Source organism: Clostridium sp. CS1-1, assembly GCF_056135525.1.
Window position 1 is genome coordinate 2364531 of record NZ_CM148680.1, and the last position, 115343, is coordinate 2479873.

101 protein-coding genes, 7 other RNA genes, 2 pseudogenes and 3 riboswitches (1 of these 113 only partly in view) are annotated in these 115343 nt (G+C 31.6%); of the genes and pseudogenes, 24 read left to right on the forward strand and 86 right to left on the reverse strand.

Going from position 1 to position 115343, the window contains the following annotated elements; all coding sequences use genetic code 11:
- Positions 1-62 precede the first annotated feature (62 nt).
- From AC0N0V_RS11105 to AC0N0V_RS11180, 16 genes are all read right to left on the reverse strand, one after another.
- The gene (locus AC0N0V_RS11105; RefSeq protein ID WP_474464163.1) at positions 63-1280 is read right to left on the reverse strand and encodes an SGNH/GDSL hydrolase family protein; all 1218 of its coding nucleotides are present in this window, start codon (positions 1278-1280) and stop codon (positions 63-65) included.
- A 231-nt stretch (positions 1281-1511) separates the two neighbouring features.
- Positions 1512-2417, reverse strand: a complete 906-nt coding sequence (locus AC0N0V_RS11110) for a DMT family transporter (RefSeq protein WP_474464165.1) — start codon at positions 2415-2417, stop codon at positions 1512-1514.
- Between the two features lie 210 nt (positions 2418-2627).
- The gene (locus AC0N0V_RS11115; RefSeq protein ID WP_474464166.1) at positions 2628-2759 is read right to left on the reverse strand and encodes a hypothetical protein; all 132 of its coding nucleotides are present in this window, start codon (positions 2757-2759) and stop codon (positions 2628-2630) included.
- A 146-nt stretch (positions 2760-2905) separates the two neighbouring features.
- Positions 2906-3724, reverse strand: a complete 819-nt coding sequence (locus tag AC0N0V_RS11120; protein WP_474464167.1) for an alpha/beta fold hydrolase — start codon at positions 3722-3724, stop codon at positions 2906-2908.
- 151 nt (positions 3725-3875) lie between these two features.
- A complete protein-coding gene (locus tag AC0N0V_RS11125) occupies positions 3876-4121 on the reverse strand; it encodes a hypothetical protein (protein WP_474464168.1) in 246 nt (81 codons plus the stop codon).
- A gap of 286 nt (positions 4122-4407) precedes the next feature.
- Positions 4408-5610 carry an MFS transporter gene (locus AC0N0V_RS11130; RefSeq protein ID WP_474464169.1) on the reverse strand — a complete coding sequence of 401 codons (1203 nt, stop codon included), beginning with the start codon at positions 5608-5610 and terminating at the stop codon, positions 4408-4410.
- A gap of 2 nt (positions 5611-5612) precedes the next feature.
- Positions 5613-6035, reverse strand: a complete 423-nt coding sequence (locus tag AC0N0V_RS11135) for a MarR family winged helix-turn-helix transcriptional regulator (protein ID WP_474464170.1) — start codon at positions 6033-6035, stop codon at positions 5613-5615.
- Positions 6036-6254: 219 nt separating this feature from the next.
- Positions 6255-7055: a TrmB family transcriptional regulator gene (locus AC0N0V_RS11140; protein ID WP_474464171.1), complete on the reverse strand. Its 801-nt coding sequence runs from the start codon at positions 7053-7055 to the stop codon at positions 6255-6257.
- A 141-nt stretch (positions 7056-7196) separates the two neighbouring features.
- Positions 7197-7409, reverse strand: coding sequence for a tautomerase family protein (locus AC0N0V_RS11145; protein ID WP_474464173.1), 213 nt, complete (start codon positions 7407-7409; stop codon positions 7197-7199).
- A gap of 22 nt (positions 7410-7431) precedes the next feature.
- Complete coding sequence (locus AC0N0V_RS11150; protein ID WP_474464174.1) at positions 7432-8418, reverse strand: ornithine cyclodeaminase family protein; 987 nt, start codon at positions 8416-8418, stop codon at positions 7432-7434.
- Between the two features lie 525 nt (positions 8419-8943).
- Positions 8944-9915: a DUF475 domain-containing protein gene (locus AC0N0V_RS11155; protein WP_474464175.1), complete on the reverse strand. Its 972-nt coding sequence runs from the start codon at positions 9913-9915 to the stop codon at positions 8944-8946.
- Between the two features lie 311 nt (positions 9916-10226).
- Positions 10227-10685: a hypothetical protein gene (locus tag AC0N0V_RS11160; RefSeq protein ID WP_474464176.1), complete on the reverse strand. Its 459-nt coding sequence runs from the start codon at positions 10683-10685 to the stop codon at positions 10227-10229.
- Positions 10686-10757: 72 nt separating this feature from the next.
- Complete coding sequence (gene thiM / locus AC0N0V_RS11165) at positions 10758-11555, reverse strand: hydroxyethylthiazole kinase (protein WP_474464509.1); 798 nt, start codon at positions 11553-11555, stop codon at positions 10758-10760.
- Complete coding sequence (gene thiW, locus AC0N0V_RS11170; protein WP_474464177.1) at positions 11533-12102, reverse strand: energy coupling factor transporter S component ThiW; 570 nt, start codon at positions 12100-12102, stop codon at positions 11533-11535. Before thiW ends, thiM begins: the two co-directional genes overlap by 23 nt.
- A 308-nt stretch (positions 12103-12410) precedes the next feature.
- Positions 12411-12516, reverse strand: a riboswitch (TPP riboswitch).
- Positions 12483-12614, reverse strand: coding sequence for a hypothetical protein (locus AC0N0V_RS11175; protein ID WP_474464178.1), 132 nt, complete (start codon positions 12612-12614; stop codon positions 12483-12485). (Overlaps the previous riboswitch by 34 nt.)
- Before the next feature lie 79 nt (positions 12615-12693).
- Positions 12694-13323 (reverse strand): SOS response-associated peptidase, encoded by a 630-nt coding sequence (locus AC0N0V_RS11180; RefSeq protein ID WP_474464180.1) that lies wholly within the window; start codon positions 13321-13323, stop codon positions 12694-12696.
- Between the two features lie 191 nt (positions 13324-13514).
- Here AC0N0V_RS11180 and AC0N0V_RS11185 point away from each other — a divergent pair, with 191 nt between their 5' ends.
- The gene (locus tag AC0N0V_RS11185; protein ID WP_474464181.1) at positions 13515-14108 is read left to right on the forward strand and encodes an NUDIX hydrolase; all 594 of its coding nucleotides are present in this window, start codon (positions 13515-13517) and stop codon (positions 14106-14108) included.
- A 181-nt stretch (positions 14109-14289) separates the two neighbouring features.
- Here the strand turns inward: AC0N0V_RS11185 and AC0N0V_RS11190 are convergent, their stop codons facing one another.
- From AC0N0V_RS11190 to AC0N0V_RS11215, 6 genes are all read right to left on the reverse strand, one after another.
- Positions 14290-15120: a phosphoenolpyruvate hydrolase family protein gene (locus tag AC0N0V_RS11190; protein WP_474464182.1), complete on the reverse strand. Its 831-nt coding sequence runs from the start codon at positions 15118-15120 to the stop codon at positions 14290-14292.
- A 24-nt stretch (positions 15121-15144) separates the two neighbouring features.
- On the reverse strand, positions 15145-16359 hold the full coding sequence (locus AC0N0V_RS11195) for a Tm-1-like ATP-binding domain-containing protein (protein ID WP_474464184.1): 1215 nt from the start codon (positions 16357-16359) through the stop codon (positions 15145-15147).
- 236 nt (positions 16360-16595) lie between these two features.
- Complete coding sequence (locus tag AC0N0V_RS11200; protein WP_474464185.1) at positions 16596-17795, reverse strand: phosphoenolpyruvate hydrolase family protein; 1200 nt, start codon at positions 17793-17795, stop codon at positions 16596-16598.
- Positions 17796-17808: 13 nt separating this feature from the next.
- Complete coding sequence (locus AC0N0V_RS11205; protein WP_474464186.1) at positions 17809-19185, reverse strand: NAD(P)/FAD-dependent oxidoreductase; 1377 nt, start codon at positions 19183-19185, stop codon at positions 17809-17811.
- Positions 19186-19499: 314 nt separating this feature from the next.
- Positions 19500-20870, reverse strand: a complete 1371-nt coding sequence (locus AC0N0V_RS11210; RefSeq protein ID WP_474464510.1) for a peptide MFS transporter — start codon at positions 20868-20870, stop codon at positions 19500-19502.
- A gap of 146 nt (positions 20871-21016) precedes the next feature.
- A complete protein-coding gene (locus tag AC0N0V_RS11215; protein WP_474464188.1) occupies positions 21017-22093 on the reverse strand; it encodes a M24 family metallopeptidase in 1077 nt (358 codons plus the stop codon).
- Between the two features lie 380 nt (positions 22094-22473).
- Here AC0N0V_RS11215 and AC0N0V_RS11220 point away from each other — a divergent pair, with 380 nt between their 5' ends.
- Positions 22474-24324, forward strand: a complete 1851-nt coding sequence (locus tag AC0N0V_RS11220; protein WP_474464190.1) for a methyl-accepting chemotaxis protein — start codon at positions 22474-22476, stop codon at positions 24322-24324.
- Positions 24325-24524: 200 nt separating this feature from the next.
- Here AC0N0V_RS11220 and AC0N0V_RS11225 read toward each other — a convergent pair whose 3' ends face one another.
- The 3 genes and pseudogenes from AC0N0V_RS11225 to AC0N0V_RS11235 all read right to left on the reverse strand — a co-directional run.
- A complete protein-coding gene (locus AC0N0V_RS11225; protein ID WP_474464191.1) occupies positions 24525-25181 on the reverse strand; it encodes an alpha/beta fold hydrolase in 657 nt (218 codons plus the stop codon).
- Between the two features lie 51 nt (positions 25182-25232).
- Positions 25233-25808, reverse strand: coding sequence for an AAA family ATPase (locus AC0N0V_RS11230; RefSeq protein ID WP_474464192.1), 576 nt, complete (start codon positions 25806-25808; stop codon positions 25233-25235).
- 161 nt (positions 25809-25969) lie between these two features.
- Positions 25970-26068: pseudogene (locus AC0N0V_RS11235) on the reverse strand (DUF169 domain-containing protein); the annotation flags it as partial.
- A 117-nt stretch (positions 26069-26185) separates the two neighbouring features.
- Between AC0N0V_RS11235 and rnpB the strand changes: the two are divergent.
- Positions 26186-26525, forward strand: an RNA gene (gene rnpB / locus AC0N0V_RS11240) — RNase P RNA component class A.
- A gap of 17 nt (positions 26526-26542) precedes the next feature.
- Here the strand turns inward: rnpB and AC0N0V_RS11245 are convergent.
- Together AC0N0V_RS11245 and AC0N0V_RS11250 are read right to left on the reverse strand one after the other, a co-directional pair.
- Complete coding sequence (locus AC0N0V_RS11245) at positions 26543-27724, reverse strand: tyrosine-type recombinase/integrase (protein WP_474464193.1); 1182 nt, start codon at positions 27722-27724, stop codon at positions 26543-26545.
- A 70-nt stretch (positions 27725-27794) separates the two neighbouring features.
- Entirely contained in the window at positions 27795-28370 is a 576-nt protein-coding gene (locus AC0N0V_RS11250) for a helix-turn-helix domain-containing protein (RefSeq protein WP_474464194.1), read from the reverse strand.
- A 237-nt stretch (positions 28371-28607) separates the two neighbouring features.
- Here AC0N0V_RS11250 and AC0N0V_RS11255 point away from each other — a divergent pair, with 237 nt between their 5' ends.
- Genes AC0N0V_RS11255 through AC0N0V_RS11280 form a run of 6 tightly spaced genes read left to right on the forward strand, consistent with a single transcriptional unit; the run spans position 28608 to position 31086 of the window.
- A complete protein-coding gene (locus AC0N0V_RS11255) occupies positions 28608-28823 on the forward strand; it encodes a helix-turn-helix transcriptional regulator (RefSeq protein WP_474464195.1) in 216 nt (71 codons plus the stop codon).
- 25 nt (positions 28824-28848) lie between these two features.
- Complete coding sequence (locus AC0N0V_RS11260; RefSeq protein ID WP_474464196.1) at positions 28849-29058, forward strand: helix-turn-helix domain-containing protein; 210 nt, start codon at positions 28849-28851, stop codon at positions 29056-29058.
- Between the two features lie 34 nt (positions 29059-29092).
- On the forward strand, positions 29093-29857 hold the full coding sequence (locus AC0N0V_RS11265) for a conserved phage C-terminal domain-containing protein (RefSeq protein WP_474464198.1): 765 nt from the start codon (positions 29093-29095) through the stop codon (positions 29855-29857).
- The gene (locus AC0N0V_RS11270) at positions 29796-30641 is read left to right on the forward strand and encodes an ATP-binding protein (protein ID WP_474464200.1); all 846 of its coding nucleotides are present in this window, start codon (positions 29796-29798) and stop codon (positions 30639-30641) included. Before AC0N0V_RS11265 ends, AC0N0V_RS11270 begins: the two co-directional genes overlap by 62 nt.
- An 8-nt stretch (positions 30642-30649) precedes the next feature.
- The gene (locus AC0N0V_RS11275) at positions 30650-30829 is read left to right on the forward strand and encodes a helix-turn-helix transcriptional regulator (RefSeq protein WP_474464512.1); all 180 of its coding nucleotides are present in this window, start codon (positions 30650-30652) and stop codon (positions 30827-30829) included.
- A gap of 38 nt (positions 30830-30867) precedes the next feature.
- Positions 30868-31086: a helix-turn-helix domain-containing protein gene (locus tag AC0N0V_RS11280; RefSeq protein ID WP_474464201.1), complete on the forward strand. Its 219-nt coding sequence runs from the start codon at positions 30868-30870 to the stop codon at positions 31084-31086.
- A 359-nt stretch (positions 31087-31445) separates the two neighbouring features.
- Here the strand turns inward: AC0N0V_RS11280 and AC0N0V_RS11285 are convergent, their stop codons facing one another.
- The 9 genes from AC0N0V_RS11285 to AC0N0V_RS11325 all read right to left on the reverse strand — a co-directional run bounded on the left by AC0N0V_RS11285 (position 31446) and on the right by AC0N0V_RS11325 (position 43372).
- Positions 31446-32384, reverse strand: a complete 939-nt coding sequence (locus tag AC0N0V_RS11285) for an Abi family protein (RefSeq protein WP_474464203.1) — start codon at positions 32382-32384, stop codon at positions 31446-31448.
- Between the two features lie 122 nt (positions 32385-32506).
- Complete coding sequence (locus tag AC0N0V_RS11290) at positions 32507-32728, reverse strand: YdbC family protein (RefSeq protein WP_474464205.1); 222 nt, start codon at positions 32726-32728, stop codon at positions 32507-32509.
- A gap of 89 nt (positions 32729-32817) precedes the next feature.
- Positions 32818-33048, reverse strand: coding sequence for a hypothetical protein (locus AC0N0V_RS11295; RefSeq protein ID WP_474464207.1), 231 nt, complete (start codon positions 33046-33048; stop codon positions 32818-32820).
- A complete protein-coding gene (locus tag AC0N0V_RS11300) occupies positions 33038-33925 on the reverse strand; it encodes a hypothetical protein (RefSeq protein ID WP_474464209.1) in 888 nt (295 codons plus the stop codon). The genes AC0N0V_RS11295 and AC0N0V_RS11300 overlap by 11 nt, the downstream gene beginning before the upstream one ends.
- A 143-nt stretch (positions 33926-34068) precedes the next feature.
- Entirely contained in the window at positions 34069-36996 is a 2928-nt protein-coding gene (locus tag AC0N0V_RS11305; protein ID WP_474464211.1) for a type III restriction-modification system endonuclease, read from the reverse strand.
- Between the two features lie 15 nt (positions 36997-37011).
- Positions 37012-38871 carry a site-specific DNA-methyltransferase gene (locus AC0N0V_RS11310; protein ID WP_474464213.1) on the reverse strand — a complete coding sequence of 620 codons (1860 nt, stop codon included), beginning with the start codon at positions 38869-38871 and terminating at the stop codon, positions 37012-37014.
- Between the two features lie 15 nt (positions 38872-38886).
- Complete coding sequence (locus tag AC0N0V_RS11315) at positions 38887-39645, reverse strand: DUF4391 domain-containing protein (protein ID WP_474464215.1); 759 nt, start codon at positions 39643-39645, stop codon at positions 38887-38889.
- A 9-nt stretch (positions 39646-39654) separates the two neighbouring features.
- On the reverse strand, positions 39655-42903 hold the full coding sequence (locus AC0N0V_RS11320) for a helicase-related protein (protein ID WP_474464217.1): 3249 nt from the start codon (positions 42901-42903) through the stop codon (positions 39655-39657).
- Positions 42904-43162: 259 nt separating this feature from the next.
- Entirely contained in the window at positions 43163-43372 is a 210-nt protein-coding gene (locus AC0N0V_RS11325) for a hypothetical protein (RefSeq protein ID WP_474464218.1), read from the reverse strand.
- Positions 43373-44227: 855 nt separating this feature from the next.
- On the opposite strand from AC0N0V_RS11325, the gene AC0N0V_RS11330 reads away from it, so the two are divergent.
- Positions 44228-45133, forward strand: a complete 906-nt coding sequence (locus AC0N0V_RS11330) for a thermonuclease family protein (RefSeq protein WP_474464219.1) — start codon at positions 44228-44230, stop codon at positions 45131-45133.
- A 168-nt stretch (positions 45134-45301) separates the two neighbouring features.
- Here AC0N0V_RS11330 and AC0N0V_RS11335 read toward each other — a convergent pair whose 3' ends face one another.
- From AC0N0V_RS11335 to AC0N0V_RS11365, 7 genes are all read right to left on the reverse strand, one after another.
- A complete protein-coding gene (locus AC0N0V_RS11335) occupies positions 45302-46075 on the reverse strand; it encodes a PhzF family phenazine biosynthesis protein (protein ID WP_474464221.1) in 774 nt (257 codons plus the stop codon).
- 34 nt (positions 46076-46109) lie between these two features.
- A complete protein-coding gene (locus AC0N0V_RS11340) occupies positions 46110-46844 on the reverse strand; it encodes a TrmB family transcriptional regulator (RefSeq protein WP_474464222.1) in 735 nt (244 codons plus the stop codon).
- 588 nt (positions 46845-47432) lie between these two features.
- Entirely contained in the window at positions 47433-47780 is a 348-nt protein-coding gene (locus AC0N0V_RS11345) for a hypothetical protein (RefSeq protein ID WP_474464223.1), read from the reverse strand.
- Between the two features lie 1576 nt (positions 47781-49356).
- Entirely contained in the window at positions 49357-50748 is a 1392-nt protein-coding gene (locus AC0N0V_RS11350; RefSeq protein ID WP_474464224.1) for an McrC family protein, read from the reverse strand.
- A 2-nt stretch (positions 50749-50750) separates the two neighbouring features.
- Positions 50751-53102: an McrB family protein gene (locus AC0N0V_RS11355; protein ID WP_474464225.1), complete on the reverse strand. Its 2352-nt coding sequence runs from the start codon at positions 53100-53102 to the stop codon at positions 50751-50753.
- A 22-nt stretch (positions 53103-53124) separates the two neighbouring features.
- Positions 53125-53508, reverse strand: a complete 384-nt coding sequence (locus AC0N0V_RS11360; RefSeq protein WP_474464226.1) for a DUF6508 domain-containing protein — start codon at positions 53506-53508, stop codon at positions 53125-53127.
- A 134-nt stretch (positions 53509-53642) separates the two neighbouring features.
- Positions 53643-56396 carry a DEAD/DEAH box helicase family protein gene (locus AC0N0V_RS11365; RefSeq protein ID WP_474464228.1) on the reverse strand — a complete coding sequence of 918 codons (2754 nt, stop codon included), beginning with the start codon at positions 56394-56396 and terminating at the stop codon, positions 53643-53645.
- A gap of 263 nt (positions 56397-56659) precedes the next feature.
- Between AC0N0V_RS11365 and AC0N0V_RS11370 the strand changes: the two genes are divergently transcribed.
- Entirely contained in the window at positions 56660-56869 is a 210-nt protein-coding gene (locus AC0N0V_RS11370; protein ID WP_474464230.1) for a hypothetical protein, read from the forward strand.
- Positions 56870-56938: 69 nt separating this feature from the next.
- On the opposite strand, the gene AC0N0V_RS11375 is transcribed toward AC0N0V_RS11370, so the two are convergent.
- The 21 genes and pseudogenes from AC0N0V_RS11375 to AC0N0V_RS11475 all read right to left on the reverse strand — a co-directional run bounded on the left by AC0N0V_RS11375 (position 56939) and on the right by AC0N0V_RS11475 (position 79107).
- The gene (locus AC0N0V_RS11375) at positions 56939-58012 is read right to left on the reverse strand and encodes a metallophosphoesterase family protein (protein WP_474464232.1); all 1074 of its coding nucleotides are present in this window, start codon (positions 58010-58012) and stop codon (positions 56939-56941) included.
- Between the two features lie 398 nt (positions 58013-58410).
- The gene (locus AC0N0V_RS11380; RefSeq protein WP_474464233.1) at positions 58411-59091 is read right to left on the reverse strand and encodes a peptidoglycan recognition protein family protein; all 681 of its coding nucleotides are present in this window, start codon (positions 59089-59091) and stop codon (positions 58411-58413) included.
- A 52-nt stretch (positions 59092-59143) separates the two neighbouring features.
- Positions 59144-59383, reverse strand: a complete 240-nt coding sequence (locus AC0N0V_RS11385) for a DUF2922 domain-containing protein (protein ID WP_474464235.1) — start codon at positions 59381-59383, stop codon at positions 59144-59146.
- Between the two features lie 38 nt (positions 59384-59421).
- Positions 59422-59646: a DUF1659 domain-containing protein gene (locus AC0N0V_RS11390; RefSeq protein WP_474464236.1), complete on the reverse strand. Its 225-nt coding sequence runs from the start codon at positions 59644-59646 to the stop codon at positions 59422-59424.
- A gap of 265 nt (positions 59647-59911) precedes the next feature.
- Positions 59912-60067 carry a YvrJ family protein gene (locus AC0N0V_RS11395; RefSeq protein ID WP_474464238.1) on the reverse strand — a complete coding sequence of 52 codons (156 nt, stop codon included), beginning with the start codon at positions 60065-60067 and terminating at the stop codon, positions 59912-59914.
- Positions 60068-60104: 37 nt separating this feature from the next.
- Positions 60105-60662, reverse strand: coding sequence for a sigma-70 family RNA polymerase sigma factor (locus AC0N0V_RS11400; protein WP_474464240.1), 558 nt, complete (start codon positions 60660-60662; stop codon positions 60105-60107).
- 282 nt (positions 60663-60944) lie between these two features.
- Entirely contained in the window at positions 60945-62558 is a 1614-nt protein-coding gene (locus AC0N0V_RS11405; protein ID WP_474464241.1) for an MBL fold metallo-hydrolase RNA specificity domain-containing protein, read from the reverse strand.
- A 784-nt stretch (positions 62559-63342) separates the two neighbouring features.
- Positions 63343-67074, reverse strand: coding sequence for a hypothetical protein (locus tag AC0N0V_RS11410; protein WP_474464243.1), 3732 nt, complete (start codon positions 67072-67074; stop codon positions 63343-63345).
- A 10-nt stretch (positions 67075-67084) separates the two neighbouring features.
- Positions 67085-68803: a phospholipase D-like domain-containing protein gene (locus AC0N0V_RS11415; protein WP_474464244.1), complete on the reverse strand. Its 1719-nt coding sequence runs from the start codon at positions 68801-68803 to the stop codon at positions 67085-67087.
- On the reverse strand, positions 68787-69290 hold the full coding sequence (locus AC0N0V_RS11420) for a hypothetical protein (RefSeq protein ID WP_474464246.1): 504 nt from the start codon (positions 69288-69290) through the stop codon (positions 68787-68789). Before AC0N0V_RS11420 ends, AC0N0V_RS11415 begins: the two co-directional genes overlap by 17 nt.
- Positions 69291-70888: 1598 nt before the next feature.
- A complete protein-coding gene (locus AC0N0V_RS11425; protein WP_474464247.1) occupies positions 70889-71944 on the reverse strand; it encodes a permease in 1056 nt (351 codons plus the stop codon).
- Positions 71945-72019: 75 nt separating this feature from the next.
- Positions 72020-72526, reverse strand: a complete 507-nt coding sequence (locus tag AC0N0V_RS11430; RefSeq protein ID WP_474464249.1) for a MarR family winged helix-turn-helix transcriptional regulator — start codon at positions 72524-72526, stop codon at positions 72020-72022.
- A gap of 140 nt (positions 72527-72666) precedes the next feature.
- Complete coding sequence (locus AC0N0V_RS11435) at positions 72667-73653, reverse strand: SPASM domain-containing protein (protein WP_474464250.1); 987 nt, start codon at positions 73651-73653, stop codon at positions 72667-72669.
- Between the two features lie 397 nt (positions 73654-74050).
- Positions 74051-75061 (reverse strand): type II TA system antitoxin MqsA family protein, encoded by a 1011-nt coding sequence (locus AC0N0V_RS11440; protein ID WP_474464251.1) that lies wholly within the window; start codon positions 75059-75061, stop codon positions 74051-74053.
- Positions 75062-75125: 64 nt separating this feature from the next.
- Positions 75126-75449: a hypothetical protein gene (locus AC0N0V_RS11445; protein WP_474464252.1), complete on the reverse strand. Its 324-nt coding sequence runs from the start codon at positions 75447-75449 to the stop codon at positions 75126-75128.
- 314 nt (positions 75450-75763) lie between these two features.
- Positions 75764-76021 (reverse strand): restriction endonuclease subunit S, encoded by a 258-nt coding sequence (locus AC0N0V_RS11450; RefSeq protein WP_474464513.1) that lies wholly within the window; start codon positions 76019-76021, stop codon positions 75764-75766.
- A gap of 43 nt (positions 76022-76064) precedes the next feature.
- Positions 76065-76248 (reverse strand): annotated as a pseudogene (locus tag AC0N0V_RS11455) (IS1595 family transposase); the annotation flags it as partial.
- 201 nt (positions 76249-76449) lie between these two features.
- Positions 76450-76692: a DUF2922 domain-containing protein gene (locus tag AC0N0V_RS11460; RefSeq protein ID WP_474464254.1), complete on the reverse strand. Its 243-nt coding sequence runs from the start codon at positions 76690-76692 to the stop codon at positions 76450-76452.
- A 79-nt stretch (positions 76693-76771) separates the two neighbouring features.
- Positions 76772-77446, reverse strand: coding sequence for an ABC transporter ATP-binding protein (locus AC0N0V_RS11465; protein WP_474464255.1), 675 nt, complete (start codon positions 77444-77446; stop codon positions 76772-76774).
- A gap of 3 nt (positions 77447-77449) precedes the next feature.
- Positions 77450-78655: an ABC transporter permease gene (locus AC0N0V_RS11470; RefSeq protein WP_474464256.1), complete on the reverse strand. Its 1206-nt coding sequence runs from the start codon at positions 78653-78655 to the stop codon at positions 77450-77452.
- Positions 78655-79107 carry a DUF4418 family protein gene (locus AC0N0V_RS11475; protein WP_474464258.1) on the reverse strand — a complete coding sequence of 151 codons (453 nt, stop codon included), beginning with the start codon at positions 79105-79107 and terminating at the stop codon, positions 78655-78657. The genes AC0N0V_RS11470 and AC0N0V_RS11475 overlap by 1 nt, the downstream gene beginning before the upstream one ends.
- Before the next feature lie 682 nt (positions 79108-79789).
- On the opposite strand from AC0N0V_RS11475, the gene AC0N0V_RS11480 reads away from it, so the two are divergent.
- Positions 79790-80140, forward strand: coding sequence for a rhodanese-like domain-containing protein (locus tag AC0N0V_RS11480; protein ID WP_474464261.1), 351 nt, complete (start codon positions 79790-79792; stop codon positions 80138-80140).
- A gap of 316 nt (positions 80141-80456) precedes the next feature.
- Here the strand turns inward: AC0N0V_RS11480 and AC0N0V_RS11485 are convergent, their stop codons facing one another.
- Positions 80457-81434 carry an alpha/beta fold hydrolase gene (locus AC0N0V_RS11485; protein ID WP_474464263.1) on the reverse strand — a complete coding sequence of 326 codons (978 nt, stop codon included), beginning with the start codon at positions 81432-81434 and terminating at the stop codon, positions 80457-80459.
- Positions 81435-81650: 216 nt separating this feature from the next.
- Here AC0N0V_RS11485 and AC0N0V_RS11490 point away from each other — a divergent pair, with 216 nt between their 5' ends.
- Entirely contained in the window at positions 81651-82247 is a 597-nt protein-coding gene (locus AC0N0V_RS11490) for a TetR/AcrR family transcriptional regulator (RefSeq protein WP_474464265.1), read from the forward strand.
- 166 nt (positions 82248-82413) lie between these two features.
- Here AC0N0V_RS11490 and AC0N0V_RS11495 read toward each other — a convergent pair whose 3' ends face one another.
- Complete coding sequence (locus tag AC0N0V_RS11495; RefSeq protein WP_474464267.1) at positions 82414-82770, reverse strand: nuclear transport factor 2 family protein; 357 nt, start codon at positions 82768-82770, stop codon at positions 82414-82416.
- Positions 82771-83013: 243 nt separating this feature from the next.
- On the opposite strand from AC0N0V_RS11495, the gene AC0N0V_RS11500 reads away from it, so the two are divergent.
- A complete protein-coding gene (locus tag AC0N0V_RS11500) occupies positions 83014-83928 on the forward strand; it encodes a helix-turn-helix transcriptional regulator (RefSeq protein WP_474464268.1) in 915 nt (304 codons plus the stop codon).
- Between the two features lie 377 nt (positions 83929-84305).
- On the opposite strand, the gene AC0N0V_RS11505 is transcribed toward AC0N0V_RS11500, so the two are convergent.
- The 3 genes from AC0N0V_RS11505 to AC0N0V_RS11515 form a co-directional block, all read right to left on the reverse strand.
- Positions 84306-85175 (reverse strand): methionyl aminopeptidase, encoded by an 870-nt coding sequence (locus AC0N0V_RS11505; protein WP_474464269.1) that lies wholly within the window; start codon positions 85173-85175, stop codon positions 84306-84308.
- 28 nt (positions 85176-85203) lie between these two features.
- Complete coding sequence (locus AC0N0V_RS11510; RefSeq protein WP_474464270.1) at positions 85204-85590, reverse strand: helix-turn-helix transcriptional regulator; 387 nt, start codon at positions 85588-85590, stop codon at positions 85204-85206.
- A gap of 264 nt (positions 85591-85854) precedes the next feature.
- Positions 85855-86817, reverse strand: a complete 963-nt coding sequence (locus AC0N0V_RS11515) for a D-2-hydroxyacid dehydrogenase (RefSeq protein WP_474464272.1) — start codon at positions 86815-86817, stop codon at positions 85855-85857.
- A 354-nt stretch (positions 86818-87171) separates the two neighbouring features.
- Here AC0N0V_RS11515 and ffs (AC0N0V_RS11520) point away from each other — a divergent pair.
- Both ffs (AC0N0V_RS11520) and ssrS (AC0N0V_RS11525) read left to right on the forward strand, forming a co-directional pair.
- Positions 87172-87435, forward strand: an RNA gene (gene ffs, locus AC0N0V_RS11520) — signal recognition particle sRNA large type.
- Between the two features lie 13 nt (positions 87436-87448).
- Positions 87449-87640, forward strand: a non-coding RNA gene (gene ssrS, locus AC0N0V_RS11525) — 6S RNA.
- A gap of 109 nt (positions 87641-87749) precedes the next feature.
- Here the strand turns inward: ssrS (AC0N0V_RS11525) and AC0N0V_RS11530 are convergent.
- The gene (locus AC0N0V_RS11530) at positions 87750-88868 is read right to left on the reverse strand and encodes a GGDEF domain-containing protein (RefSeq protein ID WP_474464274.1); all 1119 of its coding nucleotides are present in this window, start codon (positions 88866-88868) and stop codon (positions 87750-87752) included.
- 398 nt (positions 88869-89266) lie between these two features.
- On the opposite strand from AC0N0V_RS11530, the gene AC0N0V_RS11535 reads away from it, so the two are divergent.
- On the forward strand, positions 89267-90625 hold the full coding sequence (locus AC0N0V_RS11535) for an MATE family efflux transporter (protein WP_474464276.1): 1359 nt from the start codon (positions 89267-89269) through the stop codon (positions 90623-90625).
- Between the two features lie 170 nt (positions 90626-90795).
- Here the strand turns inward: AC0N0V_RS11535 and AC0N0V_RS11540 are convergent, their stop codons facing one another.
- From AC0N0V_RS11540 to ftsH, 9 genes are all read right to left on the reverse strand, one after another.
- A complete protein-coding gene (locus AC0N0V_RS11540) occupies positions 90796-91677 on the reverse strand; it encodes a GGDEF domain-containing protein (RefSeq protein ID WP_474464277.1) in 882 nt (293 codons plus the stop codon).
- Positions 91678-91777: 100 nt separating this feature from the next.
- Positions 91778-93793 carry an ATP-binding protein gene (locus AC0N0V_RS11545; RefSeq protein WP_474464279.1) on the reverse strand — a complete coding sequence of 672 codons (2016 nt, stop codon included), beginning with the start codon at positions 93791-93793 and terminating at the stop codon, positions 91778-91780.
- A gap of 11 nt (positions 93794-93804) precedes the next feature.
- The gene (locus AC0N0V_RS11550; RefSeq protein ID WP_474464281.1) at positions 93805-95307 is read right to left on the reverse strand and encodes a putative bifunctional diguanylate cyclase/phosphodiesterase; all 1503 of its coding nucleotides are present in this window, start codon (positions 95305-95307) and stop codon (positions 93805-93807) included.
- 72 nt (positions 95308-95379) lie between these two features.
- Positions 95380-95904 (reverse strand): aspartyl-phosphate phosphatase Spo0E family protein, encoded by a 525-nt coding sequence (locus AC0N0V_RS11555; protein WP_474464283.1) that lies wholly within the window; start codon positions 95902-95904, stop codon positions 95380-95382.
- 100 nt (positions 95905-96004) lie between these two features.
- A complete protein-coding gene (locus AC0N0V_RS11560; protein ID WP_474464514.1) occupies positions 96005-96583 on the reverse strand; it encodes a TetR/AcrR family transcriptional regulator in 579 nt (192 codons plus the stop codon).
- A gap of 275 nt (positions 96584-96858) precedes the next feature.
- A complete protein-coding gene (locus AC0N0V_RS11565; RefSeq protein ID WP_474464285.1) occupies positions 96859-99198 on the reverse strand; it encodes a PAS domain S-box protein in 2340 nt (779 codons plus the stop codon).
- A 341-nt stretch (positions 99199-99539) separates the two neighbouring features.
- The gene (locus tag AC0N0V_RS11570; protein WP_474464287.1) at positions 99540-101225 is read right to left on the reverse strand and encodes a methyl-accepting chemotaxis protein; all 1686 of its coding nucleotides are present in this window, start codon (positions 101223-101225) and stop codon (positions 99540-99542) included.
- A 78-nt stretch (positions 101226-101303) separates the two neighbouring features.
- On the reverse strand, positions 101304-101897 hold the full coding sequence (locus tag AC0N0V_RS11575) for a TetR/AcrR family transcriptional regulator (protein WP_474464288.1): 594 nt from the start codon (positions 101895-101897) through the stop codon (positions 101304-101306).
- A 648-nt stretch (positions 101898-102545) separates the two neighbouring features.
- Positions 102546-104369 carry an ATP-dependent zinc metalloprotease FtsH gene (ftsH, locus tag AC0N0V_RS11580; protein WP_474464515.1) on the reverse strand — a complete coding sequence of 608 codons (1824 nt, stop codon included), beginning with the start codon at positions 104367-104369 and terminating at the stop codon, positions 102546-102548.
- 201 nt (positions 104370-104570) lie between these two features.
- Here ftsH and AC0N0V_RS11585 point away from each other — a divergent pair, with 201 nt between their 5' ends.
- Positions 104571-105110 (forward strand): TetR/AcrR family transcriptional regulator, encoded by a 540-nt coding sequence (locus AC0N0V_RS11585; protein ID WP_474464291.1) that lies wholly within the window; start codon positions 104571-104573, stop codon positions 105108-105110.
- Positions 105111-105213: 103 nt separating this feature from the next.
- Here AC0N0V_RS11585 and rarD read toward each other — a convergent pair whose 3' ends face one another.
- A complete protein-coding gene (gene rarD, locus AC0N0V_RS11590; protein WP_474464292.1) occupies positions 105214-106116 on the reverse strand; it encodes an EamA family transporter RarD in 903 nt (300 codons plus the stop codon).
- A gap of 480 nt (positions 106117-106596) precedes the next feature.
- On the opposite strand from rarD, the gene AC0N0V_RS11595 reads away from it, so the two are divergent.
- The 3 genes from AC0N0V_RS11595 (at position 106597) to ssrS (AC0N0V_RS11605) (ending at position 107773) form a co-directional block, all read left to right on the forward strand.
- Complete coding sequence (locus AC0N0V_RS11595; protein WP_474464294.1) at positions 106597-107154, forward strand: DUF6143 family protein; 558 nt, start codon at positions 106597-106599, stop codon at positions 107152-107154.
- A 149-nt stretch (positions 107155-107303) separates the two neighbouring features.
- Positions 107304-107567, forward strand: an RNA gene (gene ffs / locus AC0N0V_RS11600) — signal recognition particle sRNA large type.
- 13 nt (positions 107568-107580) lie between these two features.
- Positions 107581-107773: non-coding RNA, 6S RNA (gene ssrS, locus AC0N0V_RS11605), on the forward strand.
- Between the two features lie 9 nt (positions 107774-107782).
- On the opposite strand, the gene AC0N0V_RS11610 is transcribed toward ssrS (AC0N0V_RS11605), so the two are convergent.
- The 4 genes from AC0N0V_RS11610 to AC0N0V_RS11625 all read right to left on the reverse strand — a co-directional run bounded on the left by AC0N0V_RS11610 (position 107783) and on the right by AC0N0V_RS11625 (position 111778).
- Positions 107783-108586 (reverse strand): GDSL-type esterase/lipase family protein, encoded by an 804-nt coding sequence (locus tag AC0N0V_RS11610; RefSeq protein ID WP_474464297.1) that lies wholly within the window; start codon positions 108584-108586, stop codon positions 107783-107785.
- On the reverse strand, positions 108525-108659 hold the full coding sequence (locus AC0N0V_RS11615; RefSeq protein ID WP_474464299.1) for a hypothetical protein: 135 nt from the start codon (positions 108657-108659) through the stop codon (positions 108525-108527). The genes AC0N0V_RS11610 and AC0N0V_RS11615 overlap by 62 nt, the downstream gene beginning before the upstream one ends.
- 478 nt (positions 108660-109137) lie before the next feature.
- On the reverse strand, positions 109138-110814 hold the full coding sequence (locus AC0N0V_RS11620; RefSeq protein WP_474464301.1) for a formate--tetrahydrofolate ligase: 1677 nt from the start codon (positions 110812-110814) through the stop codon (positions 109138-109140).
- Between the two features lie 185 nt (positions 110815-110999).
- Positions 111000-111084: riboswitch (ZMP/ZTP riboswitch) on the reverse strand.
- A 118-nt stretch (positions 111085-111202) separates the two neighbouring features.
- Positions 111203-111778 carry a hypothetical protein gene (locus AC0N0V_RS11625; RefSeq protein WP_474464303.1) on the reverse strand — a complete coding sequence of 192 codons (576 nt, stop codon included), beginning with the start codon at positions 111776-111778 and terminating at the stop codon, positions 111203-111205.
- A gap of 271 nt (positions 111779-112049) precedes the next feature.
- On the opposite strand from AC0N0V_RS11625, the gene ffs (AC0N0V_RS11630) reads away from it, so the two are divergent.
- Positions 112050-112314: signal recognition particle sRNA large type (gene ffs, locus AC0N0V_RS11630), an RNA gene on the forward strand.
- Between the two features lie 83 nt (positions 112315-112397).
- Positions 112398-112590, forward strand: a non-coding RNA gene (ssrS, locus tag AC0N0V_RS11635) — 6S RNA.
- Between the two features lie 137 nt (positions 112591-112727).
- Here the strand turns inward: ssrS (AC0N0V_RS11635) and AC0N0V_RS11640 are convergent.
- Together AC0N0V_RS11640 and AC0N0V_RS11645 are read right to left on the reverse strand one after the other, a co-directional pair.
- On the reverse strand, positions 112728-113189 hold the full coding sequence (locus AC0N0V_RS11640) for a hypothetical protein (RefSeq protein ID WP_474464305.1): 462 nt from the start codon (positions 113187-113189) through the stop codon (positions 112728-112730).
- Complete coding sequence (locus AC0N0V_RS11645) at positions 113176-113604, reverse strand: nucleotidyltransferase domain-containing protein (RefSeq protein WP_474464307.1); 429 nt, start codon at positions 113602-113604, stop codon at positions 113176-113178. Before AC0N0V_RS11645 ends, AC0N0V_RS11640 begins: the two co-directional genes overlap by 14 nt.
- A gap of 379 nt (positions 113605-113983) precedes the next feature.
- Positions 113984-114085, forward strand: a riboswitch (purine riboswitch).
- 30 nt (positions 114086-114115) lie between these two features.
- Here AC0N0V_RS11645 and ade point away from each other — a divergent pair.
- Positions 114116-115343: the 5' portion of an adenine deaminase gene (gene ade, locus AC0N0V_RS11650; protein WP_474464308.1), read on the forward strand. The gene runs 509 nt beyond the window's last position; 1228 of the gene's 1737 nt are visible here — the first part of the coding sequence; it begins with the start codon at positions 114116-114118; the stop codon falls past the right edge of the window.

Genomic DNA, 115343 nt, shown 5'->3' on the forward strand with positions numbered 1-115343 from the left:
TTGATTAATTATACTGCAAATGAAAAAAGAAGTAGGGTTTAATCCTGCTTCAACATTATAATTTAACGTAAGTTTCCATAAATAACTTCTCCAATATATTTATAACCTTTATTACTAGGATGAGCTGTATTTGTTCCACTACCTCCTGAATAATCGTTACTAGCCATTCCAAATAACCCTTCTTTTTGTGCTACAGCATAATCTTGATAAAAGGCTTTGTAAATATCTATAAGCCCTGTATTATAAGTATCTGCTATTTCATATAGAGCTGATACATAAGCAGGCCAATTCGTTGTCCATGAATCAGCAGGCTTTTGATTTGGCACCAAGCACACATTGCTACCTCTTCCTTGCCAATAGGTTACTAAATCTGTCATATTTGCTTTATAGTCTTCAACAGAAACTCCCCGTCCAGCTTCATTAAGTCCAAAAGACAAAAGCACTAAATCTGGCTCCGGTGAACTATCCCAAACTTTTTTTGCTAAAGGTGTATTAAAATAACTTGCCACTTTGCTAGAAATTGCTATCTTATCCACTTCAATTCCTGCTTTATTTGATGTAGCAATTGCACCTTCAATAAAAACATTTGATGTTGTATTAGGTGTTACCACTAGTGTATGAGTTGTGTTACTCAAGCCTGAATAAGAAACTTTATTTGAAAAGCTTAAAGCCTCGTCCGAACAATTTATAGTGCCCACTTCTTTTCCGTCTATAGTTACTGCAGCTGTACCACCATCTGCTGCCTTAGAGTATAATAACTCTAAATCTGTTCCAGTAAAAGTTAAGGTAGCAGATGAAGTATTTTTATTAGAATTTCCAAAACAACCACCAAAGCCACCAACATAAGAAGTTGCTTCTCTTGAAGCACCAGAAACACTCCAACCACTTCCTAATGACCATCTTCCTTTAGTACCGGATGGTAAAGCGCCTTCGTAGATACTTATAAAACCTTCTCCAGCATCTCCATATTGATTTTGTAAGGAAGATTTCATTACACCAACCCAAGAGTTGTTTACCTCATCACTGGAATATTCTCCTCTTGTGTTAGACTCACCTATACAATAGATTTTAACTTTTTGAGCATCTGTATTTTTTAATGCATTTTTATATCTTGGTAAACCTTTATCTATATTATGTCCATACTTTTTATAGGGTGATTCCTCTTGCTTTGTTTTTAATGATGGTTTTGCATTCTTTGATATGTTGTTTTTTGTTGAAAAACCTACAAAAATTATTACACAAGCTGCAGCAAAAACAATGCTTAATAATCTTTCTCTCATGCTCATACCTCTCTATGGATTTTCTAATATTTTCCTACCTGTTTCAATTTTTCTTCTTTAAATTTCTTGTATTTTAATATGTGTAAAAATTCTACATTAGATACGTTGCAAAAAATGGTTTGTCTACTTTTTTATTGAAAAAAAGTTTTTAAGTTTACTTTAGTTTTGAAAAATAAACCTATAAAAAGGCATCTAACTAAAAAGAACTTAGTTAGATGCCTTTGGTAATTTCTAAGCAAATTTTTTTAATTTATCTAGTATAATTGATTCATTTTGCAGCACAAGCACTGCTCCAATAATGAAAACTACTCCTATAACTTGCGAAAATACCATTGTCTCCTTAAGCACTAAAAAAGCCAAAATTAATGTTATAGGAAGTTCTGCCGTTGCTATTATTGTACTTTTTTCGGATCCAACCAATGCAATACCCTTGTACAAGAAAATAACAGGTAAAATTCCTGAAACAACCGCAAGTTCGAAGACATAAAATATTATCTGCGGACTCAAGGTTATATCAAACCTAAAAAAGCCTGGATTAAGAATTGCTGAAATCACAAACATAACAATAGATGTATACATTGCTAAAACCTCTGATTTTACGTCATTAAGCTTTAAATCTGCAAATACATTAAAAAAAGCGTACGCTATGCTGCATATCACTCCATAAACAAGCCCCATAACTGGTGTCTCGGAAACATTTAAATTGAAAATATTTATTACCATACCGCTTCCTATTACTGCAAGCAGCAGCGCCAAATTATTTACCAAACTGATTTTGCGTATACCAGTTATAACAAAAAACAATGTGACAAAAACTGGATGTGTAAAAATAAGCATTGATGCAATTCCTGCATTTATCTTTTCAAGAGCTAAATAAAAAAATACTGTAGTGGCTGTACTGCCAAAAACACCTTGAAAAATTACCCTTTTAAGTTGTCCATTAGTTAGTCTCATTGACTTTTTATCCTTAATGAAAAGATATACAAACATTATTATTGCACTTACTGCATTTTGCATGACTAAAAGATCATATACTTTCACACCTGTATTAAAAGCACTTTTTCCTATTATAGCTATTAAAGCAAAGAAAAAAGCTGCTAAAGCCACGTATATATATCCTAAACTGCTTCTTTTCACTTAAACTCCTCCTTAGCAATACCTCACTCCTAACTTATTTTAGCATGACTATCTCTTTTTATGCAACTTATGGAAAACTTCATGAAAAATAACTGCTAAGAAAATGATTATATAGAATAAATTATATAGATTATTGTTCTAGACAAAGACAGCTGATGAGGATATAGATGGCAAACATCTAAATACTTCAGCCTATTAAATGCTATTATTTTATCTAAAATGCCTTTTAAATTTTAAAAATAACAACCATCCTATTGCAGCTCCAAGTACTATTCCAAGTAAAAAAGCGCCAAAAAGAGCCTTAGACAACTGAGCTAGTGTCATAAATATCTTCGCTTCCATCGAAACACCTTCCAAACAAAACTACTAACTGTTAATATAATATTCGAGGTTTTGCAAATTTATTAATACAAGGTAACTATACTATTTTTTAATAATCGAGAGACCTACCTAGAACACCTGCTCATCAAAAATTTACAATTTTAAATCTATCTTATCTCAATCCTTGATAGCCATTCATTAACTAAAGAATTAAATACCTCTTCCTGCTCTATCTGCAAATTATGTCCAGCTTTATCTAATACAGCAAAAGTTGCTCTCGGAAAACTTTCCAAAATGTTCCATGCATCCTTATAACCAGTACTCGAATCCTGTCTACCTAAAATCATAAGGGTTGGCTTTTCAAACTTCTTTTCTATGTTATCTACGTCAAAAGAAAATCCATATCCATTTTTCTTAACAGATCTTAAAAATTCAATATTTGATACCCTTATTCCTGATAACACTTCATCTCTATACCTCTCGTAATTTTTTTGTGTTTGAACAACTAAGCCTGATGTAACATATTCAACATCACTTGGAGAGAGTTTAGATAATAATTTCATATCTTCTAACAAAACAACCGGTGAGGGAATGTTACGCTTTTTTATGTCTGGTATTATGACAGGACATATGAGTAGAACACCATCAACTCTATAAGCCAATTTATAAACTATTCCTCTTGCTAAGTAGCCACCATAGGACTCACCTACAAGCAAAAAATTCTCATTAGGTATTACTTTTTCAATAAAACTAATTACGATATCAAGTATTGCATCAGAGCTATTAATCCACTCTACACCTTGGGATTTCCCCATACCAGGTAAATCAATATATATTCTCTTATAGTTATCGTTAATATTAAATATCGGTTCCATGCACCCACTCATTAATCTATGATCTGCAGCATAGCCATGTAACATAATAATTGGCTTTCCTTCACCGATTACTTCATAGTTTATTGATATATTATCCACTGAAATTTTCATTTTTTCCTCTTCCTTGCTCTCTAGTTTTAATCTAGTACCTTTTAATTCTACATAACATTTTTATATTTTAACCTAAAACTTTAGACTCTGTTTTTTATATTAAACACTCAAAATACTAGTCTACTATGTTTCTTTCCTTAAACAAATTATTTTACTTTTCACCAATAACCTTTTCCTTAAGGCTTATTTTTAGCTTATATGGTTCTGTAAACATATCGTATGTAGAATTGTCAATTACACAATGTTTAACAGTAAACAGAAATCCATTATTAACTGGATAATCTACTTCCTTACTGTTTAGTATTACAAGTATTTCATCATTAGTTAACTCCTTCTCTGTAGTATTATCAGTAAGTACTTTTCCACTTGCATCCTTAAATTCAAATATTACTTTCATAGTTCTTTCTCCTTCAAAAATCATTTGCATTTTTATTATAATTCATATTCCTTCTCTACTACAAATAAAAATAGACAGTTTTTGAATTACTATCTTCCCCCCATTACAGGAGTACATGCTAACGATCTCAAATTTTTGTAGTTTAAAAGCTTCATCAATTCACCTTCATAATCAAATAGTGTATCTTTATTTTAAAGGATGGGGTTAAATAGTTCAATAATTAGAAGTTTAAAAGCCATTGCTTAGTATTATTAAGCAATGGCTTTTAAGTTTCTAAGAAATCTCTTTAAGCTGACATTGATTCAATAGATTTATTCTCATGCATTGTTTTTCTACCATGTAAGAAATAATATAAGAAAATACAAGCAAATACCACTAGTGCCATCATCATATACAATCCGCGATAACCAGTTAATGGAACAAACGCACCTAGTATAAATGGTCCAATTCCTACTCCTAAATCTTGAAAGATAAAGTTTGTAGAAGTTGCTAATCCCACGCGATGTTTTGGTGAAACTTTCACTGAAATTGCTTGAACACTAGAGGACGTTGTTCCATACCCAAGCCCTACTAAGGCTCCAGCTAATAAAAGTGAGAAACCTTTATGAGCTTGACTAAGAATAACTAAAGCTATGGCAAACAATAATATAGCTGGGTACATTACAAAATTTTCACCTTTTTTATCAAACCATCGACCAGTAAAAGGTCTTGAAGCGAAAACCGAGACTGCATAAACAATAAAGAAAAAGCTACCTACATTAATTAAATCAATTCCCTTAGTATAGGAAGTGAGGAAAGTAAGAATACTAGAATAGCCAAGTGCAATTAATGCTGCAATGATTGAAATAGGAATAGCCTTAACTTCAAAGAAATTTTCAAAGGAAAAGCCTTTTCTATTTTCTAATTGTTCTTTGGTAAATTCTAATTTTGGAATCTTTACAAAGAATACAGCAATAAAGCTAAATACTAAAAAAATAATGCACACGATGAAATTCATATAGAAGGTTGCATGTCCAGTTATAAACATTCCTAAAAAAGGTCCGATTGCCGCAGCAATAGTAACGCTTAATGCATAATAGCCAGTACCTTCCCCTCGACGTTCATGTGGAATAACTTTTGCCACAATTGTCCCTGTTGCTGTTGAAGCTATTCCCATTGCGGCACCATTTAAGAAACGATTAAGTAAAAGGAATCCCATACTATTTACTAATAGATACAAGCTTGTAGTAATTAAAAATAAAATAAATCCAATATAAAGCATTCTTTTCCATCCAACCTGGTCAATATATCGTCCAGAAAAGATACGTGCTACAAGTATCCCTATGACAAATATGCCGGACGCTAAACCAGCTTCACTTGGTGAAGCATGAAACTTTTCCGTTGCAAATATCGTAATGGTCACCATCAATAAATAAAAAGTAAAGTAAAGAAAAAAGTTAGCTGTGGAAACAATTAAGAAGTTCTTTGTCCACAATTTAGGTTGATTCATTTTTAGTTCTCCTTATCATTTTTTATGTTTTCTAGCAATCTAGGAAGTAGTTCGAATATAATGACTTGTTCGTCTTTAGAAATACCTTTCATCACACTGTATTCTAATTCAGTTATTTTTTCACGACATGCTTGATAAATCTCTTCTCCTAATTCCGTTAACTGAATGATTTTTTCACGTCTATTCTTACTTAATACTGCTTCCACAATTAGTTTTTCTTCCAAACTATGAACTCGCCTAGTAACACTAGGCTTTTCTATATTATAGTAGTTAGAAATATCCACAAGGGAAGATGAGCCGTTATTTTTCAAATAAATAATAACTTGCCATAAAGAGTAAGAAAGATCATATTCACTTAATAATTCATTTAGTTTACTTATAAGTGGTCGGTATACTGATAGAAAACGTTGAAAAAAACCCTGCATTTAATCACCTCCAAATTCAAAACAGTTACCTTTGTTAACTGTTACCCAAGGTAATTATACCTCTTTTTTTAGTTATGTCAAGTTTAGGAAATCTGTTCAGGAAAAAAGAGGTGTTTGGTTATCATTTAAAACTCAAACACCTCTTTAATATAATATTAAAAATCTGATATTTCTCCTAATGTTTATCTATAATAACTTTACTTTAGGTCTCTACTTTAGTTAAAAAATATCACGGATTTTTTCGTAGTCCTTACCTAATTCACTCTGCATTACTTCTTGGAAAATACCAGCACTTTTATAAAAATACATATCATGTCTTACACATTCAGCAGCAAGTGCTATCATAGGTTTACTTTCTGTCCAAATAACTTCTGCCATAGTATTACTTAGAATTTGCCCAAAAACAACCTCTTTCATATCTGAAACAAGAGTAATCCATCTTCCCCCCATTTCTTTGCGCTTTTCTTCCACTAAACCATGCCTACAATATTTCTTTAATGGAACTAATGAATCCTCATTATTACTAAAATAGATAATGCCCATCCGAATATCTTGCTTTTCTAACTCCTGTAGATCCTTTAGCACATTTGGTAAATCTTCTTCCCATATTTGCACCAACAACTCACTCTTTGTCTTTTTAATAATCTCTCTGCATTTTGCAAACACATTAGAATTTTGGCGAATATGCCATATGTAATCTAAATCCGTTTTCGAAGGGTATTCTTTCAATCGTTCTGTAAGATCGTCTAATACATCTGCCGTTTCATGTTTTACTCTTCGTGCAATCTCATCTATTGGAACTGCTGCATATTTATTATTATTTTCTTGCTCCGTATAAAGAATAAATCCCTTGGAAACCAGTGATTCTAATATATTGTAAATTTTGGATCGTGCAACTGATGATAACTTACTTGCTTCATAGCCTGAAGTACTTCCATGCTGAAGTAATGCTAGATATACTTTTGCTTCTGCATCAGTTAAACCAATTCTATTTAACAAAATAATTTCGTTATCTACCATATCAATACCCTTTCTTGACTATATTCTCTTCCTATACTACCACAAAACTCCAGACATAGAAACACTCTTTTAGCTATCACAAAAAGGAACTGTTATAAGACTACTTAAGCCCTATATCAGCTCCTTTTTATCCATACATCCTTAAAAATTCGGTTCAATAATCATATCTTCTGGTTTTATTTTTTCCGATACTTCTTTGTTCCAGTCTTCTTGTGCAATATCTTCAACAGATACAGATACATGCCCTTCTTGGCACCCAAGTACCTCAACAGTCAACTTTTGTAATTTTTTAGCAAAGTCTTCTTTTACTTCTAAGCTTCTTCCTGGATACATCTTTATTGAGATATGTGGCATAATATTTTCCTCCTTTTTATTTTTAACTCCATTTAGTTCCTATACCTTGTTCTACTGCTTTATCATAAATATATTTTGCAGTTATAAGATCCTGCGCCCCTATTCCTACAGTCTTAAATACAATAATTTCATCATCATTTTCTCTACCTACTACAGTTCCTAGTATAACCTCTCCCAAATCACCTGTAAAGTCATCTTTTGTGATTGTTCCGTCTTCAAGTGGAATCAAGATGTCACCTGCTTCAGATAGTACAGCTTCTTCGGAATCAAAATAAATCTTACTTGCTCTTGTTAAAATTACAGGATCCATTTCCTGCATGTGAGGTTGATAAGAACCAACGCAGCTGATTGTTGCACCTTTTTTCACTTTGCTTCCATCAAATACAGGCTTTGAAGAAGGAGTCACTGTAACAATTAAGTCTGCATCTTCAATTGCTTCGTCAGAACTTTCTGTTGCTATAATCTTTGTGCCATATGCCTTCAGTTCTTCCTGCATCCTTTCCGCAAATGTCTTTGTTCTTTCATAATTCAGATCATATACTTTCACTTCTTCAAGATCACGGGCAACGACCATAGCTTCTAACTGCGTAGCTGCCTGTCCACCTGTCCCAATTAATGCTCCTTTTTTCGCATCTTTTCTTGCCAGTAAATCAAATGCCGCTCCTGATGCTGCTCCTGTTCGAAGCTGTGTAACATATGTTCCATCTAAAACCGCATTTACAAACCCATTTGTTCCATCTACTAATAATACCTGAGCCGGTGCTGATGAAATTCCTTTATCAATATTCTTAGGAAAAATATTGATGATTTTTAATGAAGCGCAGTCTAAGTCTTCTACATATGCTGGCATGAATAAGAATGTACCTTCATGCTTTGGTGCAGGAATATTAGTACGAAGTGGTACATTACTTTTCCCTTCTGTAAAGATACGGAATGCATCTTTGTCGGCCTTAATTGCATCTTTCATTGAAAATACCTTTTTAATATCATCTCTTGATAACAATAACATAACTATTTCCCCTTTTCATTATAAATCTTAACTCTTTAATAATATAATCTAGAATCAAATTAAATTATTTGTTTTTAAATATCTCTAACTAAAGAAAAGAATATATAAATCAATACAATTTCTCCTCTTTAATAAGTCTTTAACTTGCAGATGCTATAAGAGGTCTACAGCAATTTTGCCTAATTATACGAGTTTAGTATCTTAAAGGGTTATTATACATACCCCCTTGGTAACTTTGTATAGTATCCCCCTATAGTTACTATTATACTGTTGAAATTTTCTTTGTCAATTTATATATTTTTAGCTTTTTAAGTTTACTTTGATTACAGTTTACATAATTTATTAAGTGTAATCTGATTCATTTAGGCTTTAATTTTATACTCATATAATTTCCTAGAGTTACATAAGACCTCCCTATTCTTAAATTTACCTTTATAATATTGAAGCCGTAAGAATTGGCTTCCTACGGCTCTACTTATTTATACATAATTCATTTAAAGAGAAGGCAGCTATTTAATTCCCGTCTTAAGCATAACCTTTAGGACGTTTTTTTTCTGCGTAGTTTTTGGATTTTAGGAAAAAGAATACTATTATTAAAATTGTAAACACAGGTGAAATGTATTCAGGTACTTCAACATGAAATCCCTCAAGAACCATAACAACTCCAAGACATAATACTGAATACATGGCTCCATTTTTAAGATAAACATACTTTTTTATTTTATCTATGCTTCCCATTGTAAGCTGCCTAACAACAAGAGCTCCTAGACCATTTCCCAGTATAATCAAAGGTATTGACATTGTGAATGCAAAGGCTCCTAGAACTCCATCAATCGAAAAGGTAGTATCTATTATCTCCAAGTACAATATTTTACTTACATCAGACATTCCACTAGTATTATTAAGTAATTTTTCCTCATTTTCTTCTGCATTCTTTTTAAAGCCATCGGTTATAAAAAAAGCAGATGATCCTATTACAGCAGATAAAGCAAGCATCGGATTGTATTTTAGTGACACTGCTACAATACCAACTAAGATAAGTGAAACAACCGCATAAAACCAAGCCCCATTCCTTAAAAAGAACTCTTCAGCCGGAAGGCCTAAGTGCTTATCTTCAATAAATAACCAATGAAAAAATAAAAATACAAGAAATACTCCTCCACCAAGCATAAGTATAGGAGTTGATTTCTCTATAGATTCTATTATATGGGGATCATTTGAAAAAGTAGCAGTTAAAGACCCCATAGGACCAAGAGTTGGATTCATTACCCATACAATAATCCAAGGCAGCAAGCCTCTTACTATAAAAACTGCAAATAGTATTCCATAAAGCAAGAACCACTTTCTTGCCTTTTCAGACATTGTGGCTAAAACTTCTGCGTTAATTACGGCATTATCAATGCTTGAGACTACTTCAAATAAACATAAGCCTACTATGGTGAGAGTAATCGACATATACCCCATCAAAATCAATCCTTTCAAGTAATTTTTTTGCATCCATTACAGTAATATAGACAGATATAATCCCATCCTATTTATAAGTAATTCCTATTTTTATCGATGTTATTCATAATCTTTAATAAAAAAAGAAAAATCGTTAAGCAATTTACTTACTTGACGATTTATTGCTTGCCTATAAGCAATTTGCTTTGCAGTATTATTAGCACTGTAAAGCTTAGATGTACCAATATGGACCACAAACCAGTGGTACCGTAAAAAGGCACCCTATTAATAGAGTGCCTTTTATTTGTTATACTAGAATGTAATTTTAGAACTAAAAAGATAGTTAAAATGAATAGTCTATAGTTTTAAAACAATGACCCAAGTGCCAATCCTGCTAAAAATGGATAGCCATATCCATAATTATGATAATATGGATAACCATGATGGTGATGATGATATGGATAATAGTATGGGTAGTAATATGGATTATAATAGTAATGATGGTAATATGGATGATGATGGTATTGTCTAAACCCATCATCACTATGATCTGTGTAATCCTCTTCACAGTTGGATTTATATTTTTCTTTATGCTCAGTACTCATTGGCATTGTTTCAGTAGGCATCATTTGAGCAGGAGATAGCTGTGATGGATATGATGGATAATGCATCATAGGACAATTATACATCATAGGACAGTACATCCCAAAATGATGATACTTGTGATGCTCTCCGTGATGTTCGTGATGATGGTCGTGGCGAGCTTCATTTAAGGACTCAGCAGGATTTGGGTTAAAATCTTGGCTATCGTTTCTATAATTCATTGCATGCCTCCATATAAATTTTTCACACAGTATCATAGTATTCAAATTATAAGAAAAGGTTACAAAATTTTTTTATTTTAGTTCATATCTTATTTTTTCTCTTATTACTTCATCAGAAATACTAAACATATTATCTATAAGTTCAGTTCTGAAACTTCCATTCCCCTTAGCCTGATGAGAAAGTTCACCACATATTCCCATAAGTGCTATTGCAAGAACAGTACCGCCTAGTATATTTCCGGAAGAAATATAACTTGCTATAAGTGAAGTAAGCATACAACCTGTCCCTGTTACCATTGAAAGCATTTCACAACCATTTTTTATTAAATATGTTTGAGTACCATTTGTTATTATATCTATCACTCCTGTTGCTGCAATAACAGAACCGGTTTGAAGAGATAACTCCTGTAGCATTTCTATGCTTTCATTTAAATTTTGCTCTGTTATAATATCACCAGTTCCAACATCAATTCCTGTTGCGTTGCTTTGAACACCATATAATGACTTTATTTCAGACATATTACCCTTAATAACACTTGGATGACACTTCGAAATAAAGTTTTTTGCATAATTTAGACGAAGTTTACTACAGCCTACACCTACAAGATCAATTACTTGTGGAATCTTCTTTTCAAAGGCAGTTTTACCTGAAATCAACATAGACTCCATTCTTATATCTGTTATATTCCCAAGATTAACCCCAAGTGATTTAGAGACAGCAGTAATTTCTGAAGCCTCTAAAGGGTGTTCAGCCATAATAGGCTTTGCACCAACAGCAAGCACCATATTAGCACAATCATTTATTGAAATTGGATTTGTAATGCAGTGTATAAGAGGTTTTTTTCTTTTAGCACTCTGTCTTATTTGCAACAGGTTGTCTATTGTTAACGCTTGGTTTATCATAAACTTTTGCCCCCAAACTTCTTTGAATTTTTGCAAGCATACCATTCTTGCTTAATGCTCCTAGAAAAACAAATGCAATTGTTCCTCCAATTATTGTTGCCATAAAGAATAAAGGAACATAAAATAACCATGTTAACCCTGCTCTTCCCCAAATAAATGTCATAACAGGGTATGAAGCTATAGCTCCTATTATACCAGTCCCTATAACCTCACCTAAAACTGCAAAAATCAAATTCCCCTTAGATGCTCTATATAAAATTCCAGACAAAGCAGCTCCAAAAACCGCACCAGTTAAAGCTAAAGGGGGAATTCCCATTAGAATCATTCTTATCACCCCAATTAATGTAGCATTAAGTAATGCATACCAAGGTCCAAGAACGACTGCACATACTATGTTGATAACAGAGGACATAGGGCACATTCCTTCAATACGTAGAATTGGTGAAATTACAACTCCCATTGCCACCATCATTGCCAGCATAATGTTTCTTAATAGTTTTGGGTTTCTTTCCATAATAAAATACCTCCATAATAATATTTATTTTGTGAATGCGTCACATAGGAAATAAATACCATCATCGAGGCGTAATTTTAGCGTAACCAAATAGCAATTCCCTACATGACATAGTCATATTAGTCGGTCGAAGCTCAAAAGCTTCCTCTCACCTTGAAACACAAGTTCCCTCGCTATTTAGTTGTATTTTTGCTATAAAGGGACGGGCGCTCCCCCGCCGCTTGCCAAAGATAAAATCTCTGAAGCATAAAAAATGGAATATGCCTAATAAGGCATATTCCATTTATACTCAAAAAATATAACATCAAAAGCATAAATTACATATTTCCTTACGTCGGCATTATCCGAATCAAGTTATGGGTCGAAGTATAAACTTCCTCTCAGCCTGCAACACAAGCTCCCCTTTGCAGAAAATTATACCATATAACTTTCTTAAATTCAACATTTTCCAATACTATTTCACTAATTCCGCACAAATAAGGCATAGAAATCATAATACCGTACCAATTCATTGATATTTAATATCGTCCCATCTATCCTTAATTTTTGAATTTGTATCATCTAATAATTTATATCCAATCTTCCCTAAAGTTACATAAAATCATACATTGAAAGTTGCTTACTTCCTTCCACAGGATTTATATTTAAACTAAACCAACTACTATTTTCTAGTTTATCTTTAAGTCTTAATGCGTTATTTGGAGACTCAAACAGCCATTCCTCTTCCTCATCTTTTTTAATAAATACAGGCATTCTGTTGTGAATTTTAATCATATGTTCATTGGCTGGGCGAGTTAAGATAACAACTCCAAAATAAGGATTATTATTTTTATCAACAAAAGTATCATATATTCCTGCCATGGAAAAAAGATTTGTATCCTTCAGAGTAACTTTATACTTAACCTTGCTCTTATCTACGTTATCCCACTCAAAAAATCCATTGGCAGGTATGATACATCTGTTACTTGCAAAAGCATTTTTTAAGCTTTGTTTTTCAGCTACTGTTTCGATTCTTGCATTTATTATTTCTTTATCTAATCCTCTAATCTTATAGCCCCATCTAAAAAAGTCTAATTTCCTACCTTCAGTATTAAAAATTATAGGAATCTTAGTGCCAGGAAATATTTCACCCTTTGAATATTTCATATTTTTTTCATTTGCTATACCATAACTTGCCATTATATCTTCTATGTCATTTTCGATACAAAAACGTCCACACATACTAATCACCACTTTTCATTTTGTTATTTTATTAGACAATTGCTTCTAGTATTATATAGTTTACACCCTTTCAAAATATTTTTGAATAATAAAAATAGATTTGCCACTTACTAATAGTAGTATGTATAATTATTAAATAAGCAAATTTTAACTATGAATTGCTGCAAAATTAGTTATAGAAGGTGATATTAATGAAAAATAGCAAAATCACTAAACTCACAACCTTAAAAGAAACTAAATTTTTAAGTTTGTTTGATGCTGAATACAAAAATAAAAAGGGAGCAACAAAACACTGGATAATTGCTTCAAGAAAATCCTATAAAACTTTAAATGAGCAATACTTCCAGAACAAGGAGGATAGTATGGATGCAGTTGTTGTAGCCGCTATTCATAAGGAAAGTGAAAAGCTAGTATTAATAAAACAATTCAGAGTTCCTTTAAATGACTATATTTATGAACTTCCAGCAGGTCTCATTGACAGTAATGAAAGTATTGAGACTGCTGTTGCTAGAGAGTTAAAAGAAGAAACTGGTCTCTCTCTTTTAGAAATTAATAATGAAAAAACGAAAAAAGGAGTTTATATTTCGCCGGGAATGACAGATGAATCTGTGGCTCTAGTATATTGTACTTGTACAGGTGAAATAACAGATAAATACCTAGAAGAAGATGAATACATCGAAGCTTTTTTGATTTCCCATAGTGAGGCAAAAGAATTATTAAAAAAGAACGTGAAGACTGATATAAAAGCTTTTATGGCGCTTCAAAGCTTTGTTAACTCACAGTAAATCTTTGATTTAAAATCAGTAAAAACGTACTCATTTTATTCAGTACGTTTTTTACTATTTTAAATAACTAGAATACTACTGTAAGTTTTATAAACAAAAACGGGATTCTCTACAAATATCAAAAATATTAAGTATGATCTTAATAAACCCGAAAAATGTAGTGAATCCCTATTTATAGTTATTATTTTCTTATTGCTTTAAAAGCTTCTGTTTGTGATTTTATACCCTTTTCAGCTGCAAATCTTTCAATACTTGAAGCACCGAAGAAACCGTCAATTCCTTCTGTTTTTTCTATTACATATGCTGCATCTTCTGGTTCTGCAATAGGTCCTCCGTGGCAGATTACCATAATGTCAGGATTAACTTCTCTTCCTGCCTTAATAATAGCTTCAATTCTTTCTACACAGTCATCTAAAGTAAGTGCTGTTTGTGCTCCAATTGTACCTTTTGTAGTTAGGCCCATGTGTGCAACTAATATATCTGCACCTGCTTCTGCCATTGCTCTTGCTTGATCTGGGTCAAATACATAAGGAGTTGTAAGCATATCAAGTTCATGAGCTTTTCTTATCATTTCAACTTCTAGCCCATATCCCATTCCAGTCTCTTCTAAGTTCTGTCTGAATACACCATCAATTAAACCTACTGTAGGGAAATTCTGAACCCCTGAAAAGCCTTGATCTTTTAATTGTTTAAGGAAAATATCCATTACTCTAAATGGGTCTGTTCCACAAACACCAGCAAGAACTGGAGTATCTTTTACTACTGGAAGTACTTCTGATCCCATTTCAACTACAATCTGATTAGCATCTCCATAAGATAATAATCCTGCAAGAGAACCTCTTCCTGCCATTCTATATCTACCTGAATTATAAATTATAAGCATGTCTGCCCCGCCAGCTTCACTGAATTTAGCTGTAATGCCTGTACCAGCTCCTACACCTAATAATGTTTGTCCATTTTTAACTTGTTCCCTAAATTTTGCCATAATTTCGCTTCTTGTCAATGTATTCATAAATAAACCCTCCTAATATTTAAATTAATTCCTATTTTTCATCATATCTATTAATTTCTGTGCTGCAGCTTCTGCAAACTTCACATCATTAATAGCACAATCCATTTCTACTATTTCTACAACACTTTTATTCACACCATTTCTTAAAGTATCAAATAATGTTTTGTCTTCTTCTGGTCCATAGAAAGGCTGTCCCTCTACATCAATTCCAGATACGCCTTTTAGTGGTATGAATAAAGCTGTTTTTTCCTTAGCTAGATTTAATTTTTCCACTAGCTTTTTGCCTATTGCTTCATTTTCCTCTTTATTTGTTCTCATAAGGGTTACTGTAGGATTATGTTTATATAAATTACGTCCCTTAAACCTCTCAGGTACTGTATCGTATGGTCCGAAATTGCACATATCAAGTGCGCCTACTGACACGACCTGTGGTATATTATTTTTACCTGCTGCCTCTAACCGATTAGGCCCTCCATTTAAAACTCCACCGATAATTTCATCTGCCCATTCTGTGGTAGTTAGATCCAATACACCTTCAATGAATCCTCCATCAACAAGTGCTTCCATTGAACGCCCACCTATACCTGTTGCATGAAATACAAGAACTTCATATCCCCTTTTTTCAAGGTATTCCCTTGCAGCTGTTATGCATGGTGTTGTTACACCGAACATTGTTGCAGCAACTAATGGTTTTTTATCTACAACCTTTGTATTTTTAAATTTAAGCATACCTACAATTGCAAACACCGCATTTGTAAAAATCTTAGTTGAAATTGAGTTAAGACCTGCGACATCCACCACAGAAGGCATCATAATTATATCGCTAGTACCAACATAAGGTTCAGTATTTCCAGAAGCAACTGTTGAAACCATAACCTTCGGCACACCAATAGGTAGTGCTCTCATCGCTGGTGTTACTAGTGAAGTCCCGCCAGTTCCTCCAAAGGAGATTATTGCATCAAATTTACCCTGCTTGTATAATTCAGGCACTAGCTTTTCCATGCCCTTTGATAACATTTCTGTTGCCAAAGCTCTGTCCTTTTTAGCAGCAAGCTTTCCTATGTCTGTACCTGCAGCCTCTGCTACTTCTCTGTTTGTTACATCTGGTTTAAATACCGGATCAAATACTCCTGTATGAATAGTAAAGGTACCTAGTCCCTGACTTTCGATTAATTCTTTTACGTATAAATACTCCGTCCCTTTTGTGTCAAATGTTCCAGCAATTGCAACTGTCTTCAATTAATAACCCTCCTCCAAACCTCTATTTTTATATATTATGCAAATACAAGTAAGTACATTAAAACTTTTCCACATCGTAATTTAGAAATACAAGATTTTTTCAAATCAGATTTTAGCTTTTCTAACTACCAGTCTAGCCTTTTTAAAACTAAACAAAAGCAGTATGATTAACTGTAAATTAATCATACTGCTTTTACCTTTTAATGTAAACGTTGTTATGTTCTGTGTTTTTGTGTTTATGTTATATTTTTGTTTTTTAACTTAATTTCCTTTGGAGAAAAGCCCTTGTATTTTTTGAACATTTTGCTGAATTGCGCATAGTCCTTATAGCCAACCAGGGACGCTACCTCTGATAACTGAATATTTTTTCTGTGTAATACTTCCGCAGCCTTTTCTATTCGAAATTTAACCAAGTACTCTGAAAAACTACAGCCTACTTCCTTCTTAAAAAGGGTACTCAAATAACTTCTGGACACATGTGCAACCTTCGCCAAATCTATAAATGATATATCATGCATATAATTTTGAGCAACATACTCTTTCACGAACTCAACATAATCGTAGTGTTTTTTAATTCCATCCAGCATTTTCACCATTAAGTCATCTTCATCAAGATGCCCTGATACTTTAAAAGCTTTTGTTGTGTTTGTGATACTCTTTTCCGATGGGATTCTTTCAAAAGCAGAGCCGCCTATATATCCCATTAAGTCTTCATTATTGCTGTACATGTATTGAACATCAATTGGTGTTTTAACAGGACCGCCGTAAATAAGCTTTATTACATCAGAATTCAGCTCATTGCATCTATTGAATATTTTTGCTGCCTTAACCTTTGCTGATTCCAGTGAGAATACCTTTTTTGCACCTAAAAGTCCCCCTTCTGTTAAACCTAGATGCACACATATAACATCAGCACCAGCTTCAATCATCTGTTCTGCCTGCACTTCATTAAATACAAAAGCAACTGTAAACATATTTTTCTCATGGGCTATTCTTATTGCTTCCACTTCCTTTGAATAACAACATCCTGCTTCTTCAAGACCTTCAACAAATTCGCCGTCAATTAATCCCACTGTTGGATAATTATTTATACCTGAAAAGCCCATAGCTTTTATTTTGTCTATATAGTCTTCCATATCTATAGTAGGGTCCGTACCATTTAAACCAAAAATAACAGGCATCTCCTTCACCAGTGGTATTATTTCCTTTGAAGCAAAATCCATTACTATATCATTGCTATTACAAAATGGTAGATAACCAGCCAGGGAGCTTCTTCCCATTATTCGAAATCTCCCTGAACTAAGTGCAAGGATAAAATCCGCTCCTCCTTTTTGAGCATACTTTGCTGTCATTCCTGTACCTGTTGCTACACCAATAATGTGGTTACCTTTTTTTATTTCTACTTTTATGTTTTCTAATATATTTTCTCTTTCCACAATATAATACCCCTTATTTATTAGAAAAGTATTGGCCAAGATATACTCCGCAAGCAGCAGCTTGAGATAAAGAATAGGTTACTCCTGAGCAATCACCTAAAACATAAAGTCCTTTTTCTTTAGTTTCAAGATATGTATTAGTATTAATCTCTGGTTCATAGAACTTTGCATCAATTCCATATAATAAAGTATCTTTGTGAATTTCTTTCCCAATTAGATTTTCTATTGATTCAAAGATTCTAAGTAAAGCATTGATATAAATTACTGGAATTTCATCATATAAGTTTCCGCCATCACCTTCAAGACTCCCTTGAATACTATTATTAGTAAGTTGTTCTTTTGTGGTTGCTCTATTTTTTATTAAATCTTCAAGTCTTTGAACTACTATTCTTCCTCTCTCTTTATTTATAAATTTTATTATACTTCTAGCATATTTCTTTGCTAGATTAGGGGATGAAAAATATTTAGGCACGAAAATGGTGAAATTCAAATTACTACTAGGACTATCTGTTTCAAGATAATTTTGTCCATCTGCCATAACAAGTCCTTCTTGATACTTTTTAACTATTTTTCCATTAGGATTCATACAATAGGTTGTAGCTGTATATTCATTTTCTTCGCAGCGTACCTTAGTTTCAAAAGAATCTTTAAGAATAGAGTTTAACTGATCTCCTTGCATCTCAACTCTTATTCCTAAATCAACCCTGCTTCTGTAAGGCTCGATATCAAAAGACCCGCAGTATCTTAAAAAGTCTTCTCCTCCGCTGATACCTGTAGCTAATACAACTGTCTTAGATTTAAAAACATTGTTGTTACTATTTAAGTGAAATACATTATTTACTTTTTCTATGGAAGTTAAGTCTATCTCAAATTTTATATCAACTTTATTCTCAAGATATAAGTACATTCTATTTAGAAGTTCATAAGACAAGGTAGTGCCTAAATGTCTTACTTTTGCAGTTAATATACTACAATTGGTTTCTTTTGCTCTTTGGCTAAGTTCTCCATTTTCTGTATTATAAAGTTTAGCCTTATCTCCACCAAATAAACACAAAGTTTTATCCACATATTCCATTAAATTAATTACTTTTTCACTACCTATCTTTTCTGCTAAGTGACCTCCAAAATCATTGGTATAATTAAACTTGCCTTCAGATCTACCCATACCTCCGAAACCTTGAAGCTTACTGCAAATTTTACAATCAACACATTTTTCAGTTACTCCATTTTCAATCGGACATGTTCTATCTAAGAATTTTCTCCCCTTTTCAATCATTAGTATTTTCAATTTTGTTTCTGTCTGCAGCAGAGTATACGCAAGAAAAATCCCACTCACTCCTGCACCAACTATAGTTATATCATACATACCTATATCCCTTTCATGAAACATATTTTTAGTTAATAGAAAACTACTTTAATTAAAAGCTTATTGATTTTCATTCATCACTTTTTTGACTTCAACAAAACCTAACATAAAAAAATTATAGCATAGATTACATGTGCAATCTCACTATATACCAGTAAATTTATATTTTGAAATCTAACTGAAATAATATATAGATACCCAAATTAGAAAGTCGACTTTCGGTGTTGCTTATGTATATCTCTACAAAAAAGATGGCTCCTATACAATGATAGAAGCCATCTTTTTGTTTCATAAAATAGTCTGTTATTTACAGCATCAGCTGTTTGTCACTTATATTGTTACGCTACTCCGTTAGCCTTTTCCGCTGGTTCATCATCTTCTAATAGCTTTACAAGCTTTTTATCAAACATGAACAGTAGTACTGCGCATACAAGTAGAATTACTGGAATAACAACATAGGACTGCATGATCGGGAATTTTGAAGCAAAGGCATAAAGGTAGCCATAGGATTTACCTGCTACGAATGAAGCAAAAATCCAAACACCCATTAATACCGAGTAAATCTTGTTTGGTGCATACTTAGTAACAAAGGAGTTTCCAAGTGGTGAAAACAACATTTCACCTATACTAAGAAGCACACCAAATGCTATAATCCAAATTATGCTTGCCTTAGAAGTAGCAGACGCACCTACTCCTCTTGAAATTTCTGCAAATACAAGCATCAAGAAAGACATTCCTAAAAATCCAAGACCTAAACCTAGCTTTTTAAATAAGCTCAAATCACCTTTAGGGCTCTTTGACATCTTGTACCATAGTGCAGCAAGCACAGGTCCAAGAGCAATACATACAAAGGCATTCAATGAGTCAAACCATGAAAGAGGAACTTCGAATCCGCCTAGGTTCATGTTAACGAACTGTCCGCCGTAATCATAAACAGCCAGGTAAGTTAGGTACCAGAATACCCAGAACATAATTGAGAACATTGATACTAAAACAATAGCAAAAACCTTTCTTTTTTCCACTCTTGTCAAAGGCTTAACTTCAGTTTCAGCTTTCTTTTCTGTGTTCTTGCCCGCTTTAAATGGTTTTTTACCTACTTCACCAAGGGATTTCATACCGAATAGGAACCATAATGCATCGATGGCACAAATGATACCGCAAAGCTGAAACGCTGGTCTGAAGCCCTGAACGCCGCCATGAGCAAAAGTTGTAGCTACAAGTATTCCCACCGCTGTTGTTCCGATAAGGGACCCCATATTAACAAAAGAGTATTGAACTGAAAATGCTGAATCCAAATCGTTTTTGTCTTCAAACAAAGAACCGTTGATTGCAGAAACATTTCCTTTAAAAAGACCTGTACCGATTGCTACAAGAGCAACCATTATATTCATAGTTGCCACATTGGTTGCAGATCCACCTATTAAATATCCGCCGGCCATCAATGCTAGTCCAACTGGAATACAGTATCTAGCACCTATAAACCTGTCGGAAAGATATCCTCCAACTATTGGCGCAAGATACGTAAATGCAACAAGATTTGATTGAATAAGAGCCGCTTCAACCTTTGTAAGACCAAGGCCTCCTGTTATTACCGTAGCAGTAACAAAAACAAAGATTAAATACTTAGCAGAATAATACGCCATTCTTTCAAGCATGAACGCAACACAGCAAACGTAAAAACCAAAAGGACGTTTGTTTTTCACTGTCATTTCACTCATAATTTATCCTCCAAATTTAATTATTAATTTTCTTTAAATAACAAGTATAGCTTGTCTATAGTAACAACTACATGGCTAAATACTAAATTGAATTCAATAAATCGATTCTCGTACATAGCTTTCCTAAAACTTGCTGCCTATTCTACTATAATTAGGTCCTTGTCATATTTGTTAAGTACCTCACATCCATCTTCAGTAACCAAAACCAAATCTTCTATTCTAACCCCAACATCTCCTGGAAGGTAAATACCTGGTTCAATTGAGAATATCATTCCTGGCTCAACTACATCTGTATTTATTGAAGAAACATCACCGAAGTCGTGTACTTCTATACCAATGGAGTGTCCTGTTCTGTGAGTGAAGAATTTTCCATAGCCATGAGCTGAGATATGGTCTCTAGCCGCTGCATCTATGTCACAAAATCTTACCCCTGGTTTAACTACATCGATAGCTCTCTTATTAGCTTCTAGAACTATATTGTATACATCCTTTGACTTATCTGAAGCATATTTATAAAATACTGTTCTAGTCATATCTGAACAGTAGGAATCCTTTACACAACCAATATCTATTATTACGCTATCTCCTTCTTTTACTACAGAGTTGCCAGATCCATGATGTGGATTTGCAGCATTTGCACCATAAGCTATTATTGGATCAAAAGAAACGCCTTCAGCACCTAGTTCTTCGTAAATTCCTGCTAAAATTTGACCCATTTTCTTTTCAGAATGTCCTTCTGGAACAAGTTTTATCATTCTATCTACTGCTAAATCGTTAATTCTTGAAGCTTCTCTCATTAAATCTCTTTCTTTGGCATCCTTGCACATTCTCACTCTATCTAGTATCGCGGAACCGTTTACAAAAGTACTGCCACCTTTTAACTCCATAAGTCTTAATAGGAAACGAGCTGCCCAATTCTTATCAACGCCCATTGGCTTTTCCTTGTCCACATATTTTGATACAATTTCTACTGCATCCTGTGTGTCATTGAACCAAATTTTTTCAACGCCTAAATCTTCAGTTACAGGAAACAACTCATTAATGAAAAACTTATTGCATCCATTAACATTTATATATAGTGCCAACATTCTTTCACCAGGATGAATCCACTTTCCTGTTAGATAAAATATAGCTGCAGGATCAGAGACTAACATCTGTGGAACGTTGCTATTCTCCATTTCACTTAAGACCTTACTAAGTCTTTGATTATTCATTAGTATACCCCCTAAAAATATTTTATTTTTTCTAAAATCGACATATAATTACCTTATTTATAATATTATTATTTTCACCATTTTGCAAGATGTTTTTCGCAAATGAATAAAAATTCAAATATTCAATCATATTTTCTTTCATTATGCATATATATTAAAAACGATTGGATCATCAGTAAGTACACCTACCTATAGAAAGATGGCTATCCAAATCAGAATATTAATATTTTGAATATCATTAGGAACGTTAAATTCAATACCATGTTTTATTTGGAATTGCCTTTTTAATTTACTTATATTATAAATTTCTTTACTTAACTTAATCACCTATTATAGCTTATTGAATATTTTATACTAGTAAATAAAATGGTGGTGATACTTTGCTTAAGTTAAGAGAAAAGTTAATGTTAACCATTATACCAATGCTACTTATTAGCTCAATATGTATAGTATTCATTGTATACTTTCAAATTAAAAATACGGTCATAAAGGATAAACTGAGTACAAGTTCAAATTTAGGATACTATGTAATTGACAGTAAGTATTCCGGAGATTGGATTGTTATAGATGATAAATTGTATAAAGGTACAACCTTAGTTAATGGCAACTATGGCATTGTTGATGAAATTAAAAATGAAACTGGCTCTCTTGCAACAATATTTTTAAATGAAACCAGAATAACTACAAATGTACTAAAAGAAGATGGTACAAGAGCAATTGGTACTGCAGCTCCACAAGAAGTAGTCAATAGTGTACTGAAACAAGGGAGTACCTTTGAAGGAGTATTAAGCATACTTGGAAAGGACTACTTTACAAAATATACCCCTTTAAAAGATAACAGCGGGAAAATTATAGGTATGTTTTTTGTAGGAATTGATAAAAGCTATGTTTATAGTATAATATCGCCTTTAATTTACAAGATAGTTGTATTTATGTTAATTATAGCTGTGATTAGTTCACTTGTTATACTTCTTATAATTAATGGAATACACAAGAATATAAATAAGGTTGTAGAGTTATCTAAGAGGGTTGGTAAAGGTGACTTATCACATGTTTTACAAACTCATCAGTTGCATAAATGCTTTGAAGTAATGAAATGTAATAAAGAGCAGTGCCCCGCTTATAACAACTCTAACCTGATGTGCTGGCAGATAAGTGGAACACACTGTCACGATGAAATTCAAGGAGATATGCTAAGTAAACTCCATCTATGTGAAAAATGTAATGTTTATAAAAAAGCCACTGGGGATGAAATAGGTGAAATATCCTTATCAGTTAACAACATGGTAAAGTCCTTAGATGATATTGTTAAAGAAATTAAGGAAGCTTCTACAAAAATTGATAAACGTTCAGTTATTGTATCTAATTCTATTAATGAACTTTCATCCTCCATGGAAACTATAGAAAAAACAACTACTGAACTAGCTAAAGGTATATCTATGCAGGCACAAAATGCCCAAGGTGGCGTCGAGAAGTTAGATAACTTATCAAATATGATAGATGTTGTAATAAACAACTCAAAAGAAATTTCTAAATGCATAAGCGAAGTTGTGTCCGTAAGTAGTGAAGGCCAAAATGCTGTTTCTGAGCTTAATGAGGTAGTTAATGAAAATATAAACATTTCTAATATACTAGAAGAACAAGTTACTGTTCTAGAAACTAAGTCTAAGTCAATTGATAGTATTACTGAGACCATTAAATCCATTGCAAGTGAGACGAAGCTGCTGGCATTTAATGCTATGATTGAGTCTGCAAGAGCGGGTGAAGCAGGAAGAGGTTTTGCTGTTGTGGCTGAACACATTAGGAAATTAGCTGATCAAGTATCAGTTAATACTAAAGAAATAGAACTAACCATCAGGGATATTAAACAAGAAACAAACAATACAAAAGAAAAGATAATGCTTGAAAAAGATAATATAAAAAACATGAAGGATATATCTTATTTAACTAATCAAAGATTTGAATCTATCAGTTCTGCCGTTGGTAAAACAATAGAGTTGCTTGAGGCATTGTTAAATAGCATCGAAGAGGTATCCGAAAATAAAGATAAGGTACTAAATGATATACAAGAAATATCCGCTATAACAGAGCAGTCATCAGCAGCCACAGAAGAAATTTCTGCGTCTGTACACGAAGAAACAAATGAAGTTATTCAAATATCAAAAATAGCAATTGAACTACGAGAAATTGTTTCCGGCCTAAATAAAGTAATCAATAGTTTTTTATTATAGACTTATAAAAATACTTAAAACAGTTTATTTATGTAAGTTTTACATAAATAAACTGTTCTCTTTTTTAAAATGGATATTTACATAAATTTTCTTAGCCAAATTCTAATAATTACATTTGTAGGCTTATTCAAACAAGTGAAATACTTATTCAAATGCTTATATTGTGCTGTAAACTAGGCTTTTTTCTGTAATCACTAAATCTACAACTCTGATATAAACCTTCCTTTTTCAAGAAAATCATCAATTAATTTTGCTGTCTCCCACTTATAATGTATTTCCTTATGCTGAAAGGGTAAAACAACAAAATCTTCTAATCCCTCATAATATACAGAATTCACTGTTACCCTTCCGTCATTTTCTCCAGCTAACAATTTTCCTAATAAAAGTTTATCATTTCTTCCTGCAATGGCACCCACTCTTATTCTTTCATCACTAATAAAGTTAATCCCTCTTACATTTTCTGTTTTCAAGGACTCTAATGTCTTAAAAATGTTAGTAAGAGCTTTAAAATAACTTGATGCTATATCTGCTAATTCACTCCCACTATTTGGTGTGGCAATCAAAACACAATTATTTATTCTATCCCTGTTTTTAGCATCTAATAAGTACTTTCTTATTATTAGCCCTCCTGTACTATGCCCAATCAAATTAACTTTTACATCTTGGTCTATGTCCTTTAAAATTTCCTCTACAATTCCTTCAAATATAGAAGTAGCATAATCAATTTCCTTATAGGTTAAAGGTAAATCTACTAAAATACATTTGTGATTTAGCTTTTCCAAGTTTTTTGATAGAATACTCATATCGTTTTTATTCTTATTATATCCATGGATTAAGATAGAAATTTTCTCTTCCAAGTAACCTCTCTCCATTCAATTTATAATCCAGATTGAAACCTGAATTTTTATCTATATTGAATTTTTTATATCTTTTAAAACTTCTTCTATGTCCCTATTTGCATCTACTACATAGTCACATTCTATTATGCTAAACGCCTCTTTATCATGGTTTATTCTATCTATGATTTTATTGTAAATCGCTTTTGGTACTTCATCTAATGAGTTATACCCTTCCCTTTTACACATTCTTTCCTCCCTTTTCAGGTGGTCACATTGCAAATATATAGCTACAACTTCCTCATCTTTTGCCTTTTCCTTCAGTTCTTTAGCTCCTACTGGATCTACAATGTAGATGCTTATCCCCTTGCCTTTATATTGCTCTTTAGTAGACCAATAATGTTGCCCATGATAAAATGTATAGGCTATTATATTATTTTTGGGCTTTGCTCTTTTATCCATATGATCATGAATATAAAAATCTTCATCTGGTAAGTCACTAACAAAAATATGCCCTTTTTCTCCCTCGTATCGTCTAGGTCTTGTAGTGAACGATTGAATATAATTATATCCTTCCTGTTCTAGCAACTCAGCTATAGAACTTTTGCCACTGCCACTTTGACCTACTAAACATACTATCTTATCCATAGTCTACTCCTTAAAATGTTTATCTCAAAATTATATTCAGTATTTTTTCTATGATTGAACTATACATTTTTAATCCTACTCTAATCTTTTCTTTAACAAATTCTATTATACACTTATTTGTTGTTTGTGAAAATAAACTCTCACATCGTTAACTAGATTCTTTATGCGATTTGTAACCATGTTTTCTTGGTCAAAAAGCTTTCTTCCACTTGCTCCTCCAGCTCTAAAAAACATTTATAAGGTATGCTAAAAGAAAGAAGATATGGCCAGTATACTCCATTGTTCATCATTTTAAATAGAGACAAAGCTAGAATTATGTAAATCTGGTATTAATCATCGTTTGTAATTTGATATATGGTATGATATTATAATATCTGCGAGTAAGCCAGACAATCGCTGCTGTGGAAACACAGGAGAGGAAAGTCCGAGCTCCATAGGGCAAGGTGCTGGGTAATACCCAGTCAGGGTAACCTGAAGGAAAGTGCAACAGAGATATACCGCCGAAACTAGTTTCGGTAAGGGTGGAAAGGCGAGGTAAGAGCTCACCAGCGCATTGGCGACTTTGCGGCTATGTAAACCCCACCTGGAGCAAGATTGGGAAGTATTTAGGGGCGGCCCGTTCCACTTCCCGTTAGTGTCGCTTGAGCCCACTGGTAACAGTAGGCCTAGATAGATGATTGTCAAATACAAAACTCGGCTTATAGACTTGGTCGCATATGATATCCACTGGCTTTTCAGTGGGTGTTTTTATTTTTTGCCACCGGTTTGCCACCGCTCAAGACCGCAGCCAGCTTTTCAGTAGCATTTTGCTGCATTTTCAAATTTATATGGGAATAAATATTAAGAGTTGTATTTATATCAGAGTGCCCAAGTCGTGTTTGTATAACTTTAAAATCTACTCCCTGTTCTAATAAAAGACTTGCATTTGTATGTCTCAAATCATGAAATCTTATATTCTTTTCAAAGTTCATATTATTTAGTGTCTTCTTAAATTTTGAAGTATAATAATTAGGGTGAACGTAGTGACCGTTTTCCCATGTCATAATAAAATCAAACTTTTTACCATCAAACACATTATCAATGTAATTGGGACCATATTTAACTTTGTTTTGTATCTGAATCTTTTTATGTTCTTTTAACATTTTAATTAAGTTATCTGAAATATAAAGAGTTCTTTCACTTTCATCTGTTTTAGTGGTTCCTATCAATGCTTTTCCATTAGTATAGATTAAATTATTCTTTATGTTGATGCAGTGATTGTTAAAATCCACATTTGCCCACTCTAGACCTCCAAGTTCTCCACGTCTTAATCCAAGTTCTATTACAATATTTAATCCTAATTTAAATACATAGTCATAATAAATAGTTGTGTCTAAAGAATCTCTTATAGTGTCAAATTCCTCAACAGTTAATATGTTTGCCACAAACTTATCTCTTTTAGGTCTATCTATGTACTTACAAGGGTTATCAGGCATTATTCTCATTTTTACTGCTTTATTAAAAGCAGAATTGATTACCCCATATATAGCCTGCAGCGTAGTACCACTAAGTTTTTTCCTTTTTGCAGTTAAAAGCATATTTTCAATATGAATAGGTTTTATATCTTTTAACAGTATGTTTCCGATGTTTGGATTAATGTTGTTTCTTATAAATTCTCTGTAGCGGTTATAGGTATTGATTTTTCTGTTTTCTTTAATGTGATTTTCCAGCCAATTATTCATGTAGTCTCCTATGGTTTCTTTCTTAGGTTCTACATATCCATTATTGAATTTAACCATAGCTTCAGCTAGAGCTGTTTGAGCTTCTTTTTTTGTTCTACCTCCCCTCCTTTCTATTTTCTTTCTTTTACCGCCAATTGCGCCAACTTCAAAGTAATAGTACCAGACATCGCCCCTTTTTCTTACTCCTCCTGTCATGAGAAACCTCTCCTTTGTGATTTTATAAAAACAGTTAAAAACAACTGATTTTTTCCCTATGGTAAAATAACTATTTTTTATATTTATAACTAATAAGTTTTATCTGATTTAGAGAATCCTTTATAAACTCAGATATTTCATTCTCAGTTAGCTTAGTTATGTCTACTCCTAAAAAGTTTGCTATTGCAGGTTGATTTAAAACAAACTGAACAGCTTCTTCTGGAGTTTTAAAGTCATAATCATGATAAGCATTTTTATTTTCTAAAGTTACATCTGAGTCATTACTTAAATAGTCATGGACATAATTCAGATCTAACTCAGGATCATTTTTTATGTGTTCAATTAAATGCGAGACATCCTCATCTCTTTTCTCATTTAATTGGGATTTTATAAGTTTTTCTATATTGTTATCTAAATGCTGATAATCCTGAAAGAAACTTATAGGAACTCCACAAGTCTCTGCAATTTGGGTTAAAAGTATAAAACTTGGGTATGTTCTTCCAGATTCTATGTCACCGATATAGCTTTGGGATTTATTTAAGTCACTTGCCAGCATTTTCTGAGTGTAGAGTCTACCAATCTTCTCAGACTTTACTTTTCGGGCACCTTTAACTAAAACTCCTAATTCTTTTTTACTTAGTACCAAATCACACAACCTCCCTACAAATTGTATAGTTTTGTACATTATAACGTGTTTTACGTTATAATGTCAATAAGCAAACGTAAATGAACGTAATCAATCACCTAATGGAGGAAATAACAGAGAACTAGAGGAATTTGCATGATTTATGCTAATTGTATATTTGTCTAATTATCTTAAAGGATGTTATAGTATTGTTAACGTAAATAACGTTTACAGAATAATTGGAGGTTAACTATGATCATGAGTAAATTATTAAATAATTTAACGTGGAATAAGAAAATGGAGGTATTAAGAACAGTTAATAACTGGACACAAGAAGAAGCAGCCGGAAAATGTAATACCAATCAGAAAATGTACTGGAGCTGGGAAAAAGGAAAAAACTATCCTAGAAAAAGGAGTCAGACATTAATTGCAGATGCTTTTGATGTAAAGGTTAACGATATATTTCCAGTTTAATATATAAGGGTTTGGGGGGACATTCATGGAAGTATACTTATATACGGTAGAAGAAGTAGCGGTAATTCTGAAGATAAATAAAAATGCTGTGTATGATCTAATTAGAAAAGGTTTTCTAACAGGACTCAAGCTTGGAAGGCTTAAGGTAACAAAGCCAACGCTGATAAGCTTTTTAAGCGACTATAACGGAAAGGATCTGTCAGATTTAGAAAATGTAAAAGACCTAACATTTTAAAATGATATTTATTTGATTCAAGGGGAGTGATTCCATGAAGTTTACCATACTAGGTTATAATCAAGCTAAATTAGTGGAATTAGGATTAGATGTGATAGATGCAGCATTACTTAGATATTTTGTAGATTTTAAAGACAGCGGGACTATGGTAAAGGAAACAATCGAAGGTGAATTGTATTACTGGTTTAAGTATGAGGGGGTATTGAAGGAGCTCCCCATATTAGATTTGAAGAAAGACAGTGTTTACAGAAGGCTCAAGAATATGTCAAATAATAAGGTACTAAATCACAGGACAATAAAGAGTAAAGGGATATACTCTTATTATAATATAGGAACTAATTACCTAAAACTACTGTCGGATTCTATTCCGAAGGGGTCGGATTTAAATCCGTACCCTTCCGGATTAGAATCCGTACCCCATACGGATTTAAATCCGGAACAAAAGATAACTCTATTAAAGGATAACTCTACTAAAGATAATGATATATATAGTCAAGTTATAGATTATTTAAATAAATCAGCGAATACAAAATATAAATCAGCAAGTAAGAAAACTCAACAGCTTATAAAAATTAGAATAGATGAGGGATTTTCTATAGAGGATTTTTTTAAAGTAGTAGATAATAAGGTTTCCGAGTGGATAAATACAGATATGGAAAAGTATTTAAGACCAGAAACCTTATTTGGTCCAAAATTCGAGGGGTATTTGAATCAAAGAAATAGAGGGGGAACAAAAGATGGAGGCATTGAAAAGGGTACTAGAGAAGCCCAGTCAGATGGAATTGGCTTCAGTGTGTAAAGATATACCAAGGTGTGAAGTTTGCGGGGAAGCTGTTGGTATAGCTGTAAAAATGTCTTTTGGTACTAAGGTGTATCCTAGAGCCTGCAAATGCAGAAGAGAAACTTATGAAAAACAGCAGAAAGATGATATAAATACACAGAAACAGATTAGGCTTAAACAGGTAATATCAAACAGCATGATGAATACAAGCTTTAAAAAATGTACTTTAAAAAACTGGAATCATGAAGTTGGAAACGAGAATCTGTATAATATTGCAATTCAGTACATATCAAAGTTTCCCCAGATGAAATCTGAGAACAAGGGAATCCTTATATATGGGGAGCCAGGTAACGGTAAAACTTATTTTTCCGCTTGTATAACTAATTCTCTATTAGGTAAATTAGTTCCTGTAATATGTGTTGGAGCTATAGCTCTTACTGAGAGAATAAGTCAAAGTAAAAGAACCTGGGGAGATGAAGGCATTTTTACGGTGCTTAACTCCTTGGAAAACGCAGATTTGCTTGTTATAGATGATCTAGGAACAGAAGAAAATAATAAGTGGACAAGGGCTATGATATACCAAATAATAGATAAGAGGAATACTATGAACCTTCCTGTTATTATAACAACTAACATAACTATAACAGAATTAAAGGAAAGATATGATGCTAGAACCTACAGTAGATTAGCCAGTATGTGTAGCTTCATAAAGAATACAGGTAAGGACATAAGAAAAATTCAAGGGAAAGAAAAGACTGACAGATTTATAAAGGAGTTGATGGGAGATAACATTATGGGGTAAATTATGTACTGAAAGAATTAAGAATTAAACATAACATAGGTCAAAAAACTATAGCCAAGTTTTTAAACATGACGGTATCAGCATACAGTCGTAAGGAGAATGGACAAAGATGGTTTACCATTGATGAAGCAGTAAAGTTATCTGAATTCTTTAAAACCAGCATAGAAGAATTATTTTGCAGCAATTAATAAGGATATTTATATGAAGAAAAATCGGGGGAAATATTATGTTAACAGAAAAGATAATGAATGAATTACCAGTACTATTAACAGTAAAGGAAATGGCATGGGTTTTAGAGATAGAATTAAATACTGCTTATAGGATTATCTATAAGAAAAACTTTCCGGTAATTAGGATAGCTGCTAAGAAGATACGGGTGCCTAAGTGTCAGATGATTGAGTGGATAAAGAGTGGGAAGTCTAGGTTTGAGATTATAAAGGAGTAAAATATCGGAAGAGCTGCAATGTTGGCTCTTCCTTTTGGTTTGATTCTATGCTTGTACGCAGTTTCGATATGGGGCGTTTATTTCATGAAATAAACCTACTGAATTTTTTTATAACATGCTATATCCTCGCATCCCTTGAAAATACTAGCTTATAGCACTATAAAAACTTTTATTTTCTTATAACATATTTAATCGTATCAAATTTTATGGATTGGCAGAAGGCTCTTAGTTCTTCCGCCATTTATAATTTAACATTTTTATTATTAATTAATTGTTACTTTTTATCCAAAAGCAAAAAATCGGGATGGTGCTGGCACCTTCCCGATAAAAACACTAAATGTTTTTGTTCCATGTTAATATTATATGCATTGACCGTAAAAATAGTCAACAATTATTTTTATAAACTTATAATAGGAAATAATAAGTTGATTTTTTTGAAAATAATCTTTGTTACGTAAAAACCTAATATCTATTAAATCTTTCAATTCCCTCATCGAATGTTTTCTTGCTTCCTGGCTTCTAACTATTTTATTAAAGGCGTACAAAGTTACCACGAAATCATGGACAATTGGATTAGCCATCTTCTTTTTTCTAGCTTCCTTAGGAATTCCTTCAATTTTCGAAACAAATGTATTAATTTCCTTATTGGGTTTTATCTTTACGTCATATGGATTTCTTAGACTATTTATAAGACAATTATTGTGTGCAGCTGCATTGCGCATAAACTTAACTGACCATAAATAATTACTCATACTATCAGTTGACTCGTATTGATATTTACCATAGTACATATCATAAAGTTTTATAAAATCTCCAAACGGTAATACTTCAACAACGTTCCAAATGGCGAATTCATCTTTATATTTTGATATTAAATCACCGCAAACTGAATTTTTACTTTTGTTGTTAATATTTTCTTTCACATAAGGATACCTTATGAAAAAGTCATTTACTATACCGTATCCATCTTCTTCATTATTTTCTGAGTAATCTTTAATCAACTGAACCTTTAGAAAATGTTCTATATCAAGGGTCATCCTAATTATATATTTTCTAAAATGCATATCTAGTGTTGATAACTCCTTAAGATATGCAAATTCAAGATTTACATACTTTCCTGCATTTGGGCCTGATTTATATTTATCATAATTTTTTGCATAGGACTTTATCTTAAAATAATAATTATTGCTTTCCAAAAATTCTTTCACTGCTTCTTCATCAATAATATTAAATTTTATCCCCTTTGTATCTCTCATATGTGTTATTTGATTGATAACTGATAACTTATTCTTCTGCATATTTATCTCCAAATTAATTTAGTTAACTAAAATAGTTATACTATTATTCTTCTTTGACTAACATTATTTATTTTATTACAAGTATCCTTTCAACCATGACAAAAATAAATGATACTTACTCTCTATAAATCCATTTCATTTAAAATATCCCTTAACTTTTTTAATTCCTCATTTGTCAAGGTTATCCCTTTACCCATTTTCTTATGCTCAGAATCCCAATCTCTAACATCAAATTTAGGTTCTTTATCATTCCAGCTTATAATATTTAATTCTTTCTTCCAGCCCTTTGATGATTCTGAAAGAGCTCCTATAGTTTCTTTTATTTCATATTTTATGTCTGCCATATTGCTACCTCCATTTAATGTGAATTAAGTAAGATTACTCTTCAAAATAACTAATATCTACTGTTCTTCTATTAAAGTATAGCTTAAAACTATTTAATTTGTAATTTTATTTTATTATTTTTAAAAGTAACCTCATTAATTTGTTTATCCAATTGATTAATTCTAATTTCAGTAGATTTTATTTTACCCTCAATTTCAGCTAGCATCTTTTTATCACAATTCATATCATTAACCAAATCACTTAGATAATCTATTATTTCTTTTTTGAGGGAACCGATGTCCATTTTTATAACCTTTTTATTTATAAAATTATTCTTCATGTTTCCCTCCACTTTTCTTATACTCAATTAATCTTTTAATATCATATTTCCAAGCTGCTACTGCGCCGCTGTATTTCTGATATCCCTCTCTTAAACTTATATTGTATCGTATCTCTCTAATAGTTTCTTCTACTCCAAGTTTTGGTATAGCGCTAACTCTAAGTATATGCCATCTCTGTTCCCTTGATAACTTTGATACATTATATCCTAGTGCGTGCAATGGGCTTTCTCTATTTAAACCATTAAAAAACTCGCTGTCTGCTTCGTTATTGTTTACTTTTATATCTTCTTTATATAGTTTTCTTTCTATATTCAAAGGTGCTTTAGCCCTATTATTTATAGCGGTATTGTTGCCTATAGTGTTTTCCTTAATTGTATATCTGCCAAGTTTCTTTGCAATTTCCTTTCTCATAGTTTCATCTAAAAAATGGTGCTTACATCTTGTACAATAGTAGGTTTCATACTTTATAAATCCCCTTCTCTCTTTAGAAGCTTCAGATATAAAATACGCTAATTGAATAGTGTCAAATATAAAATTTTCATTACACTTTTTACATTTATAAATATTGTTTTCTATAAAATCAATACTATATAGCATTGCACCACTTTCTACTTGCTTTATCTTGCTGTTAGTTCTATTTTCATAACCGTAAATCATTAAATTACGTTCATAATCACTTCTAATCGATTCCAAACGTCCCTGTAATTTTTGTTCTTTTTCCTTGAGTTCTCCGAGCCTATTATTGCTATGGATTATACTATTTTTAATCTCACTTCGCTTATTTTCTAGAATTTCAATATATTTTATTATTTTCTCCTCAATTATATCTAAATCATTTTCTATACCATTCATAAAATCACTAACGTTTTTATCCATGTTAACTTCTCCAAAACACTCATATTAAAAACACACCTTACCATGTCAACTTAATTGTCTCAAATCATTAAATGTTGTCTTATTAAGATTTAAACATTAACCCCATAAATTTCAGCTTCTATTTTAAATATACTTCTATTTTTTTAAACCGATTCCATAAATTCAACAAAGCTATCACTTTCTTTAAACTGAACCCCATCACCCAAAGCCTCAAAATGCTTATGTCCACAAGCAATTTTACTAATTTCTCTTAATCTTAATTCCTCTGCTAGTATATTACCCTTTGTTTCTACCACAAAGTAAAGCTTTTGCTCTCCATTCTTTTCAATTAAAACAGCCCAATCGGGATTATATGCTCCAAGAGGAGTATCAATTTTAAACCAGTCCGGCAGCTTTGCATATACCTTTATACTATTATTTTTCTCAAACTTTTGAGCAAACTCAGCTTCTACACCTGAATCATAAACAACATAGTCATATATGGACCTATCGCTTTTAATCATATTTTCTGATAGATATCCATAAAGTTCATTTTCTTCAAATAGTTCTTGTGCATAAAATTCATCTTCACCTATTTTTTTGTATTTAATTCCATCAACAATTAAATACTTCATCTGTCTTTTAATAATAGAAGTTACCTCTTCCATAAACTTTTGAGGGTTATTTTTAAAATCATTTAGCCTTTTAGATTTTTTTAAGATAGTAACAATATCCCTTCTAGTAAGGCTTGTTTCATTTTGTAAATAGGTTATAACATCTGGCAAAATAAACCCTGGATTTTCTACAACCATACCATATCTATCAACTTCTACTGCATCTGTTCCACCTACATTAATATCAATCTCAGCTTTTGTATATATAAGTTTAGCTTTATCTACTCTTAAATTTTTCATTATTTCTTCTGAACATTTTTCTATAAGCTCATCAGTGCTAAATTCCACAGAATACTTTGTTTTATATTTAATTTTATTCCATAATTCTTTAAATTCAGGACTTAAAAAACGTATTTTATTAAGCTCTACTTTTTCCCTATCATCTGCATTTTTTATATTAAGGCTACCAGCAATTTTCTTTAAGGTTGCAGCTACTTCTAATTGAGCTTCCTTATATTCTTCTGGAATTTCAATTTTATTTTCCTTTAAAACACGTTTTAGTGCATTTGTAACTCTCCCATTCTCATCAATATATCCTTTTTCCTCAAGGTAACTCCAAATTTCTTCCGATGCTTTCTGCTCCAGATACTTAGTTTCGCCATCTTTATTAATAGTAATATTAGCAAAGGTATGCTTTTCAACAATACCAAATTTAATACCTTCCTCTTCTTCTATTTCCTTTTGTAGAGCTTTAGCAAAATCTTCGTAGGATTCATTGGCCATTACCGTTAGCGTATTCACCTCAAAACCATAAATTCTTTCACCTTCCTGGTTAACTGCCAATCTAAGACCTCTACCAATTTCCTGTCTTTTTTTCGTTTCTGATTTCGTTTCATTTAGAGCACAAATCTGAAACACATTAGGATTGTCCCATCCTTCTTTTAATGCAGAATGTGAAAAAATAAATTTAAGTTTTGAATCAAAGCTTAAAAGTCTTTCCTTATCTTTCATAATTAAACTATATACATCTTCATCAGCCAGTGTGTTACCTTTTGTATCTAGTTCCTTACCCTTTTTATCTTGGGCAAAGTATCCATTATGTACAGCTTCCGCTTCACTTTCAATATCTACATCCCCAAACAAATTTTTATATTTAGGTTTACTAATAGCTTTTTTATATTCCTCTTCAAACCATAGTGCATATTTTCCTTTTTGCTGATTTCCATCTTTATCATAATAGCGGTAATTTGCAACCTTATCTATAAAGAACAAGCTTAATACCTTTATTCCTTCTTTTCTAAGCCTTAGTTCTTTATTTAGATGCTGTTCTATAGTTTTTTCTATTTGTGCACGCTTAATAATGTCCTCATCAATTTCTCCTATTACTTCCCCTAACTTTAAACATCCTTTAGAGGAGAACTCCATATATTCATTACCTTCTCCAGTATATATATCACTTACTATATATCCGCTATAAATTTCTCTTCCACCAGATATATCAAATAAATCATCATTTTTCTTCACTGTTTTAGACACTCTCTCAGTACTACCATTATTTAAAATATCCAGCTTAATTTTAGCGGTTATTTTTCCATTTTTATCACTAACACTTTCTAGTTTTAAATAAGCATCATTATGATGATCTTTAGATAATATACTTGCTACTTCTATTTGTTTTACTAGCTTTCTTTCATAGGCATCTACTGCATCAAGCCTAAACACAAGATTAAATTTATCCTTATGAGTGGCTGAATATCTTAGCGTGCATACTGGATTTAAAGACATTACGGCATCATTCGCTTTTTTAGTACTTACAGCACTTTGTGGTTCATCAATAATAACTATGGGATTAGTGTCTTTAATAAATTCTAAAGGCTTTAATCCATTAGTTTTTTCATGTTCATTATTTATAATATTATTATCTTTATTAAAGGATTGTATTGTCATAACCATAATTTCTATGTTATCACTTGTAGCAAAATTCCTTAAAAACTCTGGACTCTTAGATTTATATTCATAACCTCTAAATACTACATTGTTATATAATTCCTTAAAATGATCCGTCATAATATTTATAGACTTAAGAACCCCTTCCTTTATTGCTACAGAAGGCACTACAATTATAAACTTTGTAAAACCATACTTTTTATTAATTTCAAATATAGTTCTTAAATAAACGTAAGTCTTTCCTGTTCCTGTTTCCATTTCAACAGTAAAATGATAGTCATTCTTTTTTATTTTCTCTGATTGGGGTAATCCATTTTTTAATTGCATTTTCTTCACATTTTTTAATATATCATCTTCATCTAATTTTAAATCATTACATATCCCTAAATTCATATGAGCCATACCAACTTGACCTGATAAATTAGCTACTGTAAAATTCGATTTAACAAGTGGTTGCCCTTCAAAAATTTTAACAATTGACTCTACTGCTTCCTTTTGATAATCAAGTTCTGAATTAAATTTTAACTTCATAATCCCAGCCCCCAGCTATATACTCATTACGTCTTTAATATTATTTCTTTTTAATGTTAGCTCGATATTTTTCTTTGTGCAGCTATCCTTAAATCCATTATCTTTAAACACAACTCTTGTTATTTCAGGATTTAGTTCTTCTTTAAGTTTAATTATCCCTTCCGCTACTTCTAGCGTAATATCATTATCAAAGCATGCAAATAGTGCCCCAAAACCAATGCTATATACATTCTTTCCACTTATATGATGTTCTTCTATAGGATAAGTTAAATCTATACCAAATTTAAGCATTACTTCATATAATATATCTTCTTCTTTTCTATTAGGTACAAAGTTGTCTACCATATCATCAAGGGTTATCTCAATATCATTATAGTGTGGATTCCACTTCTTAATATTTGAAGAATCTAGTTTAAATACTTTAAAGCCTACATCTAGTTTTTCTATACCTTCTCTATTTTTATTTTCTTCAAGTATTTTATCCCCTGCTCTTCTAATACGTTCTTTTCCTATTTCACATATATTTTTATAACCTGCTCTATAGGCTTCTGATTTTTCATCTGTTGGTTCTGGAAACTGTACCATAATAAATTTTCTATTTGATCCATCTTTTTCATTGAGATGCATTACTGAATGAGCTGTAGTTGATGATCCAGAAAAAAAATCTAGAATAATATCATCTTTCTGTGTTGCTATTTGCATTAATCTAGTAATCAATAATGTAGGTTTAGGGTAGGGAAAAACTTTATCTGCACCCATAGTAGCTTTTAATTCATTATTTCCTAATCCGTTATCTCCTGCAAAATCTCTTTTAAACAAAGTAACTGGAACAAGACCATCCTGCACTTCACACAAGTATCTTTTTAAAGTTGGATATGAATTACCTGCTCCCCATAATATTCTATTCTCATCTATTGCTTTATTAATAGTTTCTTCACTGTATCTCCAATACTTACCTTGAGGCCTTTTTAATATTACTCCATTAGGCTTTTTAATCTCATAATTAGCATCATAAGGATTATTGGCATATATAGGATCACTTTTCCAAAGTCCTTTAGGATCGTTATCTGGATTACTATATGCATCTACATTATCACGCGGAATCAGATTCCTGCTCCATAATTGTTTGGATTTACAGTAGCATAAAATATATTCATGTGATTCCGAAAAATATTTAGCTGAATTTTTTCTTGTATGAACCTTCTCCCAAATTATATTTGCACCAAAATTGTCTTCAACAAAAACCTCATCACAAATCACCCTTAAATTATGAACTTCATTATCATCAATACTTATAAATATTACCCCGTCATCCGTTAGTAAGTTCCTAGCCAGCCTCAACCTTGGGTACATCATATTAAGCCAATTAGTATGATATCTTCCCCCTGCTTCTGAATTAGTTCCTAACTTCTTTCCTTCTTCATCAACTTGCCCTGTTATCTCTAAATAATTTTGTAAATTATCCTTGTAATCATCTGGATAGACAAAGTCATTACCAGTATTATAGGGTGGGTCAATGTATATCATTTTTATCTTTCCATGATAGTTTTTTTGAAGTAGCTTTAATACTTCTAGATTGTCCCCTTCTATATATAAATTTTCAGTGGTATTCCAATTTTTACTTTCATCCTTGCAAGACCTTAAAGTTCCTGTTGATGGCGTTTGTGATAATCTTATAGCTTTAGATTTTCCATGCCAAGTAAAACTGTATTTTTCCTCTTTATCATCTACATAATCCCCTAAAACTTCTTTCAGTTTTTCAAAATCTATTTTATCTTCACAGAAAACTTCTGGAAATAATTCTTTTACCTTCGAAATATTCTCTGATAAGATATCCATACTTTTTCCATCCATTTTTTCTACTAACTTATCCATTATGACTTCCCCCATTTATCCCCTAAGTTCATTAATTAAATTTTGTTTTTTTATCTCTAATTTCCTTATATTTATATTCATTTCAACTTTTCTATTGAAATGAACTTCTCTTTTAATCTTATTTTTTAAATCCAATATCTGCTTTTCTAATTCCTCAATTTTATTGGATATTTTATTTACTTCATCTGCATCTTTATGCATAAGGCTTTCATAATCATCTTGATATTTTGATGCGTTAAATATGTTTATTCTATCTACAAAGTCTAGATAGAATTTATAAAAATTATCAAAAGAAAATCCTTTGATATCTAAAATATTTAAGAATTGTGTTTCTCTTTCAGATAAATTCAAAAAATCTACCCAGTTAGTAAAAATAAATTCTCCCACTGTATTTTTACTTTCATCTGCTTTATTTATCTTTTTAAGTGCTGTATTTAAAAGGATTTTATTTTTATAGGTAAATACTAATATTACTGGATAAGGTATAGTTCTTTGAATTATTTCAGCTATCCTTTTAAATTTAAGTTCACTATTAAGTTCTACTTGTACAAAAGCTATTTCTTCATATTCATTTTCATTATCTTTATAGCTTTGGATATTAATAGTGTCCTCTTTTAAAGAATAGAGCCAAGTTATTTTATTTATGTGGCTGGCAAACATATCCTTATCCTGTTTATTCATAGAACTATTTTCATAAAATAACTTTTTAAATATAGTTTTATTTACCTCACAACTATCAGGTATATTTAGTTTTTCTAAAAATTTATCTATCACTATAACCACCTACTTTATTATGAGGAAGGAGATTAATTCAAAATCTTCTATACCACTAAATAAACTCTTCTGAAAAGTAGTTCCCCCTTTACTAAACAAAGAAGCAACTCCTTTTTCTTCCTTTTTACCAATAATATTATTGACAGCAGCCTCTAAAAGCTCTGTATATTTACTCATGTTTTTGCCGTCGTTAGTTTCTTCATCGAAAACCTTAATCAACTCATTCATTGGTCGGTCTTTACCTAAGCAAAGTTTTTTATGAAAGTCCAATACTTTCTTAGTATGAATGTAACTGAATTTAACAGAACCATCCTCATATACATAAACGATATAGTATGGATATAATGGATTATTCTCTTCTGATTTTGCAAATTTATTTATTTGCTTTAAGGTAAATATAACTCCTGGTTTTATATATTCCTTTAAAGAATTTTCATCTATTTTTGATACGGCATACATTCCCATAGGAGCAGTATCTAGTCTTTCTCTATTATTTTTCATGTATTCCATAAGATCCATCTTAAAATCATTCATAGTTAAATCTGTAATTGAAATTCCACCGGATAGTTCTTCTATATCAATAACTTCCTCTTGAAGCTGTTTTAGCTGTTTTTTTCTATACTCCAAGTCATTCATGGTTTTCTTCTCATCTACCAGTATTACATTTTCTTCTCCTGTAGCGGATACATCTAAAAGTACCATCCTACCAGTAACTCTAGCTTGAAGATTTATATATTCATCAAGTTCCATATTGGGCCAAAAATTCACAAGTTGAATAACATTGTTCTGTGAACCCAAACGGTCTATACGTCCAAACCTCTGTATTATACGAACTGGATTCCAGTGTATATCGTAATTAATTAAATAATCACAATCCTGTAGATTCTGGCCTTCAGATATACAATCAGTAGCTATCAAAATATCTATTTCCTCTTTTATATTAGGATAAGCATTATCCCTTTCTTTTGATTTTGGTGAAAAGTTTGTAAGTACTTCATTAAGATCTTTCGCTGCAATATTTTTCATTGTAGTCTTATTTGAACCTGAACCAGTAACAATTGCAGCATGTATATTAAATTTATTCTTTACCCAGGTTGCAATATTTTCATATAAATAGTTTGCTGTATCTGCAAAGGCTGTAAATACAATAATTTTTTTATTTCCATTATTTATTGGGTGAGAAATTTTATCTACAATTAAGTATTTTAATTTATTTAACTTTGCATCACGATTATTAGTTACTTTAGCTGACTCAATAAGTAATAGTTCAAGCTTTTCTTTATCTTCTTCCAAGTGCTGCTGCCATTTAATTAAATCCATATCTTGAAGAAGTACCTTTACCTTATTGCCGATTAATAAATCTTCTATTTGTTCATCTTCAAAATCCATATCTGCAATAGATAACTCTGGATCATAATTCAATCCTTTCTTTTCTATCTTATCTAGAAGCTTATCTATTTCTTTTAAAAGCTTTGAAACAGTCATACCAAAAGAATATATAGAACTTTCCATCCTCTTTAAGATATTAACTCTCATTAAGTTAACTAAACTTTGTTCACGGTCTACTTGCTTAAATACATTACCATTTTCAACTTGTATATCATATTTCTTGCTATATTCTTCTCTTTTCTCTGATAAGACATATTTCAAAGGAGAATATGCTGATAGGTTAAGATTTTTAATCATCTTATTGACCTTCTCTAAAGGAGGAAATTCTCTATTTATATCAATATCTTCATAAATATTTATAGGCTTTTTTCTCTCCGGAAACTTACCTATCTCCTCAACATTGTAGTATTTTTCAATATGTTTCCTAGACCTAGCAATAGTAACTGTATCCAAAAGTTTGAAATAATCTAAATTCATCATTTCTATAAAGGTATCTACAGTTCTTTCATCATCAGGTAGGTCACACCACTTATTAAATACAAGCTGTGCTTTTCTTAAGGTATGCTCTATACTTATAATTCCCTCTGTCTCAAAAGCTTTATCATTACCTTCTGTAATGAAAGCTATTTGATTTTTCAAATCATTCATTCTGTTGTTTACTGGAGTAGCAGAAAGCATAAGTACTTTTGTTTCTACTCCTGGCTTTATTACTTCATTAAGCAATCTAGAATATCTTGTTACCTTATCTTTTCGGGGGTTGTTGTTTCTAAAATTGTGAGATTCGTCGATTACAATTAAATCGTAATTACTCCAGTTTATTGTAGCTAGATTAATATCCTCAGATTTTCCAGAATATCTACTAAGATCCGTGTGATTTAAGACATCATAGTTTAATCTATCCTCTAGAAAAATATTTCTTTTATCATTTTTAGTATAGATAGTCCAATTTTCACGAAGCTTTTTTGGTGCCAATACCAACACTCTATCATTTCTTAATTCATAATATTTTATGATGGCTAAGGCAGAAAATGTCTTTCCAAGACCTACAGAATCAGCAATAATACATCCTTTATATTTGTCTAATTTATGTATGGCACCCATAACCCCATCCTTTTGGAATTTGTATAGCTTCTTCCAAATGTTAGATTCCTTAATGCCGGTTTTGGTTTTAACCATATTATCTTCAATAAGCTCATCGAGATAATCTTTAAATATATTATAAAGTGTGACGAAATATATAAACTCTGGAGTATTTTCTTTATAAATAACTTGCATTTGCTTTAGCACTTCATCTTTTACATCTTCTACTATAGAGCGGTTGTCCCATATATCATTAAACATTTGAAGAAATTGCTGGGTAGCTTCTCTTCCATATATACAGGTATTCATATCCATCCTGCTCGAAGTAGAAAATCCAAGACCATCTGTAGTAAAATCTACTGTACCATTTATAGAAACATCTTGTTCCTTGCTCTCAATATAAACAAGTCTTTGCTGAGCTGGGTTAGGTATTTTTAAAGACTTTATTTTAACTTTACCTTTTAACCACTCTGCACATTCTTTTGCTATGCTGGCTTGATTTAGTTCATTTCTAAGCTTAATTTCAAATTCATTTCCTGCAAGTTTCTTTTCAGTATTTTTCTCTATATAATACTCTCTAGTTAACTCTTTTTGTTTTTTTATAAATGTAGGCTCAGTAAAAATAAATCTCATTTCATCTATCTTGCTAAGCTCCTTGCGTAGCTCTTTATAGGCATAAATAGTAAAATAAGCTGAAATAACAGATAGCCTTGAACCTTTTTTTATATTTTCTCTCAACTCATCTCCGACTTTACCGTGCTTTTTGTTATCTAACATCTTGAATTCCATAATTAAACCATCCCCATATATTTTAGTAAATAAACTCTCTCTAAATTTACGTTACATATAACACTTGTTTACCATATATTTTACATTATTCCCAGCTATGTTATAATATTCCATACTGAAACATATAAGTATTTATATTCATTAACATCAATAGTTTGACTCCTATTGCTTAATTTGGTACGAAATTTATAATTTTATACTCAAGTGTTAAAAGTTATGTATATGAAAAAAGAAGCTATAGACTAGCTTTAACTCTTCGTTACCTCAGAATAAAAGCTAATCCATAGGCATTAAATATAATGGGATGCTCCGCCCCAAACCCAGGAAGCCCATCTCTGTGGTCTTTATAATAGTCTCCCGTTGGTCGAAAGGAAGCCTTGGACAAGCCATTCTTTTTCTCTCCACTCGCTGCAGCTCTGCAAGCTCTAAGGATTCCTTTAGGGTCAGGAGCTGCACTCCTTACTTTCAAAACAATAGCTAGTTCAAAGCGAACCTAATAAAACATCCTCACATAAAATTAGTCATATAAGCCTTTGATATAGAAAAGCCGACATAGATAGAAGAGGTTTTTACTCCGTAGCACTACCACAGCGGAAACCTCTTCTATTTATGTTGGAACTCTTATTACCATACCATACAGTCACTATCAGTAATCCTCTCAACATTGTCTAATATATTTCTATCATATATTTTAAAATATTATAATCTATAACTATATAAATCCTATAATTAGTTACTATTCTTATTGACCTCTGCTTATAAGGCACCTTTCTCTCAAGCTCCAAGTCCAGCACTTTTTTAGTCCTCGTAGGCTTGTGGTAATTGCGCATCAAATTATAAAAAGCAGCAAGCCTACTGCGGATAAAGTGCTTCCGCAGTAAACTTATAAAAAGTGCCTGTTTGAGGGTTGCTCCGGGCATTCCTCTAGGGTCCTTCCACGCATAAACCATATACCAAGTTCAAAACTTTTAGTAAACGCCCCCCACCTTTGTCAAGGCAAGCACAAGGCCGGCTTACTTTAGAGTCACATACAACTCCCCACTACACAAGTAAATATTAATGCATATATATTAGTTAGAAAATACTCTTCTCCAAAGTCTACTTAACATTTTCATCTATAGTTATGCATAAGACTGAATTACCGATTAGTAAGAAACTACTTGCTTCTAGCTCACTCTTAGTATTCTTATAGGTATCTAATTAAAAATATAATGTAATCTCTGAAAAGTGTAGGATTGATTTTTCTATAGTATTATAATAAAAATATCAAGATATAAAGCAATCCTATTACTTTCATATAATTCAAAGTAACGGAGGTAATATAATGAGTTTCAAGAAAAAAACTACCAAGAATATAGCAGCTTCAACTATAGTAGCGCTTCTATTATTTGGTGTTGGATGTTCAAGTGAAAATGCTAATAACGGTGTAATCAAACAAAACACCACTTCATCTGAAACACCAAAGAATACAATTAATAGTAATGAAGATGCTAAAAACAAATCATCCCAGGAAGGAAAATCAAATGCTTTAGCAAAACTTAATTTAAAGGAAGTTACAGTATCTAGAGTAGTAGATGGAGATACTGTAGAGCTTTCAGACGGAAGCAAAGTAAGATTGATAGGGGTAAATACACCAGAATCAACTACAAGAACAGAACCTTATGGAAAAGAGGCAAGTAACTATACTAAAAGTCAGCTAACAGGTAAAACAGTATATCTTGAAAAAGATGTTTCTGAAACTGATAAATATGGAAGGCTACTTAGATATGTATGGCTAAGCATACCTAATGAAATAAACGACTCTGAAATAAGGTCAAAGATGTATAATGCTATATTAGTTCAAAATGGTTATGCTGAAGTATCCACATATCCACCAGATGTTAAATATCAAGAATACTTTACTAAATATAACTCAGAAGCTAGAAATGCAAATAAAGGACTATGGGCTATAAATCATAATGGAACTACAAAAGGAGATACCTCTGCGAGTAGTAGTCAATCGGGAAATTCATCATCCAGTAGTACAACATCAGGTTCAAGTAGTTCTACTTCAAGCGGCTCTTCTTCCTCTTCAACAGGACACAGATTGATAAAAGGTAATATCAGTTCTAGTGGTGAAAAAATCTATCATGTTCCCGGAGGACAGTTTTATGACAAGACAGTTCCTGAACAGTGGTTTAATACTGAGGAAGAGGCACAAGCTGCTGGATATAGAAAATCTAAAAAGTAATTTTAGTTAACCCCGGATTTCTCCGGGGTTTTGTATATGTGAAAGTTATTTTTATGTGGGATATTCAAATTATAGACAAGTTATTTGTACCTTATATATGTTAATTTACTAATATTCAATATTATAGATTTATGATTAGTAGACTATATAAGAATTATACTAAATAAACTAAAAGTTAATATCTGCAACAGAATATAATGCTGCTTTACCACTTAGTTTTACTCTTTCTCCTTGGTACTCACAATATAATGTGCCGCCTCTTGGAGAGGCCTGATAAGCAACTAAATTATTCTTTTCTAACCTGTTAGCCCAAAAGGGAATAATATGACAGTGTCCTGAACCACATACTGGGTCTTCTGGTACGTTACATTTTGGTGCAAAGGACCTGGATGCGCAATCAAATTCTTTTCCTCTAGCTGTAACATGTAGAAGTAACCCATCAAGTGCATTTATTTTCTCTAGATTTGGATTTAACATTCTAACTTCTTCTTCGGATTCAAGAACGCAGAGTAAATCCCTCCCCATATATGCTTCTAATGGTCTTATTCCAATGGCTTCTACCATTGCCTCTGTCACATCTACTTTTTTCAACTTATAAGACGGAAAATCCATTTCAATAAGTTCTCCTTTTTTTACAACTACTAATAAGCCACTGAGTGTTTGGAAGCGAACCTCTGTTATTTCAGGTTCAACAAACTTAGTTATAACATACGCAGTTGCAAGTGTGGCATGCCCACATAAGTCAATCTCACCACCAGGAGTAAACCATCTTAATTTATAATCTGCTCCTTCTTTCACCGCAAAAGCTGTTTCTGAAAGATTATTTTCTCTTGTTATCTTCATCATAATCTCATCAGAAAGCCACTTATCCATAACACATACTGCCGCAGGATTCCCTCCAAATACCTTGTCTGTAAAAGCATCAACTACATATTGTCTCATTTTAATCTCCTCCTTTATTTTTGTAAATAAATAACTACTTACGTTCACCTAAACTCTTAGAAATATATATTTCATGTTCTATATAACGTGAACTTGTAAATACAATGCTTGGGTTTAATGTCCACACAGAAACTCCATCGTTTTTGGGTGTAACTTGTCCTGTAAGAACTTCTTTTCTATCTGCAACTAGAGTTAGCCATCTTTCTCCTACTTGCTTCATAAGAGTTTCCTCTCCTCCATGATAATGTATGTCATCTATTCCCTCTATTTTGTTCTTTCCATAAATCATTACACTCGTGGAAACACCTCTATTAATAGCCTTAATAAGGTTATTATAAAGTACTAATGCTTCCTCATCCCAAAGTGAAACCATTATATTTTCTTTAGCCTCATTAATTATTTGACTAGCCTTTTGTATAATTAAATCATATCCTTTAATATTCCAAGCATAATCTATATTTTGTTGTGTGCTTAAGGACGGCAAACTTTCTCGTAATGTATTTATGGATTTTTCAAATTTATTCTCTGCATTTTTTAATAATTCCTCTGGAGGTAATGGAACATATTTAGCTGGCTCACCAGCAATAGTAAGTATTGCTCCAGAGTTATTTAACCGTAAAATATTCTCATAAACTTTAGCTTGTGGTACTCCTGAAAGTTTACTAATCTCGTAACCTGTAGCTGGATTTTGTTGCAGCAAAGCTATATATATTTTTGCTTCATAAATTGTAAAACCTATTTTCTGCATTTCTTTTAGTAATTCATCCATTAAATATTATCTCCTTTAAAGATTTATACTCAACATAGTAACTACTACGGTAGTTACTATGTTGAGTATAAAATAAATTTACGCATTTGTAAACATAAAATATTTTAAATCAATATAATAATTAGCTAATTTATTAATTGGCTAATTATTATGATTATGACGCATAAATATACAACTCCGTACTAACTTAATAAATTTATCATACATTTATTAGAACATAAATAGAAAGCCTGTGTCAGAAGTCAACACAGACTGCTAGTATATTGATTGTAGAAATATTTATGCTTATATTTGCTATATCAACTACCCATTATTGGACTAATGGGTAGTTGTACTATTCCCTTCTAATCATGAATTAACACTTAAATAATACAGTATTCCAGTATATTATTCAGTTTTTACAGTTAAGTTATCAAATATGAATATTGTTTAAATATCATAGATCTATGATTAATGAATATAATTTTACTATTACTCAAATACCCTAGACTTACAATTAATGAAACATTTTACTCCATATGCGTTATCACCATTTCCGACATGATGAATTTCATATTGAAAGGAGGTTCCCTATTGAAAGCCAAAATATTAACTTGCTGAATTTTCTTTAACCCATTGTAAAGCCTTCTTTAAATTTCTCCTATTACATTTTACTGTTATCAAATGTTCATATCCTGGAGGATATTCAGATTCAACTCCAAAAACTGTCTCAGCTAAACAATTGTCATTTTCATATACATTTATAGTTAAATCTCTTATAGCTTTACTATTTCTAAACTGTGTGAAACAAACTAATATGTAATACTTACCATAATATACATACATCGCTCCAAACATCCACCTATTTATATCATCTAATGGAGACTTTTCACCATATCGGATCTTTGTATCACTAAGAATAGAATATACAATCTCTTCTATTTCCTTAAAATTCACTAAATCACCTCTTAGTCAAACATATTCTTCACTTACTTACAAAATCCCTCTATAATCATTAACTTTATAAAAGAAACTTACAGCCATCTTAATTATTAAGAAGTTTATTATATTTTAAAACTTTATACAAAATATTGAATAACTTATCACGTTTTCCAGAACCTGCTTTTCCAACAGTTTTTCTATTTTTACTTATTAGAATATTATTTTGATATCTATTTTTAAATTTTCCTCATTAGATTAACCCAGCAGGGGTGGACTTGCCTTGTAACGCCGACTATAAGGACAAGTCTTTTTATTGCTTGTACTTGAAGTTAGGTGTTAGAAGCACGTCCACCCCTGCGGTATGCGTGAACTGAAACTACCAATTCCATAAAAACCTACTGCGTTATTAGACCCCAAAGGAATGCCCAAGTAAAGACCCTAGAGCCCTCCCCTGAACGCTTGTCTATTTTGCTAAACAACCGATTTGACGAAGGTACAAGCTGCTGACCCTAAAGAATTTCCCCATAGGCCTGCTGTAGCTTGTTCTTTCGTTAAATCCTCCTTGTTTAGCGAAGTAGACAAGCGAAAGACCCTAAGGGAATACCCTAAAAGGACCCCAGAGGACTACAACAAAAGGGTGGACCTGTCTTGCTGTAAAACCTTATATGGACACGTCTTTTTAATGCCTGTCCATATAAGGTTTTACAGGAAGCAAGTCCACCCTCACGCACTCTGCCGGGCGCCCAAATAAAGTACTAGCTAAGGTCGTGAAGTTCTTAGTTTGTAGAAGGCTCGGAATTAAGGGAGAGACTTATGCAAGCTTAGAACTACTAGACAGGAGCTTGTTCTTTTTTGGGTGGCAGTTAAAGTTCCTAAGTATATAAAATCTGTATTAATTGAATCTTCACTATATATGGTAATACCATATACGATACTACGCTCACCTTACGACCAAATACTATAACTAACAAAAGTATCTTTAACTTTATAAATATATTAGTGGAGGTATATATATAACTTACACTGTATTACTTAATTACAAAAGCCCAGTTAAAATATGTACTAATTAAACTATATATCCATTACACTATCACTATTAAAACGAAAAACTCAATATCCCAGTTTTCTTTCTACTTTGAACAAGCTTATTTTTGCTCTCTATAGGAATACCTAAGATAAAAGCAAATATAAGCTTGTTTAAAGTTTCCTATTTGGTACTATAGGTCAAATGGCTCCCCTTAAAAGCCTTCTAGGAAATTGAATGCCCAATAAGTTACGTTTAATTTCTATAACTTAATAGAGCCTTTTGACCTATTACGCTGTGCGGATTATTAGCTTTGAACAAGCTATTGTTTTGAACGTAAGGAGTACAGCTTCTGGACCCTAAAGGAATCCCTAAAGCTTGCAGAGCTGCAGCGAGTGGAGAGAAAAATAACAGCTTGTTCAAAGCTTCCTTTCGACCAAAGGGAGACTATTATAAAGACTTCGAAGCTATGCTTCCTGGGTTTGGGGCGGAGCAGCCCATTATATTTAGTGCCTATAGAATAGCTTTTATTCTGAGGTAACGAAGAGTTAAAGCTGTTCTATAGCTTCACTTTAAACCTTGTTCTCTCAGAATATTAGTCAGTACATCTAATTCCTTCATTAAATTCTCATCATTCATTGAACACTGAAGTTTAAAGTTTTTCCCATTCCCAAAACACTCATAATCTAGAAGTAAATTAGCCTGTAAAATATCAATTTTTATACTGGTATCTCCGAAGCCACTATTAACAATAAAACTTATATCATCATTAAGCTCGAAGGTTTTAGGATAGACTAGGACTAAATTCTTATAGCCCCCCTTTAAAGCATAGCTGCACATCTGATACATATCACCCTGGCTTATTCCGTATTTATCATACCTATTATCATTTAACAACTTATATTTAGTGTCCAAAATCAAAACATTGCCATTATTATGTTTCAAGTATATATCCTGCCTCAAATTAAAGGCCCTGCCCTCCGCTATATTGTTCACATAAGTATCTGCCAAGAAAAGGTTACTCTTTTGTTTTGTTATTTCTTTAAAGTCTTTATTATATGTTTCCTTAATAAAGTTAAATATAAAGTCCTCATACAACAGCTCCATTGGTATCAAGAAACAAAAATCTAACTTATTATCATTTCTACTTTCTGATATCGATGTATTCTTCAGGAACATATCGCATAAAGCTAAAATTGTTTCATATTCCTTATTAAACCTATTTATGCTTATTCCATCGCACTCATTTTCTCCGCAGTGAACATCATCAACCTCATCCAGTATAAATAATATCCTCTTAAGATTTTCGCTGCTTTCATTATTTTTTGTTATACTTAAAAGCATCTTTGATACATATTTGATTATTTTATTAACCTTATTGTTATAAATAAACGGTTCATGAATGGTGCTGAAGTAATTCCATCTTCCAGTTGAAATATTATTTTTCATATATTCAGGGATGTTAAGCCTTCCCTTTAAATAGGTTAATTCCTCTTCTACTTCTTCATAATTATTGAAAGGATTATTATAAACACCATCCAAAGTTAACTTACTGAAGATATAAATAAGTATTTCAATAAAACTGTCCCTATTATTAAAATCCAAATTGGTATTAGCAATGGGAAACCTTATTCTAGAGCTTCTTTTAAGCCAGTATAAAAGATTTGCCATTAGAAAACCATCTATATCCTCATCCTTAACCTTCTCATCAAATATCTTTGGATAAATTGTTATGGTTTCGTTTTCGTAGCTAATAAATCCTACATAGTTTCTTGCCTTTACCAGATTCCCATCAAAGGTTAAAAATTGCTGCTCACCATAAGGGATTTTTTCATTATATAAGGCTCTATCATCATAAAGATTATATCTTTTCTTCCAGCTTTCATTCAAGTAAGCTCTAAAATCACTTGCATCTTCCAGTTCAAGCTTTTTAAATTTGCCAAACTCCCTCAGTTTCATAGCTATTCCTCAATTCCATCATACTCAAGCTGAAAAGTATCCGGGTTCTCCCTTACCTTAATTCCACCCCTGCTTAGAATATCTATCACATCGCCGCTATTCAAATAGAAATATTCATTTAATAAAGGAATAATTTTTTTATTTATAATATTCTTTAAATCGTCCATAGTTTTATTTATGAAAAACGCATGGCCGATAAGATAGTCTCCGCTTCTTTTCTTCTCATAAATAGTCCTGTTTATTGGTTTTAAAATATGCTCAAACTCCGGAATTAAGCTGTAATCTGTATACATAGGAATGAAGTCAAACCTTCTTCTCAAAGCTATGTCTATATTAGCTATGGATCTATCTGCCGTATTCATTGTCCCTAAAATAAAGAGATTAGGTGGTACAACAAAGGTTTCTTTTGATGGCAGAGTAACTGCTGTCTCATTAAGTTCGCCCAGTCTTTTATCGTCCTCAATCAAGGTGATGAGTTCCCCAAAAATACGAGAAATATTACCCCTGTTTATTTCATCTATTACCATGACATAATAGTTTCCAAGATCGTTCTTTGCCCTCTCTACTAAATCTTTAAAAATACCATCCTGCTTTACAAAGGATAATTGATCTCTGTTATTTGTATTTGTCCTGATTCCCTGTATAAAATCTTCATAGCTGTAATTTTGATGAAAGGTTGTAAATACAATTCTTTTATCTGAAAGATAGGTTTTATATCTGTTGAATACGGCCTGCCTACCTAACTTGGATTCATTTATTATTTCCTCAACTTCCTTCTTTTCCACAATGCTTACAGCATAATTTACTGTATTATATGTTTTCCCCGTTCCAGGAGGGCCATAAAGAATCATATTTAAGGAAGTTTCTATTACTTTTTCAAACTTATCTCCATCTATAACCTCTGCCTCTACTTCTTCATCACCATCGCCAGGTTCAATTACTGGAAGCTTAATATTTATCATTTCATTAAGGAGTTCGTCTATATCAATTCCGAATATATTATTTAGTACACTGCTTTCAAAACTTTCCTTATTCTCTTCCTTTACACGTATAACCTGCTTGCTGCTGTTTCTATTGCCCCAATTTTGATCATTAGGCAATTCATTCGTAGATTTATCAGTCTCTCTTAGCTTGATAAATTTTCTGTGATATAATCCATTCTCCTCAGTGACCTCACCTGTTAGTGCCCCTAGAAACAATATTTTACTTCCATCGGCTACATAGAAAATATTCTTGCTGACTTCATCGGAACTGATGCTTTTATCCTTTAGCACTAAAATATTATTTTGTAAATAACTATCAACTTCTTCCCTTGATAAGCCACTGACAGCATAAGGTTGAATCTTAAAGTAATTATTTTCTATATTCCACAGCTTTGCTAATTCTCTGGAAAACATTATGTGTGCATATACCACTCCTCTATTTTCTTCATTTTTTACCTTGATATCAAATTTTTTTAATTCCTTATAAATGGTTTCGCACAGCTTTTCATAATAGTTTTCTACTTTGATATTTGGATTTAACAGATGTATAAATTGAATCAATTTAAAATTTTTATAGCCAGTTAATTTGTCGGCTGGACTCAGAATATAAATGATAACATTTCTTGCAACCTCAGTAACCTTGCCTAAGTCATTATACTTCTTATAATTTATCAGGTTCTTAACCCAATCATTTTGCCTTACAAATGTTAAAGCTAGCGTTCTCTTGTCCTCGTATTGGTTATAAACATTCTTGTTGTACGCATTTTTATCTACATAAGCTACAACTTCATATAAAAGAGTCAGAAAGTTATACTTTTCCTCCTCATTTTTATACTTGTTTAAAATATCTCCTGAACTAAATCTATCTAGAGATTCTACATCAGACTTTAACTCATCTAGGCTGTTATTGCTTATATCGAACTTGATAAATTCCTTCCACTTGTCAATTAACTTCTCAAAAGCATATTCCTCCATTTCAATGTAAGCCTTAACATATTCACTGTTATTTTCTATGGCCTTGTTTATTGCATCTCTAAGTTTTTCTTCATGTTCTCTTTTCGTTCCCTCATAGCATCGTCTGATAATATTAAAATAATCCTCTAAATTGCTGTTTTCATCTATCTTTACCTGTGTATTTAAACTCCACCCAAAGCTGTCAGGCACTACCTTTACATTTAGATTTCTAATATCATGGTCATTAATAAATTTCTCATTTACATGAATCCTTATATAATCCTTAGCTATATGAACCTCAGCATACAATTTTGAATTGATCTTAAATCCTGTGTAACCAGGGGTTTTGTATTCAACGCTACCCTCTAAACTCCTTAAGTAATCTAAAACCTTTTGAATAAAGTTTTTATCATCCATGACTTTCCTCCATTATTCTCCACTATAACAACGTTTTTATCTTTAATAGTATTTTTAAGAATATCTTTTTCTCGATTGCTTCCTCCCAGGTTCCCTCGCAGAATCTTTCCTGTCTTACATAATAAGTTAAAATAGATTTTAACAAATCAATATCTGCTGTTTCAATAAGTTCTGCTAGTGATGAAACTTCTGCACTATACTTTTGAACGTTATCTAAATATTGACTATCAGTTAAGTTTGATTTATAGAAATCATCTAAGAACCTTATTAATCCTTCGTCGTAATCAGGGTATCCCATTACGGTTATCCCATCTTCTTGTTTTTCTGGGTATATCCATCTACAGAACTTTATTTCTTCGTTGCTAAAGTAATCTATATACTTTTTTATTTGTTCTTCAGTAAACATAATCATACTCCTAATTATTTAAAATTAAATTTTCGGCCCATTCTTCAACTTCAGTATTGTCAGGGATCACAACACAATTATTGAAAGCTATTAAAATAATAGAATTTTGTATAGTGTTTGTACTTTCACAGCTCTCAATTTACCTTCTCTAATTTATCCTCTACATATTTAATATTGCTTTTATAAAGATCTTCTTTAGGATTTATTTTGTTTGCCTCTTTAAAATATGTAATAGCAAGCTCTAAATTTCCTAGTCTGTCACAGCATACGCCAATCCAATTTATTGCATTATCATCATTGGGATATAGCTCCAAGTATTTTTCATAGAAATTCTTTGAAAGCTCATATTTTCTTTTAGAATAATATATGGATGCAACGTTCCAGCAAATATCGGCCAAGTCCTCTTCATTAAGGTGATAAAGTTCTTCCTGTCCTTCTAATGCTTTGTTATAGTAATATAAAGCTATGTCTTTTTTATTTATTTTTTTATAGCAGTCTCCTAGCAGTTTAACTAAGAATCCATCCTCATAATTTTTAATGGAATTCTCCAGGCATCTTACGGCCTCTTTGTAATTTTCCTTTTGCATATATGCAATTCCCTTAGTTCCTAAGGCATAAGCATTTAGTTCATCAATTTTTAATACCTTATTTGCATAGATTAAAGCAGCTGTATACTTGCCTTCCAGATTTTTTATTGAACCAATTACATTTAAGGCAGTGATATTATTCTGATCTTGCTTTAATATATCCTCAATAAGCTTCTTACTCTTTTCCCTGTCGTTAACTTCAAGGAATGCATACCTTAATCTTTCCTCTAGCAAATCAATGAAATCATCTGGAAGCCTATCTGACTTTATTAGGTTTTCCCATCTAGCTAATAGCTGCAGGTTTTCAATGTTAGTTTTTCCACCTTTTGATATTGGGATAACATGATCTATTTGAAAATACCTTTTGCTTTTACTTCTATACTCTCCAGTTGCACTTAAATAGTAGCCATCTGAATCCTTATATTTGTTAAAAACCTCATCCCTAAGCTTTCTCCAATGTGATTTATCAATTTCCCTAATTTGGCTCATAGACATTTTTTCAAAGTCAAATTCATCTCTTTTTATTATAGGCTTTTGAATTTCTCCTTTATCTACGTAAAGAGGCTTTGTCACTTCTATATGTGTAAAATCAGGTTTTGTGTCTGTTATTTGAAAATAAAGCAAAATATCTTTAATATCATCTTCATTATATCCAAAACTCAGGTCATATCCTGAAAAGAATTCTTCCTTTACGTATGGCAGCAATAATTCATATAGCTTTTCCTCTTCCAAGTCATATGGAATATTAAACTTTTTAAATATATAGTCTAATTCATCTATGAAGTCTTTATACGCCATTTTTAAGTGCTCAAAAATAATTACTTCACAGGTTCTTTCAACATCATATGTTTCATCATCTATTGTAAATACGTATGCACCTAAAACTTCGAACTTTTCATATTTTGTATTTTCCTTATTCTTTGAAGTAACAGTTTTGTCCATATATTTTGCAAAATCTTCAATTAATCTTATATCTATAAGCTCTTGTTCTCTCTTTTTTCTGTTAACAGTGTTATCGATAAATTCACCGTACTCCGGCAAACTCTTCGGACTAACCCAATTAATTCTATACTTCCATTCATCAATAAAACTAACTATATAGGCCTTTTCTGTTCCACCTGCATTTATACCCCTAAGACCTCTGCCAATCATTTGATTCAATAGAATGGAAGAGGTTGTCTGTCTAGTTAAAAACACCGTTTGAACATTTGGAATATCTGTTCCTTCTGTAAGTATATTTACATTAATTAATACATCTATTTTACCTTCTCTAAATTCTTTTATCCTGCGTGCATTTTCTTCGTTTGATATAGTTACCATAGTAACTTTATCCTTTAATGAAGAGACCACAAATTGGCTATTAATTTCTCTTTCTCTGAATAACGCGTTTAATGCTATAGCATGATCTACGTTAATTGCAAATACCAATGTTTTACCGTACTTTTCCTTATTCTTTAAATATTCTTCAACAATTAAATTGTTTCTTTCTCTGCTTGATACAATTTCTTTAGCTATTTTTTCTGGAAGCTGCCCCGCTCTTTTTATATATTCTAACTCCTTTGATGTGAGCTCTTTTTTAACCCCAACATGAGTTTCTATTGTAGTAAATACTGGTTTTGAGAGTATTCCTTCCGCAATAAGTGTATTTAAGTCAACACTATAGCAAATATCATCCTTAAATATTTTCTTTAAAAGTCCTTTTTCACTTTCAGATGTCCTTGTTGGTGTAGCAGTAAGTCCAATTATTCTAAGATATTCATCACAATGCTTCTCCACCATATTTATAATGTTTCTGTATGTTTTAGCTATACCATGATGCGCTTCATCAATTACTACGCAAATATTATTTCTGTTAGCTTGAATCCATTTTTCTAAATACTCGATTCCCCTGTTTAAACTATCCTTTGATGCAACAATAAAATCATCGTCAACACTTATGTTAACAGGCCTGTCATGCATTCCAGAAATAATTCTATATCTAAATGATCTTCTATCTGGAACAATATCTTTAAAGCTTGCCTTATATATTGCAGTATCAATAGTTTGGTTTAAGAGTTCATGTCTATGGGCAAGCCACAATACTTTTTTTCCTTTATTAATCATTTGATTAATAATCCAATAAATAGATGTAAAAGTCTTTCCTCCACCAGTAGGAATTACTAATAATCCTTTATAGATAGGCACTTTATTTACTTTATTCAAAGCTTTTATAGCTTCATTTTGATGTTTATATGGCTCTCTACTGCTGTTACTTTTTGAAATCTCCACTATACCTGAGAATCCTTTTTCTTTATCAATCATTTCAATATCCCCTTAATTTTTTGCTTACATATTTTAATGATACTTAATTGTTAACCTAGTGTGATTATGCCACTAATTTACTATACTGTATAAAATTATAGAACTTTATTATAAAATAATCAATAATGATGGCCTATTAGTGCTTGAATCTACTAGGTATTAAGGGAATTTTTGTTTATGCCACAAGAAAAAACAGCTAGTATCCTACTAACTGCTCGGCCTATTACGCTATGCGGATTATTAGCTTTGTGCAAGCTATTGTTTTGAACAGAAAGAGTGCAGCTCTCGACCCTAAAGGAATACCTAAAGCTTGCAGAGCTGCAGCGAGTGAAGAGAAAAATAATAGCTTATACAAAGCTTCCTTTCGACCAAAGGGAGACTATTATAAAGACCACAAAGGAATACTTCCTGGGTTTGGGGCGGAGCATCCCATTATATTTACTGCCTATAGAATAGCTTTTATTCTGAGGTAACGAAGAGTTAAAGCTGGTCTATAGCTACATTTTCATGTTCATGTTATAATACATTTATATCTTAGATCATTACGAAGTTTTATCAGTTGCCTTAACAATTCTCTCAAGATACTCATTAAATATATTGCTATTACTTAGCAAAGTTCTAGAAGTAAAACTCATCCTATTATAACCATACTTTCTTTTCATATTGATAGAATCACTAGGTGTAACAAATATATCGTCTATAAAAACACCTAATATGTGTCTTACAACTTTTTCTATTGATAGCTCCTTAATAGAGATATATCCTTTAAACACTCCTCTACTACCTTCATCAACCCATATACTTTCACATAGTTCTGATACTTTTTTACTGTTTGCTTCAGAACAGTTTTCGATACATAATAATAATTTATCTCCTTCTGCCTTAAATGGGTCTATATAAAGCCTAATAGTTTGAGGCATAGGAAACTCTATCCAGTCAAGGTATATCTTATTACCCCTAAATTCTCCGAGTATAGCTCCAACAGGATATGCTTTTCCATTACCATCCCAAATTGAGTAAATATGACCTGCCCTGCCCATATAAACATTCTCTGATATTTTTTCTATTTTATGATGATGGATATGGCCCACTGCAAAATATTGACATCCCAAGTCAATCATTTTTTCTTTTGATAAATCACATGGGTGAGTCAAAAAAATTGAAGGCGCTTCTAGTTCCAAATTATTTAGTGAGTTAAATTTGCTCTTAAATCCAGTCTGCTTTGATTCACAACTCATACCGTAAACGACAAAATCCAGTTCTTCATCTTTTATAATATTAGGTTCTTGAAAAAAATATATATTATCTAACATTGAAGTACCTAGCATTAGTTCCTTCCTTTTTTCTCTTGTATCATGTTCACCAAAAGCAATGAAAATTTTACTTCCCTTACTTAACCATTCCTTAAAGTATGGAATAATATCATCAGCCGAATCTAGTTCCAAATCACCAGATATAATAACTGCACCAATATCCCTTTTTTCAATAACAGTACCAATATAATCAAAGATCTTCTTTTTTATATTGAAATGGCTGATTTCTTCCTTTGTACTCTTTGAACCTTCATATTTAGAGAAATGTAAATCTGATATATGAATAAAGCTATTATTTTTCATTTTGCCCCCTTATATCTTATTTTTATTTTCTTATTATAAATATTTATACGTGGTCTTTAACCTATCCCCAATACACCTTAATTTCAGTTAATATTACTGGTCCAATTATTCCATCCAATTGAGCTTTTAAATTATAAAGATCAACAAAATCAGAATAATCTATAAAGGACCGGATTGATTTGTCAAATGATACTATAAGCAAATCTTTTTCAACTATATATATTCGAGTTTTCAGTATAATAGTAATATAAAATAGTTGCATCTGTAATTTTAAAATTTCTCTATTATCCTAAATACTTTTATTCTTTATGTATTATACTTGATTGAATAATTTTTTAAACATATATAAAATAAAACTCCTTATAAACTACAATAAAAATAGTTTATAAGGAGTTTTACTACCGCATCAATTCATTCCATGTCTTTTTCCCAACAACTCCATCAGGACTAAGGCCATTATCACTCTGAAATTTCTTTACCGCTTCTAAAGTATCTACTCCAAAATATCCATCTGCTCCGCAGCTGCCTACACTATACCCTTTATTCATAAGCTTGCTTTGAATAAGCCTTACGTTTTCATCTCTCAAATTTGGATCCATCTTAATTAAATACCCAGGATAGCCTATAATTACTATACCTTGTTCTATCTCCTTTTTTATTCTCTCCAGTGTAAACTCCATTCCAGGACAGTCTGTGCTATTCAGCTCTCCATGACCACATATTCTACTAATATTATATTTACTGTAAATAAAACGAGTTAACTCTAATAGTGAGTTATACTGAATTTCTGACATGGTTTCTGTATTAAAGTTTCCCTCTGCGCATATACCTACAGATACTGCATTATAATTTAAACAATGTGCTCCTAAAGCCTTCTCTGTCCTTCCTATATATATTCTTCCGTCCTTTCTTACGAAATAATGATAACCGCACCCGGACCATCCTCTATCTAAATGCCACTTATGTACATCTTCTATACTGCATACTATAGCATCCGCGTGATGCAATATTATCATCTTTGGATTATTACCATAAGATAGTCCATCTCTAAAGCTTAAATTAGAATTTATTATATTCAAAATAAAACCTCCAAATTATAATAGCCCTGCATAATTTGCAGGGCTATTAAGACTAGTTAATATCAAACTCTTGCGATATTGTACTAACAACTTTAGCATCTTTTTTAGCAACTAACATTCCATTGTTTGTTTCAAATACTTTCTTTTGAATTATAAGATCCATAAGAGTATTAACCTCAGCATCAGAAACATCAGGTTGTCCATCTATATCTTCCTTTACATTATCTACAGCTAACGTAAAATATTTGCCATCTACCTTAGTTGTAAATCTCATTGTAAGTCTATGTGCCATTTAAAATTCCTCCTCTCTTTATTTTTTATCTACAGTAACTAAACGCTAGTAATTACGCTGTGGTCAAGCTTTTGAATTTCACTTAATGGATAATTCATTATATTTCCTATTCCTTCTACTACATCGAATATATCTTGATTTACTGCTGTAGATGATAGTTTACCTAATGTTGATTTTTTAAGTATTTCCTTACCACTTCCATCTACCCCTGTCTGTGCTACAATAACAAGATCAGAAGAAAGCTTAGTTAAAACTGCTGCCATAATATCCTCTCCTTTCTCTACCTTTTAACTATATATATGCTTTTTCAAAAATTAGTGCAAAAAAGAAGATAAGATATAATCCTATCCCCTTTTTTGGTTTTTATCCGATTAGCCAACCTGTACTAAATGTTTAACTTTTATAAATTAGGTTTTCTATTTTCTTAAATGCTATTAACTAAAAACTTTTCTGCCATGTATAATTGGTGATAGTCTCTTGGAGTTAATCAACTAAGAATAAGATGGAGTTTAAAAACCCCATCTTATCCTAGTTTCGCTTTATAAAGTCTGCTATATCCTCTCTAAGCTCTAGTATAGACTTGACTAATTCATCAATCTTACTACTAAACTTTGTGAGTAGATATATGCTAACTGCTATAGGGAATCCAACGGAACTAATTAAACTAACTAGTTGGTCATACATAATATCACCCTCCCCTACCGTTATAAAAATATATATGCTATTCTAAGTATTCTCTCAGCTTACTTAATGCTTCTTTTTTAATTTCTATAGATTTTCTATAGTTAACATTATAGTAAGCAGCCGCTTCTTTTAATGTTTTTCCATGAATATATACAGCTATAATCATATTTTTTTCTACATCTTGGAGCTTGTCTATAGCCTTCCTAAGTTTTTGTGTTTCGTCATATGCAATAACTTCATCTTCTAAAGTAAAATCATATTCCTGTAAATAAATTATGGTATCATCTTGAACTTCTCTATAGTGCTTTATCTGACCTTTTAAAAGTGCATTAAAGTTGTTTGTGACTGCATTTGTACAGTATGTAGTAAAGGACTTCTTTTCAAGGTTATAGAGTTTTACTGACTTTATTACTGAAAGATAGCCATGCTGAACTAAATCGTCAAAGTCATAGGAAGGTACTTGATATTTGGATGCTTGTTTAATTATGAAATACTTAAATTTTTCAAGGATTTCTTTGATTGCTGATATGTCACCATCTTTAGCTCTTTTAACAAGTTCTTCTATGATAAACACCACCTTATTAGTTGTTACCATTACTATACATTTAATAAGGCGGTGTTTTTATTATTGTTGACATAATGGAAAATAACTATTTATTTTCTATCAATAGTTATATATTATCGTTTCACAATTGATAGATTTTATTAAGAAGATTTTGAACTAAATTTAGCTCAGATTATGTACATACCATTATATCAACAATAATAAAATTGTTGACACTTTTATTATATTATTTACTGTATTTTTTATATGTAATAGTTTATTGTACAAAGTTAAAGGTAGCCAAGTTGCTACCTTTAACTTTATTATTTATAGCTATATTGTAATCTTAGATCCCTTTGAAGGTAAAGTTACTTTAATACTTTTATTGAAACTATTTTTGAAGAAATCAGAATTCTCAGTATGAACTGGAAATAATAATTTAGGATTAATTGTATTGATAAGCTTTATTAAGCCTGATCCATTAATGTGACCACTCGAATGGAAACCAGGCTGTCTTCCAGCTCCATCTCTATCACCGGGATAACCTATAAATTTCAAGTTAAAATGCTTAATCCAATTTGATAACTTACCCAAATCTATATGCATTTCCTCATTAAATGCTTCACAGGATGAATATATATATATTCCAGAGCTAGGTTGAATATCAAATAGTTGATTAATATCGTAGTATGAAAAGCATAGTATATAATCCTTCTGATTTTTGCTTACTTTTCTTGCGTCAATCACACGTTCCTTACAGCTTGTTAAATATCTTTGTACTAATTCCTTTTCCCACTTGTTTTCCTTACCTTTATCTTTTAAATATAAAGCTATGTTCTCACACTCAATAGGATTCGGAACATCTGAACACCCTGCATTGTACAGACTCTCTAGAATATATGCATCCTTTGCCGTAATAGCTAATTGCCTGTTAAACTCTTTTGCAACTTTTAAGAATGATATCAATCTTTCAATATTCCTTGGGCCAAAATCAGCAATGACTAGTCCGTCTGCATCCTTAACAGCTTCACGTACATTTAAATAAACTGTATCTTCAGTAACAGGTTCTTCCATATCAGTATGTGTTCCTTCACATATCAATGCTAATGGATTTAAACTGGCAGCCTCTTGCATAAATCTAATGCTATCCTCAGAATTTCCACCATGGAATCGTAAATCACCTGTGTAAATTATCCACCCTGATGAAGTTTTTATTCCAAAAGCACTGGCTCCAGGTATTGAGTGGTCAACAGACCATCTTTTAATAATTAGATTACCACATTTTACTTCGGAACTATTTGTTATTTTTAATGGAGAGGATGTTATGTCTCTACTGGAAACATTTTTGCTCCAGAAACCTGACATTTCTGAAGATATATTAATATTATCGATACAAATAAACTTCCTTTGCTTTTGTGGTACTTTTCTATTTGTTGCTTCTAGTAGATTGTTACTAATCTCTCTGGGTGTTGTGTAACATACTTCATGTTGTAAAGTGCTAGATGATGAATCCTGTATTGCTTTGGCTAAAGCTGCTGTAATAAGGCTTGTATATATTGGAATATCTTCACTTAAATATGAGATATAACCACTATGATCTAAATGAGCGTGAGATAACAAAACTCCTTGAACATTTAATTTACGATGAAGTTGAAGTTGATTTTGCTTTATTCTATTCCATATTGCTCGTCCTGGAATATCTAAATCATTTCTATATATTCCTTCAAGTGGCGGTAATAATCCTAATTCAAGTAAATCACATAGACCTGTTACTGCTCTTGGTTTAAGAAATTCATCAAAATATATGCCTTCATAGCCATAGTTTGTACCGAAATCTAAAAAAACTGAAGTTTCATCGGCCTCAATCAGTATTTTGTTACCACCAATACAATTAGCTCCATCATAGAAGATAAGCTTGGCCACCAAATAACACCCCTTTCTACTCATTATGAAATGACTTAATATATCTGTAAAATATATGCTGTAAAAGGATATTAAATGAAAGCATCTTTCTCAAACTACCAAGTTTTTAGTAAAGGCCTTTTCCCTTCTTCTATATTTTTATTAGCTCAAAAATCACTTAGGAATGTGGAAATTTTATCATATAATGAAACCTTATATATCTTAGCATCCATTAACTACAGAAAATTCAAGTTAAACTTATAATGAATATCTTCACCTTGCCTGTTATTTAGATTGTAGATATGCCTTATAGTCATTTTATATCCTCTGTGATTATATTAATTGACAAAATATTTCTTCTTACAATTTCCTAATATTTTTGTAATAATCCTCATATTCCTCTTTTCATTTTAGAGGATTCTCTTTATTCATCAGTCTATTACTAAAACCTTGATACTACCCTCATTCCTTGACATCTTTCTGCATTGCACTAGTTCACTAATTATTTGAGTTTTAGCTGACATTGAAATATTTTCTCTTAATCACTGCCTTTTAAAAAAATATCCGGTAGCAAAATCAAATTTTGTCCTCGGATTGACACTAATAAATTATATAAAACAACTAAAATACATTAATTTCTCACTTTTTTGTTTTAAGCCACCTATTAGGTATAAAAGATAAAATTTAATATGGGAAAATATAGAAAATTCCTACATTTTTCAAAAACATATATTCTTCACATTACCGTTGATAAGACGAAAAACTAATACTCACCATTTTATCTTAAATAAGTTTATTGGTGCTCTATAAATATCTAATATAAGTTTGTTTAAGGCTTTATATTTTTTTCAAAGCATGGAGATAAATTAATAAATAAATCATTTACAGACATTTTAGGATTTTTTTCTAACATTATTTTTAACATTTTTTTCAACTTCTCTTCAAACTGCTCTACATCCTTTTGCCCCAACAAAGCACGGTAATAGCCAAGACATTTTACAACATCAGGGAGTCTTTTTACCTCACAGCTGTCTGGGTAATAATAAGTTTCTCTTACGATATTAAAATCATTATTTTCATCGTTATTAAAATATACCCAATCTGGATAGAGACCACCAGTAATTTTTGATTTGTCGCTTTGTCTTAAATTATTAAATATCTTATTCCATTCCTCATACGTATACTCATTCCACTCTATCTTTTTACTAATGTTAAGTCTAAGACTATGACAGTGATAACGGTTAACCCTTCCTTCTCTTTGTTCAAACTTTACAGGATCATAAACTAAAGACCAATGAACTATTTTTCTACAATACCAATGAAAATCGAACCCTTCTTGTCCAATAGATGTAGATATAAAATTAAATGGTCTAAATGGAGAATTAAATATATCAATTTTTCTACTTAACGTATTTGCTTTTTTATTATCAGTAAGGGTATCACCTGAATAGTGTCCAATTGCATAATCCAGTGAAATATTCACTTTCTTATTGTTATCACATAAAACATTAATATCTCTCACTTTTATATCAGCTAAGTCTTTAAATTTTTTACTTACTGCCTCCTCTAATGTTTGGCCATCTTCCTTATCAGAGTCAATCATAAAAATAAATTCGTCTAATACACTTCTTATATTTCCCTCTAGTCCATAATTCATTATTTGCCAAAACAATTTCTTACCTGGATGACATGCCTCTAAAACTCTTAAAGAGTCATTTCTTACCATGAAATTATAATAATATTCACTTAATTTTTTCGATAAATCCTTGTTACATTTAAATAACTCCATAAAGTATAAATATGGTGATGCTGCGATATATATATCGGTGTCACACAAATGTTCACTGTTATCTAATTTTGATATAACATCCCTATAACTAACATTCTCTATTTTACTGTATAATTCTATATCTTGTTTTACTAATTTAGCCACTACTTCATAACCTTTTTTTGATTCTTCTTTAAATTCTATTAGCTTAAATCCATTAACACCTATAATTCCATTTTCTATATTTTTTTTTATTTTTTCAATTATTCTTCTTCTTGCTTCATAAGATAGTAAAGCAGATAAACTACGGGGAGTCATATTTAAATCTGTAAAAAAGAGTCGTTTAGAGTACCCTTGTTTTTTCTTGTATACACCTCTAAGTTTATAATGCGGTTTTGTTGGTGGTATAAACAATAGCATTTCCCCTTGCTCTTCATCAAATACTGTAGAATATAATTCTTCCATCCTTTGGTTTATAAGTTTATTCTTATTATCTATACCAAACAATGGTTCAAGTTCCTGGACTGCACTATAATGAATTTTAAATTTGTTTTTTTCATCCGTAATGTTTCTCAAACGTTTATATTCATTGAACGCAAAGGAAAAAAACGCAGGCGTAGATTTGATTATACTTAATGCTATTTCTTTCCTATTGAATATTTTAAACAATTCATTTTTATATTTGGGGTTATGATCACATCTCCATCCCATGCCACTTTTTTCATCATATAAAAGTTCACAATATGTTGCTTCATCATCAATTAAATAATCAATATCAAAATCAATAGCATTCCAAAGTTCATCTTCAATTTTTTTGTCTAGAACATAAAAACTTTTTCCATCGTGTAAGAACATAGTTATCTTGTTATCTGTGTCTATTAAACAACATATTCTATTCTTTTTAATTTTCTTACTATCATGAATGATTTTAAAGTCTGGCTTTATTATAGGTATTGTCAATAATTCTTGTATTGATATTTTATTCCATTTTAAAACAGTGTTATCTTTTTGATTATCTTTTGATAAGACAATTTTAGCTTTATCTTCAGCCATGTATCTCTCTGTTCTTGCTATATTTGCATTTTTAAGCATCTTCTCCTGTTTTTGCACAACTTTCACATATTCTTTGATATTAGCATTTTGTAAACGTATTGATTTTTCTTGCATGAGCTCTTCCCACTTTTTTAAATCAAATTTTTCATCTGTCATATAATTTAATATTAGTGTAAATTCATCATATACATTTGAATTAATTTTATAAAATATCTCTTCACTTTCATTAATATCGGTAATTATCTTATCCTTACCATTTTCCAATAATATATTTTCATTTTCATTTATGTCAGCTGGTTCATCTGCATCAATGCATTCATCACATTTCCCTATTTTCGTTGAATATCTAAATGGTGTCGCACTGAGCATTAAAACTTTCCTATCCTTTTTATGAATAACCTCTTTTATTACCACTTCAAGTTCAGTTTGACTCTTTTTATTCTTTGACAATAATTCTGAGTAATTTTGTATCTCATCTGCTATTATTAAATCTGATGGTAAAATATCTATACTTGACAAAGCCATGCACTTTCTTCCAACCTTGATAAATTCTAGACAAATTTTATTTAATTGAATTCTAATATCCTGCAATTCTTTAATATATTTATCTGTTTTATTTAAAATGTTATTGGTAACTATGCTTGAGTAAGAATTTTTATTGTTATAATCAGGTATTCTAGCCTTAATACTTTCAGATAACTGTTGAAGAATCTTATCATTGTATTCCTTATTAATGTAATCAATGTAGGCCTTTCCATAATATAGATATATATCTAATTGTAAGTATCTAATCAATTCGTCAAAAAAGAAACTTATTTTTTGGTTCTTTTTATACTTATGATTACCATTTTTGAATTCTCGATTTAAATCCTTAATAATCTTCTTAATTGTTTCCTCGTCAATATCTATACAGTCATTAATATTACCAATTATAATACTTTTTCGTTTCTTTTTATAATTTTTCAAAGTTTTATCTTCTATGCCAATTACATTACAATATTTTTCAATAATCCTGAATGCTTTTGTACAAATATCTATATCATTTGGTTGTAAAGTTGCAATACATTTTAGAATATCTTTAATCCATGTATTTTCCCTTGCTTCATATAGACTAATATATTCCTTTTTCCAATTTTTTTTAAAACTACAAAAAAAATCATATATAATGCTTTGGGCTTTATATTTATCATACCAATCTTCTGCTTCTTTAATAGCATTACTAAAGCGATCCTCTACTATAACTCTATCTGTTTTTGCTATCTCTCTCCATAATTTCTCACTAAAATTGTTATTGCATAATTTTAACAGCCAATATGTGTATGCACGTTCTCTTAAGGAGCCAATAGATGACATCTTTAGGCTTGTTGCAGGCGTTAGCAGGTCAATTATTAGTTTACTATCTTGGGACTTTTCAATAATATCAATAAAGGATAATGCTAGCCTTTTAGGCTTATAATTTTGTACTTCTTTCCCATCAACATTTGGAATAAGTTTTTTAATATTTTTTTGTGCCAATGCAATATTAGCGCAAACATAACCAATTCTTAGTTTGTTTTTTTTCTTTAGAATGTTTTCTATCACTTTTGCTGCAGTTTTTGTTTTTCCCAAACCTACCTCATCAGCTAAAAGAAATTTATTATATGATAAACCTTCACTATTAAGTGCATCTAAATACAACTCTGGATACAACTTTTTGCAAATATAGTCAGCAGTTTTATTCTGAAATTCCACTTCACTCATACAAGTCACCTCACTTTATTTGCTTCAGCACATTGTTAACAAAATCATCATTAACATCTCTATTAATTTCTATTAAATCACTAATTGATTTTTTATATTTTTTTTCAACTTCCTTAATATCATCTTCATTCTTTGCAATTTGTATTGCCATTTTTTTAAGTTTTTCATAAATCTGATAATCTATTACATTATTACTTTTTGCATTTTTATTACTTAAACTCTTATCAATACTCTGAGTTAAAAAAAGCTTTTCTTGAGTTTTTCCTCTAAAGATACTCTCTGTTAATATCTCTACCAACTTTTTTTTTGCATTTTTTACATTCTTCTCTAAACAATTCTTATACTCATTAACCTCTCCGCATTGTAGATATGGCACAATATTTAGCTGTTGGCTATATTCACCACCGTCCTTATCAGAGACCTTAATATGTAGTGCCATTTTAGGTTTTGTTAATGCAATACTTATTTTATTGGTATTTTCTGATATTTGCTTTCCTTCAATACTAATTGAGTATTCACCATTGTTATTTATGAGGCTACAAAAATTAATATCTAACTCCCAATCATCCTGTTCTTCTTTATTTCGCGCTACTCTTATATCCTTGATTTTACTAACGAATTTCATGAAACACTCAATAGCTGCATCACCTTTTTTTCCTGGTATATTGCCTCCTAATATTATCTCATTACTAATTAATTCGCATTCTGTAATTGATTTTCTAAATTCATTATAGAATCTCTCTGTTTTAAACGTAATAATAACATTAAACTCTACATTTTGTTTTCCATTAACCCCCAAGCCATTATTAGTAGCATTTGATGAACCCAATATAAGAACTGAGTCACCACGCTTTTTCCCACAGTATACCTTACCATGTAACTCTGGTATATTCTCATCATCAAGTTCCAATAACTTTTCTTTGGTGTCGTTATCTAAATCTTCTAATTTACTATAGGCACTTGCACTTGAAACTACTTTACTAATATTTTTATTTTCAATTATTTCTTTCGATAGAAATGGAGAAACCAAAATGATTTCTGATAACTCATTAATATATTTAGTTATCCCATTTTCATCCGCCTCGCAAAATGCAACATTTTCCACTTCGCAATCGTTGTCACCTAGAAGTTTAAAGTCAATAAATTCAACCTCCTCTAAAATAGATTGTCCTAGTTTATTTTCTAGTTTTATATTATTATTTTCTAAAAATTTCTTAATCCCATTTCCGTTACGTTGATTACTATTTTCTTCATCTTGCGTGTTTCCTAAGAAAACAGCATAACAATCGAGTAAATTTCCACCTGTTAAGTTTTTACTTGACACAATAAATATATATTTCTTTTTTTTGCTTCCATTTCCATATCTAATAAGCTGTATTTTAGGATGGAATGCTGAGTTTCCATGAGCTATATTTAATTCTTTATAAGGATTATATGGATGTATACACGATGCATGTATTGCCTGATTTTCGCTATCAAATCCAGATGCATTGTGAACATCATAAAATACATCTAAATTTCCATTTTTAATAAGATTAAAGCATCCAATATTTATCATATGCTCTATCAGAAATTCAATATCTATTCCGTATGAAGTACATAAATAATACTCTGGAATATAGCGTAATACTTCCTCTTGTGGGATAACCTCTCTATACATTGTGGAATTACATATATTTTTATCTTTATGTTTGGATAAAAAATTCCATTCACTATTTGCTTGCTCCATTTTTTATTATCTCCTCCCAAATATTAAACAGATCTTCTTTATTATCATATTTTTGAGGTTTCACATTAAAATCATCTGGTTTTAGTTCATAATATTGTCGATTTGTTGAATATATAACAATCTCTTTATCTTTAATAGCTTTTTCTATAACTTGTCCATCAAAACAGTAAATATAACCTTTTAATTCTTGCTCTTCTTTGTTTGCAGTTATAATTACCCATTTTTTACTATAAACTCCAATTAAGTGATTAATAATATTTTTATAAGGTTGCCACGTTGATATCCCCTTCTTATGAACCAAAATATAATATGCAATACCATTTATCACAATAACTCTTTTTGCCCTTATATTTTCTATTATCAATTGTTCATATTTAATATCACCTTTTTTCAACAATAAGCATACATTTTTAAAAAACATAGATTGCATACTTTTCCCTTTAATATTTTTTTTTGAAATTAAATTAGTTGTCCAACCAAAATTCATCCTTTCCACCCCATAATCAACTTAATTGAGCACTATTTTTTATGGATAATATTTTTAAATAAAATGGATATTTATTGACTTTCTTTTTATTGATTGTATAAGTTCTCTATTATCCCGTACTCTCTCTTTCAATACTCTCCAGGCCACATAATTTATTACGATTAAATCGTAAGTAGCAAATCTATATAACATATGTATTTTATATGTTATTTTAATATTTTCAATTATTTGACTGATACTATTGACATAGGCTAATTCTATTTTCCAGCATATAAGTATTGTATTTTTTTCATTAACAAAAAAGACCACTATCAAAGAAATCTAAATTTCAAGGCAAATTTTAGTATTTATTATCTATTAAGTTGTACTTATATTTCTTAGTACCTATATCAATCCTATAGATTCACTTTAATCTTAGTTTGATTTTCATTTATGATGTGTTATCTTACTGTGATCTCTGGATTAATCACATATCCAATTATAGTTTATTGCTAGTGTGCTGACTTGATGCTTATCCTGGACTTTCTTTAGTATAAATGCCTTAACAACTTATATATGTTTATAGCTTAATCTACTGGTTAAGTGATGAAATAGCTAAAAAATAACCGGTGGCAAAATAAAACTTGCCACCGGTTTGCCACCGCTATAGAAATTATAAAAAAATACACTAAAATACACCAAACTGTAAAAACGTTGATTCCAAGCGGTTTATAGGTACTTCAAAATATAGAATATTACAATAAAATATATGAAAATCTCCACTTTTTTGAATACAAAACTCGGCTTATAGACTTAGTCGCATATGATATCCACTGGCTTTTCAGTGGGTGTTTTTGTTTTTTGACACTGCTCAGGATGGCAGCTAGCTTTTCAGTAGCTAAAATATGAAATAAATTAAACTATATATACATTACATTACCGCTGTTAATACGAAAAATCTAGCATCTCTGTTTTCTTTCTACTTTAAACAAGCTTATTTTTGATTTCCATAGGAATACCTAAGATAAAAGCAAATATAAGCTTGTTTAAAGTTTCCTATTTGGTACTATAGGTCAAATGGCTCATCTTAAAAACTTTTTAGGAAGCTAAATCTCCAATATGTCCTATTTAATTCCTATAACTTAACAGGGCCTTTTGACCTATTACGTTGTGCGGATTATTAGCTTTGTACAAGCTATTGTTTTGAAAGGAAGGAGTGTAGCTTCTGACCCTATAGGAATTCCTAAAGCATGCGGAGCTGCAGCGAGTGTATAGAAAAATAATAGCTTGTACAAAGCTTCCTTTCGACCAAAAGGAGACTATTATAAAGACTTCGAAGCTATGCTTCCTGGGCTTGGGGCGGAGCAGCCCATTATATTTACTGCCTATAGACTAGCTTTTATTCTGAGGTAACGAAGAGTTAAAGCTAGTCTGTAGCTTCATTCGAAAACCCTGGTTCTAATTCACTTACACTCGTTTTGAATTTATCCTTTAAGGTGTCAAATTTTTTAAAATAGCATATAGAAAACTTTAGCACATACCAAAAGGATACCCTTTATAGAATTTACGGCGGGTATCCTCTTCTAATCTATAAAATTATTTTTTTAAGACAGTATATATTAAATAACTTTTAATATTATCAATGCTTGATAAATGTACCCTGCAAATATAGCTCCAACATATATAAACCCAACATAAAATATCAATGCTCTTTTCTTTAAGAATGTTGACATTCCAGCAATTACGGGAACCCCTGTTGCTTTTCCAGCTATCAAAAATGCTAATACAGCTCCTTCTCCAGCACCAGAATTAATAAAAGACTTTAGAAGAGGTATAGCAGATGAATCTGTTAGATATAGTGGTAAACCTATTGTTGCAGCAAGGGGTATAGAATATGATTTATCACCACTAAATAGTAACATTATCCATGATTTTGGAATTACCATCTCAACTACTCTACCAATTGCTATGAAAATCACAAAATATAACAGTATCTTCTTAATGCCTATATTTATAAACTCTTGTAAAAACTTATCAATTTTATACTTCTTTATAGTATTTGAACTTTTTTTAGCTACACTAGTTTCATTACAACAATTAGATGTACTTACAAAGGACATTTTCTTGGCTTTAATAACTTTTCCTTCTCTCGCAATTACTTTTTTAGTTTCTGGCTTAGTACAGCAAGCTTCCTCTATAGCACACCCGCATGCATCCTGTTGTTTAACCAGTCTAAACTGATTCTTAAAAAAGGTAGTCTTTTGTTCAAGTATATGGGCAATAAAACCTGATAGTAATCCTAAGATTATAGAAGAAATTAATAATCCATTGGCAAATCTACTCCCAAAGAAAGCAGTTTCAAACATATACTCCGACGGACTTGTGAGCGGTGACGATATCAAAAATGCCATTACTGTTCCCCATGGCATTGCAGATATAAACATAGATAATAGTACCGCCATTGTTCCACAAGCGCAAAGAGGTGTCAATGCTCCTAAAACTACTGCTCCCGGTATAGATATACCTGACTTTCTTCTAAAAAATTTCTCTAACTTATTTGAATCTACATATACATTTATAGATACTGCAAGTAATATACCTATTAACAATACCAGCCAGTCAGCCTCCAAATAACCTAAGATAGCTAGTAATATGTCTTTTAAAAAATTATACATAGTTTATTCACTCCTTTTTATATAATACAATGTATCATGCATTATTTGTATCATGCAAATTTATCATAAAAAAAATTAACAGCAGTTTGGATTAGCCTTTTCAAAAGCACTTAATAATACTGAAACAGAGTTCAAAATATCATCGATTTGCCCTGAAGGAATATTCTCTATTGTCTTTTTATAATATTGGTTAACAGTATTATTCAGCTTAATAGCTGCTTCCATCCCCTTTTCAGTTAGTTTCACAATTACTACTCTTCTGTCCTTCTCGTCTCTCTCTCTATCTATTAAATTATCTCTTACAAGTTTATCAAGTATTCTTGTCATTGTGCTTGAATTCAGATTCATTTTATCACTTAGTTCATTCATAGTTAGACCTTCTGACTTATATACCTCCAGTAAAGTATAGCACTGAGAACTAGTAAATCCGTGTACTTTTATTTGATCTCTTTCAAATAATTGAAATACTCTAACCAGCTTTTGTACCATCTCACCAACTTCGCTGACACAACATTCTTTAGATAAGTCGTTGCCGTTATCTACATTATTCTTAATATCCTTTATAATCTTATCCTTATTCATTGTAATTACCTCCTTTTAAATTAATTGTACCATACACATATTGTATGGTCAATACAATTTTAATCATACAAAAATATAAAAGAATATAAGAAAAAAATCCTACACTCTTTCACACTTTTACTAAAGTACTATCCTTTTACTTAAGGACACTGAACAAATCCCCTACTCCATAAACAATCTCCACAGGAAGGTGATATAGTATAGCAATCTGACTCTGCACTTTTGGCATAATCACATCCATCAACTAGGGCACAGTCTATGCATGAAGGATATAGACTGTTTGAAATTCTTTGTCTAAAACTACTATATCTTATATTATTCCATATATTATTCAACGTATCTTCTTCTATGTTGCCAAATACAAATCTATCGATATACTTTTCTCTGCCGAAAACATATTCTTTATAATTGTGAGAAAATCTATAACATGGAGCTACATCTCCAGATGCACATATGAAAGTAGTATTATTCTCAATAAAATTACATCGTCGTATTGTTTTTAACTCATAATTTGGCATAACCACTTTCATTCCTTTACGCAGAGCATAAAACATTACTTTATTAAATAAGCTCTTTATTTTCTTATTTTCATATCTACTATATAATATCTTCTCTTTATTTTCTTCACTTTGCGGTATAATATTTGATATTATAAATTTGTTTGCTCCTAAATCACTCGCTAAATCCATAACCTTAAAAATTTCATTTAAGTTATCATTGGATAATACAAACTGTATTTCAATAAGTGGTGTTTTAGAAGAATATTTATTTTTCAACTCTTTAAGTAGTTTTATGTTTCTCACAACCACATCTAAATCTGTCCCTCTTATTTCCTTATACTTGTCAACTGATCCATCTATAGATACCGTTACAACATCTACAAATTTAACGAAATACTTTGATAGCTCCTCACCCATTAAGGTACCATTAGTAGTTACTGTAATCTTATAGTCTTTCAGCAATTCCAGTGTCTTTTTTAAATGTGGAGAACATGCGGCCTCTCCTATCCCTCCGATAACTATCTCTTTTAACTCTAAATTCGTTTTAATCTCACGTTCTTGAACAGAATTTAACTTATGTAAGTATGTATCCATTGTATACTCTTTAAACTCATCAATTACCTCCATACATCTATTCTTATTCTTTCTTACATAGTGTATTGGAAAGATTTCTTCTAAAATATTTTCATAATCTAATCCTTTGCATGTCTCAATAAATAATTACAGTAGTAAGTATATGTTTTGATTCACCTTTTTCAATATACTTTTTGAAATTTCCCCATCAGCTTTAATCACTATATATTCACCTTCTTAACTTTTTCTAAAATCTCTTAAAATTTTTATATAATCTCAAACACTAGAAATATGAAGGATAAAAACATTTCAATTTATAGATGTTTAGTTACATGTCTTTCATGATATAAACTACAAGTATAAACTACAAGTATAAAATAAATATTTAGTAAAAAGTGGGGATTATTGCGCCCCACTTTAACTTTTAGTTATTTATAAACTATACATTAAACTAATTCTTAATTAAATCTGCATATTCATAGGATATTAGTTCCTTGTTTTTAACTTCGATCCAAGCAATTTCTTTATGTGATCTTTCACTTATTTCCCTGCAGGTTAACTTACCAAACTCGTCAATAACATTATTTATAATCTCAATCTCATAAGGTTTAAATTCACTCAAATCATAATTCTTATTACTCTTGATGATTGTTTTTAAGTACTCTCCATCTTCATACTCATCAAATGTAAACTTTTCTTTTAAACCGGTAATTAGATCATTGTACGCAAAACCTTCAATGATTGGTCCATGAGTAAACCTTATATAACTTAATCCGGTAATGGATTGAGCATTGTCTCTATAATTGATAAAATCAATATACCATAATAGTCTATTTAGGTTTGTTTTATATAAATTTACCTTATCAGCAAGGTAGCTTATTAAATTCTCAACTTTAACCACATCAAATCTCTTAAAACCATTATAGATACTCGGTTCTTTGTTTAGCTTTAAAATCAACTGAGCTTTTGAATCTACCGCATAAATTTGATCACCTGAATATTCCTTTGATTCTTTAGCTAATTTAGCATAGACTTTCTTAGATATTCTTTCTTGCTCATAGGCTTCCTTAACAATGTTCATAAACATCTTATCATCATTTATTAAAGTTTTTAGCAAATCGCTGTGACTTTTGCTTGGTAACGAACCTCTTTCATAGCGATTAACAGTCATCTTCCCCCATCCAAGTATTGCAACTAACTCTCTTTGGGATATACTATATCTATCCCTAAAACGAATTATTTCCTCTGGAGAAATACAACTAGTTTTTTCCCTGTATTTTGCATAAATCTTCTTGAGATTCTCGTCCTCAATTTCAGGTACAAATACCTCATTATTACACTTAGTACATACAGGCACAACTTCTTCAACATCAACACGTATACCTTTATAGGTTTCATATATTCTTTTATCCATGTTACACATAGTTACTGTATCACAATGCTGACAATATGCCTTTATCATACCATTTACCTCCTTATTGACCTTTATCTTACTATCTTTATTGAAAATCTACATTTTTTATTATTTATGTAGGAGTATCATAATGAAACAATATGCACATTACTTCCTTTGGAGGATTACTCCTTATCTTTACATAAACACATTTATCAAACTCATCTTCAATTTTATATTTGCATATTAACCCTTCATATCCGTCTCTGTCAATTTCTGATCCCGCATAACACTCATCGGGCGTTAACCCAAGTATGTATTCAAAAATATCTTCAGTAAGTAATCCTGTATCTTCAAGAAATTCCCTATTCTCTCTTCTATAGTTAGCAAATCTTACTCTTTTGTTTTCTATATCAAGCTTTTTATCTTCAATAATCATCTTTTTAACTCTCTTCAAAAATGCAGCTCTAACGGCGTGCTCGCAAGACGTATTGATAGTACCACCGCCTTTTGTAATTTGTGTCGTTAGTATAAGTATATCACGGCAGTTTAAAAGGTGCCACTATTTGATGGCACCTTCATTGATAATTTTCCCCCAAAATTATTGAAATATACACATGTATTATAATCTTATAGTTCACCTATTCTATAGCTTATCCAATCTAATATCTCTCTTTTATAAATATAGTCATGATTGATATATCTTAAAAACTAGCTTTAACACCTTTTTAGAAAATAAAAAGCCTTAGCTAACCTAATAACTAAGACTTTTCATATTACCTTTTTAGATTCTTCTTCTAAAAGCTTATCTAGTATTATTACGATTTCTTTTTGTTCTTTAATATCAGGAAGCATAATATCAATATCTTTAAATGAATCTTGAGAAATATTTCTCATAGATAACTGATTACCTGTAGCCCTTCTTTCTATCTCTTCTCTTCCGCTTATTGATTTAACATAATAATTTATTAACTCTTTACTAACAATTTCACTATTAAATTCTACTCTCCATACTTTGTCACTAAGCATTATAGTTTGATTTATATCTTTAACTATTACAGATGATCCAACTAGTTGCAGAGTCACAAATTGGGCATACTTTCCCCTTAGAAAATCTAAATTCTTTAACTTCTTGTTCTACTTGGCTTACTTGCGAACCTAAGACAAGAATTTCTTCTAAAGTTGAAATTATTTCCTTCTTTCTGATGTAATGGCAACTTTTCAATATCATTTAATATAGACTTCACATTTGGCATAATGCAACCTCCTAAATACTTATTCTATCTATGAGTATAACTTATTTTTTTAATAAATATCAATTTTCAACGCTGATTTAAAACATAGCCTATAATTTAAACAGTGATTTCCTATAGCTTTTCCATCTCTTCCTATATATATTGTTCCATTTTTTCTTATAAAATAATGATAGCCCTGCATAATCTGCAGGGCTATCAAGTCTAGGCAATAGTAAATTCTTGTGATGCTGTGTTTACAACTTTGGCATCTTTTTTACCAACTATTGCACCATAGCTAGTTGCAAAGATTTTCTTTTGGACTATAAGATCCATAGGCGTGTTCACTTCTGCTTGAGTAACAGAAGGTTGTCCTGTCGCTTTATCTGCCTTAATATTATCTAAATTCATTGAAAAATACTTACCATCCTCTTCAGTGGTAAATCTCATAACAAGTTTATGTGCCATTTAACTTCACATTAGAAATAGCTTATATTGCCTAACAAATTTTCTACCATCAATAGCTGCTTTAATTAGGATATATAAGCTATATTGCTTTTTTCTCAATTAATTTTCCTGAAGACATTATACATAATCTGTTACCATAGTTGGTGATATCATATTCATGAGTAACCACAAGAATTGTAGTACCCTTAGAATTTATATCATAAAACAATTTCATCACTTCTTTAGTAGTTTTCTCATCTAAATCACCGGTAGGCTCATCTGCAATCAAAATATCAGGATTATTTATCAGCGCCCGCGCAATAGCTACTCTTCTCATTTCGCCACCTGAAAGTTCTGCAGGGTATCTTTCAGACAAGTCTTTTAATCCTATGTCTTCCAGAAGATTCATTGCAATCTCAACACCACTGCCTTTTGTATGAGACAAACAAAAGGGCAGACGTACATTATCTAATATTGTCAAATTTGAAAGAAGACTGGGACCCTGTGGGATATACCCGACCTTAGAATTACGGATTTTTGCCATAGCTTTATCATTCATAGACCATAAATCAGAACCATTTATTAGAACCTTACCAGAAGTAGGACGAAGCAGCCCCACAATCATGTTCAATATAGTTGATTTTCCACTTCCTGATCTTCCAATGATGCTGACAAAATCTCCAGGCATAACTTTAATATTCACATTATCTACTGCAATAATTGAAGCCATATTATCTCTTTCATATATTCTCTTTAACTGTCTCAATTCCAGCATTGTTTATTCATACTCCTTAATCATAATATTAGTATCCAGATGTTCTATGCGTTTTATAGAATAGATACAAGCAATTACACCTGTCAATATTGAGATTAGCATACTCATAGCAGCTAATTTAATTGTTAAGCCTATTGTTGGCTGCATATATGGGATTCCTAGTGATATTGCTATTAACATACGAAATTCAAACATAATAAAACTTGCTGCAAATACTCCTATAAGCGCTCCTAAAAGGCTTATAATTATTGTTTCTGTCATAAGTAAGCTTTCAAGTTTTTTACGAGTAGCTCCTAGTAACAAAAGCAGTCCAAATTCACGCTTCCGTTCATTTGCAGTAAAAGTATATATAACTGCAAGAATTAAAATAGATACTAACCACAAGAGCCCTTGAATTCCATAAGCTAAGCCTTTTATATTATTTACTTGATCTTCAATATGCTTGATCATCTCATTCAAAATAATAACGTCTGTTTGAGGATATTCGCTCAATATAGTTTTAGATGCTTTAGCTACGTCTGAACCATTGGTCAATTTGATAAATAACGCAGATACCTGCTCTTTTCCACTTCCTGCAGGATGAACTGCTGCTTCTGCTGATGTTTCTATCATATGCTTAGCTGTTTCTATGGTCATAAATACTGAAGAATCAAATCCCATCCCTGTATCATTCAAGGTTGCTGCTACCTTAAGAGGCTGACCAAATAACCATATGTCAGACCCAACTGCTGCGTTTACACGACTTCCTATTACAACCTCTCCAAATCCCAGCTTACTGCTATCAATCTTTGTCATCCAGGATCTTATTGTAAAATCTGTTTTTGGATTAAAACCTATTAATTGCACCTGAACTGTGCAGCAGGAGGCATTGAGTGATCCAATTAATAACTGAGGAGATACCGTTTCTACGCCAGGCACTTCTAAAATTTTATCTGCTATATTTTCCTTCATATAAAATGTGTTAGACTTACTTCTTAAAAGTGTATTCTGAAGCTCTAAGGCATATCCACGGGGTACGACCATAATGTCTGCCCCCATTCTCCCTGACATATAATTTTTACCTAAGCTTAGGCTTTCCGATAACAATGCTCCACAAAAAATTGTAAATGCTAAAACAGCAACAATACCGATGAGACCTTTCGTTCTAAATGAACGTTTTCTAAGGTTTTTGATAGCTATTACCAATGTTGTCAACCTCATTTTTTCCATTACTCGATCACACTTCTTCCTTTATGTAGCTGCTGTGATCTTATAAAACTTATTTGAGAAATAATATTTCCTATTGAAACTGCCATAATTGTTACACTTACTACTATTAATGCTGGTTCTGTACCCACTCGGCAGTCCATAGCAGCCGTTTCACACATTCCAATAACTAATGTAGGAATGAGCAGTGTAGTTAAGCCAAGGAGAAATAACATTATGCTAAGTGCAAGACGTGTTTCATATTTTTTGAATACAATAAGCAATACACCATTAAATGCGATAAGTCCTCCAACCAATAACTCTGCCATTGCTGTCCAGTGGCACTTCATGTATAAAGCTTTGCCGTTTATCAATTCTATCATATCGGTACATACAGGAAATATTACTTTGGGAATTAAGGCAACTAGCACTCCAAGTACTATTGCAATTATCCCTATTGCTTTTTTATTCTTCATTGTTAATTCTCCTCATCATTATGCTTATTTTGAGCTCTAATTATTTTTACAAAATAAACCATTCTTTGAAAATTATTGACACTTTAAGGGGTTTTATACAAACTTGAATCTAATTAAGGATGAGTTCTAAGTACATTCCTTAAAATAAAACATATGATAATGTTATGAGTCTATCAAAGGAATGAATAATATGTATACTTCCTATGAACAATATCAATGTCCTTACTGCGCTAACATCCATATGTATTACTCAAACCTACCAAATCAATTTCATACTCGTTATATTCCTTTTGAAAATATAAAGGAAGGCATATTTCTGCCTTCCTTTGTGTGCTATTTATAGTCCTAGTATTATATGAATACTTTCCTGATGAAAGCTAATAACTATATTTCTGCTAGTATCCGCCATAGACACTCCTCTTTGATCTAATTTATAAGCCATATCCTTAGCTGTTTTCTTGTCTCTGGAAACATCATTTTCTATATAGGATACATTACTTGATTTTATGGCTTAATATAACCATCTTATGATATAATTGCATTCAGAATTATACCTCACAGGGGTTTACTGGATGTTCCCTATGTGATATTATTATATCATAATATTCAAATTTAGTAATATATAGAGGTGATATCTTTGAAAGATATAATATGGTGGTTACTATTTGCTTTCATTATTTTCATGACCGTTAGAAAAAGACTTTTTATGTTTAGCAATAAAAATGTAAAAAATGTGAATGCTGAAGAAGCATATAAATTAATCAATGAAAACAAAAACATGATCATCCTTGATGTACGAACAAAAGGTGAATTTGAATCAGGTCATATCCCTAAAGCTAAGAATATACCATTACAGCAACTATCTAAGAGAATAAAAGAGTTAGAAAAATATAAGGATATTCCTATTCTTGTACATTGTGCATCTGGAGGAAGAAGCCCTTCTGCTGTAAAAGCTCTTATAAATGATAATTTTACTCAGGTTTATCATCTTAGCAAAGGTCTCATGGCTTGGAAATATCAATTAAAGAAATGAAAATAATAACTTCTTATAAATTAGCGAGAAAAGTTAATTATCAGATCAAAATAGTATTTGTTAAAATAAATTTCTATACTTACTAGATAAATAATTGAAAATATAACCGGTGGCAAAATCAAATCTTGCCACCAGTTTGCCACCGCTATAGAAATCATGAAAAATTTACCAAACCCTAAAACGTTGATTTCAAGCAGTTTATAAGCATTTCAGGATATAAAAAAACACAATAAAATATAGTGAAATTCCATCTTTTAGGAATACAAAGCTCTACCTTTGAAATCAATCATTTTTTTATTTTACTTCATATAGGGCACTAGAGACTTTTCAGAAATGAAATTATCATTGTACTCACCTCTTCTGGTCTCTCTTGCTGAGCCCAATGTCCACAATCTTTAAGGAAGATAGTTTGACGAAGGTTTGGAACCAGATTATGCATTTCAGAAATTATTTGATCCATTCCTGGAATACTAAGACCAACATCACGATCTCCTACTATAAATAAAGCAGGAATTATTACTTTCACTCCATTGAAGCAGCTTAATAATTCTCTATTTCTATCTAAATTACGATAATAATTTAATCCACCACGAAATCCTGTTTTAGCAAATGCTTCTGCATAAACATCTAAGTCCTTTTCTTTAAGCCAAGAGGTTATTCTAGGCATTGGTAATGCTGAAAGTAAGCCGTGCTCTCTTGATACCATGTTAAATGGATTCGGAGTTTCATCGTTACCTTTACATGTACCTGCCTCTCCTGATGCTGAATATAATAAATTATGTATTGTAAAACGTACATCTTGCTCGAATTCTTTTTCTGCCACACCTGGGGTTTGGAAATAGAGGGTATAAAACAACTCCTTATCATTCTGTGGAAAAACTGTAGTTGGAGGAATTGGCGGTTGAGGCATCATGGGTACTGTTAACGCAATAATCCCACGGAATCGATCTGGTCTTAATAATGCTACATTCCATGCAAGTGTTGCGCCCCAATCATTCCCTACTATTACAGCGTTCTCTTCATGTAATGCATCTAGTAATCCCACTATATCACCAACTAAATGAAGTAGCGTATATTGATCAATATCGTCTGGCCGCTCTGTATCTCCAAAACCTCTTAAGTCAGGTGCTACTACATGGAAACCCGCTTCAGCTAAAACAGGAATCTGATACCTCCATGAATACCATATTTCAGGAAAACCATGAAGCAATAATACAAGTGGTCCTTTTCCTTGTTCAGCTATATGCATTTTAATACCATTTGTTTCAATAATTCTATGTTTTAATCCACTCATTTTACTTCCTCCTTTTCACACTAATTATAAATAACAGTATAATCGTTTGGTTATTAAACACGTGTTGTTAAAGCGATTTGTGCATGCTATGATTATAATGCACTAAAATTAATACTTCAACCAACAAAAGTACTATAATGTTGGTTACTTAACAAAACATAATTATGATATGAATTTGCTAAAGGTACATACTATTTAAGTTAGAAAGGAAAAAATATGATATCAAAATCTCAAAAAAATGATAGGCAAGTAATTGGAACTCGTAGTTTAATTCAAAATGCATTTCTTTCATTAGCTAATGAAAAATCCTTTGAAGATATAACTGTAAAGGATATCTCAGAAAGAGCACCAGTAAATCGCTCAACCTTTTATGCTCATTTTGAAGATAAATATAATCTATTAGATTCTTTTATATCTGATAAGTTTATGACAATTGTATCTAGTAGAATTCATTCTGATACAAAATTAACTGAGGAAACTTTACGAAATTTAATACTTATTATGTGTGATTATCATCAATCCATAGGCAATAGCTATACAAAATTGTATAAATCCGCAGCTGTACTAATTGATATCAAAGTTCAACTTAAATTACAAGATATCGTGTTAAATATGCTCATCAATAGAAAAACTTTTTCAAGAACTGAACAAGATAAATTAGAGCTGATTACTGTTATGATTAGCAGCGGCATATATTGTGCCACTAAACGCTGGCATAGTAAAGGTACTTTGAAAGACACTTCTGCATTGATCAAAGAGGTTCTTCCTTTTATGATTTCAGGATTAAAATCAGTAATTGGTGAAGTAAAATAATTATTTTGCTTCACCAAAATTGTCATCATCTGGATAGATTTGTATTCGGATTTTGAGCTTATAAAAACTAGCATCATAAGATTTATACTCAAATGATGCTAGCTACTGAAGTTGCTCAAAAAGCCTGCAGCAGTATCAGAATCCATCATGTACTCTTTTTTTATTGCTATTTGCTTCTGTAATGGAGTAAAATTTCTAGTCTTGCTATCTTTCTATTTACTACTGTAAAATGGAAGTCCAAAAGCAGTGGATCCGGCAATCCAGTTTTATCGAAATCACCATCTACTTTAGCTGTAACGATAGTTTGAGGACTTTCCTCCATAATGTTTATAACTTCTAGTTTAAGCTTAAAAGCAAAATGATACTGTTCACTCCACTCCGTAATTTTTGCTAACCCTTTATACTCTTGACCTTCATCAATTACAACAGCATTTTCAGCAAAAATTGAAAAAAAAGCCCTTTTATCTGAATCACTTGTTGAGGTAAAGTATGTTTCAATAGGTTGTCCAATCTTTTTAATCATAGTTTTTCTCCTTTATATAATCTTTTTATTTTATTTCTCCTGCATTGTGTACGGGGAATATTTTTAATAGTAACAGGTATAACCTGACCACACCACGTCATGTTTTACTCTCCTCTATTTAAAAATGAAAATACTGTTTAGAGAAAATGTTGAAAATAATAACGCATTCTTTCATTAAAAAATCACATAATATGACATAGTGTTGTCAAGTTATGTGATTTATACTTTAAATGAGGTGATGTTATGCAGATAAGTAGATTATTTCAAATCATATATATTTTGCTTGAGAAGAAGTCTGTAACAGCAGGCGAACTAGCTGAACATTTTGAAGTATCTGTGAGAACTATATATAGGGATATTGATGCACTGAGCCAAGCTGGTATCCCTGTATATGCAAGTCAAGGTAAAGGTGGAGGAATCTCTCTGCTTGATAATTTCGTACTTGATAAGTCACTGCTTTCAGAAAAAGAACAGGATAAAATTCTGCTGGCTCTTCAAAGCCTGTCAGCAGTTCAATATCCTGAACTTGATGATGTGCTATCAAAATTGAATAGTCTTTTCAAAAAAAGCAATATAAGCTGGATTGAAGTGGATTTTTCTAATTGGGGAAACCATAAAAAGCAAAAAGAAGTTTTCAGCCTTCTTAAAGATGCCATACTTGAACATCTGGTAATTACTTTTTCTTATTTCAATGTAAGTGGGGAAAAAAGTCACCGTAAAGTTGAACCTTTTAAACTGCTTTTTAGAGACAAATCCTGGTATCTACAAGGATATTGCCTGCAGAAAATGGCATTAAGAACATTTAAGATAAGTCGTATGTCTGATATTCATATTACTAAGGAGTCTTGTATGCATCAAAGCTCACAGGAGCTTATGACTAAATCTCCCGACAAATCAGATAACAATCAGGTTAAGCTAACCCTCAAAATATCCCCTGAAGGAGCTTACCGTGTATATGATGATTTTGAAGAAGAAAATATAATAAGAAACAAGGATGACTCATATACTGTGATTGTTTCCATGCCCGGTGGTGAATGGATTTACAATTATCTTTTTTCTTTCGGTACAATGCTGGAGGTGATAGAACCTGAAAGTGTGCGTAAGGAGATTTCAATTCGTTTGGATAATATGGTAAATAAATATCGTTTTAAAACCTGACACACTGTGGTCAAGTTATATTAGTTATACTAGGCAAGTAAAATAGCTTAAAAACAAGGATGTATTTCTATTATGGGAAATAATTCATCGTTATTTGATATAAGCACAGAATTTGAGGGTAAACGGGTACTTGAATGCATATCTTGCCCATTCTGCACACCTAGAAGTTGCAAAGTTTATAGGGAATGTTCTAGACACTCAAACATCCGTATGTTACGAAATTTGAAAAGGACTGCTCATATGCAGTCCTTTATGTCGTTTTATACTATATTGTTTACATTTTGAACATAGATAAAGTGGAGTTTTTGCACAGACAATTATACACTCTCTTATGGTACGATTCACCCTATCTATTTAACTGCGGTTTCTATTAAAAGTTAATGTGCCAATACCTCATATCCGTCGCTTGTAACCAATACCATGATTTCCTCTTGAGCTGAAGGCTGTCCATCTGCGGTATAATAAGTCCAACCATTCTTTTTATCTAAAAATATTTCGTCCGTTCCTGCATTAAGCATTGGTTCTATGGTAAATACCATGCCTGGCACCATCAGCATCTCTGTTTTTTTCTTAGAAATATAACTTACCCATGGTTCTTCATGAAATTCTAATCCAATTCCATGTCCTCCGATTTCTTTTACTACAGAGTATCCATTTTTCATCGCATGCTCATGTATTGCTTGACCCATATCCCCAAGAAATCCCCAAGGTTTTACTTGTCTTAACCCTAAATCAATACATTCTTGCACAACGCGAATCAGATTTCTCTTCTTCTCACATACGGCTCCAATGCAGAACATTCTAGATGAATCCGAAAAATATCCTTGATAGATGGTTGAGACATCAACATTGATAATATCCCCGCTTTTTAGTATTACATCTTTTGATGGTATCCCATGACATACCTGTTCGTTAATAGAAGTACATACACTTTTGGGAAATCCTTCGTACCCAAGTTGTGCTGGTACAGCACCAAACTCTATTGTTTTTTCATAGACAAGTTGATTAATTTCTTCTGTAGTTATACCCGCCTTAATATGCTCAGCAACATAATCTAAAACTGCAATATTAATTTTTCCACTTTCACGTATTCCTGCTATCTGTTCAGTTGTTTTTATAATATTCATAGGTGGGACTATATGTCCATGTGTTTTATAAAACTCAATCCTACTATCAAACTCGTCATGACATTTTTTGTATTTGTGTTGACTGCCACACCAACATAAATCATTTCTCCCTAATTTCATCCTACTCTCCTTTTACTAACTTCTTTATTTAAATTTCCACAAATTCATTATTTGCCACTGGAAGGATATTAGGCCTCACATATAACTCAATGGTAGCCAAAGTCTTTCTATATTGATTGGGAGTGTATCCATAAGCATCTACAAAGGCCCTTGTAAAACTTTCTTGACAGGAAAATCCATACTTTAATGCTATATCCAGAAGTCTATCCTGTGTATTTTTAACTTCTATTGCAGCAAGAGTTAATCTACGCTTTGATAAATATTGTTTAAAAGTAATCCCCATATATTTATGAAATTTATTTGAACAATAGAACTGAGAGTATCCAACATAATTTGACATTTCAGCCAGCGTTGGATTCCTTGTAATATTAACTTCTATCCAGTTAACCATATTTTCTACTGTTTTAATCGACAACCACAATCCCCTCCCTGTAAGAATATTGTACTAGATTCTTTAACTAAAAACTTAACATGACTTGCAATAATATGTACTTATTTGAATGCCTTATCAAATATTATATACCTAAAATGACTGCACCTTCAATTAATGCCACAAATTCAACTGCTTCAAGTTATAACTACAAAAACAGGAGATAGTTCTATGCCTCAAAACGCAGAACAGTCCCCTGTCATATACAGTTCATGTAGGGTTAAAACCCTATCTGATTCAAGTTTCAATTTATTTGTTACTTATCCTGTAGCCGGTATTAAAATCAACTATATTTTTTAATGGCTCCTGTTTCTTAAAATGCTCAAGATTTTCAATACTTATGTTAACAATTCTCCTCAAGGTTTCTGGGAGGTGAAAAAATCCTGATACATGAGGAGTGATAACGACTCCTGGCGCATCCCATAATCTATGTTCGGCTGGTAATGGTTCTGGTTCTGTTACATCGAGACCTGCTCCGCTAATAATTCCATTTTCAAGGGCATCACACAGATCCTCAGTACATATGCAATTTCCTCTTCCTACATTAATAATAATTGCATCCTTCTTCATTAAGTTAAATTTATCTCTATTAAACAAATGGAAAGTATCTTTTGTTCCTGGAAGGGATAAAGCCACTATATCCGCTTTAGGTAAAAGATCATCCAGGGCTTCCATTGTATATAATTCATCAAGATATTCTGGTTTTTGTCCTTTAGTCCTCTTTATGCCTATTGTATAGCTTCCAAGTGCCTTCATCTTTCTAGCAAAATCTCCTCCAATGTCACCAAGTCCTACAACCAGCGTAGTACTACCTTCTATTGGAGTAACATTCCCTTCATCCTTCCACATATGTTCCATCTGATTTCTATAATATAGATTTAGCTTTTTTTTAATTTCAAATACTAGACCTAACATATGTTCAGATATTGCAAGACCGTAGGCACCGGTTGCATTTGTAAGATATGCTCCTTCAGGAATTACACCAGCTTCACAGTATCCATCTGTTCCTGCGCTATTTAATTGCAGCCATTTAAGCTTTTTACTTCCCTTTATATATTGTGGTGGAACATTCCCAATAATTATGTCAGCACTTTTTACAAGTTCATCATTAATTTCCCTAGCGGATGTAAAAATATATTCTGCCTCTGGCATCTTCGACTGAAGTTTTTCTTTTTCTTTTTCATTTAGTGGAATCACAACTAAAATTTTCATATATTATCACTTCCTTTAGTATCCATTATACTACACAATTAATAATTTAATAAACTTTAACCTTTTCACCATTTTCATAAAATATCTCATCATGTTTTACAAAACTTAATTCTATGCAATACATATTTAATTTTCACTTTATAGAATCTTTTATCTATTAATGATTTACTTTATTTAAAATTTACATAATATTTAGTTTGTTGATTTGGAATGATATTGACCGCTCTTGACTATTTTTTATTTAATAAATTATGATCATAGGTTAAATTTACCAAAGATATATCCCTTGATTCAAAATCTTAATTATGTTATTATAATCTCACAACAAGTAAACAACTTATTTAAAGATAGAATTCGTGCTAGATGGGGAGCCAGCGGTGCCCTGTAACCTGCAATCCGCTACAGCAGGATTGAACTCCCACTTAGGCTTTAATCTGCCGGGTCTGCCTGATAAAAGTGGTGTCGAGAATTGGGTCCCATGCAGCAGAAGCTCATGAAATCCGTCAGGTCCGGAAGGAAGCAGCGGTAAGTGATAACTTCTGAGTGCCGTGGAAAAACCTGGTTTGAGCTAACTAGATCTGAAGCGCCAGTAGATTACTGTCAACGGTGGGTGCACGATGTACATAGATTATAATTTCTGGAATACTCGTTAAGCTCTTATTTTGAACCTACATTTAAGCTTCGGGAGTCCAATATTTAGATGAAGATATGTACTTTCTTGTGAGTCCTTTTACGGCATTGAAGGCGATTGAGACATCTGTGAGGACGCCCACCTATCGAGAGATAGGTGTCAAAATTAGAGTACCGGTATTTTGGATATAAACTTTAGAATTAAAGCCAATGCTTATTTTTGATAAGCATTGGCTTTTTGAATGCACTAGCAAAGGCTACCATTTGTACCTTTAAACGCTTCTCCATACTATGGTTGCCCATTAATATATTATAGTTCTATTCTTCCCGCTTTTTTTCGCCTTATAAAGAGCCTCATCAGCATTTTCAAAGAATGCTTGCCTAGACATTCCTTTAGAATACTCACTTAATCCTATACTAATACTTAATTTTTCATTTTTAATTTCATTTATGACACTATCGTAAAACTTCGTTCTAATTTTTTCTGCTATTTCAAAAGTCTCCCTTTTATTTTTATCAGTAAATATTATTGCAAACTCTTCTCCACCATATCGAGCTGCATAATCATCTGTATCAATATTTTCTTTTATTATTCCTGCTAAATTAATAATGACCTTATCTCCTGAACTGTGCCCATAGGTATCATTAATTCTTTTGAAATTATCGATATCTAGAACTGCTAAACATAATGGAAAGCTATAATTCTCACTCTGTTCGATTAAACGTTCTAGATATTCATAGAATGTTTTGTGATTATAAAGTCCGGTTGCTGGTTCAATCTTTGAGTTAAATTCCATAATAAAATTTTTAATAGTAAGTTCTTGCTCATTCTGATATGACTTAGTCAAAAATTCCATTACCTCTTTTGATCTTTCTATATATGATAATACAATTATAAAAGCGGCTATGATAAGAGTTATAACTGCTAAAAAATCAAAGCTAGTATGATGATAGCTTTCTTTTGGCTTTATTGGCAAATATAAAAAGTATATTATAAGATAACATACTAAATTCAACCCCACTGCAAAACATATCAATTTCTTATCTATATAAAGTTCTGAAAGAAAAATTGGTAAAATAAACAGTACATAAATTACAGAAACTCCATAATGAACATAAACTATACTACATACTAGCGCTGTACTGCATATTATTATTAAATATTTTACCCAACTCTCATCCTTATTTTTAATTACCACGAATATAACATTCGCTAAAGATAAAATAAGAATATTCATAAATGTTGGTACTATTACATAGAACTTAAAATATTGAAAATCCAAATACCCTTCTTCAGATGACTTTATAAAAAAGGCTATTATTTCAGTACTAGATATTATCATAATTATAAACCAATAAATATCTAATACTTTCTTGTTCCATCTGTCAAGACCTATTGCATCTAGGTTATTTTTATACATACTATCATTCCTTTACATTATGACAAAGTTAAAATATCAGAATTTATACTTATAGATAAACTCTTAAAGAATGATTCAAATGCTCTCTAAAGCAACATTCTGATATTATCTAAGCTGTTAATTGTATTTTATTATACCATATCGAAGGAATGCAAAACATAATTTGAACCTAAAAAACAAGCTGTGAACAATTATTTCGTTTACAGCTTGTTTTTTGGCATTAGCAAGAGATATTTTTCACCAAATGAAATATCTGCCCAATTTAAAATTTGAACCAGATTTTTAATAGGAGTATAATTATTCATTGTGTTTAAGATTTTTATTGTATTACGATAATCTTATAATTATTTTAAGAAAGCTGGTTTTTTGTCATGAGTTTCAATTTATTTCATCAAAACATGGAAAAAAGACGTGAATTAATTTTAAATGGCCCCATTTCTAAAACTCTATTATTATTAGCTATGCCCACTCTGATGATGGGTTTGGTACAATCAGCAGTACCTGTTGTGGATGGTCTCTTTATTAACAATATTATAGGTACAATGGCAGCAAGTTCAGTGACCTACTGCGGTCCTATTGTAAATATGTTGGTGGCACTGGCACAAGGCCTAAGTGTGGCTGGCTCTGCTATGATTGGTCAAATGAATGGGAGAGGAAACTTTAAAGAGGCAAAGCATGCTTCAACCCAGATGATAGTTTTTGCGTTTGCGCTGGGATGTATTATAGCACCTCTGTTAATTGTGTTGGCGTTTCCTATATCCTGGTATGTAGATTCACAGATTTCTCATAATGTGTTTGTATATCTTGCATTAAATTCAATAGTTTTGCCCTTTACTTTTCTTGAATCTATATATAACTCAATAAAAAATGCGGCAGGTAAACCAGAAGCTACTTTTATCAGAATGGCTTTAATGCTGATTTTAAAAATATTGTTCAATGAACTATTTATTGCAATTTTCCACTGGGGAATTGTTGGTGCTGTAATGGCTTCTCTTATGGCAAATGTGTTAATTTCTATATGGATGTACTATGAATTATTTGTTAGTAAAAGCGAGGATAAACTTTCACTGGATAATTTCCGATTTGATACTAAGGTTTTACGTAAATTAGTACATGTAGGCATACCATCTATACTTTCAAGTATTATGCTTAATTTAGGCTTTTTCCTAATCAATAATGAAATTGAAAAGTATGGACCAATAATATTAAATGGTCAGGGTATCGCAAGCAACATTACACAAGTTTGTTTTATTGTACCATCATCCTTTGCAGCAGCGGTTACTACGATGGTGAGTATGAATGTTGGAGCTGGACAAAGTGATAAGGCTAAAAAATCCTGTACTGTAGGTTGTATCGTCAGTGCAGTTACTGCAGTTATTTTAATAGCTATAGTTGTGCCTCTGTCATCTCATCTAACTATTTTATTTACACATGAAAAAAATGTGCTTGATATTGCAAATAAATCTCTGCATATTTACACCTATTCTGTGGTGGGATTCGGCATATGCATGGTGGAACAGGGTGCTTTTATTGGCTTAGGACGTACCAAGATACCTTTAGTAATAGGTATCTTGAGAGTATGGCTTTTAAGATATGTTTTTATTTTATCTACGGAGAAGTATCTAAGCTTTTATTCGGTTTTTTGGGGAAATCTATTTTCCAACTATGTAGCTGCATTAATTACTACAATACTGATTATGAAAATCAAGTGGGTTTCATCTATAAAGTTGAAGGATAGTACTAAAGCAGTGGCTTAATGGTATGTTTTAAAAATTCTAAAGCCAATACTTAGTTTTGTTGAGCATTGGCTTTTTAGCGCTTCATCTTAATTGTGTTTCTTTATTAATATTTTTACTATTTTACAAATTTTTCTACTAATTGATTAATTAATAGCTCATCTCTTCCTGTTTGATGACTTGTCAATGCTTCATACCTCCGTTTTATTTCTTCCTTTCTCTTTTGCTAAATATAGCTTTTTATCTACATTATAAATTACTTCTTCTGCAGTTAAAAACATATTGTCACATGAATAAATGCCTATGCTAACACTAACTTTTATACTTTCTTTATTATAAACAAATATAGTTTCGTATACTTGTGTCCTTAAATTCTCAGCAATCTCAAAGGCTCTACTTATATCAATATTATCTAGTAAAATAAAAAATTCATCTCCTCCATAACGGGCAATCCACCCAATATCTTCGGTTATCTTTTCCTGTATTAAATGTGATACTTGACTTAATATAGTATCTCCACCCAAATGACCATGATTGTCATTAACATCCTTGAAATTATCGATGTCAATCATCATTACTGTTAAAGAAGTAACCTTTAATTTAGAATTAAGTAATGCAAATGGTAGCTGTTCATTTATAAATCTTCTGTTATAAACTCCAGTTAGTTCATCTTTTATTATTAAATCATTCATTTCTTTCATAGCGGTGGTTATACCGTCTCCTGTTCTTTTTTCTATATTTTCAATAACTCCCGTTTCTGTTATATCTTTTAATAATTCAAGCACATACTTTTTTTGTTCAAAATTAATAGGGCAAGCAACTACTAAAAATATTCGTTCCCTATTGTATTCGATTTTTGTAAATGACTTATTATTAATAAAGGCCCTCATGGTTACACAATTTTTACATTGTTTTGAAGTTCCCCAAAATTGATAACAGCTTTCTTTCAATATAGTTTCTTTTTGTTCACTTATTATAATTTCTTTTCTCATATTGGGATCGATAATTCTAATAACATCATACAAACTCTTCAGTACGGTATTACTTTCTATAAAATCTATTATATTCTCCATATTATCTCTCCTCAAACCTTTAATCTACCAATATTTCCTTTAAACACTTTGAATTTTGTCGCAATTTTAAAATATAAGTATTCTCCGTAGCAATTATTATTTAGAAATTTATATATTTTTCAATTATTTCATATAGCAATTCCACATCTATTGGTTTTGATATATAGTCATCCATACCTGCATCAATACATATCTGCTTATCTCCCTCCATTGCATATGAAGTCATCGCTACTATTTTTATATGTTTACCATTTGCTTTTTCTAATTCCCTGATTAACTTCGTCGCTTTTATTCCGTTCATTTCAGGCATCTGGATATCCATAAGTATTAACTCTATTTCGCCTTTCATATATTCATCAATTGCTTTCTTACCATTTATTGCACTCCTATACTTGTATCCTTTGTTGCTTAAATAGGCACTAACAAGTTTTAAATTTATCTCGTTATCCTCTACAATAAGAATACATTTTTCCTTACTTCTAGGAATATTTTGCTCATAAAGTCGAGTAATACTTTGCTCCATTTTTGTAAGGTCTAACTTTCTTTTAAATTCAGCAGTAAAATAAAATGTGCTGCCAGTTCCTTCATCACTTTCATACCAAATCTCTCCATTCATCATAGTAACAAGTTCTTTGCAAATTGCTAACCCAAGCCCTGTACCACCGTATCTTTTTGTATATGAAGAATCCCCTTGGCTAAAAACCTTAAACAGCTTGTCCCTCACTTCAGCTTTAATACCTATCCCTGTATCCTGTACAGAGAACTGTAATTTTACTTTTAAATCATCATCCTCAATTTGTTTAACTCTAAGTAAAATGTAACCTTTCTCTGTATATTTAAATGCATTTTCCATCAAATTAACAATTATCTGATTTAGCCTTAATGCATCACCTATAACCATTTCATCAATTAGTGGTTGATAATAAAACATTACATCGATGCCCTTTTGCGATCCATTTATATAATAGGGTTTTATAATATTTTCAATGTTCTCTTTTAAATTAAATTCAGAACTATTTAACTGAAATTTACCAGACTCTATCTTTGAAATGTCAAGAATGTTATTTATGATATCTAAAAGATGTGTTCCTGATTCAATTACAACTTTCACATATTCTCTCTGGTATTCATTTAAGTCTGTCAAACTCAATAAGTTGCTCATACCTATGATACCAGTTAGCGGAGTTCTTATCTCGTGGCTCATATTTGCCAAGAATAAACTTTTGGTTTTATTTGCTCTATCTGCTTCTTCTTTGAGCTTCTCCATTTGCACATAATTTTCTTTTAGCTCTTCTTCCGATGCTGTAAGTTCCTCATATATCGTAGCTAGTTCTTCGTATTTTTCCGTTAGCTCTTTTTCCTTTAACTTTAATTCTGTTATATCTGTGAAAAGTATTGCAAAAAACCTTTCCATGGGAGAATATATATTAACTTGCAGATACCTGCCCTGTTTCTCTTCATAATAGTTAAATTTTTTAGAAATACCAGTGAGTGCGACTTGTCCCACTTCTTCAATCCAATATGGTTTTATATTTGGCATAACCTCGAGTGCGGTTTTTCCTATAATTTTTTCTTTCTTAAACCCAGTGATTTTTTCAAAACTGGTGTTAACACTGATATATTTATAGTCAATAGGGTTATCTTTGCTATCTGTAATTATTTCATGCAGCGCTACACCTTCACTCATTGATTCATAGAGCAATCTTAGTCTCTTTTCATTGAAGGATATTTTCTCCTCCTTTTGTTTTCTCTCAGTCATATCCCTTATAATACTTAATAGAATTTTGTAATCTCCATCTCCAATATTCACAGAACTAACTTCAACAGGAAAACAGCTGCCATCCTTTTTATGATGCATCGTCTCAAATAAAATTCCTTCCTCTATAGCACAGTTCATTTGTTGTTCTACAACTTTTGAATTTTCATTCCTTCTAAGCTTATATATACTCATCCCAACTAGTTCATTATAACTGTACCCATATGCATGAATAGCTGCCTCGTTGGCTTTTATTATTTCACCAGTTTCTTCGGATATGATTAGTAATATATCTCTAGCATTATCAAATAACTTTTCACAAGTTATTTCATCAAACTTAAAAGTATATTTAATATCCATATGCTCCCTCCCTAGATACCACCTGTTTTGTCCTTAGAATTACTACAGAGGATGAATTCTATATCTTCACTAGATACTGGTTTACTGTAATAATATCCTTGTCCAACATCACACCTTATTTTTTTTAGCATTTCATTTTGTTCTTCTGTTTCTATTCCTTCAGCAATAACTTTTAGATGAATAGTATGTGCAAGTTGCACTATTGCCTGAAAGATTAAATTACTGTCCTTAGAAACTGTAATATCATTAATAAAAGACTTATCTATTTTCAGATTGTTTATAGGCAATTCTTTTAAATAATTCAAGGAAGAATATCCCGTTCCAAAATCATCCAGTGAAACTTTCACTCCAAGTTCATTCAATTTTTTAATGGTCTTTATACTTTTTTCTAAGGACTTAATCAATACACTTTCAGTAATCTCTAACTCCAAAAACTGAGGTAAAAGATTTGTCTCAGTTAAAATATCTTCAACTGCTTTGACAAAATTATCTTGTTCAAATTGCACGGCTGAAATATTTACTGCAATAACATTATAAAACCCCTTTTTTATCCACTGGCTATTTTGTTTACAGGCGTTTCTTAAGACCCAGTTTCCCAATGCAGAGATTAATCCATTCTCCTCAGCAATTGGGATAAATTCCATAGGTGCTACTTGACCAAGTTCTTCATTTTTCCATCGTAATAATGCTTCGTAACCAATTATCTTTTCAGTTGTAATATCATATTGGGGTTGATAGTTTAGATATAATTCATTATTGTATATTGCATTGCCTAGGTGTTTGCGGATATTATTTTTTCTATATATATCCTTATGAAATTCTTCATTATAGAATGAATAGTTGTTTTTTCCTTTCTTTTTGGATTTATGCATGGCTAACTCTGCGCTCTTAGCAACCTCATGTATACTATAGGTTCCATTAGGATATATACTTATCCCTATGCTAATAGTTATATATATTTGCTTTTCACCAATCTCAAATGGTTTTCTAAAAGAGTTAATAATATTTTCTGCAATATTTGCAGCCTTATTGTCTTCTTCTAGATTTCTAATCATAACAAGAAATTCATCTCCATACCATCTATATAAAACACTATCTTTTGGAAGCATTATTTTTAAAACTTCACTAATTAAAAGTAAAACTTTATCACCATAATCATGTCCATGTACAGTATTTATATTTGCAAAATTATCTATATTAATAAAGTACAAAGCAAATTTTTTGTTGAAAGCTTCTCCAGAAACTAATTCTTTAGATTGCTCTATAAAACAGGCCTTGTTAGGCAATTTTGTCAGTCTATCGTTATATGTTAAGAAGTGTATTTTTTTATCTTTTTCTTTTAATTCTTCATATAGTGTTTTTAATTCTTCTGTTAACAATGCTTCGTATTCTGGGTTTAAAGCTTTATTATTATTTTCATGGGATAGAGCTTCATTGTATTTATCTTTCTTCTTAATACATATTACATACAAGATAATACTTGCAATAAAAAACGTAATTAAAACCTTATACATATATAAAACATCTCCATTAATAATTCACAGTATAACATCTAGTTTGTTTTCAATATTCTGATAATTTTAACTTCAGTTATTTAATTCCTTCATGTACTCTACTATCAATTCGTCTAAGCATTGACTTATATTCAATCTCTTAGACTTAGTTTCATCTTCATCAATTGTACAACATATTTCATTTAAAACTTCTCTCAGTTCAGTTATTTGTTTATTTAATCTTTCCAACTTAATATTATCTCTGTCAGCCTTTATAAAAACATCATCAACTACTTTTTCTTGATCCCTAAGTATCTTATCCTCACCATAGATTTTTGATTTACATAGATTGTTACCTGCCTTTGATAATAATTCTGAGAAATCAATATCATAATCTGTAACACTGTATACACCATAATTTAATGTTACATTAATATTAATACCATCATAACAAAAGGCATGTTTTTTCCATAATGAGTAACAATCTATATTTGTTTTTCTATCTTTATTAGATTTAATAAGAATAGTTTTCTTTTTAATAGGATCCACAATTCGAATGTTATCATACAAGTTTTTGAAAATAGATATCCTTTCCTCAACTTTCTCAACTAAATTCATACATACCCCTTCTTTCTTTTATATTTTTAACAATACATTATTGGTCTTGATATTATAAATTTCTAGATAAGTTTTGTATTTTATGTACAGTTACATTATTCTAAAATACCTCTACTAATTTATTAATTATTTCATCGTTAGATTTAATGCTAGATAGTACCATATCGTAAACTAAAAAGTTTTCTAGTCTTTTATATCTAAGCAAATAGTCATTTATATTATCATTTTTAAGTGTTTTCTTATTATAATCTTTTGCTATAATATCTAAGATAATTTGATTTTCTTCATTTGTATAAAAAATATACTTTTCTCGTAAAACATTTGAGATTTCTTCAGGTGGGAATAGATGATATCTAAGAATGAATTTTTGCTTCGATATGTCTAAAATATAGTATTCTATTTTTTGCTTTAATAAAATAGATAACTTTTCTTTTAATGAGATATTCTGCTTCAGTACTTCTATACTTCGGATATAATTCAGATATTCAGTATTAATTTCATCATAAATGTAGAAAAACAAATCCTGTTTTGATTTATAGTAAAAGTACAATGTTGATGCCTTAATGCCAACCTCCTTGCAGATATCTCTTATATTAGTTGCTTCATATCCATTTTCGAGGAAAAGCTTGAAAGAAACATATAATATCTTATCCTTTGTCTTATTTTCCAAAATACACACCACCTCAATTAAACTTTAATTATCAATAACCTAATAAATTTGAAAATCGCCTAATTCCACATATTTACACATTGTGCTATACTTTGTATATCTAACGTTTGTTACATAGATTATATCATCGTATTTTCTTCCGCTCAACTTACTTCGTACGTCAAGTTTTGACATATTAAAATATAAATTCACTAGTGATCAAGCTTTTTTCGACTATTAGACATTAATACTAATTATGTTTATTAGAGTATAAAAAAACAGCACTCTAAAAGAATGCTGTTTTTTTATACTCCTAAATAAAGTTCAATTATTTCATAAAGTTTTTCCATATCAAATGGTTTTGTTATGTATTCATCCATACCTGCTAATACACATTTTTCTTTATCCTCAAGCATAGCATATGCTGTCATTGCAATAATAGGTATATGCTTGCCATTCGATTCATTTTCTCTAATAGTCTTAGTTGCTTCAAAACCATTTAACTCTGGTAGTTGAATATCCATTAATATCAAATCAACTTTATTATTTTTTAATGCATCCAGAGCCTCATTGCCATTATAAGCTGCAATGTACTTATATCCTTTTCTTTTAATTATACTTTCCAAAATCTGTTGATTGATCAAATTATCTTCAACACAAAGAATTATTTTATTAGCGTTTAAATCAATAGTATCAATTTTTTCTTCGATAAAGTTATCAATTTGAATATTAAATCTTTCATTGATTGATTTTTTAAATTCACAAGTAAAAATGAATGTAGACCCTTTGTCTATAGTGCTTTCAAAGCTTAAACCCCCATTCATTAAAGTTGCAAGCTGTTTTGAAATTGCAAGACCTAGCCCCGTACCCATATATTTTTTACTTGCTGATAAATCACCTTGATTAAAGTTATGAAATATTTTTTCTTTAAAGCTATCCTCTATTCCTATACCAGAATCTTTTATCCTAAATTCCACTTTTTCAACGTTTATATCAGATGAAACCATTTTTACTCTAAAAGATATATATCCTTCATCTGTGAATTTAACTGCATTACTTGTTAAATTCGTTAATATCTGTTGCAGCCTTAATTTATCACCAACAACTTGAAAATCCATGGCTGGATCTAAATAATAGCTCACCTCTAAGCCCTTTGCGTTTCCTGAAATCAAAAGATTATTATAAATGCTATCAATAACATCTTTCAAATTAAATGGAGCCTCATTTAATCTAAAGGCACCAGCCTCTATTTTAGAAACATCTAATAGATCATTGATAGTTGCAAGAAGTATGTCACTAGACTCTTTCAGCATTTTAGTATATTTACTCTGTTCTATATCTAAAGTTGTTGATTGAAGAAGTTGTACTGTTGTTGCAATACCATTTAGCGGTGTTCGTAATTCATGGCTCATGTTAGCTAAAAAAAGCGACTTTGCTTTATTTGCGTTATCTGCTTCTTGTTTTAATAGTTCTAATTGCTTGTATTTTTCTTTTAGTTCCTCTTCTATTATTTTTCTATCTGATATATCTTCAACTGTCCCAATCATCCTTAGAGGTTTGCCGCTATCCGCCCATTTGATTACCTGTCCTCTTGAGCTTATCCATTTATAATTATTATCTTTACATTTCATACGGTATTCTAGTGCATACTCTTCACCCTTGAAATGCTTGTGAAGTTTGTCCATTGCATATCCTAAATCATCAGGGTGTATATTTTTTGTCCACTCTTCAAAATTGTCATTTAGCTCCTCTTCTCCATATCCAAGGATTACTTTAAAAAGATTTGAATAGAACACTTTATCATTACTTAGATCCCAATCCCATACTCCAAATTGGCCCCCTTCAAGAGCATATCTCCATCTTTCTTCATATTCCTGCAACCTTTTTATTAATTCCTTCTTGTCAGAGATATCTTTATAAATTGCTACTTCTCCACAAAACTCTCCATCAACATCATAAATTGGAGATAATGAAATTAACACATCTATTGATTTGCTATGGCTATTTAACCTAACGGTTTCAAAATTTTTAATTACTTTCCCATCCCTAACTAAATCATATAGTATTTGTGCTTCATCTAATTTATGTTTAGGGGTTATTTCACAAACATTTTTTCCGATCATATCCTCTTTCTTAAAACCAAACTTGCTTTCTGCTCCCCTGCTCCAATGAGATATAGTATTCTCTTTATCAAGTACTATAAAGGGATCATCAAATATATCTAACGATATTGAAAATATTGTGGCCTCTTTAAATATTTCTTCCATATCCGTGATATCTCTTACTATACTAACAACTGTATCTTTAGATTTTTTACTACTGTAGATTGATCTTACTTCAACGGGAAATTTATACCCATCTTTTTTATAATGATATGTCTTAAATTGTATACCTTTTTTTAATGCTTGATTCAATTGCTTTTTAGTAAATTCCTTTGTATCTTGATTTCTAAGATCAAAAACACTTAGATTTAACAATTCTTTGTATGTATAGCCGTAAGTTTCAACTGCTTTTTTATTTCCATGTAAAATCTTTCCGTTTTTACCAACTATTAGAATGATATCTAAAGAATTTTCAATAAGATTTTCACCAATTGAATAGATTTTTTCATTAACTATATTGTTAGTATCATTCAAACTACTCATCCTCTCTATATTTTGAAAATTAGAATGCCCACTTAAATCTTATTCTACTTTAAATGACTTATTCCCTTTAATTTTTCTAAGTAGTAGTTATTACCCTATTTGTCTGCCAAAGTTATACTCTAAACCTATTTATGTACTTTATATTACAACAAATACATAAGATTATTGTAACTTTTCAATGATTTATCTATATTTTGAACCTAAAAAACAAGCTGTGAATCTAACAAATTCACAGCTTATATTTTTGCCTTTATTAATAATTACTTTATACTTGAGTTCTAAATATCTATCCTATAAATAGACCTATAGTCATTATAAATATCTTAATTCCTCTATCATCTTTATAATTTAAACTTTTCTAAAGCTTTAACTATTTCTTTAGTCATATTAGTTAGTTCTAAAGCCGTTCCTGCTACTTCCTCTGAAGAGGCATTCATTTCTTCTGTGCTGGAAGCTATCTCCTCTGTGGAAGCAGATATTTCTTCTGAAACAGCCGAAGCACCTTCAAGCTTTTCTGCAATAATTTCCTTATCATTATGTATAGAACTCATAGCTTGATTTGCTTCAGTGATTTGAGGATTTATTTCCCTTATAGACTTTATAATACTCTCAAATGCCACTACAGCTGCACCTATAGATTTCAGCTGTTCTGACATCTCTTGACCCACTTCATCAGAAGTATTAATCATTATACTTGTCTCACCTGAAATCATATTTATCACAGAATTTATATTTTCTGAGGAAACCTTGCTTTGCTCTGCAAGTTTTCTTATTTCATCTGCAACTACTGCAAAGCCTCTCCCTGCTTCTCCTGCTCTAGCTGCTTCAATAGAGGCGTTTAATGCCAATAGATTGGTTTGATCGGCAAGCCCGTTAATTAGATTTGATATTTCATTGATTTTGTTAATACTTACTCCTAAATTACCTATCTTCTTAGCAAAATCATCAAACAAGCTATGTACTCTTTTAATAGACTTTATTAGATCATTCATTTTACTATTACTATCTTCAGCCATATGGACCGCACTGCTTGAACTTGAAGCTATATTAGACATGGATTCTATAACCTCTTCCAGCTGCTCATTGAATTTATTTAGTATTGTATTTGTATAAATTATTTCGTCTGCCTGATTGCTTGTCCCATGAGCTACATCTTGAATGGTTGCCGCTACATTCTGCGAACCAGATGCCATCTCTTCAGATATTGCACTTAAACTCTCAGCTTTATTTTCGAGTCCTGAAGCCTGATTTTTTATTGAATTTATCATTTCTCTAATGTTTTCTACGGTTTGATTTAAGGCCTTTTTCATTGCACCAAATTCATTTTTTTCATCACTATTTATAGAAATAGTTAAATCACCAGAAGCTACTGTGTTTAAATTTTTAATAGTTGCACGAATTGACTTCATTATAGTGCGAATTATTATGTATGCCAGTAAAAATAATACTACTAGAAGTATTACTGCTAAATAAAACACTATCCTGATGCTTTTTTGATAAACCTTATCGCTTTCAGCATCTTGATCTGCAGCCTTCTTTTCATTGTAATCATTTAGTACAACCATATCGCTCTCAATCTTATCTCCTAAGCTTATAAACTCTTTACGTTCTTCTTCTGTAACAGTATTTGAATTTGAAGAAAGTTGTTTGATTTTTCCCCAACTAGCCATATATTGTTCTATACTCTTTTGGATCTCATTAGCTTGATTTTTCTCAAATTCATCCAGCTTTGTGGCCTCAAATTTTTTCAAGTTATCATCTATTCTTTTATGATGTTCTTCAATTTCTTGTTCATATATACCATCATATTTTAAGACTGCCTTTTCAGCATTTAATCTTACTGCTAAAAATTCACTTCTAGCTGTTCCAAGTCTTGCTATTGGAATGAGTCTGTTTTGGTACATATCCGTCATATTGCTGTTTATATTATACATCCCAGATAAGCCCATAAAATTTGTTACTGCAACAGCAGCCACCGAAAAAAGTCCCAGAAAAATGATTATTGTTTTGATTTTAAGATTTTTCATAAATTTTTGCAATTATTTTCACTTCCTTAATTAATCATAAATTCTTCCTACCGTTTGGTAGTTTGAGTTTAAAAAATTTTATTTACCTTTTACTCCATAAATATACCAATCCCAGGCAGCTTTTATATCTTCTTCTTTATAAACTTTATCATAAATTATTGATTTCAATATGGTTGTGTTAACAAGCCAATAGAAGGACTCCATTAATTGGCTTACATCATTACATTTAAACTCTCCAGCTTCAACGGCACTTTCAAAGATTTTTTTATTATAATCATTTATATTCTTACGCATTTCCCCTATTTCCAGATCGTTACTTATTAATTCCTTAATATCTAGGCTAGGAAAAAAAGTAAACCTCATGAGAAACTTACTTGCTGATTTATTTTTGCTAAGGTACTCTATTTCCATTTTAAACAGACGATAAAGCTTCTCCATAATGGTATTGTCATCCTGCATTAGTACTTTAACATTTTCAATACATTTTACAAACTCAATAATTTCATGTCTAATAAGTTCTAAAAATAATACCTCTTTACTTTCATAATGTCCGTAAAAAGACCCCTTTTTTATCCCAACCGCTTTGGCTATATCATTTATAGCAGTGCCTTGATATCCATGCTCACCGAAAAGTATAATTGCATTCTCTTTAATTAGTTCTCTTGTACTCATATTCCACCTCAATGCCTTCAAAATTTTCATCTGCTCTTTCGATTTAATTCATGGTAGCAACTTTTAATCCAAACTTTTGAATTAAAACTATTGTCTTTTTAACTACCTACCGATTGGTAGACTCAATGTAAAAATTATATTATATAACAATGTATTTTTCAACCATATTTTATCCGATGACTACCCGCTCTAATACTCCCACCTTGAAGAAAAGCAGAGATTTTGGTTCTCTGCTTTTCTTCAAGGTGTACGTTTCGAGCGGGTACGTCCCTTGATAACGACTTCTGAGTGGCAAAGCCACTAAGAACTCTGTTTATCAATATATACTATTTTATAGTATCTTGCGACAATTAATGCCATTAAAAATAATAAAAGGTTATTTCGCCTAATGATAAAGTTAAGAACTAACTATCTTTAATAATGGTTTCTTCCACTATATATAAACTATTTTTCCCATTTGTTATCATCCGTAAAATTTACACTTTTGACAAAGTGAATTTTCACTTACATTTCAACGTTAGAATTAAAGCCAATGCTTATTTTTAAGCATTGGCTTTTTACATAAAAAGATCTGACACATACTCTATCATTATTTGTATCGATTTTTCTTGAATGAATGGTCCGTTGTAGTTGTAAGTCTTTTAACATTTATCTAGGTATAGATGTTAATATCTCCATAAACTCGTCACCCATTATAGTTTCTTTACGAATAAGATGAGCTGAAATCTTGCAAAGTGCTTCCATATTAGCTTTTAAAAGACTTATAGCCTTTTCATAGCAACCGTTAATAATTTGAAGAACTTCTTTATCAACTTCCGTGGATGTCTCAGTAGAACAAGTCTGAACTGGCCTTCCATCTAGATATCTATTTTGTATGGATTCCAGCCCCATCATTCCAAATCTATCTGACATACCATACATAGTTACCATCTTCCTTGCAAGCTCCGTAGCTCTTTCAATATCATTTGAAGCTCCTGTAGTTATCTTGTTAAAGGTAACCTCCTCAGCTGCTCTACCAGCTAAAAGGACTACTATTTGCTCCATTATTTCATCTTTAGAAAGAAGAAACTTTTCTTTATCTGGCATCTGCATTGTATAACCTAGTGCTCCCATTGTTCTAGGAATGATAGTAATCTTATGCACTGGCTGTGTTTGCTTTTGTAATGCAGCTGCAAGTGCATGGCCTACCTCATGAAAAGCAACTAAGCTTTTTTCTTCCTCTGTCATAATCCTGTCTTTCTTTTCCTTACCAGCAATAACAGTCTCCACAGCTTCGAATAAGTCATCTTGTCTAACCTCATCTCTGCCCATTCTTACCGCTCTTAAAGCTGCTTCGTTTACCATATTAGCAAGATCCGCTCCTACAGCACCTGCAGTAGCTAATGCTATTTCCCCAAGATTAACTCTACTATCAAGCTTAACATTCTTTCCGTGGACCTTAAGTATCTCTTCCCTGCCTTTAAGGTCAGGCTTATCCACAATAACTCTTCGATCAAACCTTCCTGGTCTTAAAAGAGCTTTATCCAGTACCTCTGGTCTATTAGTTGCAGCAAGTATTACAACACCTTTTGAAGAATCAAATCCATCCATTTCAGCTAAAAGCTGATTTAATGTTTGTTCACGCTCATCATTTCCACCAATCTGGTTATCACGGCTTTTCCCTATTGCGTCGATTTCATCGATGAACACGATACAAGGGGCATTTTTCTCCGCTTGTTGAAATAGATCTCTGACTCTGGAAGCACCAACCCCTACAAACATCTCTACAAAACCTGAACCTGATAAAGAAAAGAATGGTACATTTGCTTCTCCTGCTACTGCTTTAGCAAGCAATGTCTTACCTGTACCAGGTGGTCCCACGAGTAACGCTCCTTTAGGAAGCTTTGCTCCAATCTCGGTGTATTTTGATGGTTTATGAAGAAAATCAACTATTTCAGTAAGAGATTCCTTTGCCTCTTCCTGTCCAGCTACATCATTGAAAGTAACACCGGTCTTTTTCTCAATATATACCTTTGCATTACTTTTTCCAAAAGACATAGCGCCTCCGCCACCCATTTTTTTGCCTAAAGATTTTGTTATGAGTGTTCCTAGGAAATAGAACATAGCAAAAGGCAATATCCATGAAAGTATAAAGGTTAAGATAGGTGACTGCATATCTTTAACTGGTGTTGAGAATTTTACTCCAGAAGCATGAAGCCTCTCTACTAGTTCAGGATCATTTAAAGCTCCTGTGTAGTAAATTTTCTTATCACTAGCTGAAGATTTCTCAGTAATCTTTGGAGTTATTAAAATCCTATCATCCTTAATCTTTACTGATTCTATCTGCTTATTTTGAATCATTGTAAGAAACGTACCATAGTCGATTTCTTGAGAAGCTGATCGCGAAAACCAGGTTATCATCACATTTATCATCAACGTAATAATCAAAGTAACTACAATATAACTCGCTAAACTCTTTTTGTTTTGCAATATATTTTCCTCCTTGAAACTTATTTGTTATTCTTATCCTATTCATACATATTATCCTAGTCATTTCCTTGACAAGTATTTTTGGGTTTGATAAGATTAACATACCGTCCAGACGGTATTAATTAGTTATTATAATATAACATAAATAGTAATTTTATTAAAGAGGGAAAATTGTTAATTTTTTAAAAAGGAGAAGTTAATATTATGAACAGTTCAATAAAAAAAAGAATCCTTGATGTTGCAAATAAAGTTATTGCAGAAAAAGGTCTAAATTGTTTCACCTTAGATGAGGTTGCAAAAGAGGCTGGAATAAGCAAGGGAGGACTGCTGCATCACTATCCAAGCAAGGATAAATTAATCAAAGGACTTGTAGAGAATTATATTGATTTGTTCCAGTCTAGGGTTTCTGATAGAGAGAGAGCTCTATCAGAAGCTTCTCCTTATAATTGGATGATGTCTTTTATTTGTGAACAATTTAATCAATGCAAACTTGACACAAACACTATGTACGGTATTCTTGCAGCAGTTGCTTCAAATCAAGACCTTCTTCATCCAGTACTTGAAAAACGTAAAGAATGGTTTGAAAAGATTAATGAGTGTAAAGATCCCATTATGGCACTAGTGATAAGTTTTGCTTGTGACGGTATAGCATTTTCTAACCTTTTAGGATTAGAAGTGTTCCCAGAAGATACAAAAGCTAAACTTATGGAAAGGCTCATTGATTTATCAAAGGAATGTTACTAATTTATTAAAATTTAAGCCAATGCTTAGTATTGTTAAGCATTGGCTTTTGAATTATCCTTTGTTTTTAAGTGTGTAATAAGTTTATTGTTGAGTTCCATAATCTTTAGCTAAACTGTTCTGCATCCTTAAGTTTTTTAGCAAAATCCACTTGTGAAAGAGAATATACAGCTAGTGCCGCCCATATAAACCCAAAGCTTATCATATCCACCATTGTAAAAGCTTCATGATACATAAAAATTCCAATAATCAAGCTTATTGTTGGTGAAATATATTGAATGAAACCTAGAACTGACATAGGAAGTCTCCTTGCTCCACTTGCGAAAAGCAGCAGTGGAATAGCTGTAACTACGCCAGCACCTATAAGTAGAAGAATTACTACCGTACCTTCTCTGTCAAAAGCACTTACTCCACTAAAATGCCTTGATGCTATATATGCTGCAGCAATCGGAGTGAGCATAGTTGTTTCGAGAGTTAGTCCAACTATAGAATTAGCCCTAACTGACTTCTTCATTGCTCCATATAATCCAAAGGAAATAGCTAGTCCCAAGGAAATCCACGGAATACTGCCATATTGTAGAGCTTTGATTATAACACCAGTAGCAGCAATAAAAAGCGCAGCCTTTTGCCAATAAGTAAGCTTTTCCTTGAAGAACATAACTCCTAGTGCAACTGAGAATAATGGATTAATATAATACCCTAGGCTAGCGTCTACAATCTTACCTGAATTAACAGACCAAATATATAATCCCCAGTTAAAGGCAATAAGAATTGATGCAATAAATATATATAACATTTGTTTTTTATCCTTTGCAATACGCTTTAACTCTTCCCATTGTTTGGTTACTGCGATAACTACAACCGTAAATACAAAGGCCCACACAATTCTGTTAGCTAAAATCTCCATTGAAAATACACTATTTATTAATTTCCAGTATATAGGCAGAATACCCCATAATATATATGCAGCAGCTGTATATACTACACCAGCAGTCTTTTCATTATGCATTTATCTTCCCCCTCTTCTTCATCCATCTTTCACTTTCAAAAATGCATGTACTGTTGAATAATTTTCCTACTTATCTTTTCTATGATACTATCTCTGAAAAACAGCACTTTTTATATTATATCTTAATAAGCTGCTAATTTAAATAGTATTAATATACTTTTTAACTCCTGCTTTTTCCATAAATAATTCAATAAAGTTAGACTGATAATTACTAACAATGTCATGTTGCATTTATTGGAAGGATTTCTATGAGTACATCTATTAATTGCCTTACTTCTTGTGCAGTTTATAAGCACACTAATAATTATATACTTTATGTATCATACAAACTTTTTGCACAGTTTATTCTGATATACATAATATATACTGAAAAAGATATATTTGTAGATAAAAGAATAATCCAAATCCTAATTAGAACGATACTAAATTATTATTTTATTATTAGACAAGCTATTTAATAAATTTAAGAAGGTGTAATCTATGACGCAAGAAAACGATATTTATACCACAACTAACACACAGTCTAAGTATCCTGAAGTAGTATCTATTCCTATCTCCCTAGAAAAGTCTTTGCAAGGTCAGTATTTTGTAGGACAAACAAAATCTTTATTTGTAGGCAATGGTTCAAATGCATGGGCTGGTTTATTCAATCCATGTAATTCGCACTTAAATTTATACGTAAATGTTTTCACTATCTCTAATTTTTCCAATGAATATTTAACTGCTGAAATATGGCTTAATACTAATCCACCTGGAAAAGGAAAAATATCAAATAAAATTAGTCCAGCAAATACAGCTTTAATACCACCCCCAAAGAATAAGGTTCAAATTAGATATGTAGAATCTACCGATGAACTTCCTCAAGGAGGAGTCAATATATATAAAAGAATAGTGCCTCCAAATACAACTTTGGTTTCTGAGGAAGATGGGAAGTTTATAATACCCCCTTGTGGGAACTATGTAGTCTTTTTAAAATCATCAAGTTCAAAACTTAATAAAGCTATAGTTGCATTTGGATGGTGGGAACAACCAAGATGATAAATGGCGTGAAGTCTGAACTTCAATATAAATATCTTTTATTAATTAGAATTTCAACCCAAACTTACCATCATATATTCCTTGAATAAGGACATTAATCATGTTATTATAATCTCACAACGAGCAAACAACTTATTTAAAAATAGAATTCGTGCTAGATGGGGAGCCAGCGGTGCCCTGTAACCTGCAACCCGCTACAGCAGGATTGAACTCCCACTTAGGCTTTAATTTGCTGAGTCTGCCTGATCAAAGTGGTACTGAGAATTGGGTCCCATGCAGCAGAAACTCATGAAATCCGTCAGGTCCGGAAGGAAGCAGCGGTAAGTGATAACTTCTGAGTGCCGTGGAAAAACCTGATTTGAGCTAACTGGGTCTGAAGCGTTAGTAGATTACTGTCGACGGTGGGTGCACGATGTACATAAATTATATTTTCTGGAATACTCGTTAAGCTCTTATTTTGAACCTACATTTATGCTTTGGGAGTCCGATAAGTTAGATGAAGAAATGTACCCGTTTGTGAGTCCGCCTGCGGCATTATGGGCGATTGAAACATCTATGCTGACACCCACCTATTGAGAGATAGGTGTCAAAATTAGAGTACCGATATTTTGGATATAAACTTTAGATATTAGTTACAATACAGCTCAATAGCCTTTTTCCATACAAGATACCCCTTACCATTTACATGCAGCCCACCAATAGTATATTCAGGATTAAGTTTATTATTTTCTACCGCAAATAGAGAATATAAATCTACATAGTTGACTCCACTGCTATCGCAAAGTTTAGCTAGCTCCTTATTTAGATTTATTATCTCCTCATTCTTTGTGGCAGTTTTAAATATATCCTTATTTATGGGAAGTAGACTTTGAACGTATATTGTAGTTGATCCAGAATTCTCCTTTATAAAATCTAATATTTTTTTATAATTATATATTATACTCCTTGTACTTCTTCCCTTTCCGATATCATTTATTCCTATCATAATAAAAACCTTCTTTGGATTAAGCCTTGTAACTTCACTTAGTCTATTCAAAACACCATCTGTAGTATCAAGACTAATTCCTCTATTTATTATTTCATTACTATTGAATAATTCACTCCAATCACATATATCAGTCAAACTATCTCCTAAAAACACTATTTTTCCCTTGCCGCTATCTGAAGCCATAAAGCTTGTTACTTTATTTATGTAATACTCACTATAGATATCTTTACTTAAATTTATATTATTTAATTGAGATTTAACAGTTTCATTTTCTGCTAGTGCTTTTGAAGTTACATTATCAACCTTATCCGATTTTTCTAAATCTACGCAAATTGATTGATTGAATAATATAAGCGCGGTAATTAATATTAAGGTTGTTATCCTATTTATTCTTTTTATCCTTTTTTTCTTTTTTTTCGTTTTTTCCCTTATTGTCCTTTTCATACTTGTCTCCTGTATAGAGTATATTTATTTCACTTATTTCCTTTACTGCATAATATTCTACATATTTGTACATAATCCTCCATTTATCTTAAACAGTTATGGATAAACATAACTGAAACTAAACTTAGATCGGATATTTCGATAATAATTATTCCTAAATACCTTTTAGTTATCGTATCACTAGTTCCTTACTAAACGCCTCAAATGCCCTTTATCCGATGACTACCCGCTCTAATACTCCCTCGCACTCTGTGAAAGCGACTATCACCAAATCGGAGATTTGGGATATCTGCTTTTCTACAAGAGTACGTTGCGAGCGGCTACGTCCCTGGATAACGATTTCTAAGCATCAGGTGGAGTTAAAACTCCATCTGATTCCAAGAACTCTGTTTATCTCTTACTTTGAATATTTAACTGTACAAATAATAAAAGTGCCTTCAATTTGTATATATACTGAAGACACTTGCATAGAAATTGGAATAAAACTGACTTAATATTATAATACTAAGCCAGTTTTATCTTAAGATATTTCTACATCTATTATATTATTTTTAGAATAATCCGCTTATTACTCCACTATTGTCAACATTAATTTTTTCAGCTGCTGGAACTTTTGGAAGTCCTGGCATCTTCATTATTGCTCCAGTTACTGCAACAACAAAACCAGCTCCTGCTGAAACTGTTACTTGTCTTACAGTTATATTAAATCCTGTTGGTCTTCCAAGCTTAGTTTGATCATCAGTTAAAGAATACTGAGTTTTTGCCATACAAACTGGAGTTTTTCCAAATCCATTTTTCTCTAGTTCATCAATTTCTTTATTAGCTTGATCTGCAAATGTAACATCATCTGCACCATATATCTTTTGAGCTATTGCTCTTATTTTCTCTCTTATTGGTAGTTCTGAGTCATAAGCAAATTGGAATTTATTTTCTCCAGCTTCAATTAATCTTATTACTTCCTTAGCTACTTCAACTCCGCCTTCTCCGCCTTTTGCCCAAACTCTTGAAACTTTAACATTAACACCTAGCTCTTTACATCTAGCTTCAACTAAGTCTAATTCTGCTTGACTATCAGTTGGGAATTCATTTATTGCTACTACTGCAGGTAAGCCAAATACCTTAGTTATGTTTTCAACATGTTTTAATAAGTTTGGAAGTCCTTTTTCAAGAGCTTCTAAGTTCTCATTGTTTAATTCAGCCTTTGGAACTCCACCGTTATATTTTAATGCTCTAACTGTAGCAACTATAACTACTGCATCTGGTTTTAATCCAGCCATTCTACATTTTATATCTAAGAACTTTTCAGCACCAAGGTCAGCGCCGAATCCCGCTTCTGTAACTACATAATCAGCAAAGTGAGTTGCCATTTTTGTAGCCATTATTGAGTTACATCCATGAGCTATGTTTGCAAATGGTCCACCATGTACAAATGCTGGTGTTCCTTCAAGTGTTTGAACTAGATTTGGCTTTAATGCATCTTTAAGTAATGCAGCCATAGCACCTTGAGCGTTTATTTGTCCAGCTGTTACTGGAGCTCCACTTCTTGTATATCCTACAACTATTCTAGCTAATCTCTCTTTTAAGTCATCGATATCGCTTGCTAAACAGAATATAGCCATGATTTCTGAAGCAACTGTTATGTCAAAGCCATCTTCCCTTGGCATTCCATTAACTTTTCCGCCCATACCATCAACAACAAATCTTAATTGTCTGTCGTTCATGTCAACGCATCTTCTCCAAACTATTCTTCTTGGGTCAATGTCTAAAGTATTTCCGTGATATATATGGTTGTCTATCATTGCTGCCAATAAATTGTTAGCTGCTCCAATTGCATGGAAGTCGCCAGTAAAGTGTAGATTAATATCTTCCATTGGAACAACCTGTGCATATCCGCCGCCTGCTGCTCCACCTTTTACACCAAATACTGGTCCGAGTGACGGTTCTCTTAATGCAACTATTGTATTTTTACCTATTTTTGATAAAGCATCCGCTACACCTATTGATGTAGTAGTTTTTCCTTCACCTGCTGGTGTTGGATTGATTGCTGTACATAATATCAGTTTTCCATTTTTTCCTGGCGTTTTGTTTAATAAGTTGTAATCTACTTTGGCCTTATATTTTCCATAAAGTTCTATGTCGTTCTCTGAAACACCTATTTTTGATGCAATTTCCCTAATATCTTGTGGTTTACACTCCTGTGCTATTTCGATATCTGATTTAAAAACCATTTTTAAAATACCCCCATCTCTATTTTTCTTTTATTTTTTCATTTCTATTTTAACCTGGCTTACGCCAAGTAAGCCATGCATTCGCAGCTCTAAAATCCAGATATGGCAAAAGAATCACCATATGAATTAAGATCTTGCTTCAATTAAAGATGTCCAGGAGTTACAAAAAAATATAAAACCCCCTGGACTTTTGCCCAGGCGGTCGACATTTTTACTTTGCAATCACACTCCCTGTGGTAAACTCCACTTCCGCCAGTTATGTGACTCTTCAGTTTAAAAAATAAAAGTTATTTTTTAAACATGCATTTAATTGTGAATTCTTTGACTATATTTTATATTTTAAACGACAATGTAAATTATGTCAATTGGTAAATGTAAATAACTTGTTTTAGCAAAGAACAATGATTTTATATGGAGTAGTTTGGGCAGGTATACTCATGGTTGTAGCTCCGTAGACAACAATTAGATTTCTATTTCCAGGGTATTTATTAAAAAGCTGATCGTTTGTCAGAATTACCTCAGTAGATGGGGCGATATTTAGTTTTAGATTTCCATCGCTGCTTATAAGTTGATTATCAAAATAGTCTACGGTAACATTTTCATACCCTGTGTCTTTTGCCATAACAATTGCAGGATATTGCGGAGGATAAATTAAAGGTACAGGTGCGTTTGCATCGTAAAATCCAGTTACAACATCTCCTACCTCTACTACTTCATGATCTACAAAGTAAGTTGTCGGGGATATCACAAAATTTACTGGTCCACTGGTTTTGCTTTCGAGTGACATTAACTTATAGCAGCCTCCTGATACATCACTTGGACTAGGAGAAAAATCTTCAATTCTTGTAACGGTACCACTTATGGCTGCAAATCTTTGTGCCATGTTTCTCCACTCTGCATCGAAGGATGGGTAGGTAGCCTGATTCATGTAGTAAGGACAATAGGGAAATTGTCTATTAAGCATATAATACTCCTTTATATTGATACGGTTAAAACCTCACCATTAATAGTATATGAGACATTCTGAGAGTTGCTACTCAGTATATATGAACAAGGAGCAAGCTCGGCATCTATTTTTCTATTAGTTTTATGAGATTTGTATTCAATATTTGAAATGCTGGAGACTTATTTAGGATTTATAACCTAAATTTACTATGAATATACCCCTTGAATAGGTACATTAATTATGTTATTATAATCTCACAACAAGTAAACAACTTATTTAAAGATAAAATTCGTGCTAGATGGGGAGCCAGCGGTGCCCTGTAACCTGCAATCCGCTATAGCAGGATTGAACTCCCACTATAGGCTTTAACTGCTTAGTCTGCCTGATCAAAGTGGTATTGAGAATTGGGTCCCATGCAGCAGAAGCTCATGAAATCCGTCAGGTCCGGAAGGAAGCAGCGGTAAGTGATAACTTCTGAGTGCCGTGGAAAAACCTGGTTTGAGCTAACTGGATCTGAAGCGTGGGTGGAGTTATTGTCAACAGTGGGTGCACGATGTACATAAATTATAAGTCATCCAGCTAAGTTTTGTTTAAAATGATTAACTCCTCGCGGATGACGTACAAAAGTTAATAAACTCTGTTTCTGAAATACTCGTTAAGCTCTTATTTTGAACCTACATTTATGCTTTGGGAGTCCGATAAGTTAGATGAAGAAATGTACCTGTTTGTGAGTCCGCCTGCGGCATTATGGGCGATTGAAACATCTATGCTGACACCCACCTATCGAGAGATAGGTATCAAAATCAGAGTACCGGTATTTTGGATATAAACATTAAAAATCAATCCAATGCTTAGTTCTTTAAGCATTGGCTTTTTAGATTTAACATAATTTTAGTATAGATTATGTTATCACAAATTTTATCCGATGACTATCCGCTTTTTACTTAACTTAAAAACATACTTATTTCTATTTTATAAATTCATTAAATTTATAATTTAGTCTTATAAAATCATTAGATGTTTCTAAGAATATATCTAAGTATATTATTTCTGAATGACAAAACTTTATTATATCTTTTTCAGCAATATCTCTTTTATAATAATCATGTGTAAATCTATTTCTAAGAGTAATACATTTAATCATAAAATCACGAAGAAAGTCGTCCATTAGTCCAAAACTTGCCGCTGACTTAACTAAGTCCACTCCACTTAATCTTGGGTTATACCTATCATTAATCACTAAGTAAGTTTCACAAATATCTATGATATATTCTGTAAAATCCGAAAAATATCCGGTCATCCCTCTTGCTATTATATCATTTGGTGATTCACAATATAATTCCACAGCCTTTCTAATCCTAATTAAAAAGTCATATGCACTATTAAATTTATCATTTATCCTCTCTTTTTTATCTCTATAATATACCACACTTTGATTCCCAATCCTTTCTAACTAGATTAATTAGATTTTCGTTAATTCTGTTAAATTTGCTAATATATAATAGAAAATCATAATGTAAATTCACATCAAAAATTATTTTATCTGTAAAATCTATGTAAATATCTGCAAACACTGTATCAAAATCATTTAAAGCTATAAAAGTAAAATGAATATTATCATATTGGAAATAATCTCTTAGTAATGGGGAATAGTATTCCTCTAATTTAAATTCCAAATCGAAACTTGAATTCTTAACTAGTATTAATATATCAATATCACTTCTTTCCTTATGCCAAAACTTGGTATTGTAACTACCAAATAAGGTTAAAGAGATTATATTCTCATCGCATCGTGGCAAACTGGTAGATGATAACAACTTATTATTTTGTATATCGCCACCCATGAAACTCCCCCCTAATCAAAGTATCTATAATTCTTCTCGTACATTTTTATTTATTCTTATAAGTTAACAAAGTCATACAATTTACATATCTTGTAGTATTTCAAATTAATTGTAGCACATATTCGTTCTTTTAATCAATTAACATTAATTCCTTATAATTGAACAAGCTAATTAATAAATTTAAGGAGATATAATTTGTGATGCAAGAGGACGATATGTATACCACAACTGATACCCGAGCTAAGTATCCTGAAATAGCATCTATTCCGACCTCTCTTGAAAAGTCTATGTAAGGTAAGTGTTTTGTAGGACAAACAAAAACTTTATCTGTAAGCATTGGCTTTTCTTAAAATTCTTTGACATAAATAAGTAATTTTCATATAATAGTAAAAATAACCTTTGTATAAACCCAATAATATGGTTTGGGTGTTTCTACTATACTACCATAAATAGTATAACTATAAAGATTTAAATCCACGAAGGTTAAATATTTTCAAAGGTGGACTAGAGCATGGATAAAAATACTTTTAAGACTCAAATTAAAGCAGCCGCAAAAAAGGAACTATGCGACTTAGTAATAAAAAACGTTAATATAGTAGATGTATTTCAAAACGAAATATTTACAGCAGATGTAGCCGTAAAAGATGGATACATTGTAGGTCTAGGAACTTATGACGCGCAAACAGTTATAGATGGAACCAGTAAGTATATTTGTCCAGGCCTTATTGATGCTCATGCTCATATAGAATCTTCTCTAACAACTCCGAATGAGTATTATAAGGCAGCACTTATTCATGGAATAACCTCGATAATTACAGACCCTCATGAAATAGCGAATGTCATGGGGATTGAAGGAATAAAGCTAATGATAAAACTAAGTGAAAATCTTCCCTTGGATTTTTATTTCATGCTTTCTTCCTGCGTGCCAGCAACAAGCCTTGAAAACTCAGGTGCTGTTTTAAACAGTGAGGATTTATCCACATTATATAATAATGAAAAGGTGTTAGGCCTAGCGGAGGTAATGAATTCACCAGCGGTTTTAGAGTGTGAAGAAGATATGATTAACAAACTGTGGGATGCAAGGGAAAGAGGCCTAGTTATAGATGGCCATGGTGCGGGATTTGAAGAAACAATGCTTAATGTTTATACTACCGCAAATATTACAACAGACCATGAGTGCCAAAGTTCACAGGAAGTTGTCGATAGATTAAGAAGAGGTATGTATGCACTTATAAGAGAGGGCACTGTAGCAAAGAATCTTAAGGAATTAATTAAAGCAACTAATATAAGTAATTCAAGAAGAGTTTGCTTTTGTACCGATGATAAGCATATAGATGACCTGCTTGAAAACGGCAGTATAGATAACTCCATTAGGATGTCTATCAATCTTGGTATAAAACCTGAGAATGCAATACAGATGGCCACCTTAAACACCGCAGAGTGCTACAAGCTGAAGTACAAAGGGGCAATTGCGCCAGGATTCACAGCAGATTTTATAATATTAGAGGAACTTGAAAACTTTAAAATAGATTCCGTTTATAAAAACGGTAACCTAGTAGTTAAAAATGGTAAAATTCTAAATGTAGTTCCTGAAAGTAATTTTATATATGAAAATAAAAATAGCATAAACCTACCTGAACTCACGAAAGAAAGCTTTAAAATTGGCTTAAAGGATAAAAGCATACTAAATGTTATTGAAATAATACCAAATAAGTTAGAAAGCAATCATTTAAGGCTTA

What these genes read in the sequence shown, in the direction of transcription:
- AC0N0V_RS11385 (WP_474464235.1), bottom strand. Translation starts at nt 59,383, where the DNA reads ATGGCACATAGACTTACAATGAGATTTACAACTAAGGTAGATGGCAAA.
- AC0N0V_RS11155 (WP_474464175.1), bottom strand. Translation starts at nt 9,915, where the DNA reads ATGCAAAAAAATTACTTGAAAGGATTGATTTTGATGGGGTATATGTCG.
- AC0N0V_RS11245 (WP_474464193.1), bottom strand. Translation starts at nt 27,724, where the DNA reads ATGACAGGAGGAGTAAGAAAAAGGGGCGATGTCTGGTACTATTACTTT.
- AC0N0V_RS11205 (WP_474464186.1), bottom strand. Translation starts at nt 19,185, where the DNA reads ATGTTTCATGAAAGGGATATAGGTATGTATGATATAACTATAGTTGGT.
- AC0N0V_RS11595 (WP_474464294.1), top strand. Translation starts at nt 106,597, where the DNA reads ATGACGCAAGAAAACGATATTTATACCACAACTAACACACAGTCTAAG.
- AC0N0V_RS11460 (WP_474464254.1), bottom strand. Translation starts at nt 76,692, where the DNA reads ATGGCACATAAACTTGTTATGAGATTTACCACTGAAGAGGATGGTAAG.
- AC0N0V_RS11190 (WP_474464182.1), bottom strand. Translation starts at nt 15,120, where the DNA reads ATGAATACATTGACAAGAAGCGAAATTATGGCAAAATTTAGGGAACAA.
- AC0N0V_RS11120 (WP_474464167.1), bottom strand. Translation starts at nt 3,724, where the DNA reads ATGAAAATTTCAGTGGATAATATATCAATAAACTATGAAGTAATCGGT.
- AC0N0V_RS11470 (WP_474464256.1), bottom strand. Translation starts at nt 78,655, where the DNA reads ATGGAAAAAATGAGGTTGACAACATTGGTAATAGCTATCAAAAACCTT.
- AC0N0V_RS11495 (WP_474464267.1), bottom strand. Translation starts at nt 82,770, where the DNA reads ATGATTAAAAAGATTGGACAACCTATTGAAACATACTTTACCTCAACA.
- AC0N0V_RS11145 (WP_474464173.1), bottom strand. Translation starts at nt 7,409, where the DNA reads ATGCCACATATCTCAATAAAGATGTATCCAGGAAGAAGCTTAGAAGTA.
- AC0N0V_RS11310 (WP_474464213.1), bottom strand. Translation starts at nt 38,871, where the DNA reads ATGGATAAGTTAGTAGAAAAAATGGATGGAAAAAGTATGGATATCTTA.
- AC0N0V_RS11555 (WP_474464283.1), bottom strand. Translation starts at nt 95,904, where the DNA reads ATGAATTTAGTTGAGAAAGTTGAGGAAAGGATATCTATTTTCAAAAAC.
- AC0N0V_RS11450 (WP_474464513.1), bottom strand. Translation starts at nt 76,021, where the DNA reads ATGCTTAGTGACAAAGTATGGAGAGTAGAATTTAATAGTGAAATTGTT.
- AC0N0V_RS11175 (WP_474464178.1), bottom strand. Translation starts at nt 12,614, where the DNA reads ATGAATTGGTACGGTATTATGATTTCTATGCCTTATTTGTGCGGAATT.
- AC0N0V_RS11340 (WP_474464222.1), bottom strand. Translation starts at nt 46,844, where the DNA reads ATGGATGAATTACTAAAAGAAATGCAGAAAATAGGTTTTACAATTTAT.
- AC0N0V_RS11405 (WP_474464241.1), bottom strand. Translation starts at nt 62,558, where the DNA reads ATGAGTAGAAAGGGGTGTTATTTGGTGGCCAAGCTTATCTTCTATGAT.
- AC0N0V_RS11215 (WP_474464188.1), bottom strand. Translation starts at nt 22,093, where the DNA reads ATGAATAATCAAAGACTTAGTAAGGTCTTAAGTGAAATGGAGAATAGC.
- AC0N0V_RS11130 (WP_474464169.1), bottom strand. Translation starts at nt 5,610, where the DNA reads ATGAATCAACCTAAATTGTGGACAAAGAACTTCTTAATTGTTTCCACA.
- AC0N0V_RS11490 (WP_474464265.1), top strand. Translation starts at nt 81,651, where the DNA reads ATGATATCAAAATCTCAAAAAAATGATAGGCAAGTAATTGGAACTCGT.
- AC0N0V_RS11545 (WP_474464279.1), bottom strand. Translation starts at nt 93,793, where the DNA reads ATGGATATTAAATATACTTTTAAGTTTGATGAAATAACTTGTGAAAAG.
- AC0N0V_RS11320 (WP_474464217.1), bottom strand. Translation starts at nt 42,903, where the DNA reads ATGGAATTCAAGATGTTAGATAACAAAAAGCACGGTAAAGTCGGAGAT.
- AC0N0V_RS11180 (WP_474464180.1), bottom strand. Translation starts at nt 13,323, where the DNA reads ATGTGTGGACGTTTTTGTATCGAAAATGACATAGAAGATATAATGGCA.
- AC0N0V_RS11505 (WP_474464269.1), bottom strand. Translation starts at nt 85,175, where the DNA reads ATGAAATTAGGGAGAAATGATTTATGTTGGTGTGGCAGTCAACACAAA.
- AC0N0V_RS11440 (WP_474464251.1), bottom strand. Translation starts at nt 75,061, where the DNA reads ATGATAAAGGCATATTGTCAGCATTGTGATACAGTAACTATGTGTAAC.
- AC0N0V_RS11210 (WP_474464510.1), bottom strand. Translation starts at nt 20,870, where the DNA reads ATGACAGTGAAAAACAAACGTCCTTTTGGTTTTTACGTTTGCTGTGTT.
- AC0N0V_RS11360 (WP_474464226.1), bottom strand. Translation starts at nt 53,508, where the DNA reads ATGTTTACTGAAGAACAAATAAAAAAGTATATAGATTACTTTAGCAAC.
- AC0N0V_RS11230 (WP_474464192.1), bottom strand. Translation starts at nt 25,808, where the DNA reads ATGGATAAGATAGTATGTTTAGTAGGTCAAAGTGGCAGTGGCAAAAGT.
- AC0N0V_RS11550 (WP_474464281.1), bottom strand. Translation starts at nt 95,307, where the DNA reads ATGTATAAGGTTTTAATTACGTTTTTTATTGCAAGTATTATCTTGTAT.
- AC0N0V_RS11610 (WP_474464297.1), bottom strand. Translation starts at nt 108,586, where the DNA reads ATGAAAAGGACAATAAGGGAAAAAACGAAAAAAAAGAAAAAAAGGATA.
- AC0N0V_RS11475 (WP_474464258.1), bottom strand. Translation starts at nt 79,107, where the DNA reads ATGAAGAATAAAAAAGCAATAGGGATAATTGCAATAGTACTTGGAGTG.
- AC0N0V_RS11255 (WP_474464195.1), top strand. Translation starts at nt 28,608, where the DNA reads ATGAGTAAATTATTAAATAATTTAACGTGGAATAAGAAAATGGAGGTA.
- AC0N0V_RS11135 (WP_474464170.1), bottom strand. Translation starts at nt 6,035, where the DNA reads ATGCAGGGTTTTTTTCAACGTTTTCTATCAGTATACCGACCACTTATA.
- AC0N0V_RS11355 (WP_474464225.1), bottom strand. Translation starts at nt 53,102, where the DNA reads ATGGATGATAAAAACTTTATTCAAAAGGTTTTAGATTACTTAAGGAGT.
- AC0N0V_RS11280 (WP_474464201.1), top strand. Translation starts at nt 30,868, where the DNA reads ATGTTAACAGAAAAGATAATGAATGAATTACCAGTACTATTAACAGTA.
- AC0N0V_RS11575 (WP_474464288.1), bottom strand. Translation starts at nt 101,897, where the DNA reads ATGAGTACAAGAGAACTAATTAAAGAGAATGCAATTATACTTTTCGGT.
- AC0N0V_RS11410 (WP_474464243.1), bottom strand. Translation starts at nt 67,074, where the DNA reads ATGAGTGAAGTGGAATTTCAGAATAAAACTGCTGACTATATTTGCAAA.
- AC0N0V_RS11285 (WP_474464203.1), bottom strand. Translation starts at nt 32,384, where the DNA reads ATGCAGAAGAATAAGTTATCAGTTATCAATCAAATAACACATATGAGA.
- AC0N0V_RS11485 (WP_474464263.1), bottom strand. Translation starts at nt 81,434, where the DNA reads ATGAGTGGATTAAAACATAGAATTATTGAAACAAATGGTATTAAAATG.
- AC0N0V_RS11585 (WP_474464291.1), top strand. Translation starts at nt 104,571, where the DNA reads ATGAACAGTTCAATAAAAAAAAGAATCCTTGATGTTGCAAATAAAGTT.
- AC0N0V_RS11350 (WP_474464224.1), bottom strand. Translation starts at nt 50,748, where the DNA reads ATGAAACTGAGGGAGTTTGGCAAATTTAAAAAGCTTGAACTGGAAGAT.
- AC0N0V_RS11295 (WP_474464207.1), bottom strand. Translation starts at nt 33,048, where the DNA reads ATGAAGAATAATTTTATAAATAAAAAGGTTATAAAAATGGACATCGGT.
- AC0N0V_RS11185 (WP_474464181.1), top strand. Translation starts at nt 13,515, where the DNA reads ATGAAAAATAGCAAAATCACTAAACTCACAACCTTAAAAGAAACTAAA.
- AC0N0V_RS11540 (WP_474464277.1), bottom strand. Translation starts at nt 91,677, where the DNA reads ATGGAGAATATAATAGATTTTATAGAAAGTAATACCGTACTGAAGAGT.
- AC0N0V_RS11535 (WP_474464276.1), top strand. Translation starts at nt 89,267, where the DNA reads ATGGAAAAAAGACGTGAATTAATTTTAAATGGCCCCATTTCTAAAACT.
- AC0N0V_RS11425 (WP_474464247.1), bottom strand. Translation starts at nt 71,944, where the DNA reads ATGTATAATTTTTTAAAAGACATATTACTAGCTATCTTAGGTTATTTG.
- AC0N0V_RS11160 (WP_474464176.1), bottom strand. Translation starts at nt 10,685, where the DNA reads ATGAATTATAGAAACGATAGCCAAGATTTTAACCCAAATCCTGCTGAG.
- AC0N0V_RS11365 (WP_474464228.1), bottom strand. Translation starts at nt 56,396, where the DNA reads ATGATTGATAAAGAAAAAGGATTCTCAGGTATAGTGGAGATTTCAAAA.
- AC0N0V_RS11150 (WP_474464174.1), bottom strand. Translation starts at nt 8,418, where the DNA reads ATGTTATTGTTATCAAGAGATGATATTAAAAAGGTATTTTCAATGAAA.
- AC0N0V_RS11615 (WP_474464299.1), bottom strand. Translation starts at nt 108,659, where the DNA reads ATGTACAAATATGTAGAATATTATGCAGTAAAGGAAATAAGTGAAATA.
- AC0N0V_RS11330 (WP_474464219.1), top strand. Translation starts at nt 44,228, where the DNA reads ATGAGTTTCAAGAAAAAAACTACCAAGAATATAGCAGCTTCAACTATA.
- AC0N0V_RS11390 (WP_474464236.1), bottom strand. Translation starts at nt 59,646, where the DNA reads ATGGCAGCAGTTTTAACTAAGCTTTCTTCTGATCTTGTTATTGTAGCA.
- AC0N0V_RS11435 (WP_474464250.1), bottom strand. Translation starts at nt 73,653, where the DNA reads ATGGAGGTAATTGATGAGTTTAAAGAGTATACAATGGATACATACTTA.
- AC0N0V_RS11625 (WP_474464303.1), bottom strand. Translation starts at nt 111,778, where the DNA reads ATGCTTAATAGACAATTTCCCTATTGTCCTTACTACATGAATCAGGCT.
- AC0N0V_RS11420 (WP_474464246.1), bottom strand. Translation starts at nt 69,290, where the DNA reads ATGAATTTTGGTTGGACAACTAATTTAATTTCAAAAAAAAATATTAAA.
- AC0N0V_RS11395 (WP_474464238.1), bottom strand. Translation starts at nt 60,067, where the DNA reads ATGTATGACCAACTAGTTAGTTTAATTAGTTCCGTTGGATTCCCTATA.
- AC0N0V_RS11480 (WP_474464261.1), top strand. Translation starts at nt 79,790, where the DNA reads ATGACCGTTAGAAAAAGACTTTTTATGTTTAGCAATAAAAATGTAAAA.
- AC0N0V_RS11400 (WP_474464240.1), bottom strand. Translation starts at nt 60,662, where the DNA reads ATGGTAACAACTAATAAGGTGGTGTTTATCATAGAAGAACTTGTTAAA.
- AC0N0V_RS11335 (WP_474464221.1), bottom strand. Translation starts at nt 46,075, where the DNA reads ATGAGACAATATGTAGTTGATGCTTTTACAGACAAGGTATTTGGAGGG.
- AC0N0V_RS11290 (WP_474464205.1), bottom strand. Translation starts at nt 32,728, where the DNA reads ATGGCAGACATAAAATATGAAATAAAAGAAACTATAGGAGCTCTTTCA.
- AC0N0V_RS11105 (WP_474464163.1), bottom strand. Translation starts at nt 1,280, where the DNA reads ATGAGAGAAAGATTATTAAGCATTGTTTTTGCTGCAGCTTGTGTAATA.
- thiW (WP_474464177.1), bottom strand. Translation starts at nt 12,102, where the DNA reads ATGGAAAGAAACCCAAAACTATTAAGAAACATTATGCTGGCAATGATG.
- AC0N0V_RS11645 (WP_474464307.1), bottom strand. Translation starts at nt 113,604, where the DNA reads ATGGGTGGCGATATACAAAATAATAAGTTGTTATCATCTACCAGTTTG.
- AC0N0V_RS11375 (WP_474464232.1), bottom strand. Translation starts at nt 58,012, where the DNA reads ATGAAAAATAATAGCTTTATTCATATATCAGATTTACATTTCTCTAAA.
- AC0N0V_RS11115 (WP_474464166.1), bottom strand. Translation starts at nt 2,759, where the DNA reads ATGGAAGCGAAGATATTTATGACACTAGCTCAGTTGTCTAAGGCTCTT.
- AC0N0V_RS11305 (WP_474464211.1), bottom strand. Translation starts at nt 36,996, where the DNA reads ATGAAGTTAAAATTTAATTCAGAACTTGATTATCAAAAGGAAGCAGTA.
- rarD (WP_474464292.1), bottom strand. Translation starts at nt 106,116, where the DNA reads ATGCATAATGAAAAGACTGCTGGTGTAGTATATACAGCTGCTGCATAT.
- AC0N0V_RS11125 (WP_474464168.1), bottom strand. Translation starts at nt 4,121, where the DNA reads ATGAAAGTAATATTTGAATTTAAGGATGCAAGTGGAAAAGTACTTACT.
- AC0N0V_RS11415 (WP_474464244.1), bottom strand. Translation starts at nt 68,803, where the DNA reads ATGGAGCAAGCAAATAGTGAATGGAATTTTTTATCCAAACATAAAGAT.
- AC0N0V_RS11270 (WP_474464200.1), top strand. Translation starts at nt 29,796, where the DNA reads ATGGAGGCATTGAAAAGGGTACTAGAGAAGCCCAGTCAGATGGAATTG.
- AC0N0V_RS11465 (WP_474464255.1), bottom strand. Translation starts at nt 77,446, where the DNA reads ATGCTGGAATTGAGACAGTTAAAGAGAATATATGAAAGAGATAATATG.
- AC0N0V_RS11565 (WP_474464285.1), bottom strand. Translation starts at nt 99,198, where the DNA reads ATGAGTAGTTTGAATGATACTAACAATATAGTTAATGAAAAAATCTAT.
- AC0N0V_RS11140 (WP_474464171.1), bottom strand. Translation starts at nt 7,055, where the DNA reads ATGGTAGATAACGAAATTATTTTGTTAAATAGAATTGGTTTAACTGAT.
- AC0N0V_RS11620 (WP_474464301.1), bottom strand. Translation starts at nt 110,814, where the DNA reads ATGGTTTTTAAATCAGATATCGAAATAGCACAGGAGTGTAAACCACAA.
- AC0N0V_RS11430 (WP_474464249.1), bottom strand. Translation starts at nt 72,526, where the DNA reads ATGAATAAGGATAAGATTATAAAGGATATTAAGAATAATGTAGATAAC.
- AC0N0V_RS11265 (WP_474464198.1), top strand. Translation starts at nt 29,093, where the DNA reads ATGAAGTTTACCATACTAGGTTATAATCAAGCTAAATTAGTGGAATTA.
- AC0N0V_RS11515 (WP_474464272.1), bottom strand. Translation starts at nt 86,817, where the DNA reads ATGAAAATTTTAGTTGTGATTCCACTAAATGAAAAAGAAAAAGAAAAA.
- AC0N0V_RS11300 (WP_474464209.1), bottom strand. Translation starts at nt 33,925, where the DNA reads ATGGATAAAAACGTTAGTGATTTTATGAATGGTATAGAAAATGATTTA.
- AC0N0V_RS11500 (WP_474464268.1), top strand. Translation starts at nt 83,014, where the DNA reads ATGCAGATAAGTAGATTATTTCAAATCATATATATTTTGCTTGAGAAG.
- AC0N0V_RS11260 (WP_474464196.1), top strand. Translation starts at nt 28,849, where the DNA reads ATGGAAGTATACTTATATACGGTAGAAGAAGTAGCGGTAATTCTGAAG.
- AC0N0V_RS11530 (WP_474464274.1), bottom strand. Translation starts at nt 88,868, where the DNA reads ATGTATAAAAATAACCTAGATGCAATAGGTCTTGACAGATGGAACAAG.
- AC0N0V_RS11570 (WP_474464287.1), bottom strand. Translation starts at nt 101,225, where the DNA reads ATGAAAAATCTTAAAATCAAAACAATAATCATTTTTCTGGGACTTTTT.